101 protein-coding genes, 4 tRNA genes and 1 pseudogene (1 of these 106 running past the window's edge) are annotated in these 115,343 nt (G+C 46.7%); 52 read left to right on the forward strand and 54 right to left on the reverse strand.

Going from position 1 to position 115,343, the window contains the following annotated elements; translation table 11 throughout:
* The 9 genes from M2387_RS17235 to bglB form a co-directional block, all read left to right on the forward strand.
* Positions 1-238 (forward strand): hypothetical protein (locus M2387_RS17235; RefSeq protein WP_259051161.1); only part of this gene is annotated, 238 nt, incomplete at its 5' end.
* A 74-nt stretch (positions 239-312) separates the two neighbouring features.
* Positions 313-1,665: a hypothetical protein gene (locus M2387_RS17240; RefSeq protein WP_259051162.1), complete on the forward strand. Its 1,353-nt coding sequence runs from the start codon at positions 313-315 to the stop codon at positions 1,663-1,665.
* Positions 1,666-1,815: 150 nt separating this feature from the next.
* Entirely contained in the window at positions 1,816-3,168 is a 1,353-nt protein-coding gene (locus M2387_RS17245) for a TolC family outer membrane protein (protein ID WP_259051163.1), read from the forward strand.
* A 99-nt stretch (positions 3,169-3,267) separates the two neighbouring features.
* Positions 3,268-5,451 carry a type I secretion system permease/ATPase gene (locus M2387_RS17250; protein ID WP_259051165.1) on the forward strand — a complete coding sequence of 728 codons (2,184 nt, stop codon included), beginning with the start codon at positions 3,268-3,270 and terminating at the stop codon, positions 5,449-5,451.
* The gene (locus M2387_RS17255; RefSeq protein ID WP_259051167.1) at positions 5,438-6,802 is read left to right on the forward strand and encodes an HlyD family type I secretion periplasmic adaptor subunit; all 1,365 of its coding nucleotides are present in this window, start codon (positions 5,438-5,440) and stop codon (positions 6,800-6,802) included. The genes M2387_RS17250 and M2387_RS17255 overlap by 14 nt, the downstream gene beginning before the upstream one ends.
* Before the next feature lie 68 nt (positions 6,803-6,870).
* Positions 6,871-8,064 carry an AAA family ATPase gene (locus M2387_RS17260; RefSeq protein ID WP_259051168.1) on the forward strand — a complete coding sequence of 398 codons (1,194 nt, stop codon included), beginning with the start codon at positions 6,871-6,873 and terminating at the stop codon, positions 8,062-8,064.
* The gene (locus M2387_RS17265; protein WP_259051169.1) at positions 8,057-8,809 is read left to right on the forward strand and encodes an HNH endonuclease family protein; all 753 of its coding nucleotides are present in this window, start codon (positions 8,057-8,059) and stop codon (positions 8,807-8,809) included. The genes M2387_RS17260 and M2387_RS17265 overlap by 8 nt, the downstream gene beginning before the upstream one ends.
* Positions 8,810-9,248: 439 nt before the next feature.
* Positions 9,249-10,832, forward strand: coding sequence for an MFS transporter (locus tag M2387_RS17270; RefSeq protein ID WP_259051170.1), 1,584 nt, complete (start codon positions 9,249-9,251; stop codon positions 10,830-10,832).
* Between the two features lie 4 nt (positions 10,833-10,836).
* Complete coding sequence (gene bglB, locus M2387_RS17275; RefSeq protein WP_259051171.1) at positions 10,837-11,976, forward strand: beta-galactosidase BglB; 1,140 nt, start codon at positions 10,837-10,839, stop codon at positions 11,974-11,976.
* 69 nt (positions 11,977-12,045) lie between these two features.
* Here bglB and narI read toward each other — a convergent pair whose 3' ends face one another.
* From narI to M2387_RS17300, 5 genes are all read right to left on the reverse strand, one after another.
* A complete protein-coding gene (narI, locus tag M2387_RS17280) occupies positions 12,046-12,723 on the reverse strand; it encodes a respiratory nitrate reductase subunit gamma (protein WP_259051172.1) in 678 nt (225 codons plus the stop codon).
* A 2-nt stretch (positions 12,724-12,725) separates the two neighbouring features.
* On the reverse strand, positions 12,726-13,427 hold the full coding sequence (gene narJ / locus M2387_RS17285) for a nitrate reductase molybdenum cofactor assembly chaperone (RefSeq protein WP_259051173.1): 702 nt from the start codon (positions 13,425-13,427) through the stop codon (positions 12,726-12,728).
* The gene (gene narH / locus M2387_RS17290) at positions 13,424-14,959 is read right to left on the reverse strand and encodes a nitrate reductase subunit beta (RefSeq protein ID WP_259051174.1); all 1,536 of its coding nucleotides are present in this window, start codon (positions 14,957-14,959) and stop codon (positions 13,424-13,426) included. Before narH ends, narJ begins: the two co-directional genes overlap by 4 nt.
* Positions 14,956-18,702: a nitrate reductase subunit alpha gene (locus M2387_RS17295; RefSeq protein ID WP_259051176.1), complete on the reverse strand. Its 3,747-nt coding sequence runs from the start codon at positions 18,700-18,702 to the stop codon at positions 14,956-14,958. Before M2387_RS17295 ends, narH begins: the two co-directional genes overlap by 4 nt.
* Positions 18,703-19,068: 366 nt before the next feature.
* Positions 19,069-20,460: a NarK family nitrate/nitrite MFS transporter gene (locus tag M2387_RS17300; protein WP_259051178.1), complete on the reverse strand. Its 1,392-nt coding sequence runs from the start codon at positions 20,458-20,460 to the stop codon at positions 19,069-19,071.
* 308 nt (positions 20,461-20,768) lie between these two features.
* Here M2387_RS17300 and narX point away from each other — a divergent pair, with 308 nt between their 5' ends.
* Together narX and narL are read left to right on the forward strand one after the other, a co-directional pair.
* The gene (gene narX, locus M2387_RS17305; RefSeq protein WP_259051180.1) at positions 20,769-22,553 is read left to right on the forward strand and encodes a nitrate/nitrite two-component system sensor histidine kinase NarX; all 1,785 of its coding nucleotides are present in this window, start codon (positions 20,769-20,771) and stop codon (positions 22,551-22,553) included.
* Positions 22,546-23,196 (forward strand): two-component system response regulator NarL, encoded by a 651-nt coding sequence (gene narL, locus M2387_RS17310; RefSeq protein ID WP_259051182.1) that lies wholly within the window; start codon positions 22,546-22,548, stop codon positions 23,194-23,196. The genes narX and narL overlap by 8 nt, the downstream gene beginning before the upstream one ends.
* A 14-nt stretch (positions 23,197-23,210) precedes the next feature.
* Here the strand turns inward: narL and M2387_RS17315 are convergent, their stop codons facing one another.
* Positions 23,211-23,927 carry a Crp/Fnr family transcriptional regulator gene (locus M2387_RS17315; RefSeq protein WP_259051184.1) on the reverse strand — a complete coding sequence of 239 codons (717 nt, stop codon included), beginning with the start codon at positions 23,925-23,927 and terminating at the stop codon, positions 23,211-23,213.
* A gap of 147 nt (positions 23,928-24,074) precedes the next feature.
* On the opposite strand from M2387_RS17315, the gene M2387_RS17320 reads away from it, so the two are divergent.
* Together M2387_RS17320 and M2387_RS17325 are read left to right on the forward strand one after the other, a co-directional pair.
* Positions 24,075-24,422, forward strand: a complete 348-nt coding sequence (locus M2387_RS17320) for a cupin domain-containing protein (protein WP_259051186.1) — start codon at positions 24,075-24,077, stop codon at positions 24,420-24,422.
* Positions 24,423-24,425: 3 nt separating this feature from the next.
* Positions 24,426-25,196, forward strand: coding sequence for a class I SAM-dependent methyltransferase (locus M2387_RS17325; RefSeq protein ID WP_259051187.1), 771 nt, complete (start codon positions 24,426-24,428; stop codon positions 25,194-25,196).
* Positions 25,197-25,260: 64 nt separating this feature from the next.
* Here the strand turns inward: M2387_RS17325 and M2387_RS17330 are convergent, their stop codons facing one another.
* From M2387_RS17330 to M2387_RS17340, 3 genes are read right to left on the reverse strand one after another with little or no spacing between them, the layout of a single operon-like run.
* Positions 25,261-25,626, reverse strand: a complete 366-nt coding sequence (locus M2387_RS17330) for a helix-turn-helix domain-containing protein (protein WP_259051188.1) — start codon at positions 25,624-25,626, stop codon at positions 25,261-25,263.
* Positions 25,627-25,675: 49 nt separating this feature from the next.
* On the reverse strand, positions 25,676-28,777 hold the full coding sequence (locus M2387_RS17335) for an efflux RND transporter permease subunit (protein ID WP_259051189.1): 3,102 nt from the start codon (positions 28,775-28,777) through the stop codon (positions 25,676-25,678).
* Positions 28,778-28,807: 30 nt separating this feature from the next.
* Positions 28,808-29,935: an efflux RND transporter periplasmic adaptor subunit gene (locus M2387_RS17340; protein ID WP_259051190.1), complete on the reverse strand. Its 1,128-nt coding sequence runs from the start codon at positions 29,933-29,935 to the stop codon at positions 28,808-28,810.
* Positions 29,936-30,069: 134 nt separating this feature from the next.
* Between M2387_RS17340 and M2387_RS17345 the strand changes: the two genes are divergently transcribed.
* Together M2387_RS17345 and M2387_RS17350 are read left to right on the forward strand one after the other, a co-directional pair.
* The gene (locus tag M2387_RS17345; protein WP_259051191.1) at positions 30,070-30,765 is read left to right on the forward strand and encodes a response regulator; all 696 of its coding nucleotides are present in this window, start codon (positions 30,070-30,072) and stop codon (positions 30,763-30,765) included.
* A gap of 1 nt (position 30,766) precedes the next feature.
* On the forward strand, positions 30,767-31,816 hold the full coding sequence (locus tag M2387_RS17350; RefSeq protein ID WP_259051192.1) for an ATP-binding protein: 1,050 nt from the start codon (positions 30,767-30,769) through the stop codon (positions 31,814-31,816).
* A gap of 56 nt (positions 31,817-31,872) precedes the next feature.
* Here M2387_RS17350 and tolA read toward each other — a convergent pair whose 3' ends face one another.
* From tolA to ptsP, 8 genes are all read right to left on the reverse strand, one after another.
* A complete protein-coding gene (gene tolA, locus M2387_RS17355) occupies positions 31,873-32,235 on the reverse strand; it encodes a cell envelope integrity protein TolA (RefSeq protein ID WP_259051193.1) in 363 nt (120 codons plus the stop codon).
* 260 nt (positions 32,236-32,495) lie between these two features.
* Positions 32,496-32,882: a PTS fructose transporter subunit IIB gene (locus tag M2387_RS17360; RefSeq protein ID WP_259051194.1), complete on the reverse strand. Its 387-nt coding sequence runs from the start codon at positions 32,880-32,882 to the stop codon at positions 32,496-32,498.
* On the reverse strand, positions 32,882-33,736 hold the full coding sequence (locus tag M2387_RS17365; protein WP_259051195.1) for a helix-turn-helix transcriptional regulator: 855 nt from the start codon (positions 33,734-33,736) through the stop codon (positions 32,882-32,884). Before M2387_RS17365 ends, M2387_RS17360 begins: the two co-directional genes overlap by 1 nt.
* Positions 33,737-33,845: 109 nt before the next feature.
* Complete coding sequence (gene tal, locus M2387_RS17370; RefSeq protein ID WP_259051196.1) at positions 33,846-34,796, reverse strand: transaldolase; 951 nt, start codon at positions 34,794-34,796, stop codon at positions 33,846-33,848.
* Positions 34,797-34,864: 68 nt separating this feature from the next.
* The gene (locus M2387_RS17375; RefSeq protein ID WP_259051197.1) at positions 34,865-35,182 is read right to left on the reverse strand and encodes a PTS fructose-like transporter subunit IIB; all 318 of its coding nucleotides are present in this window, start codon (positions 35,180-35,182) and stop codon (positions 34,865-34,867) included.
* A 25-nt stretch (positions 35,183-35,207) separates the two neighbouring features.
* Entirely contained in the window at positions 35,208-36,461 is a 1,254-nt protein-coding gene (locus tag M2387_RS17380) for a class II D-tagatose-bisphosphate aldolase non-catalytic subunit (protein WP_259051198.1), read from the reverse strand.
* Between the two features lie 16 nt (positions 36,462-36,477).
* Positions 36,478-37,539 (reverse strand): PTS fructose transporter subunit EIIC, encoded by a 1,062-nt coding sequence (locus M2387_RS17385; protein WP_259051199.1) that lies wholly within the window; start codon positions 37,537-37,539, stop codon positions 36,478-36,480.
* A gap of 40 nt (positions 37,540-37,579) precedes the next feature.
* Complete coding sequence (gene ptsP, locus M2387_RS17390; protein WP_259051200.1) at positions 37,580-40,090, reverse strand: phosphoenolpyruvate--protein phosphotransferase; 2,511 nt, start codon at positions 40,088-40,090, stop codon at positions 37,580-37,582.
* Between the two features lie 386 nt (positions 40,091-40,476).
* Between ptsP and M2387_RS17395 the strand changes: the two genes are divergently transcribed.
* The 4 genes from M2387_RS17395 (at position 40,477) to M2387_RS17410 (ending at position 49,121) form a co-directional block, all read left to right on the forward strand.
* A complete protein-coding gene (locus M2387_RS17395) occupies positions 40,477-41,133 on the forward strand; it encodes an HAD-IA family hydrolase (RefSeq protein WP_259051201.1) in 657 nt (218 codons plus the stop codon).
* Between the two features lies 1 nt (position 41,134).
* Entirely contained in the window at positions 41,135-43,144 is a 2,010-nt protein-coding gene (tkt, locus tag M2387_RS17400) for a transketolase (protein WP_259051202.1), read from the forward strand.
* Between the two features lie 70 nt (positions 43,145-43,214).
* Positions 43,215-43,949, forward strand: coding sequence for a phosphatase (locus tag M2387_RS17405; protein ID WP_259051203.1), 735 nt, complete (start codon positions 43,215-43,217; stop codon positions 43,947-43,949).
* Positions 43,950-45,203: 1,254 nt separating this feature from the next.
* Entirely contained in the window at positions 45,204-49,121 is a 3,918-nt protein-coding gene (locus M2387_RS17410) for an autotransporter outer membrane beta-barrel domain-containing protein (RefSeq protein ID WP_259051204.1), read from the forward strand.
* Between the two features lie 130 nt (positions 49,122-49,251).
* On the opposite strand, the gene M2387_RS17415 is transcribed toward M2387_RS17410, so the two are convergent.
* The 3 genes from M2387_RS17415 to M2387_RS17425 all read right to left on the reverse strand — a co-directional run bounded on the left by M2387_RS17415 (position 49,252) and on the right by M2387_RS17425 (position 51,511).
* Positions 49,252-49,641 carry a hypothetical protein gene (locus M2387_RS17415; RefSeq protein ID WP_259051205.1) on the reverse strand — a complete coding sequence of 130 codons (390 nt, stop codon included), beginning with the start codon at positions 49,639-49,641 and terminating at the stop codon, positions 49,252-49,254.
* Between the two features lie 63 nt (positions 49,642-49,704).
* Positions 49,705-50,271, reverse strand: a complete 567-nt coding sequence (locus M2387_RS17420) for a hypothetical protein (RefSeq protein WP_259051206.1) — start codon at positions 50,269-50,271, stop codon at positions 49,705-49,707.
* Positions 50,272-50,590: 319 nt separating this feature from the next.
* Positions 50,591-51,511: a formate/nitrite transporter family protein gene (locus M2387_RS17425; RefSeq protein WP_259051207.1), complete on the reverse strand. Its 921-nt coding sequence runs from the start codon at positions 51,509-51,511 to the stop codon at positions 50,591-50,593.
* 126 nt (positions 51,512-51,637) lie between these two features.
* On the opposite strand from M2387_RS17425, the pseudogene M2387_RS25830 reads away from it, so the two are divergent.
* Positions 51,638-51,790: pseudogene (locus tag M2387_RS25830) on the forward strand (cell filamentation protein Fic); the annotation flags it as partial.
* On the opposite strand, the gene M2387_RS17430 reads toward M2387_RS25830, so the two are convergent.
* Both M2387_RS17430 and M2387_RS17435 read right to left on the reverse strand, forming a co-directional pair.
* Positions 51,787-51,945: a hypothetical protein gene (locus M2387_RS17430; protein WP_259051208.1), complete on the reverse strand. Its 159-nt coding sequence runs from the start codon at positions 51,943-51,945 to the stop codon at positions 51,787-51,789. The pseudogene M2387_RS25830 and the gene M2387_RS17430 overlap by 4 nt on opposite strands.
* A gap of 210 nt (positions 51,946-52,155) precedes the next feature.
* A tRNA-Ile gene (locus tag M2387_RS17435) sits at positions 52,156-52,232 on the reverse strand.
* A gap of 123 nt (positions 52,233-52,355) precedes the next feature.
* On the opposite strand from M2387_RS17435, the gene mug reads away from it, so the two are divergent.
* On the forward strand, positions 52,356-52,862 hold the full coding sequence (gene mug / locus M2387_RS17440) for a G/U mismatch-specific DNA glycosylase (protein WP_259051209.1): 507 nt from the start codon (positions 52,356-52,358) through the stop codon (positions 52,860-52,862).
* An 83-nt stretch (positions 52,863-52,945) separates the two neighbouring features.
* On the opposite strand, the gene rpoD is transcribed toward mug, so the two are convergent.
* The 3 genes from rpoD to rpsU all read right to left on the reverse strand — a co-directional run bounded on the left by rpoD (position 52,946) and on the right by rpsU (position 57,065).
* Positions 52,946-54,790 carry an RNA polymerase sigma factor RpoD gene (gene rpoD, locus M2387_RS17445; protein WP_259051210.1) on the reverse strand — a complete coding sequence of 615 codons (1,845 nt, stop codon included), beginning with the start codon at positions 54,788-54,790 and terminating at the stop codon, positions 52,946-52,948.
* 153 nt (positions 54,791-54,943) lie between these two features.
* Positions 54,944-56,689, reverse strand: coding sequence for a DNA primase (gene dnaG, locus M2387_RS17450; protein ID WP_259051212.1), 1,746 nt, complete (start codon positions 56,687-56,689; stop codon positions 54,944-54,946).
* Positions 56,690-56,849: 160 nt separating this feature from the next.
* Positions 56,850-57,065: a 30S ribosomal protein S21 gene (rpsU, locus tag M2387_RS17455; protein ID WP_001144069.1), complete on the reverse strand. Its 216-nt coding sequence runs from the start codon at positions 57,063-57,065 to the stop codon at positions 56,850-56,852.
* Between the two features lie 242 nt (positions 57,066-57,307).
* Between rpsU and tsaD the strand changes: the two genes are divergently transcribed.
* Positions 57,308-58,321 carry a tRNA (adenosine(37)-N6)-threonylcarbamoyltransferase complex transferase subunit TsaD gene (gene tsaD, locus M2387_RS17460; RefSeq protein WP_259051214.1) on the forward strand — a complete coding sequence of 338 codons (1,014 nt, stop codon included), beginning with the start codon at positions 57,308-57,310 and terminating at the stop codon, positions 58,319-58,321.
* Between the two features lie 79 nt (positions 58,322-58,400).
* Here the strand turns inward: tsaD and plsY are convergent, their stop codons facing one another.
* Positions 58,401-59,039: a glycerol-3-phosphate 1-O-acyltransferase PlsY gene (plsY, locus tag M2387_RS17465; RefSeq protein WP_259051216.1), complete on the reverse strand. Its 639-nt coding sequence runs from the start codon at positions 59,037-59,039 to the stop codon at positions 58,401-58,403.
* Between the two features lie 106 nt (positions 59,040-59,145).
* On the opposite strand from plsY, the gene folB reads away from it, so the two are divergent.
* Entirely contained in the window at positions 59,146-59,514 is a 369-nt protein-coding gene (gene folB / locus M2387_RS17470; RefSeq protein WP_259051545.1) for a bifunctional dihydroneopterin aldolase/7,8-dihydroneopterin epimerase, read from the forward strand.
* Between the two features lie 149 nt (positions 59,515-59,663).
* On the opposite strand, the gene M2387_RS17475 is transcribed toward folB, so the two are convergent.
* The 3 genes from M2387_RS17475 to M2387_RS17485 all read right to left on the reverse strand — a co-directional run bounded on the left by M2387_RS17475 (position 59,664) and on the right by M2387_RS17485 (position 62,852).
* On the reverse strand, positions 59,664-60,509 hold the full coding sequence (locus M2387_RS17475) for a DUF1460 domain-containing protein (protein ID WP_259051218.1): 846 nt from the start codon (positions 60,507-60,509) through the stop codon (positions 59,664-59,666).
* A gap of 282 nt (positions 60,510-60,791) precedes the next feature.
* On the reverse strand, positions 60,792-62,039 hold the full coding sequence (locus M2387_RS17480) for a multifunctional CCA addition/repair protein (RefSeq protein WP_259051219.1): 1,248 nt from the start codon (positions 62,037-62,039) through the stop codon (positions 60,792-60,794).
* Between the two features lie 192 nt (positions 62,040-62,231).
* Positions 62,232-62,852, reverse strand: a complete 621-nt coding sequence (locus M2387_RS17485) for a TIGR04211 family SH3 domain-containing protein (RefSeq protein ID WP_259051220.1) — start codon at positions 62,850-62,852, stop codon at positions 62,232-62,234.
* A gap of 596 nt (positions 62,853-63,448) precedes the next feature.
* Between M2387_RS17485 and M2387_RS17490 the strand changes: the two genes are divergently transcribed.
* The 4 genes from M2387_RS17490 to M2387_RS17505 all read left to right on the forward strand — a co-directional run bounded on the left by M2387_RS17490 (position 63,449) and on the right by M2387_RS17505 (position 69,977).
* Entirely contained in the window at positions 63,449-64,747 is a 1,299-nt protein-coding gene (locus tag M2387_RS17490) for a CYTH domain-containing protein (RefSeq protein ID WP_259051221.1), read from the forward strand.
* A 22-nt stretch (positions 64,748-64,769) separates the two neighbouring features.
* Positions 64,770-67,625: a bifunctional [glutamate--ammonia ligase]-adenylyl-L-tyrosine phosphorylase/[glutamate--ammonia-ligase] adenylyltransferase gene (gene glnE, locus M2387_RS17495; protein WP_259051222.1), complete on the forward strand. Its 2,856-nt coding sequence runs from the start codon at positions 64,770-64,772 to the stop codon at positions 67,623-67,625.
* A gap of 49 nt (positions 67,626-67,674) precedes the next feature.
* Positions 67,675-69,102: a bifunctional D-glycero-beta-D-manno-heptose-7-phosphate kinase/D-glycero-beta-D-manno-heptose 1-phosphate adenylyltransferase HldE gene (gene hldE / locus M2387_RS17500; RefSeq protein WP_259051223.1), complete on the forward strand. Its 1,428-nt coding sequence runs from the start codon at positions 67,675-67,677 to the stop codon at positions 69,100-69,102.
* A gap of 89 nt (positions 69,103-69,191) precedes the next feature.
* On the forward strand, positions 69,192-69,977 hold the full coding sequence (locus tag M2387_RS17505; protein ID WP_259051224.1) for a CDP-diacylglycerol diphosphatase: 786 nt from the start codon (positions 69,192-69,194) through the stop codon (positions 69,975-69,977).
* Here M2387_RS17505 and M2387_RS17510 read toward each other — a convergent pair.
* The 14 genes from M2387_RS17510 to M2387_RS17575 form a co-directional block, all read right to left on the reverse strand.
* A complete protein-coding gene (locus tag M2387_RS17510) occupies positions 69,966-70,469 on the reverse strand; it encodes a DUF2501 domain-containing protein (protein ID WP_259051227.1) in 504 nt (167 codons plus the stop codon). The genes M2387_RS17505 and M2387_RS17510 overlap by 12 nt on opposite strands.
* Positions 70,470-71,062: 593 nt before the next feature.
* A complete protein-coding gene (locus M2387_RS17515) occupies positions 71,063-72,490 on the reverse strand; it encodes an OprD family porin (RefSeq protein ID WP_259051229.1) in 1,428 nt (475 codons plus the stop codon).
* 96 nt (positions 72,491-72,586) lie between these two features.
* Positions 72,587-73,336, reverse strand: a complete 750-nt coding sequence (locus M2387_RS17520; protein WP_259051232.1) for an SIS domain-containing protein — start codon at positions 73,334-73,336, stop codon at positions 72,587-72,589.
* Entirely contained in the window at positions 73,336-74,502 is a 1,167-nt protein-coding gene (locus M2387_RS17525) for a glycoside hydrolase family 88 protein (protein ID WP_259051234.1), read from the reverse strand. The genes M2387_RS17520 and M2387_RS17525 overlap by 1 nt, the downstream gene beginning before the upstream one ends.
* 9 nt (positions 74,503-74,511) lie before the next feature.
* On the reverse strand, positions 74,512-75,216 hold the full coding sequence (locus M2387_RS17530) for a sugar isomerase domain-containing protein (RefSeq protein WP_259051236.1): 705 nt from the start codon (positions 75,214-75,216) through the stop codon (positions 74,512-74,514).
* Between the two features lie 9 nt (positions 75,217-75,225).
* Positions 75,226-75,711: a PTS system mannose/fructose/N-acetylgalactosamine-transporter subunit IIB gene (locus tag M2387_RS17535; protein WP_259051238.1), complete on the reverse strand. Its 486-nt coding sequence runs from the start codon at positions 75,709-75,711 to the stop codon at positions 75,226-75,228.
* Positions 75,712-75,739: 28 nt separating this feature from the next.
* Positions 75,740-76,519, reverse strand: coding sequence for a PTS system mannose/fructose/sorbose family transporter subunit IID (locus tag M2387_RS17540; protein WP_259051239.1), 780 nt, complete (start codon positions 76,517-76,519; stop codon positions 75,740-75,742).
* A complete protein-coding gene (locus M2387_RS17545; protein WP_259051241.1) occupies positions 76,512-77,291 on the reverse strand; it encodes a PTS mannose/fructose/sorbose/N-acetylgalactosamine transporter subunit IIC in 780 nt (259 codons plus the stop codon). Before M2387_RS17545 ends, M2387_RS17540 begins: the two co-directional genes overlap by 8 nt.
* A 4-nt stretch (positions 77,292-77,295) precedes the next feature.
* Positions 77,296-77,733 carry a PTS sugar transporter subunit IIA gene (locus M2387_RS17550; protein WP_259051242.1) on the reverse strand — a complete coding sequence of 146 codons (438 nt, stop codon included), beginning with the start codon at positions 77,731-77,733 and terminating at the stop codon, positions 77,296-77,298.
* On the reverse strand, positions 77,730-78,449 hold the full coding sequence (locus M2387_RS17555) for a GntR family transcriptional regulator (RefSeq protein ID WP_259051243.1): 720 nt from the start codon (positions 78,447-78,449) through the stop codon (positions 77,730-77,732). The genes M2387_RS17550 and M2387_RS17555 overlap by 4 nt, the downstream gene beginning before the upstream one ends.
* A 353-nt stretch (positions 78,450-78,802) precedes the next feature.
* Complete coding sequence (locus tag M2387_RS17560; RefSeq protein ID WP_259051244.1) at positions 78,803-79,249, reverse strand: MarR family winged helix-turn-helix transcriptional regulator; 447 nt, start codon at positions 79,247-79,249, stop codon at positions 78,803-78,805.
* A gap of 102 nt (positions 79,250-79,351) precedes the next feature.
* Entirely contained in the window at positions 79,352-79,825 is a 474-nt protein-coding gene (locus tag M2387_RS17565) for a threonine/serine exporter (RefSeq protein ID WP_259051245.1), read from the reverse strand.
* Positions 79,816-80,592 (reverse strand): threonine/serine exporter family protein, encoded by a 777-nt coding sequence (locus M2387_RS17570; protein ID WP_259051246.1) that lies wholly within the window; start codon positions 80,590-80,592, stop codon positions 79,816-79,818. The genes M2387_RS17565 and M2387_RS17570 overlap by 10 nt, the downstream gene beginning before the upstream one ends.
* 316 nt (positions 80,593-80,908) lie before the next feature.
* Entirely contained in the window at positions 80,909-81,658 is a 750-nt protein-coding gene (locus M2387_RS17575; protein WP_310572788.1) for a GGDEF domain-containing protein, read from the reverse strand.
* A 581-nt stretch (positions 81,659-82,239) separates the two neighbouring features.
* Between M2387_RS17575 and M2387_RS17580 the strand changes: the two genes are divergently transcribed.
* Positions 82,240-82,470, forward strand: coding sequence for a DUF1435 family protein (locus tag M2387_RS17580; RefSeq protein WP_409040079.1), 231 nt, complete (start codon positions 82,240-82,242; stop codon positions 82,468-82,470).
* A gap of 72 nt (positions 82,471-82,542) precedes the next feature.
* Here the strand turns inward: M2387_RS17580 and M2387_RS17585 are convergent.
* The 4 genes from M2387_RS17585 to rsmC form a co-directional block, all read right to left on the reverse strand.
* Positions 82,543-82,629, reverse strand: a tRNA-Leu gene (locus tag M2387_RS17585).
* Between the two features lie 40 nt (positions 82,630-82,669).
* Positions 82,670-82,756: transfer RNA gene (locus M2387_RS17590), tRNA-Leu, on the reverse strand.
* A 29-nt stretch (positions 82,757-82,785) separates the two neighbouring features.
* Positions 82,786-82,872 (reverse strand) — tRNA-Leu (locus tag M2387_RS17595).
* A gap of 121 nt (positions 82,873-82,993) precedes the next feature.
* Positions 82,994-84,025 carry a 16S rRNA (guanine(1207)-N(2))-methyltransferase RsmC gene (gene rsmC / locus M2387_RS17600; protein WP_259051251.1) on the reverse strand — a complete coding sequence of 344 codons (1,032 nt, stop codon included), beginning with the start codon at positions 84,023-84,025 and terminating at the stop codon, positions 82,994-82,996.
* Between the two features lie 232 nt (positions 84,026-84,257).
* On the opposite strand from rsmC, the gene M2387_RS17605 reads away from it, so the two are divergent.
* From M2387_RS17605 to deoD, 15 genes are all read left to right on the forward strand, one after another.
* Entirely contained in the window at positions 84,258-84,677 is a 420-nt protein-coding gene (locus M2387_RS17605) for a DNA polymerase III subunit psi (RefSeq protein WP_259051253.1), read from the forward strand.
* Entirely contained in the window at positions 84,646-85,089 is a 444-nt protein-coding gene (rimI, locus tag M2387_RS17610) for a ribosomal protein S18-alanine N-acetyltransferase (RefSeq protein ID WP_259051255.1), read from the forward strand. The genes M2387_RS17605 and rimI overlap by 32 nt, the downstream gene beginning before the upstream one ends.
* Before the next feature lie 18 nt (positions 85,090-85,107).
* The gene (yjjG, locus tag M2387_RS17615) at positions 85,108-85,791 is read left to right on the forward strand and encodes a pyrimidine 5'-nucleotidase (protein WP_259051256.1); all 684 of its coding nucleotides are present in this window, start codon (positions 85,108-85,110) and stop codon (positions 85,789-85,791) included.
* A gap of 92 nt (positions 85,792-85,883) precedes the next feature.
* Positions 85,884-87,473, forward strand: a complete 1,590-nt coding sequence (prfC, locus tag M2387_RS17620; RefSeq protein ID WP_259051257.1) for a peptide chain release factor 3 — start codon at positions 85,884-85,886, stop codon at positions 87,471-87,473.
* Between the two features lie 323 nt (positions 87,474-87,796).
* The gene (gene osmY, locus M2387_RS17625) at positions 87,797-88,423 is read left to right on the forward strand and encodes a molecular chaperone OsmY (protein WP_259051258.1); all 627 of its coding nucleotides are present in this window, start codon (positions 87,797-87,799) and stop codon (positions 88,421-88,423) included.
* A 134-nt stretch (positions 88,424-88,557) separates the two neighbouring features.
* Positions 88,558-88,719, forward strand: coding sequence for a DUF1328 family protein (locus M2387_RS17630; protein ID WP_259051259.1), 162 nt, complete (start codon positions 88,558-88,560; stop codon positions 88,717-88,719).
* Positions 88,720-88,872: 153 nt separating this feature from the next.
* The gene (locus M2387_RS17635; protein WP_259051260.1) at positions 88,873-89,961 is read left to right on the forward strand and encodes a patatin-like phospholipase family protein; all 1,089 of its coding nucleotides are present in this window, start codon (positions 88,873-88,875) and stop codon (positions 89,959-89,961) included.
* Positions 89,958-90,737, forward strand: coding sequence for a TatD family hydrolase (locus M2387_RS17640; RefSeq protein ID WP_259051261.1), 780 nt, complete (start codon positions 89,958-89,960; stop codon positions 90,735-90,737). Before M2387_RS17635 ends, M2387_RS17640 begins: the two co-directional genes overlap by 4 nt.
* A 112-nt stretch (positions 90,738-90,849) precedes the next feature.
* Positions 90,850-91,098: an AbrB/MazE/SpoVT family DNA-binding domain-containing protein gene (locus M2387_RS17645; RefSeq protein WP_259051262.1), complete on the forward strand. Its 249-nt coding sequence runs from the start codon at positions 90,850-90,852 to the stop codon at positions 91,096-91,098.
* A complete protein-coding gene (mazF, locus tag M2387_RS17650; RefSeq protein ID WP_259051263.1) occupies positions 91,099-91,431 on the forward strand; it encodes an endoribonuclease MazF in 333 nt (110 codons plus the stop codon). It abuts the gene before it with no gap.
* A gap of 250 nt (positions 91,432-91,681) precedes the next feature.
* Positions 91,682-92,959 (forward strand): NupC/NupG family nucleoside CNT transporter, encoded by a 1,278-nt coding sequence (locus M2387_RS17655; protein ID WP_259051264.1) that lies wholly within the window; start codon positions 91,682-91,684, stop codon positions 92,957-92,959.
* A 344-nt stretch (positions 92,960-93,303) separates the two neighbouring features.
* On the forward strand, positions 93,304-94,083 hold the full coding sequence (deoC, locus tag M2387_RS17660) for a deoxyribose-phosphate aldolase (protein WP_259051265.1): 780 nt from the start codon (positions 93,304-93,306) through the stop codon (positions 94,081-94,083).
* Positions 94,084-94,141: 58 nt separating this feature from the next.
* Positions 94,142-95,464, forward strand: coding sequence for a thymidine phosphorylase (gene deoA / locus M2387_RS17665; RefSeq protein WP_259051266.1), 1,323 nt, complete (start codon positions 94,142-94,144; stop codon positions 95,462-95,464).
* 102 nt (positions 95,465-95,566) lie between these two features.
* Positions 95,567-96,790, forward strand: coding sequence for a phosphopentomutase (gene deoB, locus M2387_RS17670; protein WP_259051267.1), 1,224 nt, complete (start codon positions 95,567-95,569; stop codon positions 96,788-96,790).
* Between the two features lie 58 nt (positions 96,791-96,848).
* Complete coding sequence (gene deoD / locus M2387_RS17675; protein WP_259051268.1) at positions 96,849-97,568, forward strand: purine-nucleoside phosphorylase; 720 nt, start codon at positions 96,849-96,851, stop codon at positions 97,566-97,568.
* A 74-nt stretch (positions 97,569-97,642) separates the two neighbouring features.
* Here the strand turns inward: deoD and M2387_RS17680 are convergent, their stop codons facing one another.
* Both M2387_RS17680 and M2387_RS17685 read right to left on the reverse strand, forming a co-directional pair.
* Entirely contained in the window at positions 97,643-98,659 is a 1,017-nt protein-coding gene (locus M2387_RS17680) for a lipoate--protein ligase A (RefSeq protein WP_259051270.1), read from the reverse strand.
* A gap of 75 nt (positions 98,660-98,734) precedes the next feature.
* Positions 98,735-99,373 (reverse strand): YtjB family periplasmic protein, encoded by a 639-nt coding sequence (locus tag M2387_RS17685; protein WP_259051271.1) that lies wholly within the window; start codon positions 99,371-99,373, stop codon positions 98,735-98,737.
* Between the two features lie 106 nt (positions 99,374-99,479).
* Here M2387_RS17685 and serB point away from each other — a divergent pair, with 106 nt between their 5' ends.
* From serB to M2387_RS17705, 4 genes are all read left to right on the forward strand, one after another.
* Positions 99,480-100,457 (forward strand): phosphoserine phosphatase, encoded by a 978-nt coding sequence (gene serB, locus M2387_RS17690; RefSeq protein WP_259051272.1) that lies wholly within the window; start codon positions 99,480-99,482, stop codon positions 100,455-100,457.
* An 11-nt stretch (positions 100,458-100,468) separates the two neighbouring features.
* Positions 100,469-101,851, forward strand: a complete 1,383-nt coding sequence (gene radA, locus M2387_RS17695; RefSeq protein ID WP_259051273.1) for a DNA repair protein RadA — start codon at positions 100,469-100,471, stop codon at positions 101,849-101,851.
* A gap of 164 nt (positions 101,852-102,015) precedes the next feature.
* Entirely contained in the window at positions 102,016-103,245 is a 1,230-nt protein-coding gene (gene nadR, locus M2387_RS17700; protein WP_259051274.1) for a multifunctional transcriptional regulator/nicotinamide-nucleotide adenylyltransferase/ribosylnicotinamide kinase NadR, read from the forward strand.
* A gap of 47 nt (positions 103,246-103,292) precedes the next feature.
* Positions 103,293-104,297: a LacI family DNA-binding transcriptional regulator gene (locus M2387_RS17705; RefSeq protein ID WP_259051275.1), complete on the forward strand. Its 1,005-nt coding sequence runs from the start codon at positions 103,293-103,295 to the stop codon at positions 104,295-104,297.
* Here the strand turns inward: M2387_RS17705 and M2387_RS17710 are convergent.
* From M2387_RS17710 to M2387_RS17720, 3 genes are read right to left on the reverse strand one after another with little or no spacing between them, the layout of a single operon-like run.
* Complete coding sequence (locus M2387_RS17710) at positions 104,290-105,174, reverse strand: NAD(P)-dependent oxidoreductase (RefSeq protein ID WP_259051276.1); 885 nt, start codon at positions 105,172-105,174, stop codon at positions 104,290-104,292. The two genes, M2387_RS17705 and M2387_RS17710, sit on opposite strands and share 8 nt — an antisense overlap.
* A 56-nt stretch (positions 105,175-105,230) precedes the next feature.
* Complete coding sequence (locus M2387_RS17715) at positions 105,231-106,586, reverse strand: NAD(P)H-dependent oxidoreductase (protein WP_259051278.1); 1,356 nt, start codon at positions 106,584-106,586, stop codon at positions 105,231-105,233.
* Between the two features lie 44 nt (positions 106,587-106,630).
* On the reverse strand, positions 106,631-107,989 hold the full coding sequence (locus tag M2387_RS17720) for an MFS transporter (protein ID WP_259051279.1): 1,359 nt from the start codon (positions 107,987-107,989) through the stop codon (positions 106,631-106,633).
* 546 nt (positions 107,990-108,535) lie between these two features.
* On the opposite strand from M2387_RS17720, the gene M2387_RS17725 reads away from it, so the two are divergent.
* On the forward strand, positions 108,536-108,868 hold the full coding sequence (locus M2387_RS17725; RefSeq protein ID WP_259051280.1) for a hypothetical protein: 333 nt from the start codon (positions 108,536-108,538) through the stop codon (positions 108,866-108,868).
* Positions 108,869-108,938: 70 nt separating this feature from the next.
* Positions 108,939-109,241, forward strand: a complete 303-nt coding sequence (locus M2387_RS17730) for a hypothetical protein (protein WP_259051281.1) — start codon at positions 108,939-108,941, stop codon at positions 109,239-109,241.
* Positions 109,242-109,345: 104 nt separating this feature from the next.
* Here M2387_RS17730 and ettA read toward each other — a convergent pair whose 3' ends face one another.
* The gene (gene ettA / locus M2387_RS17735; RefSeq protein ID WP_259051282.1) at positions 109,346-111,013 is read right to left on the reverse strand and encodes an energy-dependent translational throttle protein EttA; all 1,668 of its coding nucleotides are present in this window, start codon (positions 111,011-111,013) and stop codon (positions 109,346-109,348) included.
* A gap of 300 nt (positions 111,014-111,313) precedes the next feature.
* Here ettA and sltY point away from each other — a divergent pair, with 300 nt between their 5' ends.
* From sltY to M2387_RS17750, 3 genes are all read left to right on the forward strand, one after another.
* Positions 111,314-113,191, forward strand: a complete 1,878-nt coding sequence (gene sltY / locus M2387_RS17740) for a murein transglycosylase (RefSeq protein WP_409040080.1) — start codon at positions 111,314-111,316, stop codon at positions 113,189-113,191.
* 55 nt (positions 113,192-113,246) lie between these two features.
* Positions 113,247-113,582 carry a trp operon repressor gene (trpR, locus tag M2387_RS17745; protein ID WP_259051284.1) on the forward strand — a complete coding sequence of 112 codons (336 nt, stop codon included), beginning with the start codon at positions 113,247-113,249 and terminating at the stop codon, positions 113,580-113,582.
* A 484-nt stretch (positions 113,583-114,066) separates the two neighbouring features.
* On the forward strand, positions 114,067-114,945 hold the full coding sequence (locus M2387_RS17750; RefSeq protein WP_259051285.1) for a helix-turn-helix domain-containing protein: 879 nt from the start codon (positions 114,067-114,069) through the stop codon (positions 114,943-114,945).
* 75 nt (positions 114,946-115,020) lie between these two features.
* Here M2387_RS17750 and yjjX read toward each other — a convergent pair whose 3' ends face one another.
* Positions 115,021-115,343 carry the 3' portion of an inosine/xanthosine triphosphatase gene (gene yjjX, locus M2387_RS17755; RefSeq protein WP_259051287.1) on the reverse strand. Its footprint extends 196 nt past the window's final position, so 323 of the gene's 519 nt are visible here — the last part of the coding sequence; its start codon lies off the right edge, out of view; it ends in the stop codon at positions 115,021-115,023.

Here is a 115,343-nt window from a genome sequence, read left to right on the forward strand (position 1 = left end):
GACTCGGACAGTGACTCGGATTCCGACAGCGACTCGGACTCAGACAGTGATTCCGACTCAGATAGCGACTCCGATTCAGACAGTGATTCCGACTCCGACAGCGATTCCGATTCCGACAGTGATTCCGACTCTGACAGTGATTCCGACTCGGACAGTGACTCCGATTCCGACAGTGATAAACCTATCTCTCTGGAAGTCGATTTTGATGGCAGGGCAGTTTCACATGTCACAACGATAAACGGGGGAAGCAGTAACCCTGGCGGTTATGATGTTGATGATAATGGGAAAATAATCGCGGTGGGGAGCAATGTTGTGCTCTGGATCTCTCAAGGGGATATCGAGGCAGGGCGTGTTTCCGATCAGATATCTGCGGATCAGATTAAGATTTATGTTAATGGCAACCCAGCAGGTTCAGAAAGTAAGAGCGATGTATTCCTTGTCCATGAGAATAGTGGCTACTGGCAGGATGGGAACTTCCGCAATCTGAACTCTGTTAAAGGCAATGCTACCTCAGCGTCCGGCTCATATAAAGACGCGCGCGACACCATTCATGTCCAAAATGATGGTAAAGAATGGAGCGCGGAAAAAGGGCCGGCTAACGTTAACGGCAATATTAACTATGTCGATAACATCAGCGTCATCATCAATGGCCATACCGTGCTGCAGGGCTCTAACCAAATCTCTGATATCACATCTGGCGAAGGAGGAAAGGGCTGGGATCCACAGGCACCAGGCAGCAAAACATCCTGGCATCATGAGTTAAATCTGGATGCATCAATTCTCGGTGGTGATGAGCATGATCTGATTACCTCGATCACTTTCTCAGGCTTGCCTGCGGGCTCTATCAAGTATAACGATCAGAGCTATGCCGTTGATGCTAATGGTAATTTAACTATTGATATCACAGATGTTACCAGCCTGAATGGTAAAGTCACCTTTGATATGGCTACCCCCATTACGCTGGATGATATTAAAGTGAATATCACCACTTCGGTTAATGGTGTATCGCATGATAGTGGGGAAATTGCTCTCAGCGATCTTCACCACAGTATTAGCCTGTCCGGGCAGAATTCATCAATATCCCAGGAGAATCACGACAGTGAGACTCTGATGGTTTCAGCCGATGAGCAGCATGATAGCGGCAGTAATATGACTCATGCAGCCTTAGTCCCGGATGATGATACCAGCGATCACTTACCCCTCGCGGCATTGCTGATTGATAGTGGAAATATCTCTCTGGAGCCTGCCGTCTTTGATAATAATCAAGGGTTACTTGAGCCCAGGGTTGTAGTGACAGAAGCTCAGCCGGAAAGTCAGTTAACCAATCTGTTAGCTGATAATGACTCGCTCTCATCTGAGCAACTTCAGTCCGAGAAAGCAGCGGCAGATCCAGTGGTGAGTAGCGATAAGTCAGAGCATGACAGTTCACCAGATACAGTAATAATAATTAACGAAGAGCCGCTTAGCTTTAGCGATATTATCTCTGATGTAAATAATAACCAGAGCCTGGATAAACTGCTGCAGGCAACAGAGCTCGGTACAGAAGATAAGATGGTTCCTCAGATCCTGGTAACAGATATCTCCCATGATACAAACGATACTTATGGCGGGGGGTATCACGCACAAATAGATAATCTGCTAGCGAAGCCAGATACTGACTCTTGATTGGACTCATATCCCGCTATGGGTATTGGCGGGGTATTAATTCACTCTTTTTCTATTATGGAGGCCGTAATGCTTATGGTTTCCCCAGACATTTTATTAAAAACATAAATTAAATGTTTGAAAAATCAATGTGATAAAAGGATTATGGAAATGAAGTATCGTGCGCATATCGCTTTTGGATTATCACTTTCGCTACTGATGCTAAACCCAGCCAGCGCGACGACGCTTGAACAAGCAATCAAAGATACGCTGAATTCGCATCCACAAATCAGCGCATCAGCGAATAGCCGTTATTCAGCTGATGAGGACTTGAGAGCGGCGAAAGGCGGATATCTGCCGACTCTTGATCTTTCAGCCGGAACGGGTTGGGAGAGGACGGATAATGCCAGTACGCGTGCAGCAGGCGATCATCTTCGTGATTTACAGCGCAGTGAATCCAGCATTAATCTGAAACAGAATCTCTTCAATGGTTTCGCTACTACCAGTGAAGTGGCCCGACAGAAAGCCACGGTTAACTCGCGCGCATTTTCGGTATTGAACACCGCAGAAACAACAGCACTGACGGCGATTCAGAGCTATCTTGACGTCTTGATGCAGGAAAAGATGGTCAGGCTGGCTGAAGATAACTTAAAAAATCACCAGCGTATCTTTGATCAAATTCGTCTACGGACAGAGCGAGGCGTTGGCCGTGAGGCTGATTTTACCCAGGCCGAAGCCCGTCTTGCTCAGGCCCGTAATAACCTGCTGACTGAACAGACCAATCTGGAAGACTCGCGGACTAACTACGCCAGTGTTACCGGCCAGGAAGCCGTTTCTCTTACTCAACCTGCTCCGACAATGATTCCTGCTTCACTGGCTGATGCCCGTAAAGTCATGCTGGAAAACAGCCCACTCCTGAAACAAGCCGATGCCGATATCGAAGCGACACGCCAGCAGTATGAAGCGGCAAGTTCGCGTTTCTACCCAAGTGTTGACGTAGATATTGGCAGGACGATGGATAATAATGTCGACGGTACCCGGGGCCATAATCAGGAATGGCAAACTATGCTGCGGATGCGTTATAACCTGTATAACGGCGGCAGCGATAAAGCGCAGCTTTCCTCTTACGCTTACAAAATGCAAGAGTCACAGGATGTGAAGAAAAATGCTCTGCGTCAGCTTAATGAAGAACTGGGTCTTGCCTGGAATGCACTCAATAATGCTAAACAGCAGGTGCCTATCGCTAAAGATTATGCCGATCGCAGCGCACAGGTACGTATCGCTTATCAGGAACAGTTCAGCCTTGGCGACCGTTCACTGCTTGATATGCTCGATAGTGAAAATGAAGTATTCAGTGCTCAGCGTCGCTATGTACAGCTACAGTATATTGAAATGTTTACGACATACAGAATCAATGCTCGTACCGGTGAGTTGCTAAAACAACTTAAAATTCAGGCACCTTCTGCTAGCCAGCCAATTAATGAGGGGCAAGCCTCAAGAATAGAATTACCTGAATTAAAATAATGCATCGCAGCCTGTGGGGAATGGCTGTCAGTCTTGGTGCTATTCCCTATTGCGGTATCAGCCGTCCGGTAATTTTTTGTTTGTATGTAAGGTCAGATAATGGCACTTCAAACTGATCCCGTTGATAGTCGTACCTTTTCAGATAATGATATCAGGGACTATTCTCAGCAAAATCATGACGATCCTCTACTCGACTGTCTTATGGTGGTCTGCCAGTTCCATAACATCACTACCAGCCGTAATGCGCTAACAGCCGGGCTTCCCCTGGAAGATAATCGCCTGACGCCTGGCATATTTTCTCGCGCGGCCCAGCGTGCAGGGCTTAAAGCCCGGACTCTGTCGCGCCCGCTGGATAAAATATCCTCCCTCTCACTCCCGGCGATTATTCTGCTAAAAAATTCGCAAGCTGCGGTTCTCTTAGGCTTTGATGAACATCAGCGTGCCCGGCTTCTTTCCGCGGAAACTCAAGGTGGCGAGATAACTGTCTCCCGGGAAGTACTAGCTGCTGAGTATCGCGGGCAAGTTATCTTTATTCAGCCTGAACATGAATACAGTACTGAGCCAAGTTCTGGTATTCCGCGAACCAAATCCTGGTTCAAAGACACGCTGAAACTATCAAAATTTCTCTATGTTGACGCCGTGGTTGCCAGTTTTTTGATCAATCTGATAGCCCTGGCGACACCGCTGTTTGTGATGAATGTGTACGATCGCGTGGTGCCAAATCATGCGACCGCAACCTTATGGATGCTGGCGATAGGGATTACGATTGCCTTTGCTTTTGATTTTATTCTGAAGTTCTTACGCAGTATTTGCCTCGATCTTGCCGGTAAAAAGACCGATCTTATTATTTCGTCTGCTTTATATGAAAGGCTGATGGGAATGAAGATGAAGCTGCGCCCTAACCGCGTGGGCGGCTATGCGCAGCATTTTCAAGAGTACCAATCGGTACGCGATTTCCTTTCATCTCTGACGTTAACGGCACTGATCGACCTGCCTTTTACGCTGCTTATTTTACTGGTTATCGGCATTATCGGCGGGCCATTAGTAATTATTCCCCTGGTAGCCTATCCGGTTGCCGTTCTGATTAACTGGCTTATCCAGCGGCCACTGCTCTCTCAGGTACAAAAAACCTACCGTTTATCTAACGAGCGTCAGGCGATGCTGGTTGAAACTCTGACGGGCCTTGACGCTATAAAAGCTAATAACGCACAAAGCCAGCGCCAGTATCAGTGGGAGCAGGTGCTGAGTAACCTCAGTAAGCTTGAGATAAAAGTAAAATCCCTCTCCTCTGTTGCGGTCAACTTTACCAGCTGGTTACAACAATTTAGCGGCGTTATCATTATTGTCGCAGGTGTTTACTGGATAATTGAAGGCAATCTCAGTATGGGCGGCTTAATCGCCTGCTACTTGTTACAGCGCCGGGCCATGATGCCCGTTGATCAACTTTGTAGTCTGATGACGCGTTACCATCGCGCTAAAATGACCAAAGCAACGGTCGATCATATGATGGATCTTGAGCAGGAAACCCGAGCGGATGAGGTTCCACTGAGATGCGAAAAACTATCAGGATCGATTGAATTTAATGATGTCACTTTCCGCTATCCGCAGAATCAGCACACTTCACTTAACGAGATATCGTTAAAGATAGCCGCAGGTGAAAAGGTCGGTATTATCGGGCGCAGTGGTTCAGGGAAAAGCTCACTGGCAAAGTTGCTGGTCAGTTTTTATCAGCCTGATAGCGGCATGGTGCTGATGGATGGCATTGATGCCCGACAGCTCGACGTTAACGATATTCGGCATAATATCGGCTATGTTCCCCAGGATATTCACCTGTTCAGCGGAACGCTACGCGATAACCTTATTATCGGAGCGGGCTACGTTGATGAAGAAACCATGATCCGGGCTGCAACCCTTGCAGGGGTTCATGATTTTTGTCGTCGCCATCCGCTGGGTTATAACCTGCAAGTGGGTGAGCGCGGGATGAATTTATCCGGCGGCCAGCGTCAGGCAGTGGCCATGGCTCGGGCACTACTGCTTGATCCCTCCATTTTACTGATGGATGAGCCGACCAGTTCGATGGACAATACCAGCGAAGACGCCATTAAAAAATCACTCGTCCCCTTAGTCAAAAATAAAACCTTATTACTGGTGACCCACCGGGCATCGCTTCTGACTCTGGTGGATCGTCTGATTGTCCTCGATAACGGAAAAGTTATCGCTGATGGTCCGAAAGAAAGCGTGATAGATGCACTGAAAAAGGGACAGATCCATGCGAGTCGGTAATCTACCTCGGCGTCTGGTTAAATGGCTGATGGGTGATAAAAAGAGAACCCGATTCGCCACTAATGAGGTCAGTAGCGCAATGACTGATGACTATCCGCGCGTGGCTCGTATTACTCTGTGGGCCTGTGTGGGGTTCTTTATCATCATGATAGTGTGGGCATCGCTGGCACAGATTGATGAAGTCACTCGCGGGGATGGTAGAGCGATACCTTCATCACGACTGCAAAAAATACAAAACTTAGAGGGCGGAATCGTCTCTGAAGTCTTTGTCCATGAGGGAGAAATCGTTAAGGCAGGGGCACCGCTATTGCGCCTGGACGATACCCGCTTTCGGTCTAATGCCGGGGAGTCGGCAGCAGACCGCTTTGCGCTCGAAGCCCGGATTGAACGACTGACTGCTCAGCTTGATGACAAAAATAGCCTGACGCTTCCAGCAGCGATTATGGAGAAATCACCGGATATTGCCGAGGGTGAAATAGCCCTGTTTACCAGCGTAAAGCAACGTATCCAGAGTGAGCTGGACGGGCTGAATGAACAGCTGGTGCAAAAGAAACAAGAGCTGCTGGACTACCAGGCGAAAGTAAAACAGACCAGACGTAGCCTCGATTTGCTCCAGCAGGAAATCAATATGTCTGAACCTCTGGTAGCAAAAGGGGCCATTTCTAAGGTCGAGATCCTGCGCCTTCGCCGCTCTGAAGTGGATACCCGCGGTCAGCTAGACTCTATCACTCTGGCTATTCCAAGAGCGATGGCCGCGGTGAAAGAGATTGAAAATAAAATCGGTGAAACGCGTGGCCGCTATCGCAGCGAAGCCCTTTCTCAGCTCAATGAAGCGCGTACTGAACTCAGTAAAACCGAGTCTTCTGAAAAAGCGATTGAAGACCGGATGAACCGTACCCTGGTAACCTCCCCGGTACGCGGTATCGTACAGCAGATGATGGTCAATACCATCGGTGGCGTGATTCAGCCGGGGAGTGATTTAGTCGAAATCGTCCCTCTCGATGACACACTGCTGATTGAAACCAAAATACGTCCGCAGGATATCGCCTTCCTTCACCCGGGACAGGAAGCGATAGTTAAATTTACCGCCTATGATTACACCATCTATGGTGGCCTGAAGGCCCGACTTGAACAGATAAGCCCCGATACCGTGACCGATAAAGAGGGCAACAGCTATTACGTTGTGCGTCTGAGAACCGAAAAAAATCATCTGGGCAGTGACGAGAAACCGCTCATTATCATTCCGGGTATGGTGGCTTCAGTCGATATCATCACCGGTAAAAAAACCATTATGGCCTATTTGCTGAAACCTATTTTGCGTGCCAAGGCGGAGTCTTTTAGCGAACGTTAGATATTAGAGAAAATAATTCTCAGGGAAGATTTTGAAAGTAATATTTATTACTAATATAAGGGAGCTATATGAAAGTGGAAAAAATAAATATACGTGATATTGGTGGGATTAAATTGGCTAGTTTGGTATTTAATCCTAAAATGAATGTTATTTGTGGTTATAATGGTGTAGGTAAAACAACTATTCTTGAGTGCATATCCCATTCTTTTTCTTCTGGCGTTAGAACTAATATTTTGAGCAGGAATGCTACGTCACAAGATGGGGCATTTGAGATGCATGCAATAAATGATGATGGAAAGATATTCAATACAGAGTATAAAATAAACCATTTTTCTCCTACAGAGGATGACCATCTTTATTCAAGTGAAACTGAATTTAAGAAGCTAAATATTATAACTCTGAAAATAGAAAGGTATTTAGACTATAAAACCATTTTATCAATAAATAAAGACCCTATGATCTCTAACCACGAAAAATCACTCAGAATAATAGGTGGTTCTAAAACGGGGGATTTTAAGTCCTGGTTTTTAAATAGATATTTATATTCGAGTCATGAAGGTTCTCTTACTGATGAACAACAGCAAAATTTGCTGCTGGCTAAAAAGTGTTTCTCCATTCTTGACAGTAATTACAGTTTTAGTCGAGTAATAGCCTCTGATAATGAAATCATGCTAAATACACCATCAGGAGAGATATATTTTGAATATCTCTCAAGCGGCTTTAAATCCTGTCTGGCTATTTTGTTTACTATAATTAAAGAAATTGAGTTGATGTCCTTATCTAAAAAGGATAGAGCCGTAGACTTCTCAGGTATAGTGATTATTGATGAGCCAGAAATTCATTTACATCCCTCCTGGCAATCCAGGATCAGAGAAATTCTTTTATCAGTATTCCCTAATGCTCAATTTATTTGTGCTACCCATAGTCCACATATCGTTCAATCATGTAATGAAAGTGAAGTCATCGCATTAGCCAGTAATAATGGATATATAAAAAGAAAATCATTATGGTCTGATTCAAAATATGGATTTAAAGGATGGACCATTGAAGAGATTCTGTCTGATGTGATGGGGATAGACGATGTAAGAACGGATTTATATAAAAATAAAGTTAATGATTTCTATCAAGCAGCTGATAAAAACAATGCAAAGAAAGCAAAATCTATATTTAATGAAATAGATAAAATGTTACATCCTGAAAATATGGATAGAAAAATATTAAAAATGGATTTAGCTATGCTGACTGGTGGTGATCATGATTAGAGTAAAACAAGTCAGTCGCCCTGATTACCTTTCCCCTGAAAAGGTAGGTGAATTAACAAGAACATTTATCAATAGTAATAAAACAAAAAGAGTATGGAGTAGTGAGAAAATAAAAGAGCAGTTGATAAACTCCAGTAATGGTAAGTGTGTTTATTGTGAAAGTAATATCAGCGAAGAAAGCAAATACATGGAAGTAGAACATTTTAAATGCAAGGATCTTTATCCTGAGGATGTGGTTACGTGGTCTAATCTATTGGCGTCATGTAAAAGATGTAACGGAATAAAAAGTAATCATGATGTTTGTAGTGAGCCAATCATTAATCCATACAGTGATAATCCCAATAAACATTTAAAATTAAAAATCGCTCGCTTTAAAGCGATTGATACCTTAGGGAAAAATACCATCGATGTTCTGCAACTCAATGACTTTCAACGGCTTGTCAGGAGGCGGGGTATTTTGGTTCTGTCACTGGATGATAACCTGGAAGAGCTAAAAATCATTGCCAATCGTTTTTCTCAGGGGCAGGATCCGGGGGACAGGAGAAAACTAATCACTAAATGTAAAGGCCTCCTTAGCGAATGCCAGCCCTCAAAAGAATATAGTGGAATAATGGCGACCACATTACTTCATAGTACGGACTTCAATGAGGTGAAAGTCGTCTTAGAACAGAATGATTTTTGGGATAGTGAATTGTCAGAACTCTATCAGCACTGTGTAAATATATCTTTCGATATTTGTGAATGAATTTGGAGAGGATAAGCTCCTCAGCTAGCAGGAACTTGCCGTGATGAGTACTTTAAAATATAAAAATACCTGGTCATAACCAGGTGTTTTTATATCAATCAATTGATTTTATGCCGTGTATGAACCCGTTGATATTGATCCATCAGATTTACCATCACCTGCCCACGATCATGGGATTCACCTTCAGCCCTCCTGGCAAGTATTAGATAATTCAGATACGCATCACAAAATTGAATCATCGTTTTCTTTAAAACAAAACGGTATTTTATAAAATAGTGACAGACATGAGGAGACTCTTTGTATTTTTGCCATTTACCGATTTTTGGTGGCAGAAATAGAAAGGTATCAACCGTTCGATGCTTTTACTGTAGCTGCGTACCAACTCCTGAATGATCTTTGCTTACAGGGAGTTCCCTAAAATTGATTAAGGTTGGTGGCAATGAAAACACGTAAAATTGGATTCGCAAATTATCTTGCGTATGGGTCAGGTGATTTTCTGGGAGCGGGAACAACAGCTCTGACAGCGGCCTGGCTTTTGTATTTTTATACGACGTTTTGTGGACTTACCCCTATTGAAGCGACGTTCATCTTTGCCGCGGCAAGGGTGCTGGATGCAGTTATTAGCCCCTTAATGGGTTTCATGACGGATAATTTTGGTACAACCTGGCTTGGTAAGCGTTTTGGTCGCCGTAAGTTCTTTATTTTGCTTGGCATTCCTTGCGTCTTCAGCTACTCCCTGATGTGGGTCGGGGATATGACTTTCTGGTATTACCTGCTGACCTACCTGGTATTTGATATCGTCTATACCATGATTCTGGTGCCCTACGAGACGCTGGTTCCAGAAATGACGGATGACTTTAAACAGAAAACCAAATTCTCGGGCGCGCGTATTTCTATGGCACAGATGTCGGCGATCCTCGCGTCATTCCTGCCAGGGATCTTGCTCACCCATTTCGGTAAAGATAACGCCATCTCCTTTTTCTATGCCAGCCTGGTTTTCTCCGTGCTGTGTGCCGTGATGCTGATCTTTGTCTGGTTCTTTACCTGGGAGCGCCCGCGTTCAGAGTGGACTGAAGCCGCATTGCGCGCCGAAGAAGAAAAACAAAAGTTATCGCTACGTCAGAGCATCAACCGCCTGTTTGTCGAGTTAAGTTCGACGCTACGGATTAAAATTTTCCGCCAGCATCTGGGTATGTATCTCGGCGGTTATATTGCCCAGGATGTTTTCAATGCAGTATTCACGTATTACGTGGTCTTCGTTCTGATGCAGGAAGCCTCTATGGCATCTAACTTGCTGGGAACCATGGCTATCTTCCAGTTTATTGCCGTGATAGCCATGATCCCGCTCTGTATCCGCTTTGGGGCTGCTCCATCTTATCGTGTAGTCGTGGTGCTATTCGGTCTGGCCTCTCTCTCCTACGCCTTGCTGTATTACGCGGGTCTGAGTGATATCTACTCCTTGCTATTACTGGTTTCTGCAGTAGCGGGTCTGGGGCGCGGTGGTATCAACTATGTTCCATGGAATATCTACACCTACATTGCTGATGTGGATGAAGTTATTACTGGTCAGCGCCGGGAAGGGATCTTTGCTGGCATTATGACCCTGACACGTAAAGCCTCTCAGGCAGGTGCGATCATGTTGGTGGGAATAGTGATGCAGATGTCCGGCTTTGTGAGCGGGCAGAAAACTCAGCCTGCTGAAGTGGGCAATACCATCCTGATGATCCTGAGCATAGGCACCATTGTGGTTCTGCTCTGCGGTTTCCTGGTCTCTCTTCGTTTCAAACTTAATCTGCAAACTCACAGCACGCTGCGTGAAGAAACGGCCAAAATGCGTGTATCGGGTCATGCCATGCCAGAAACAGCCACTCCGCAAGCCCGTGCCACCGTAGAAATGCTTGCCGGTATGCCGTACGAGTCGCTGTGGGGTAATAACAATATTGGGTATCTGAATCGCAATAAACCTGCAGCACCTTTATTGAAAGATAGTGCGGTACTGAATTCGACATATAACAGAGGTTAAAATTATGAAAGTTTGGCCTGTCAGACAGAGTCCGCTATTGCGCCAGCCAGAGCATTTTATTGCCAGAGATGAATTAAAGGCATTGATTCAAAAAGTGACCTATAACCTGGTCAATATTCAGGATACAACAGGTGAATTTTTGCTGCGGTTGGATGACGGACGTATCATTGATACCAAAGGATGGTCGGGCTGGGAATGGACGCATGGCGTGGGCCTTTACGGTATCTGGCAGTATTACTGCCAGACTGGCGATAAGGCTATGTGCGATATTATTGATAGCTGGTTTACCACCCAGTTTGCACAAGGTGCCACCACTAAAAATGTCAATACCATGTCGCCGTTTCTGACCCTGGCATACCGTTATGAAGAGGTGAAGAATCCAGCATGGTTACCCTGGCTGGAAAGCTGGGCCGAATGGGCGATGAACGAGATGCCGCGTACTGACCATGGTGGTATGCAGCACATCACCCTGGCGGAAGAGAACCATCAGCAGATGTGGGACGATACGCTGATGATGACGGTATTACCGCTAGCCAAAATTGGCAAATTACTGAATAAGCCTGAGTACGTTGAAGAGGCGGTCTATCAGTTTTTGCTGCACGTACAAAACCTGATGGATCGAGAAACAGGGCTGTGGTTCCACGGCTGGAATTACGATGGGCACCACAACTTTGCTCATGCCCGCTGGGCGCGGGGCAATAGCTGGCTGACCATTGTGATCCCTGATTTCCTCGAGTTAGTTGATTTGCCAGAAAATAACGCGGTACGTCGTTACCTGGTACAGGTATTAAATGCCCAGATTGCTGCTCTGGCGAAATGTCAGGATGACAGTGGTCTTTGGCATACTTTGCTCGACGATCCGCACTCTTATCTCGAGGCATCAGCTACCGCTGGATTTGCCTACGGTATTCTGAAAGCGGTACGTAAACGTTATGTGACGGCTGAATACGCTGAAGTGGCAGAGAAAGCCATTCGCGGAATAGTGAAAAATATCTCGCCGGAAGGAGAGTTACTACAAACGTCATTTGGAACAGGAATGGGAAGTAATCTGGAGTTTTATCGCCAGATCCCTCTGACCTCGATGCCCTATGGCCAGGCGATGGCTATTCTGTGTTTAACGGAGTATTTGCGGAAATACTTCTAAAAATAGGGGTTGTTTCAGACAAAAAAATACCTGGCCCAAAGCCAGGTATTTTTATATCAGGCATTCGACTTAGCGACGAGTGCGAACCAATTGATATTTACGCGTCAGGTATTCAACCGGGGCGCTCCAGACGTGCACCAGACGGGTGAACGGGAACAGCAGGAACAGGGTCATTCCCAGTACTAAATGTACGCGGAAGATTAATGCCACACCGTCGAGATGCTGAGAGGCATCACCACGGAAAGTCACCACGGTTTGTGCCCAGTCCACTAGTTTCATCATCTCACTGCCGTCCATATGCTGGGCTGAGAACGGAATCGTCAGTAAGCCCAAAGCGCACTGAATCATCAGCAGGCTGAGGATCAGAATATCCGCCGTAGAGGAGGTTGCCCGGATACGAGGATTGAACAGACGGCGTTTAAGCAGTAACAGGCCGCCCACGAGCGTCATCACGCCACAGATCCCCCCGGCAATCATTGCCAGCTTTTGTTTTGTTTCGACAGCCAGAAACGGTTCGTACACCCAGTGTGGTGTCAGCATGCCAAACAAGTGTCCGAAGAAAATCCCTAAAATACCGATATGGAACAGATTGGACGCCAGATTCATTCCTTTGCGATCCAGCATCTGGCTGGATCCTGCTCGCCAGGTGTACTGCCCGTAGTCGTAACGTAACCAGCTTCCTATCAGGAACACGGTGCCGCAGAGATACGGATAAATGTCATAGAAGAACACATTAAGAAATTGCATGGTTACTGTCCTCCGATATTCAGGTATTGCGGCGCGACGGCTCCGGCAAAGCGACGCTGATGTTGACTGATTTCTGACTCTCCACAACCTGCTTCGGCGACAAATTTCACCTGTTCTTCTTCCCAGACCGCGTCGAGAGCCTGCGGTGTATCGTCCCGGGCTTCACCGACGATTTGCTGGCTGACACTTTCAACTTCAACATCGCTTTGTGACAGGCCAAGCAGCACATCAAATAGCGCGGCATATCCACTTTCACGTTGTTTCAGGCGGGCTGCCAGTAACGCCAGAATCGGGGCGATATCTTGCAAACCTCCACGCGCTTCTGACTCGTCGCGCTGGGAAAGATATTCCAGATAAAGCGGTAAATGGTCCGGTAGCTCACGACTATCGATTTCCATTCCTGCCTGCTGGTACTGACCCATCAGGTTTACCATCGCTTGTCCACGGTCGCGGGACTCACCATGCACATGTTCAAATAGCAGTAACGATGTGGCGCGGCCTCTGTCGAAGAGTTCGCTGTAGCTGGCCTGAGCATCGAGAAGATCCTGGCGGCATAAGTCAGCGATAAAATGGTTAAGCTGAGCAGCCTGTTGCAGGTTGAGTGCTTCACCTTCAACTAACGCGTCATGAAGTTCCTGCTGATGCTGCCACAGGGCAGCATCCGGATACTCAAGCACGCGGGAAATAACCAGAAGTTCAATCATGAACGTGTCTCCGTTTTGCTGGACACATCAATCGCATCAATACGCTTACTATTGAACAGATTGAATTTACTGTCTGAACCATGGCAGCCATCGCCGAAGGTGAAACCACAGCCTTTACTTTCAGGGAAAGCATCTGCTGCCAGTTCACGATGGCTGGACGGCACCACGAAACGATCTTCGTAGTTGGCAATGGCCAGATAGCGATACATCTCTTGTGCCTGAGCTTCGGTTAAGCCAACTTCTTCCAGGGCGCGAGTATCGTTAACCCCATCAACGGTTTCGGCGCGTTTATAGTGGCGCATGGCCATCATGCGTTTGAGCGCACGTAATACCGGAGCGGTATCACCCGCAGTCAGCAAGTTCGCCAGATATTCCACCGGAATACGCAGACTTTCTACATCCGGCAAAATGCCGGTGTGAGGTAATTCGCCCGCATCCGCAGCAGACTGAATTGGCGACAATGGCGGCACGTACCAAACCATCGGCAGAGTGCGATATTCCGGATGCAGCGGCAGGGCCAGCTTCCAGTCCATTGCCATCTTGTACACCGGAGACTGCTGCGCCGCATCGATAACGCTTTGTGGCACGCCATCTTTCAGCGCTTGTTCGATAATAGCCGGGTCGTTCGGATTCAGGAAAATGCTCAGCTGGCGCTCGTAGAGATCTTTTTCATTCTCCGTGCTGGCTGCCTGTTCGATAGCATCTGCGTCATACAACAGCACGCCGAGATAACGAATGCGGCCGACACATGTCTCTGAACAGACGGTTGGCATTCCCGCTTCGATACGCGGATAACAGAAAATACATTTTTCTGACTTGCCGCTTTTCCAGTTAAAGTAGATTTTTTTGTACGGGCAACCGGTAATACACATACGCCAGCCACGGCATTTATCCTGGTCAATCAGTACGATACCGTCTTCTTCACGCTTATAGATGGCACCGCTCGGGCAGGTTGCCACGCATGCCGGGTTAAGGCAGTGTTCGCATAAACGCGGCAAATACATCATGAAGGTATTTTCGAACTGGCCGTACATCGCCTTCTGCATATTCTGGAAGTTCTGATCTTTGGCGCGCTTCTCAAACTCGCCGCCGAGGATCTCTTCCCAGTTCGGGCCAGTGGTAATTTTGTTCATCCGCTGGCCGGTAATCAGCGAGCGCGGACGAGCAATCGGCTGATGTTTTCCTTCCGGCGCCTTATGCAGGTGCTGATAGTCAAAATCGAAAGGCTCGTAATAATCATCGATACCCGGCAGATGTGGGTTAGCAAAGATTTTACCCAGCAGCGTGGCTTTATTACCCATGCGAGGCTGTAACTTGCCGTTGATTTTACGCACCCAGCCGCCTTTCCACTGTTCCTGATTTTCCCAGTCAGTTGGATAACCGGTACCAGGTTTGCTTTCGACGTTGTTAAACCACGCATATTCCATGCCTTCGCGGCTGGTCCAGACGTTTTTACAGGTCACAGAACAGGTGTGACAGCCGATGCATTTATCAAGATTCAGCACCATGCCGACTTGTGAACGAATTTTCATTTTACGCTCTCCTGTTTCTGGTCATTGCCTTCACCATCCAGCCAGTCAATATTTTTCATTTTACGCACGACAACAAACTCATCGCGGTTTGAACCTACGGTGCCGTAATAGTTAAAGCCGTATGCCAGCTGGGCATAACCCCCAATCATATGGGTGGGTTTCGGGCTAATACGGGTCACCGAGTTATGAATACCGCCGCGCTGACCGGTTATTTCTGAGCCCGGTATATTCACGATGCGTTCCTGGGCGTGGTACATCATCGTCATACCTTCTGGTACACGCTGACTCACTACCGCACGCGCCGTCAGCGCACCGTTATTGTTAAAGACTTCAATCCAGTCGTTATCTTCTATGCCTAAGTCTTTGGCGTCGATTTCACTCATCCAGACAATCGGGCCGCCGCGTGACAGGGTCAGCATCAGCAGGTTATCGCTGTAGGTGGAGTGAATGCCCCATTTCTGGTGTGGAGTCAGGAAGTTCAGCGCCTTCTCAGGATTGCCGTTGGACTTCTTATTCATCACGCCTCTCACCGAACGGGTATCAATCGGTGGACGGTACACCAGCAGGCTTTCACCAAAATCACGCATCCACTGGTGATCCTGATAAAGCTGCTGACGGCCTGACAGGGTGCGCCATGGGATCAGTTCATGGACGTTGGTATAACCTGCGCTGTAAGAAACGTGCTCATCTTCAAGGCCGGACCAGGTCGGGCTGGAGATGATTTTGCGCGGCTGAGCCTGAATATCGCGAAAGCGGATCTTTTCCTCTTCTTTGTTAATCGCCAGATGGGTATGGTCGCGTCCGGTAAACTCACTCAGTGCAGCCCAGGCTTTCACAGCCACCTGACCGTTGGTTTCCGGAGCCAGAGTCAGGATCACTTCGGCGGCATCGATAGCCGAGTTGATCATCGGCTGACCTTTGGCCGGACCTTCGGTTTTGGTGTAGTTAAGCTTGCGCAGCAGATCCATCTCTTTCTGGGTATTCCAGGCGATGCCTTTGCCGCCGTTACCCAGGGTGTCCATTAATGGACCGACCGAAGTAAAGCGCTCATAAGTGGCCGGATAATCACGCTCAACCACCACCAGGTGCGGTGCCGTTTTACCCGGGATCAGGTCACACTCGCCTTTCTTCCAGTCCATCACACCAAAGGGCTGTGCCAGTTCAGCGGCAGAGTCATGCTGGATAGGTAAGGTTACAAGGTCGGTTTCTTTACCTAAATGGCCGACACAAACTTCAGAGAATTTTTTGGCAATATCTTTATAGATTTCCCAGTCGCTTTTTGACTCCCATGCCGGGTCCACGGCGGCTGAAAGAGGGTGAATAAACGGATGCATATCCGAGGTATTCATATCGTCTTTTTCATACCAGGTCGCGGTCGGCAGCACGATATCGGAGTACAGGCAGGTGCTCGACAGACGGAAGTCCAGCGTCACCACCAGGTCCAGTTTTCCGTCGAGTCCATTATCGACCCACTCCACTTCTTCCGGCATTACGCCGCCTTCTTGTCCCAAATCTTTACCCTGAATACCGTTTTCAGTACCCAGCAGATATTTGAGCATGTACTCATGGCCCTTACCGGAAGAACCCAGCAGGTTGGAACGCCAGACGAACAGGTTACGTGGGTGGTTATTACCGGCATCCGGTTGCTCTGCGGCAAAACGGATTTCGCCATTTTTCAGCTGCTGGGCCGTGAAATCCGCCGGGCTCATACCGGCAGCGGCTGCCTGTTTCGCGATGTTCAGAGGGTTGGTATTAAGCTGAGGAGCCGATGGCAGCCAGCCCATACGTTCAGCCCGCACGTTAAAGTCAATCAGGTTGCCGCTATAGCGGGATTTATCTGCCAGCGGTGACAGCAACTCTTCAGCTTTCAGAGACTCATAGCGCCACTGGCTGGAGTGGTTGTAGAAGAATGAAGTACTGTTCATATGGCGCGGCGGGCGCTGCCAGTCGAGGGCAAATGCCAGTGGGGTCCAGCCCGTCTGCGGACGCAGTTTTTCCTGACCCACATAGTGAGCCCAGCCGCCGCCGCTTTGGCCAACACAACCGCAGAAGACCAGCATATTAATCAGGCCACGGTAGTTGCTGTCCATATGGAACCAGTGGTTCAGACCCGCACCGACGATAATCATCGAGCGACCATGGGTTTTATTGGCGTTGTCGGCAAACTCACGGGCGATACGGATGATGTTCTGACGTGAAACACCGGTAATTTTCTCAGCCCATGCCGGGGAGTAGGCTTTGACATCGTCATAGCTTGTGGCACAGTTTTCGTCGTTGAGACCACGATCCAGACCGTAGTTAGCAAGCGTCAGATCATACACTGTCGTGACCAGCGCAGAGCTGCCGTCCGCCAGTGAGATACGTTTTACCGGTAGCTTGTGCATCAGCACGTTGTCGAGTTTAACGTTGTTGAAGTGTTCTGAACTTTCGCCACCGAAGTAAGGGAAGCCGACATCAGCGACTTCGTCATGGCTACCCAGCAGGCTCAGGCGCAGTTCAGCTTCTTCGCCGCTGGTTCCGTCGCGCTGTTCCAGGTTCCATTTGCCTTTCTCACCCCAGCGATAACCAATCGAGCCATTTGGTGCCAGCAACTCATCAGTCTGACTATCGATGGCCACGGTTTTCCACTGCGGGTTATTTTCCTGGCCGAGGCCATCAATCAGGTCAGAGGCACGTAACATACGGCCTGCGGCATAGAATCCGTCACGTTCTTCCAGCATTACCAGCATCGGCATGTCGGTATAGCGGCGCACGTAATCGGTAAAGTACTGGCTTGGCTTATCAAGATGGAACTCACGCAGCATCACATGGCCCATCGCCAGCGCCATGGCGGCATCAGTACCTTGCTTTGGTGCCAGCCACTGGTCACAGAGTTTCGCTATTTCGGCATAATCCGGCGTCACGGCAACGGTTTTGGTGCCTTTGTAACGTACTTCGGTAAAGAAGTGGGCGTCAGGGGTACGTGTCTGCGGCACGTTAGAGCCCCAGGCAATGATATAGCTGGAGTTATACCAGTCTGCGGATTCGGGGACGTCCGTTTGCTCGCCCCAAGTCATTGGCGATGCAGGCGGTAAATCGCAGTACCAGTCGTAAAAACTCAGACAGGTTCCGCCAATCAGAGACAGGTAACGCGCGCCAGAAGCGTAAGAGACCATCGACATCGCAGGAATCGGTGAGAAGCCAGCGATACGGTCAGGGCCAAAGGTTTTGGCGGTAAAGACGTTTGCCGCGGCAATCAGCTCATTCACTTCCTGCCAGCTTGAACGAACAAAGCCTCCGCGACCACGGGCTTGCTTATAGCTTTTTGCCTGCTCTGGGTCGTTGATGATGGAAGCCCAGGCATCCACCGGGTCGGCATGCAGCGTTTTCGCTTCACGCCACAATTTGATCAGACGCTTACGCATCAAAGGATATTTCAGGCGGTTAGCGCTATACAGATACCAGGAGTAGCTTGCGCCGCGTGGGCAGCCGCGTGGCTCATGGTTAGGCATATCCGGGCGAGTACGCGGGTAGTCGGTTTGCTGGGTTTCCCAGGTAACCAGGCCGCTTTTAACATAGATCTTCCAGCTACAGGAGCCCGTGCAGTTTACGCCATGCGTGGAACGGACGATTTTATCGTGCTGCCAGCGCTGGCGATAGCCTTCTTCCCAGTCTCGGTTAGTATCGAGCTGCTGGCCATATCCATCGGCAAAAGTTTCACCTTTTTGCCTGAAGTAACGAAACCGGTCAAGAAACTTGCTCATCGGAGTTCTCCTGATGTGGAGCCTGGAGGCTCTATCTTATAAATACGACATTGCTTATTTGATTTGCACGTTATCCCGCCTAATTGAAGGGATAATTGATAATGATCAACTGTGGAGGGGGATGATTAGGGAGTCATCTTGCGATATACCACTAAAGTATGAATAGCCAGGCATCATGTAATTAATTGAAAATAATTATCTTTTTATAGAACATACCTGGTTAAGGTAATGGCAGTTGAGGCTGTCGGGTATTAAGGGGTAAGTCCCCGTGACCGGAGTATTTGAATGGCGAGATATTCAGTATGGGAATTTTAAGATAAAAAAAGTGCGGCCTGAGCCGCACCAGAAATCACTTTACCGGCCTCATTATTTTGAGGATTTACGACCATAAACGGCCCAGGTAACGACAACACAAACGATATAGAACACGAGGAAGATTTTCATCGCACCGGCAGGAGAGCCGGTTAACGCTAGTGAAGTACCGAACGCTTTAGGAATGAAAAACCCACCAATAGCACCAATCGCTGAGATAAAGCCAAGTGCTGCGGCAGTATCGGTTGCGGCTTCACGCTGGGCTTGTTCATCGCTTCCACCCAGGGCTTTTACGCGATCTATGGTCAGTTTGCGGAAGATAACCGAAATCATCTGGAAGGTAGAGCCGCTCCCCAGACCGGCGGTCAGGAACAGCATCAGGAACACCGCGAAGAAGGCAATAAAATGGCCGCCAACTCCGTTGTTCGGCAGCGTCGCGAAGAGCAATGCGCTGAAAATGGCCATAAAGATAAAGTTGATTAGCGAGACTTTCATGCCACCGAAGCGGTCTGAAATGGCTCCGCCGAAAGAGCGCGCCAGGGCGCCAAGCAGCGGGCCGAAGAAAGCAAAATGCAGAATATCAATATCGGGAAACTGGGTTTTTGCCAGCATCGCAAATCCGGCAGAGAAACCAATAAACGAGCCAAAGGTTGCCAGATAGAGCGCGCCCATAATCCACAAATGCGCACGTTTAAGAACCGGTAACTGCTCTTTTAACGATGCTTTGACGGTAGCCAGATCGCTCATACCAAACCAGGCTGCCAGCGTACATATTGCCAGCGGTAGTACCCAGATCCATGCCGCGTTTTCAAGATATAGCTTTGTACCATCAGCCTGAGCGACACCCGTTCCGCCAAAGACGGCAAACATGGAAAGTGAGATAGCCAGCGGAGCAACCAACTGCATCACGCTCACGCCCAAATTACCCAGCCCACCGTTAATACCCAGTGCGCCCCCTTGTTTGGCTTTCGGGAAAAAGAAGCTGATATTTGCCATGCTGGAAGCAAAGTTTGCACCCGCAAAACCACACAGCAACGCAATGATAATAAATACGCTAAACGGTGTATCCGGATTTTGTACTACCACGCCTAACCACACACAGGGAATGATCAGGATCCCGGTGCTGAATGCCGTCCAGCGACGACCGCCGAATATCGGGATCATAAAAGAGTAAGGTACCCGCAACAAAGCACCCGATACCGAGGGCAGTGCGGTCAGCAGAAAAAGCTGATCGGTAGCGAAGTTAAAACCGGCTTTATTCAGATTGACCGCAACGGCGCTGAATAGCATCCAGACACAGAACGAGAGCAATAAACAAGGAACGGAGATCCATAAGTTACGACGGGCAATACCCTGTCCCTTACTTTGCCAGAATGCAGGATCTTCTGGTTTCCATTCGGTGATAAGAGATCCCGTATTTTGGCGACTACCGGGTGACTGAGACATAAACACCTCAAAAAGTGTGGGTAAATATCGCCACCTTAGGTGCTAATCGGGAATTAAAATTGATGTGAATCAAGGGACAAATCATCAGATTAACGGCTGAAAAAGGGCCGTCATTCTTTATGAGTAATACAAAAGATGGAAAATACTGTGCCTTTTCACATAACTGAAGGAGACTCACTGTCGGTTTGTATCTTGATACACTACCTCTGGCAATTAGTGAGTAATCCTTACTGAGTATGGGTATACTCCGACTAATGTCCGAGAATGTCTGGATTGGCTTTCCCTTATGCCCTGGAGCTCTTCTGTTAATGCTTAAACGTCTGTTATCGCCGCTCACTCTGTTTAACCAGCTAGCCTTAATTGTGCTGGTGCTGGCGCTGCTGGGTGTCGCGGGAATGAGTCTTTCCGGCTGGCTGGCTCAGGGTATTCAGGGGAATGCACACGCGATCAATAAAGCCGGATCGATGCGTATGCAAAGCTATCGTCTGCTGGCTGCCGTGCCTCTGAGTGAGAAAGATAATGCCCTGTTAGAGGAGATGGAAAAGACCACGTTTAGTACCGTTCTTCAAGCTGCAGCAGAACAGGACTCTCAGCAAGACAGATTGATGGCACTGCAACGTTACTGGCGTGAAGAGCTTGATCCTGCTCTACGGCAAGCGAAAAATATAGAGCAAGTCAGATCACACGTCACTGATTTTGTCGGCAGAATCGATCTGTTAGTGACGAGTTTTGATCGTATGACCGAGTCACGTCTGTTGCGTATAGTTCAGCTCCAGCTGGGTATGGCGGTGTTGATGGGATTGCTGATTATTTTTACCGTTATCTGGTTATATCAGCGATTAATACGCCCCTGGCGAGAATTACTGGCAACCGCAAAGGCTATCGGGCAACGGGATTTCACTCATCGGGTGAAAATCCGCGGGCGTAATGAGATGGCGAGCTTAGGGATTGCCTTAAACAGTATGTCTGCGGAGCTGGCCGCAAGTTATGCCAGTCTTGAGCAACGGGTGAGTGAGAAAACCATCGGGCTTGAGCAAAAAAACCAAATACTGTCTTTTCTTTATCAGGCTAACCGACGTCTGCATTCGCAGGCTCCGTTGTGCCAGCGTTTATCTTCAGTACTGAGTGAATTAGAGCATTTAACCCCGCTACAAAATACCGAGCTGCGGGTTTATGAGTATGAAGATGAAGAGAGTTATGAAGAATATACTTATCAGCCAGACAGCAAATGTGCGATCCGGAGCTGCACGCTCTGCCCCCGTGAAACAACCCTACCCGTTGGCGAAACCGTGGTGCAAAAGTTTCGTCTGGCCGATAACCATACCCAGTATGGCCTGGTACTTGCCCTTTTACCGCAAGGCTATACGTTGACCCGTGATGAGCAGCAGCTGATTTTAACCCTGATGGAGCAGTTGACCGTAACCCTGGCTTTAGAGCGTCAGTTTGAACGTAAGCAGCAGCTAATGGTCATGGAAGAACGTTCAGCGATTGCCCGGGAACTGCACGACTCTATCGCACAATCGCTTTCTTGCCTGAAAATGCAGGTCAGTTGCCTGCAAATGCAAAGTGAAAAACTACCCACAGAAATGCAGGCACTACTAGGGCAAATGCGTAATGAACTGAATACCTCGTGGCTGCAATTGCGGGAATTACTGACGACCTTTCGGCTACAGTTGACTGAGCCGGGCCTGCGTCCGGCACTGGAAGCCTGTAGCCGGGAATTTAGTGAAAAACTGGGTTTCGCAGTCAGCCTTGATTACCAGGTTCCACCGAACCGGGTTCCTTCACATCAGGCGATTCACTTAGTGCAAATTGCCCGGGAAGCGCTTAATAATAGCCTGAAACATGCTGGTGCCACCGCCTGTGGTATTAGCGTTATATATAATAATAACCAAATAACATTAACCCTATGGGATAATGGTCGGGGTATACCCGGCAACGGTGAACGGCAGAATCATTACGGAATGATTATTATGCGCGATCGTGCACTTAGCCTGAAAGGTGATTATCAGGTGGGCACGCGTCCGGGTGGAGGCACCCAAATCATCGTTAATTTTCATCCCGAAATACCCACAGGAGCAGGTAATGAGTAATCCAGAAGCCTCAACTATTTTGCTGATCGATGATCATCCTATGCTGCGTACCGGCGTTAAACAACTGATTAGCATGGCCCCCGATCTGCAGGTTATCGGCGAAGCAGGAAACGGTGAGACAGGCGTACAGCTTGCTGAAGAACTGGATCCGGACTTGATTTTGCTCGATCTCAATATGCCCGGTATGAATGGCCTTGAAACGCTCGACAGACTGCGAGAAAAATCGCTGTCAGGCTGTATTGTGGTATTTACCGTCTCAAATCATGAAGAAGATGTGGTTACTGCCCTGAAAAGAGGCGCCGATGGCTATCTTTTGAAAGATATGGAGCCGGAAGAGTTACTTAAGGCATTACAGCAAGCGGCTTCAGGGGAGATTGTTTTAAGCGAGGCGTTAACGCCGGTGCTGGCCGCAAGCTTGCGGGCCAACCGTGCGACATCTGACCGGGATGTGAATCTGCTCACCCCGCGTGAGCGCGATATTCTGAAACTTATCGCGCAGAGTTTGCCCAATAAAATGATTGCCCGCCGCCTGGATATTACTGAAAGCACGGTAAAAGTTCATGTGAAGCATCTGCTGAAAAAAATGAAACTCAAATCCCGTGTTGAAGCCGCGGTATGGGTGCATCAGGAACGTATTTTTTAACCTTTGCCAGAATATTAAAACGGACGCTGGGCAGGTATTGCCAGCTCCGTCAGATATGACTCATCAATAATTTGTATCCTGTCTTTATCCATGCCAATCAATCCTTTTTGTCGCCAGCCAGAAAACAGACGGCTGAGCGTTTCATAGCGAATACCTAATTTTGTGGCTAACTGCCCGCGTGACAGGGGCAGCACGACATCATCGGATTGCTGACGGCGTTTGAGATCAAGCAAATAAGCCGCCAGACGCTGCTCCGCGGTACTGGAGGTCAGCCAGTCAATATGGTTAATATTTTCATAGAGCTGCAAGCTAAACCGTGATAATAGCTGAACCATAATGGTCGGGCAGGCATGGCACAATGACAAAATAGCCTGCTTCTCCAGCATCAGGGCGCTACTCTCGGTATGTGCCCGCAGACTCATCGGGAATCGGTTATGGGGCATAAATACCGCAGCAATAGCCACCAAATCTCCCGGAGTAAACATCCCAAAGACTTTTTCTTCGCCTGACCAGGTATGGCGCAACACGTCAATTTGCCCGGTAATAATTAACGGGCAGGCTTTGACTTCCTCGCCTTCACGGTTAATCAGTTCCCCTGCCGCAAATTCATGCCAGGTGCTCGTCCTGAGAAGCACGTTCAAGTCATCATCTTTTACTGTCTTAAAGAGCGGGCAGGATCTGAGAACTGCCATAAATTGTGCAGGGGGAAGGGGCTTTGTGACAAATGTCATAGGTCTTTCCTCTCAGAGCGGCCAGAATAGACTGTAAATAATAACCAATCGCATTAACAATGTATCTCACCATTTCGTATTAAGTGCAGCCGCTGAGGCCATGTGAACCCGCTGAATATTGCCCTATAAACTTTAAGGATGCTTATTATGAATACCAATACGATTACACCTGCAGAAGCCCTGACGATTACAAGCTTAGTGAATTATACCGAGCAGGGGATTGCCAGCCGTGTTCTTGCCAGAAATGGTGGCGGTAATATTACGCTGTTTGCCTTTGATAAAGGCCAGTCGCTGTCTGAACATAGTGCACCATTTGATGCCATTGTGATGGTTCCTGAAGGCTCGCTTATCCTGACCATTGCCGGTAAACCCGTTCTGACCAAGCCCGGGGATATCGTGCGTATGCCTGCCAATATCCCGCATGCTGTTGATGCGCCTGAGCAGGCCAAAATGCTGCTGGTGATGTTACGTGAACCAGAGAAAAAACAGGATTAAATCATGGACACCACCAATACAGGTCATGAAGCCGGACACAAATTTTTAGCGCGTCTGGGGAAAAAGCGTTTACGCCCTGGCGGACGTATTGCCACCGAATGGTTGTTATCCCACAGCGGCTTGCAGCCTGACAGTCAGGTATTAGAAATTGCCTGTAATATGGGTACCACGGCGATTGAAATTGCCCAGCGTTTTCAGTGCCATATTACCGGGATTGATATGGATAAGCAGGCGCTGACGAAGGCCCGCACCAACATTCTCTCCCATGGGCTGTCTAATCTGATTACCGTGCAGGAAGCCGATGCCTCAAAGCTGCCGTTTCCGGATAATCACTTTGATGTGGTCATCAATGAAGCCATGCTGACGATGTATGCCGATAAAGCCAAAGCCCGTTTGTTGCAGGAATATTTTCGCGTGCTGAAACCGGGTGGACGTCTGTTGACCCATGATATTGCTCTGACAGAACCGCGAGAAGATAATGATGTCAGTCAGAAAATGCAGGCTGCCATCCAGGTGAAAGCCCAGCCTATGCCTACCGAGGCCTGGGTTACACTGTTCCGTACTGCGGGTTTTCATGATGTCAGCCACTCAGAAGGGATGATGACTCTGATGACGCCCAGGGGCATGTTGCATGATGAAGGGTTGATAGGTACGTTAAAAATCATCCGCAACGCGCTTAAAGCAGAAAATCGCCCACAGTTTTTAAGAATGTTTCGCCATTTTCGACAGAACCGTAACCGGTTGAGATATATCGCGGTAGTGAGTACTAAATGATCGGTGAAGAGATAATATGACGGGTTTATTTAAACCCGTCATAGGTTAAGCCCTGGCTCATTTTTTATTTCAATAAACGCATTTTTTGCTCATCAGATAGCCGCCTGACTTCTCCCGGATTCAAACCAATATAACCTTTCAGAGCGCGGGTGAAGGTTTGCTGGGATTCATATCCATACTGAAGGGCGATAAAAATGATCGGGTCATTGCCTTTAATTAATTCAATAATCGCCTGATCTAATCGGGTATTTTTTATATAGCGGCCCAGCGTAATACCGGTGTGCTTTTTAAACATGCGCTGAAAGTGCCAGCGCGAAAATCCGGCGCGTTCGGCAACCAGATAAATGCTGATAGGTTTATCCGGTTGTTGAGCAATCCACCTGAACAGCTCATCAACAATATTCTGATGAAAATTATCTACTGATGCCATAGGTTCCCCCAGATTGCGGGCATATTAGAAATATATGCCCGCAATAACATTACGCTTTTTTACGGGTGAATTTTTCTACCATTTTCATCACTGAAAAGTAGAAAACAGGGACGAAGAAAATAGCCAGTATTGTGCCGCTTATCATTCCGCCAAATACTCCAGTACCGATAGCATGTTGTGTCTCTGCGCTGGCCCCGCTGGCTATCACCAGTGGAACAACGCCAAGGGTAAATGCCAGAGAGGTCATCAGTATCGGACGCAGACGCATACGTGCAGCTTGCAGTGTGGACTCAAGCAGACCTTTGCCGCTTTCATGCATCTGTTTGGCAAACTCGACTATCAGGATGGCGTTCTTGGCTGAGAGGCCAATAATGGTAATCATGCCGACCTTAAAGAACACATCGTTCGAGAGATCGCGCATCATGATTGCCAGTACTGCTCCTAATAATCCCAGAGGTACCACCATCATGACAGACAGTGGAACGGTCCAGCTTTCATAAAGCGCAGCCAGAACCAGGAAGACCACCAGCATTGAGAGCACCATCAGCATCGGCGCTTCTGAGGCTGACTGCTGTTCCTGCAATGACAGACCCGTCCACTCAATAGCAAATCCTTCTGGTAGCTGTTCTGCCAGTCGCTCCATCTCTTTCATGGCATCACCACTTGAATAGCCGGGTGCGGCACTACCGGTTACTTTAATTGCCTGATAGCCCTGATAACGTACCAGCTGTAACGGTGAGTTTTCCCATTTCGCCTGAACAAACTCGGAAAGGGGAACCATTCCTCCTGTGCCGTTGCGTACGTAGAGCTTAAGAATATCTTCCGGCTGCATGCGGAATGGCGCATCGGCCTGGACTATAACCTGCTGCATACGATCGGCATTGGGGAAATCATTCACATACAGCGAGCCAATCGCGCCCGATAATGTCTGACTGATTTCATCAAATGCGACACCCAGGGCGAACGCTTTCTGACGATCGATCTGCAGATTAATCACCTGGCCATCGGGTAAGCCATCAACATAAACCCCCTGAACTATCTGGCTACCGGCTGCCAGCTCAAGTAATTTATTGTTGGCCTGTTTAAGCGCCTCATAGCCTTTACCCGCGCGGTCTTCCAGACGCATAGCAAAACCGGAGGAGTTGCCCAGTTCATCAATTGCCGGAGGCATCAGGCTGTAGATTTCAGCCTCAGGATGTCCGTATAACGTCGTCATGACATGGCCGGATTCTGATGCCGAGGTTGCACCTTGACGCTGGTCCCAGTCTTTTAGCGTGGTAAAGGCCATCGCAGAGTTAGGCCCTGAGCCGGAGAAGCTAAACCCCATAACGGACAGGTTTGCGTTGATACCTTCTCTGTTCAGCACGGTACCTTCAAACTCTTTTACGACATCCAAAGTACGCTCTGATGTGGCATCAGAAGGTAACTGAATAGAGGTTATGAAGTAACCCTGGTCTTCTTCCGGCAGGAAGGCTCCGGGAATACTTTTCATGGTGAAAAACAGTAGCAGACAGAGCGCTGCATAGACCGCCAGCGAGCCCCCGGCACGTTTTAGCATGCGGGCGACGCCGTTTTCATAGCGGTCAGTCATCACTGAGAACTTGCGGTTAAACCAGCCGAAAAATCCTCTCTTCTGATGATGGTTTTTATCAATCGGCTTTAGCAGCGTGGCGCATAATGCCGGGGTCAGGCTAAGGGCGAGGAAAGCGGAGAACAGAATTGAAACCGCCATCGACATAGTGAACTGACGGTAGATTGCCCCGACCGAACCGGTTGCCAGCGCCATAGGAATAAATACCGCACTGAGTACCAGCGTGATACCAATCACCGCACCGGTTATCTCCTTCATGGCTTTCTGGGTTGCTTCTTTCGGCCCCAGTCCTTCTTCGACCATGATTCGCTCGACGTTTTCCACCACGACGATGGCATCATCGACGATAATCCCGATAGCCAGAACCATACCGAACATAGTCAGTACGTTAATGGAAAAGCCGGACATCAGCATCACGGTGAATGTCCCGAGTAGCGCAATAGGGGCAACAATCGCAGGAATAAAGGTATACCTGACATTCTGTAAGAACAGATACATCACCAGGAAGACCAGCACCATGGCTTCAATAAACGTGTGTATTACTTTCTCAATCGAGACTTTGACAAAAGGCGTGGTATCAAACGGAATGGTATATTCCATGCCTTGCGGCATCGCTTTACTCAAGTCTTCAAGGCGTAATTTAAGCTGCTCCGCGGTTCTCACCGCATTGGCTCCAGGTGCAAGCTGGATTGCTGCCCCGGTAGAGATATGTCCATTTTCCCGGGTTGAAAAGCCATAACTCTGTGGCCCTAATTCCACACGGGCGACATCAGAAAGTACCACTCGGGAACCATCCAGATTTGATTTCAGGGTGATATTGCCAAATTCCTCAGGGGAGCCAAGCTGACCTTGAACCAGTAAAGGATAAGTGACCTGCTGTCCCTTTATGGCTGGTGAGTCGCCGGTTCTGCCCGGTGATATCTGGGTATTTTCTGCCGTTATCGCCCGGCTGATATCATTCACGGTCAGGCTGTACTGATTGAGCTTGACCGGGTCGACCCACACGCGCATGGCTTTTTCTGCCCCAAACAGCTGGACGCGACCAACACCCTCTACCCGACGTAACTCTTCCATCATATTACGGGAAAAGTAATCGCTTAAATCGCTATCTGACATCTCTCCCTGTTTTGAAGACAGCCCAATAATCATCAGAAACCCTGAGGATGAGGCTTCAACATTCAGGCCATTCTGGCGCACCACCTGAGGCAGTCTGGGTTCGACGATTTTAATCCGGTTTTGCACATCGACCTGAGCCAGTTCGGGATCGGTTCCTGGCTTAAAGGTCACGCTAATGGTCGCCTGCCCTGAGGTATCACTGCTTGACTCAAAGTAGAGCAGATTTTTAACCGAGGAGAGCTCACGTTCAATTAACGCGACCACGTTATTGTTCATCATCTCAGGCGTCGAGCCGGGATAGGTGGCATAGATATTGACGCTGGGTGGTGCCACTGACGGATAGCGGGCAACAGGCAGTTTAGGGATGGCAAGGATCCCAAACAGCACGATAAAGATAGCGATAACCCAGGCAAAGACCGGGCGATTAATAAAAAACTGCGGCATAAAATATCCTGGATAAGAGTAAGGGTGAAATTAGGATTGCGCGTCTTGTGCCAGATGCAGAGACACGCCCTCTTGCAACCTGCTCATTCCTTTAACCACTAACTGGTCACCTGCTTTCAGGCCGTTTTTAATCCAAAAATGAGATCCGATAGCTTCACCTGCCTCAACCTCGACCCGTTTTGCTTTACCTTCATCATTGAGCCAGACGTAGGTTTTATCGCCTTCACGTACCAGGGTCTCACGAGGAACCACTAAGCCGTTCTGTTCCAGCAGGCGTGAAATTTTTGCCTGCACATACATACCCGGCAGTAACGTCCGGTCCGAATTATCCACTTGCAGACGCATCACCACATCCCCGGTACTGGCATCAACGCTGACCCCGGTAAATAGGATCTGTGCCTGATTACTGTAGGGGGTTCCGTCAGCGGCAATAACGGCCGCTGATGCCGCATTTTCATCACGGGCTAATGTTCCTGCGGCGGCTTGCAGCATGTTCATCTGGGAAGCGGGCTGGCGGACATCGACATAGACTTTGTCTATCTGCTGAACCGTTGCCAGAGCTTGAGTATCGCTGGAACTGACCAGTGCGCCTTCGGTAATAAAGTTTTGATCAACGCGCCCACCAATAGGCGATTTCACGGTTGAGTAAGAGAGGTCTAATTGCTTGCGTTCGAGTACTGCGCGCGCTTCAGCAATAGCTGCTTTGGCCTGCTCGGCAGCAGAAAGTGCATCTTCATAATCCTGCTCACTGACCGCGCCTGAATGTTTTATCTTTGCAAGACGGCTGGCTTTAGCCTGCAATTGTCGGTAGCTCGCCTGAGCTTTTTGCAGCGAGGCAGCGGCGCTATTAACGTCAGCCTTAAACGGAGCGGGATCAATCTGGAATAACGCCTGACCGGGCACCAGTTCACTTCCCTGGTTAAACTTCATTTCAGTGATAATTCCATTCACCTGAGGCCTAATCTGGGCAATGCGAAATGCAGCTACCCGGCCTGGAAAAGTTTGTTCCTGGAATACCGGCTCTGTGGCGAGCGTTGTGACATTCACCATTGCGGGCATCTCTTCTGTTTGAGCGACGACTTCAGAACCTGAATCGCAGGCAGATAATAGCCATAAGAGAGATAACACAGTTATTTTCGTCGTTCGTTTTATCATCATTCCAGTTATTTCCCGATATTTAAAATAGATATCACGTGCTAGAATAATTATATAATTCATATGTTTACATTGTGTGTAGGATATGTGGAGATGGTGTGGATTGTGGTAAAGATGAGCAAATACGAGGAACAAAAATGAAAAATATTAAAGTTCTGCTGGCAGAAGATGAAAACGATATTGCGGAAATTCTCACCGCATATCTGCTGAAAGAAGGATTTAGCGTTATCCGGGCAAAAGATGGGCGAGAAGCAATTTCACTGGTGTTGTCTGAGTCCCCTTCGTTTGTGATCCTCGATATCCGCATGCCCTATGTCGATGGCTGGCAGGTACTCAGTGAAATCAGACGCAATAATGATGTCCCCGTCATGATGCTGACTGCGCTGGATGCCGATATCGATAAAATTCAGGCGCTGCGGACAGGAGCCGATGACTATATCGTTAAGCCTTTTAACCCGGCAGAAGTGATAGCCAGAATTCACGTGATTTTAAGACGTATGTCTTATCATCAATCGGATGCCAATCAGCTTTCGTTCAGTACCCGCAATATTAGTCTGAATGTCACCCATCACTCTGTTGTGATTAAATCGTCTAATACCGATATTGGCAGCCAGCTCACCTCGACAGAGTTCAAAATTCTGCTCCATCTTATTCGTTACCCTAAAAGAGTCTTTTCACGTCAGGAAATTCTTGATTACTGCCTGCCGGAAGGGGATGCCAGCGAACGTACCGTTGACAGCCATATCAGTAAACTGAGAAAGAAAATTGAGCAGGCGGGGCTGGCATCGGTGCCTGAAAGTATTCGTGGTTTTGGCTATCGGCTGGGGGATTAGGATGAAGAAAACGGGTATTCGCTATCAGCTCTTTATTCTGACGTCGAAAGTGGCGCTGAGTACTATTGTGCTGTTTTTCATGGTTTACAGTATTTATCTCACGATATTTAATATGTCTGATGAAGATAACTTAATACCAACCACCCATGACTGGATCCTGACGCTGATCTCCAGCTTGCTATCATCATTGATTGCATTAGGTTTTTCCTGGTCTTTTGCTAAAAAAGTCATTATTCCCTTAAATGCTGTTGCAGAAAGCGCGCGTAAAATTGCAGAAGGGCAACTGAGTGAACGTGCCAGACATAACGTGCGTGAAATCCGGGAAACCGCACTACTTATCGACGATTTCAATGCTATGGCAGATAAACTGGAAGTGATGTCCAATGAAATGAAGAAATGGAATGCGGCTATAGCCCACGAACTGAGGACTCCGGTCACGGTGTTACAAGGCAGAATTCAGGGCATCAGGGATGGCGTATTTGAGAAGGATGACAGACAGTTTTCGATTTTACTGAATCAGACCGAAGGTTTATCAAGACTTATCGATGATTTAAGAGTGTTAAGTCTTTCGGATAGCGGGCAGCTGTATCTTTATCGTGAAACGGTACAGATGGATACGTTAGTCGTCACCAGCGCTGAACTGTTCCGTAATGAGCTTGAAAATAAAGGCCTGAAACTGACTCTCGAGACAGAAGAGGTGACGGGATTTGTGGATAAAATGCGTATCGGTCAGATCCTGTCGGCATTGCTGAGTAACGCTATTAAATATTCCGTTCCTGGTAAAATCCTGGTGACTTGTCATCTGCTTGCTGGTGACATCCGTATCACGGTTCAAGATGAAGGCCCCGGTATTCCACAGCAGGAAAGCGAGACTATTTTCGACGCTTTTTATCGTACCGTGAATGTGCGCTCAGAGAAAACGGAGGGTTCAGGACTGGGACTGGCCGTTGTAAGTTCTATTGTCAGGGCACATGGCGGGCAGGTGAGTTGCAAACAGAGCCTCCTGGGAGGCTGTTGTATTGAGCTGTTATTGCCCGCTGAAATTAATTAACCGCTCGTTTAGAGCGAACTTTTATATTTGTCAAAACATCGATTAATTTCTGCTTATTATAACCTGAAGTCGATCGGTGCATTTTTGAAAAGGTTGTATATTTCATCGTTAATGAATGGCGGATATTGTGCTTTATTCGCAGCCGTAAGTGCTGCGCTACAGAGCTCAGGGTCACCCCCTTCTGATTTTACAGAGAGCAGAGCACCATCTTGTGCGAGCTCTATGCGTAAAGTACAAGTTTTGCCAGAGAAAGAGGGGGCATTGACAAAATTTAGCTCTATCGCTCGTTTTATCCCGTTAGCTTGAGCATTTAACTGTTCGCTGAATGTTTCATTTTCAGGAACCATCATCGCCGATGATTTTTCCGCATAAGCGTTAAGTGAACAAGATATTATGATTGCTATAATGATGTTTTTCATAACTATTCCTTGTTATTGTATCAGTATTCCAGCCTGGAAAATTGCGATGGTTTTTATCATACAGCGAATGTGTGTTTACAGAAAATAGAGGGTTCAGCGCTGGGGCTGAATGTTGTGGAATATATCGCGAGCGGGTGAGTTACAGCAGAGGATTCCGTCGTTCAAATGCTATCAATTTTGAAGCGCCATAAGCCCTGACTTACAAAGATAAGTCACATTTCAATTGAAATACCGATAATGACGACCAAAATAGTGGATCACTAAATATCAACAACCTTGCCTTTAGGCTGATTAATGATCCGCTTTATTTGCCCCATAACTTCTGAAGGATTAATCAATAACGAGCTGATTTTAACATTGATCACTCTGAACCCTTCAAACCGTGAAGGGGAATCAATCATGATATCCGATGCGATGATAACCAGATCGCACTCTTCTACATCTTTACTGGTTATTTTATTCTTAATACCCAGGACTCCCTGGGTCTCAATTTTCACAGCAAAATTATACTCTTTCGCTAATTTCTCCAACTGTTCCGCCGCCATGTAAGTATGGGCAACACCTGTTGCACAGGCGGTTACGGCGACGAAATACAGTTTTCTGTCACTGCCACCAAGTATCAGACTTTCTTTACCTGAACGAGTCATTACACACTAGCTCCCTTATTTTTACGACGGTACTCAAGCGGAGTGCAGTCATTTATTTCTCGAAAAACCTTACAAAAATAATTGGTATCGGTAAAACCGCATTTCACAGAAACTTCATTAATTTTTAAATTGGTGTTGGTAAGCAACGTTCGGGATCGTGAAATCCTCGCGTGTTTCAGATACTCATTGAATTTAATATCTGAATCTTTCGAAAAAAGTCGGGATAAGTAGCCCGGTGAGATACTAAAAACCTCGGCAACGCTTTCACGACTGATATCATCATGAAAGTGAGTATCAATATATCGCTTAACCTCATCGATTAAAAAAACGGAACTCTGTGGCTTATGAATGCCTTCGGTTAACTGATAGAGAATATCGTTAATCAATGCATAAATGATATGCGAGAAAGTCCCGGTGGTTTTGTTCTGACTCCAGGCCAGAGATTCAGCTATTTCAATTAACTTATCGCGTGTAGTACTGCTGGTATTTTCTAAATTGAATTTTTCTACTTCGGTAAACTGTGTTCCATCCCAGTTACTGATGCTGAAACCGATATCCTGTTTCCAGAATACAATCGACATACAGATTACCGGCTCATCCCATAAGGGAGAGTTCCATCCCTTAGCCGGAATATAAGTGATAGTTCCCACCGGACGTTCATACTTAACGATTTTATCGACACCCTTTGGAATGAGCATGCTAAGCGTTCCTTTAACGGTCAGCTCAATCCGTGGTACATGCAGGTGATAGGCCATCGCGGGTGCCTGAGCATTTCCGCTGGCAACCAAAATATTCCCTGTATTGGTGGACAGACTACTGAACTCACTGAGTATTGATTGTATAAATACGCTCATAGGTAGCCTGTGGATCCGTTGTTAAAGGACAGGATCGTAGCAATGCTGAAGACATATAACAATGTTTCTGCCACTACATTTCCCGCCCATATCTTTCTTATCTATGTACTTAAATATACTGAGTGAGTAACGCCTCAAGGTTATTCTGATCGACGGCGAACAAACGAATACCTTCAGCCAGCTTCTCGACCGCCATAGCGTCTTGATTATGCGCCCAGTAAAATTCAGCTTCAGAGATAGCCGCCGGTTTAGCATAGATCTCACCGCTGTAGTGGAGCGGGGAGGGGATGGTCTCTTCACTGTTACTGAGTTTATCGAGCAACGGCGGTGACACCGTCAGACGGTCACAACCATTCAGGGCTAATACCTGTTCCGGGGAGCGGAAACTGGCTCCCATAACAACGGTGCTGTAGCCGTGCATTTTATAGAAATTGTAGATTTTAGAGACCGACTCAATTCCCGGATCGTTTTCAACACCAAAAGTCACATCAGGCTGGTTTTTCTTATACCAGTCAGAGATACGGCCAACAAAGGGCGAAATTAAATAAACGCCCGCATCTGCACAACCGCGCGCCTGAGCGAATGAGAACAGGAGTGTAAGATTACATTTGATACCCTGTTTCTCAAGTACCTCAGCCGCCCGAATGCCTTGCCAGGTCGCAGCAAGTTTAATCAGTACGCGTTCTTTCGAAACGCCTTGTTCTGCATAGAGTCGAATAATATCCTGTGCTTTCTTAATACTGGCTTCAGTATCAAAAGAGAGTCTGGCATTCACTTCTGTGGAAATACGTCCGGGAATGTTTTTAAGAATCAGGCAACCAATACAAACTGCAAGATAGTCAGCGATATCGCTGAGTAATTGGGTTTTATCTTTCTGTTGCGACTTAACAGCCGTGACTGCATTTTGTATCAATTCATTATATTGAGGTAATTGAGCAGCCTTAAATATAAGCGACGGATTCGTTGTTGCATCTTCGGGTTGATAAGCAATGATACTATCAATATCACCACTGTCAGCAACAATGATAGTATTCTGCTTCAACTGTTCAAGCTGATTCATTGGATATACCTGTAGGTTATTTATATTTCAGAACGTAATAAGGATGGGCCCCTCCTTATTATATATTCTTAACTCAGTTCAAGATTCTCAGAAATCTTCTGCATGATTTTATCACTATGTCTGACGGCTGTATTTGCCCCGACACGGACTATCTTTTTACCTTCAAACCTTGATTCATTTTTAATAGTGATATCGTTGGTTAAAATAACCATATCAGCTTTTTCAATATCAGAGGCCGTCAATTCATTTTCAATACCCGTTGCCCCCTGAGTTTCAACTTTAATTATCCACTCTTTCTTTTTAGCGGCAATTAATAATGCTTCAGCAGCCATATAGGTATGTGCGACCCCAGTAGGACAGGCTGTCACTGCGACGAGAATAGTCATGATATTTACCTGCGTGCGTATATTATTATTTTGCTGCGGCAACCCGTGAGGTTAAACCTGGCATATTGAAACATTCTGCTTCATTCTGGATCATGTCTTTTATTTTATTAACCACATAGCGCTCGGGTTCTACGCCGAAAGATTTTAAATTAGTAAACATCTTACGCATTTCAATTACGACTTCTGGTTTCTCGTAATTATAGTGGCCACTAAGTTCGAGAATTTCTTTAAGCAGGGCTGGCTCACTAAAAATCTGTTCTTCCGATTTATTTTTATGTTCATCAGTCATCCATTTTTCCCACTTGTGGCTGAGAACACATTCCCGGGTCAGGATATTCTTAAGATTTGAAGCCGACTCAATGAAACCTTTTTTTGCCAGATCCTGTTCCACTTCAGCAAGCTTCAGATAAGCACGGGTTTCGATAGTGCCGTATGCAGGCGCCACGTTCATTGCTGTAATACCCAGGCCTGGGTGTTTTAACAGAATTTCGTCCGGCAGATAGTCACCGTTATGCTCTTTCAGGCCGACACCATAGCGGGTACTGATGGCTGAAAGCTCTGCTGATTGTGTATCGTTAAAATGCCCGACGTTTTTGGTTAAACGGGTCAGCGTTCCGGTCTGGCCGACGATAAACAGCGGCTGAGGTAAGCCTTCTGCATCCAGACGCTGGCTCAGTTCAACAATGAACCCTTCATAAGCGCTGATATCTGTCAGGCCGCCATTGGTTTCTTCGGTCCCGACTTCGTAGAAGAACTCTTTGAGATTATTGGTTTTACGATAGTCTTCGCAGAAACGAATTAATTCAACAGTGCGGCTGAGCACCAGTTCAATATCAATGACTTTACCTACGACGTAAGGGTCTTTGGTTGGGTCAATATGCAGGAGATCAAAACCGGCATCCATATCGATTTGATAAGAACGACGGGCCAGTTTCATCGCTTCTTCTTCAGGAATATGATCCTTACGTTCTTTATCACGCTGCCATGGGCCGCCGTGGTCGCGGCAGAGGAAATAATCACCGTCAAAACCAACTTTTAAGGCCATGGCTTTTAAGTCTGCGGCAAAACGGAACTGATCCCAGTTATTCACATAACCTGCACCAAATTCATCAGCATCAACCTGATTACGGCTGGCGATAAACATCAGTGGCAGATCTTTTTCTTTGCCTAATTCAAAACAGGCCTGAATGAGTGCTGGTGACATTGGGCCAATACCCAGCATGGTTGATTTGCCGCCTTTAACGATATAATCAACATATTGCTTCATCGTATTTTTCATATTAACTCCTGCTTTTTCATTCAAACGAAATATCAAGGTCATCTTTATCGTTGTTCACGGATGACTTAGGTTTCAGTACGGTTTTAAGAACTTTTACGGCTATCGCTGTGGTTAATGCACCCGCAATAATCGCGATAACATAACCAAATGGATTACCAATAACCGGTAACACAATGAGCCCGCCCCAAGGTGCGGCGTTGGTTGCGCCAAACCAGAGAGAGATAATGGATGCGACCGCGCCACCTATCATATTGGCCGGAATAACACGCATTGGGTCTGCTGCTGCAAAAGGAATGGCACCTTCGCTGATCCCGACGCATCCCATGATTAGCGCGGGTTTGCCCGCTTCACGTTCCACGTCAGTAAAAATACCTTTAAACATAAAGGTGGCGAGAGCCATGCCTAAAGGAGGTGTACAGACAGGAGCGGCAACGGCGGCCATCAGTTCCGGGTTAGTGGTTATCAAGGCAACGGCAAAGAAAAAGGCGGTTTTATTCATCGGACCCCCCATATCAAAGGTGATCATGCATCCGAGAATAATACCCAGAACAATGAACGATGCCCCCTGCATGCCTGATAACCACGCGCTGAGCCAGTTCATCAGCCAGGCAATGGGTTCGCCGACGACATAATAAATAGCGAGGCCTGTCAGAAAGGTGCCTACCAGCGGGATAATAAAAATCGGCAGAATCAGACGCAGGAAGTCAGGTACTTTCATTCTGGCGATAAACTGCAGCAGCGCATAGACCACGAGGCCTGCAATCAGACCGGCAAGCATTCCTCCCAGGAAACCCGCGCCCATCTGATTGGCCATTAATCCACCAATAGCACCAGGAGCAATACCCGGTTTTTCAACCATGGAGTAAGCGATAAATCCGGCCAGAATGGGAATAAATAAAGTCAGCCCGGCAATACCAATCTGTGACATCGCTTTTAAAAAGCCATGATCGGGAACTGCGGCTTTACCACTGAACATAACGGATAATGCGAGTAATACGCCCCCGGCGACGACAAACGGGATCATATAGGACACCCCAGTCATGAAATGTCTTTTAGTATTTTTTAATAGATTTAACATAAAAACCCCGACCAGTTATAATGAGGTAAATTATTTATATTCAGACTTCTAATGTTCTTAGAATAAGCTTGTAGAGTACTTGTGATGCCACCGAACCTTTTATTTCATTTCTAAATTCCTCATTCATTAATTTCCGGGCGAGTGTTGAGAAATATTTCATATGCTCATTATCTCCAGCTGATTTATTTATTGTCAGCATAAAGACAGTTTCAACTTCCTGATCGCCCCATAGCACAGGTCTTTTAAGTCTTGCTACACTGATGGTTGAGTGGTTTATATATTCCGATTTTGTATGGGGTATCGCGAAACCATATCCTACCGCTGTCGGATAGGAGTCTTCACGACTCCAGATATCGTCACATAAATTATGTCTGCTGTCGCTTCGATGGTGTAACCAAAGATTATCTGTCATTTTTTTAATAACTTCATTTCTGTCACAGGCATCAAGGTCACAAAGAACAAATTCAGGTGCTAAAATAGGTTTTTCAGATATATCTTTTATATCAGGTAAGCGGATTTTTTCTTTTACTTCAGCTGATGTCTTAACTTCGATAATATCCAGGGCCAGCTTCTGACATTTGGAATAATTAAGCTCTTTCAGAGTATGTTTTACTGCCGGAATAGAGGTGTTACTCATACTAAATTCATCAAAACCCATACCGGTTAATATCGGCAGGAAATCTTTATTCGCCCCTAACTCGCCACAAATACCAATCCATTTTCCGGCGCGATGTACCTCTGTAACGGCAAATTGCATCGCTCTTAAAAATGACGGTGAGTAATTGTCGTAAACGCTTTCAACACGCGTATTTCCACGGTCAGCGGCAAAGAAGTATTGGGTCAGATCGTTACTGCCTACGCTAAAGAAGTCGGCAAACTCAGCCATTTCAGGGATCGTAAAGATAACCGATGGAACTTCCAGCATTATACCTAGCTCAATATTTTCTCTGAAAGGTAGTCCGGCACTACGCATTTCTTCTTTAACCGATCCCAGTACTTCGCGACACCAGATAATTTCTTCCACTCTGGCAATCATCGGGATCATGATGCGAACGACGCCTGAGGCCGATGCGGTCAGGATAGCTTTCAGCTGTAAGGTAAATAAGTCACGGTACTGCGGGTAAGTACGCACAGCGCGAAATCCCAGGAACGGATTCTCTTCTTCACCAATATTCAGATAATCGACCGGTTTATCGCCGCCGATATCGAATGTGCGAAAAATAACTGGCTTCTCGCCAGCAAGACTCACAACCTCTGTATAAAGGGTTGCAAGTTCTGAATAGTCCGGCGGCGTGTCTCTGTCCATAAATGACATTTCGGTGCGAAATAATCCGACACCTTCGGCACCATTAAGAAATGCGGTTCTGGCTTCTTCAAGACTGGCTATATTGGCTGCGACTTCAACAGGGTGACCATCGGTGGTGATGGCGGGCTCGAAGACGCTGGCTAACATCGTATTCTGCATTTCTTGCTGAACACGCATTTCATCCCGGTAATAGCGGAGAACCTTTTCATCAGGCGCGTTAATCAGAATTCCGGGTTCACCATCGATGATGACGGGTTGATCCGGGTTAACGTTAATGGACGCAAAATCAATATCCGTTAACGTTGGGATCCCCAGAGAGCGAGCAAGAATTGCCGTATGTGAGGTTTTTCCCGTTGAGGACAGCACCATGCCTGCAAGACAGTTTTTATTGATACCGAGAAACTTACTGGGAGTCAGGCTATCGGCAAGAATGACTGAGGGTTCCTGTAGCTCAAGAGAATTTTGTGGCAGAGCATGCGAACCATATATTTTTGTGAGTAACTGGGTCGTGATATCCAGAACATCCAGGGTTCTTTCCCTGATGTATTTACTGGAGGAGCGATTCAGTATTTCACAGAATCCCATCGCTGCTGCAACAATCGCTGACCAGGCATTGTGATTATTATTAATGTATTCAAGCACATTTTCCTGGAAAGTCAGATCGGTGATGATGGAAATATGTGCCTGGATGATGTCATGTTCTACACCCTTTTTTTCACTTAATGATGCCTGTTTCTCATTTTTAAGCGCTGTCAGTCCGTTCAGAAAAAGGGTTGTGTCATTCTGGCTATCACTCTTTTTTACTGGATTACGGGCAAGGATCTCTTCAAATGTCAGGCTTTGAATGACAACAGGTTTGGCGATGGTAACGCCGCCGCTGATTCGAGTACCCTGGATAAAACGTAGTTGAGTTTCACGTAATGAGCGTGGCAGATAGCCGCTGCTAGTATTGATATCTTCGGTTACTGTGACTTCAAATGATGGGAGTTTTTCAAATAATTCAGACAGTTGCATAGACGCATCGAACTCGTCTTCTCCGTCGATGGTAATTTCACAGCAATCTTCAAATAAGGTGTCTGTCGCAACAAGAGACAGGGCACTCTTGCCATTTCCTTCGAGGCCGGTACGAGTATTTTTCCAGCAAACAGAAGCCGTGAAGGTATTACAAAGTCGCTCAATATGCCCCGCCGGTCTGGCATGAATGCCCTCCTTCAGCTCACATTTGTAAATGAGTATCTCTGGCATAACTACTCCCGAAAGATTTAATTAAGTACTTCTAAATTTAACTGGACAGAGATGATGTCCCGTCTTGCATGTATCTATCCTTCACTGTTCGCTGGTAACTTAATATAGAAAAAAAGTGATCTTTTCTTGAAAAAAGTGTCCTGATTATCATTTTGTGATTTGTGTCAAGTTTCAAAAACAGCCAAAACAAAACGTATATCAATGATTAATAATGATTTTATGGGTGTTTATTGGAAAATCCATGATTGGGATCATCATCACAATTATCAGATTAAATACTGGATGGATACATTTTTGCTATAAATGGGTCTTTTTTACCATTTAATTCCTGGCGTGTTTTAAGTTAAAAAATAAGCAGATATCCGGAAACCCTTTAGTAGGTGGGAATGATGCATTTCAATGGAATGCTGTTTGATTTAGACGGAACCCTGGTGAAATCCCTTGATTTTGTTGAACAATCATGGGGTATTTGGGCTGACAGAAAGGGGCTGAATACCGAGCAGGTCCTGCAATATCTTCATGGCAAACCCGCCATCAGTACTCTGCGACACTTTATGCCAGATGCCAGTGATGAGGTAATAGCGAAAGAATTTACTATTCTTGAGGACTACGAAGTCAGGCATGTTGACACCATCACGCCAGTTGCCGGGGCTGTGTCATTTTTATCCTCCCTTCAGGCGTTATCTGTTCCTTGGGGAATCGTGACTTCCGGGTCGTTAAAAGTTGCTAGCGCACGAATTAAACAAGCGGGACTGCCTTTTCCATCGGTGCTTATCACCAGCGAAGATATTCAGTATGGCAAGCCTCATCCGGAGCCATTCTTAATGGGGGCTCTTAAGCTCAATCTCTCTGCCCTTAGCTGCATTGCTTTTGAAGATTCCAGCGCCGGAATGATATCCGCCAGGCAGGCCGGATGTGTGGTGGTTGAGGTTATCACCCCTCAGTCAGTCGCCCATGATGTCGACACCTACCTCACTCTCGCTGATTACCAGCATATTTCTGTTCAACGCTCGGGTGGAACGGGTTTTTTTCTAAAAGTTTAAAATGCGGAGAGTTAATATGCAGTCAAGAAGAGTGCTGGCGAATGCGATACGAATGCTCAGTATCGATGCTGTGCAGAAAGCGAAATCTGGCCATCCCGGTGCACCAATGGGAATGGCGGATATTAGCGAAGTACTGTGGCGTGATTTCCTGAACCATAATCCGGGTAATCCAGCCTGGGTTAACCGTGACAGATTTGTCCTGTCCAATGGCCACGGTTCAATGCTGATGTATAGCCTGTTACATCTCACCGGTTATGATTTACCGATGAGTGAGTTGAAGAATTTCCGTCAATTACATTCTAAGACACCGGGCCATCCGGAAGTTGGCTACACCGCGGGCGTAGAAACCACCACCGGTCCGCTGGGGCAGGGGATTGCCAATGCGGTCGGTATGGCGATTGCAGAAAAAACCTTAGGCGCGCAGTTTAACCGCCCCGGCCACAACATTGTGGATCACTTTACCTACGCGTTTATGGGTGATGGCTGCATGATGGAAGGCATTTCCCATGAAGTGTGTTCCCTGGCGGGCACTCTGAAACTGGGTAAACTGGTTGCTTTCTATGACGATAACGGCATTTCCATCGATGGTCATGTCGAAGGCTGGTTTACTGACGATACGGCGAAACGTTTTGAAGCTTATGGCTGGCATGTCATACGTGATATCGACGGACATGATGCCCGGATGATTAAAAACGCACTTGAACAAGCCCGTAAAGTTACCGAAAAACCCTCCTTACTCATGTGCAAAACCGTCATTGGTTTTGGTTCACCCAATAAGGCCGGAACCCATGATGTGCATGGCGCTCCTCTTGGCGATGCCGAAGTGGCAGCAACCCGCGAGCAACTTGGCTGGCACTCTCCTCCCTTTGAGATACCGGATGATATCTATGCCCTGTGGGATGCAAAAGCAGCGGGTGAAGCCAAAGAAACGGCCTGGAACGAGAGTTTCAGCATTTATCAGCGACACTTTCCTCAGGAGGCGGCGGAATTTACTCGGAGGATGAGAAGAGAATTACCGGCAGAATTTACGGATAAAGCTGGCCACTTTATTGAAAAATTACAGCAACAGCCGGCAGATATCGCGAGTCGTAAAGCTTCCCAGAATACGATTGAAGCTTTTGGTCACTGGCTACCGGAATTACTGGGTGGATCCGCCGATCTTGCACCTTCTAACCTGACACTTTGGTCTGGATCCAAATCGATCAATGACGACCCGGCAGGTAACTATATCCATTATGGGGTGCGTGAGTTTGGGATGACGGCCATTGCCAACGGAATCTCCTTACATGGTGGATTCCTGCCTTATACCTCCACATTCCTGATGTTTGTTGAGTATGCGCGCAATGCTGTACGCATGGCAGCCTTGATGAAACAGCGTCATTTAATGGTATATACGCATGATTCCATAGGGCTCGGAGAAGATGGCCCCACGCATCAGCCGGTAGAGCAACTCGCCTCTTTGCGAATGACACCTAATCTGAGTACCTGGCGTCCCTGCGATCAGGTTGAATCAGCCGTTGCCTGGACCTTTGGCGTTAAACGCTCTGATGGCCCGACGGCACTTATTTTTTCTCGCCAGAACCTTGCTCAGCAAGAACGCACTAGGCAACAAATTCAAGACATCTCACGCGGCGCCTATGTCCTCAAAGACAGTGAGAGGCCGCCTGCATTGATCCTGATTGCCACCGGCTCAGAAGTGGAACTGGCGGTTGCAGCGTGGGAAAAACTGAGTTCCGAGGGAGTCAGCGTTCGTGTGGTGTCCATGCCATCTACCGATACTTTTGATAAGCAGGATGACGTATACCGGGAATCTGTTCTGCCCAAGGCAGTAACCGCTCGAGTCGCTATTGAAGCGGGTATTGTTGACTACTGGTACAAGTATGTTGGTCTTGATGGTGCCGTGATTGGCATGCACTCCTACGGGGAATCTGCGCCTGCTGAGCAGCTCTATCAAGAATTTGGCATCACTCTGGATAATGTTATTCAGAAATCCAGGACGGTCATCTCATAAATAATCGGCTCCTTTGAGTCATTAAGCTCAGGAGCCATTTTTTCAAGGCTGTAAATAGAAAGGAGTGGTTATGTACCCTGTTGATCTTCATATGCATACCATTGCCAGTACGCATGCATATAGCACAGTTCATGACTATATCTCTGAGGCCGTTAAAAAGGATCTTAAGCTGATTGCCATCACTGACCATGGCCCTGAAATGGTCGATGCCCCGCATGCTTTTCATTTTTCTAACATGCGTATTCTGCCAAGACTCGTCAATGACGTTGGGATATTACGGGGGATTGAAGCTAATATTCGCCCCGATGGCACAACGGACTGCACCGGGAAGATGAGGGATTCTCTTGACTTGATCATTGCTGGTTTTCATAAGCAGGTATTCGCCCCTGCAAATATTGTTGCGCATACTGATGCACTTCTCTCCGTGATGGCGAGCGGCCATGTTCACATCATCAGTCATCCCGGAAATCCAGAGTATCCAATTGATATCAAATCAGTTGTTTTAGCTGCCAGGCGCTATAACGTAGCGCTGGAAGTGAATAATGCTTCATTTATTTATTCACGAAAGGGGAGCTTACCCAACTGCCTTAAAATTATTGAAGCGGTTCGGGATGAGGGTGGGTTTTTATCTCTGGGAACAGATTCACACAGTGCTTTTAGCCTCGGTGATTTCACTGAATGCCAGAAACTCATAGAGATAACTGAATTTCCTCAGGACAGGATCCTCAATGTCACGCCGCGCCGTATCCTGAACTTCTTACAGTCTAAGGGAATGGCTGAGATAAAGGCGTTCAGCCACCTGTAATCTTTTGATTCTACTTTTTATCTGTCTATGACATCACAAATCTGTCTGGGTGGGCTGGGATCCGCTCGGCCTGAAGCCGGAGACTTGTTGGTTAAGTGGGATTCATTTTCTTTGTAGACGATGAAAAGAAAAATATCGTAGCAGTCACAAAAAAATAGTAATAAATTTTATTCTGAGGGGTATGGAACAGTTTTGAGGCCTGTTATCCTTTTTTTTATCAGGAAGGTAATTACTATGTATTAATAATTCTGAAGAGAGATATTAATATGAGTATAAGTACCATTGTATTAATAAGCATCTCCGTCATTTTTTTCATTGGCGCATTATATTGCTTAATCGTTTATCTTATAGAAAGACAGTCGAGAAAATTTAAATCATATCGATAGCTTTATCATATGTTTAGATTTTAAATGGCGCTCTCAATTTTTTGAGGTGTCATTTCATTTCCACAGATGATTTTTTAACTTTAAAATAAAATAGCTAAGAAAATTTTCTATAGGTTTAATTAGCTTGGTTACTATTATCAGGTTATGGATATTCTCTTTAACGGTTCTACTTATTCTAAGAATCTATCCTGAATACTGAATATTTCTTTGAGGCTGAAAATCAGGAATAAATTAATCCTTCAAGGATGGGATAAAAAACACACTGCAAACTGTTTATATTACAGGCAGGCAATGATAACTGAATAAATATTCTGCTATCGATTTTTTTGTTAAAACCTTTATAAATCATCAGGTAGCCGGATTTTTTTACCTGATTAAGGGGTTTCTAAAAGAGGGCGGCTGGTGTCGGGACATCTTCAGTTGATGGTTTATAACAATACTCATAAATAAAATAATTTATACTAATAAGATATAGAAGGGAGGTGAATTGATATCACCAGACGTATAATAAAAATCTTAATATTGGCAGTTAAAAAAATAAATAAATATCTTTATATTTTACAATGATGCTGGTAGCTGGGTCTCTGTCAGTTTCATTGAATGTGTTAACACCAGGGAAAGTAATTTTTTTCGACATGTTTATTGGTCAGTAACATGCCTGAGTATTTGCATTTTTTAAACTCTGTACTATTTATTATGTCTTTATCTCAGTCATGAAATAGAGTGCTGACTATATGCTCGCAATGAGTGTTCACTATTTTTTTCACTCATCACAAAATATTTCAAAGCCCTGGGATTGCACCGTAGAGACTCTATGGGTGCTAATTACGCACAAAAAAAGCGACTACTTGCTAATATAAGGACTGTTATGGTCAACGTTCACCGCATTGTTTCTAATAAAAAAAATCACGGTTCTTTATTGTATTCATTACAGTTTCGAATTCATCCATTAGCATTTGCTTGTGCAACGGCAATAACATTTGGACTGACAGCTTTTTCTGCTCAGGCCGCTGATTGCAACGCAGCTAACTGTACACAAGGTATATCAGGTAGTGCGGGAACAGATGCCTCTGCAACAGCTGGTGCCGCGGGGAGTCATGGTCAGACTGAAGGGAACCCGGGATACCCAGGTGTAAGAGGAACCGATGGCGGTAATGCTGCTACTGGTGGTGTGGGAAGTTCCGGTGGTTCAGCCTCAGTAAACTCCACTAATACTATTGCTACAGGTCATTCGCTGATTGGCGGCGTGGGCGGTGCCGGCGGTAATGCTAATGGTGGCAGCGGGGGCAACGGTGGCTCGGCTGTATCAGGGAGTAATGCAAACGGCGGAAATGGAGCAGATGCCGGGCAGGCGGGTGTCGCGGGAATGGGTGGGGCAGGTGGTAGTGCGATTTCAGGAACAACATTCACTGTAAACAATAGCGGCTCACTTGTGGGTGGTTCCGGAGGCAATGGAGGCGATGCGCTCGGCGGTGCCGGAGGACAAGGCGGGCAGGGTGCAAATAATACCGGTAACGCCGGTAATGGAGGGAATGGCAGTAATGGTGGAACAGCCGGTAACGGAGGCGCGGGTGGGGCTGCGGTGACCGGAAGCAATTTTCAGCTCGTCAATCAGGGCTCAATTACTGGAGGACAAGGAGGTATTGCAGGCAGCGCGAGTGGGGGGGCCGCAGGCAGTAGTAATACAGCGGGTGCCAGCGGTAATACTGGCTCAGTCGGACTTCAGGGCGTGAATGGAACGCCGGGCACTTATGGTGCTGGCGGAGCAGGCATCGTTTCTTCTGGTTCCAGTTCGATTACTACATCGGGCATTATTTCTGGAGGGCTGGCGGGCGACGGCACCGCGCGGGCTAACGCGATTGAGCTATCCGGCGGAAATAATGTACTTACCCTTGAATCTGGCTACAGCTTCGTCGGAAATGTCATCAGTAATGGTGGGGATACGCTGAGTTTAGGCGGGGATACTGACGGTAGTTTTTCAGTGGGGAGTATCGCATCGTCATCACCGACCTCCTGGACAGGTAACGAGCAGTATTATGGCTTCAGTAACTATATAAAAACAGGTAGCGGGACTTGGATCCTGTCCGGTACAACTACCGTCTTTACCCCATGGACTATTAATTCTGGCACGCTGTCAGTATCGAGTGACGGTAGCCTGGGAGCGACAGGAAGTCAGCTGACTTTGGGTGGCGGGACACTGCAAAACACCGGTGAATTCAGCACCGCGCGCGATATATTGCTTAATGGCAGCGGTTCATTTCAAACGCTTGAGAAGTTGACGGTTACCGGGCTTATCTCAGGTTCCGGGGAACTTATCAAAACCGGCTCTGCAGCGCTTATTCTGACAAATAATAATACTTATACCGGCGGTACTACCCTGAGTGCAGGTACATTACAGTTGGGTAATGGCGGCACCACTGGCTCTGTCATCGGAAATATCCTCAATAACGGCTCCCTGGTGTTTAATCGCAGTGATTCACTCACTTATGCCGACGTGATTTCTGGTACAGGGCATCTGGTTCAGGCGGGTAATGGTACTCTGACGCTGACGAACAATAATACCTATACCGGCACCACTACCATAAATTCCGGTACGTTACAGATAGGTAATGGTGGCACCGCGGGGGCTGTCACCGGTGATATTCTGAATAACGGTTCGCTGGTCTTTAACCGCATTGATTCACTCACTTACAGTGGTGCAGTCTCTGGCAGCGGTAATTTTGTGAAGTCTGGTAATGGTACTCTGACGCTTCTTGGCGATAACACCTATACGGGGGGGACCATCCTGAATTCTGGTACGTTGCAGATAGGAAGTGGGGGCACTGCGGGGGCGATTAGCGGCAATATTCTGAATAACGCTTCACTGGTATTTAACCGCAGCGATTCACTCACCTACGGCAGCGTTATCTCTGGTACCGGCAATTTTGCTAAGTCTGGTGAGGGCATTCTGACGCTGCTTGGCGATAACACCTATACCGGCGGTACCACCATCAATTCAGGTACGTTACAGCTTGGTAATGGTGGAAGTACGGGGACTGTTAGCGGAAATATTCTGAATAACGGCTCACTGGTCTTTAACCGCGGTGATGCACTCACTTACGGCAATGTTATCTCAGGTAGCGGGAGTCTGGCTAACGCTGGGAATGGTACTCTGACGCTGACTGGCCAGAATACTTATACCGGTAGCACCAGTATCACCGCGGGTACTTTAAAAACCTCTGCAAATAACGTTATCGCAAACAGCAGTAGTACCACGATAGCTGAAGGCGCCACGCTGAATCTCGACGGAACCAGCCAGGTTCTGCAAAACTTAACTAATATGGGGTCTATTCTGCTCGCGGATATCTCTGCTGCGGTCAATCCCGCTGCGCGAGTTGCGTTGGTACCTGCATCGGTGACGGTCACCGGCGATATTACCAATCGCGGCACCCTTTTTATCAATAACGGTAATGGCACCGTGGGTAACAGATATACCCAGAACGGTAACTGGTTTGGAGACACAGGAAGCACGGTCCACATGGCCTTTGTTGCTGAAAGAGATAATAGCCTGACAGACAAACTGATTATCACCGGAAATGCGACAGGTAGCACAGCGGTGAGTGTGAGCAATCTTGGCGGGCAAGGCGCGAAGACGGTCAATGGCATCGAGCTTATCGATGTCTGGGGGACATCTTCCGATAATGCGTTTACACAGTCAGGCCGTATCGTTGCGGGAGCCTATGATTACAGCCTGATTAAAGGCGATGCCTCTGGTCAGGATATTCAAAGCTGGTACCTGACAAGTAAACTCACCAATGAAGACAATTACCGTCCGGAAGCGGGAGCCTACACCGCGAACCTGATAGCCGCAAATACCATGTTTAATCTCTCACTTAATGACCGTGCGGGAGAAACCAGTTACATCGATGCCGCTACCGGAACGATAAAATCAACCAGCCTGTGGATGCGTAACGTCGGTGGACACCAGCGGTTCGCCATGAATGACGGGCAGAACAAAACACAAGCTAATCGTTATGTATTGCAAATCGGCAGCGATATCAGCGAGTGGAGCAAAACCGGCAGTGACAGCTATCGCTTAGGCGTGATGGCCGGTTATGCCAATCAGCAGGGCAATACGGTGAATAACAGCTCCGGGAATAATGCCAAAAGCGAGATCAACGGTTACAGCACCGGTGTCTATGGGACGTTCTTCCAGGACGATCAGCATAAAAATGGTCTGTATGCCGATACCTGGCTGCAGTACAACTGGTTCAATAACACCGTTTCAGGTAACGACTTAGAGAGTGAAAGCTATAAGAGTAGCGGTGTCACTGCTTCTCTGGAAGGGGGCTATGCCTTCACGGTCGGCAGTTATCACTCTGGTGATGGCATGATTAACTCTTTGCAATTGCAGCCTAAAGCCCAGGTTATCTGGATGGGTGTTAAAGCGAAAAGCCATACCGAATCGAACGGTACTGTGGTTCAGAGTAATGGAAATGACAATATACAGACTCGACTGGGCCTGAAAGCGACACTCAGCGGTCAGAGCCATCTGGATAAAGGCACCGAACGTCAGTTCAGGCCCTTTGTTGAAGGGAACTGGGTGAACAATACTCAGCAGTATGGTGTCCGTATGGATGACGTCGCCTCATCAGCGCAGGGAACCCGTAATATTGCTGAACTCAAAGCTGGCGTTGAAGGCAATATCTCGAAAAATGTCGACCTGTGGGTCGGCGTCACTCAGCAGGTGGGTGATAAAAGTTACAGCGATACCCAGGGTTCTCTGGGGGGAAGATATAACTTCTGATTTGTGGCTGTTGTGAGAGAAAAAGCGCCTGAAAAGGCGCTTCAGGCTGCTGACAAAGACTTGGCCTTCCGGTCAGGGCTTCTTTCTAATAAGGTCAGTACAACTAGAAAAGCATTGAAGCGTGTTTAATCTAGCCAATTTTGCGCAGTCGTGAAGGGCCAGCAAGCATTCCAGTCCGACGTTCGAGAGCTTTCTGGGGCTGCCAGCTTTGCTGACCGCGTGCAGACTCTGCACTACCTGTGACCATCTGTCTGACTTTGGCTGGAGCGATGTGCTGTTTCTGACCCACATGTACGACACGCATGACCGCTTGTTCAATAATATTTTCATGAGTAGCATTATTGATACTGGCCGCCCCGGCTGCATTTTTGCGTTTCAGCACCAGAAGTTCTTTTACCACCTCGCGGTATTCGCTGGTGAAATCGTCAAGAGTGAGTGACTGCACTTTCGCTCCATTTTCTATGTGGGCAGAGACTACAACTTTTTCATTTGCAGGCATCTTACTTTTCGCTTTTGCCATATTTTCACCCCGCCTCTCATCGCGACCTCTGGAAGAATAATACCATAACTGTTCATTAAATACTCATTCAGTATCCATCAGCTTTTTGACCAGAACTTTAGCGCGAATATTACAGGAACGCTTTTCGCGCGACTGGTCTGCCGGGATTAGCTCAAAACCCTGCTCACGGTATAGGGGGATGAGTAGTTTGTCCGGCTGACTGACCATCACTTCTTTCGCACCATAAGCGTGGGCGAAACTTTCTGCAATGATGAGTCCAAGTGGGATCATGTATCCACTGAGTGGTGTATCATTTGGATTAGACTCCAAGAATCTTAGCGCAACATTAACGCGTTTTCGGGATAACTTGGCGAGAAACAGGCCGCAAAGGTATTCGCCGCACCAGATACTCACATCCAACTTGTCTCGTCTTTTGTTACGCTGCCGCAGCCAATTTAAATCGACCTTCAGATGTTTTCGTTCAGGATGGTTTCGCCAGGTAGGATTAACTATGGACCAGTGTTCCGGGGCAATTCTGTCCAGTAAAATATCCTCAACCGGTAATACTCCGAGAAATGCTTCAACAAACCCGGCATTTGCCAGACTTAGCGCGATTTCTCTTTTTTCTCTATGTTCATGTGCCGTTCCCATGGCAGCCCTTACTTATTAAATCCTTGGAAAAGCATTGTATAACAGTAAAATGTACTGAATTTAGACAACATATGATTTGCGGCCGCTAACAACGCATCATTCGTTTAAGACTTTTTAAATTGTCCTTTTCGAAGATATTTTGACACGTTCATCAATGTTCATACGTAGTAGGACAAAACTTGGCGTGGCATTTTTCGGTACTGACTATCAGAAAAACAAACCCTCTCCAAAGCTGCCTAATATAAACTGTCCAACTTTATGGGATGCAGTTCAGAAAAGGCGCTTTTTTTATGAAGGTTCGGAAAGGGAATGTAACGTCTTAATCGATATTATCTTTTTTCTGCTCAGATTTACGCTTTTGACGTTTTTCCCGAGCCTTCGCTTCAGCTCGCTGTTTATTACGCATATCGTTACGGATTTGCGCATGGCTTATCAGGGCAAAAATAAAGGTTCCACCAATTATATTTCCCACCAGCGTAGGAATAGCGAAGGGCCAGATAAAGTCTTGCCACGGGATATCACCGTTGAAGATCAGATAAAAAATCTCTACTGAACCAATAACGATATGTGCTAAATCGCCCAGCCCAACGAGCCAGGTCATCAGGATAATGACCCAAATTTTGGCCGCCCCGGCTGAAGGGAGCATCCAGACCATGGTGGCAATAATCCAGCCAGAAACGATAGCGTTAGCAAACATCTCATCAGGTGGATTCTCCATGACCTTCATGCTGATGTTAACGAAAGCTGACCGGGTGGCGTCGTCAAAAATAGGGAGATGGATAAATGCCAGTGAGGCTATCGCGGTACCGATCAGATTTCCCAGTAACACCAGTCCCCACAGCCTCATCAACAGCAGCAGATTGCCGACGGAAGGCTTATGCATAATCGGTAATACTGCCGTCACCGTGTTTTCAGTAAACAGCTGTTGCCGGGCCATAATGACGATAATAAAACCGAAAGTATATCCGAGGTTTTCCAGCAGAAATCCGCCGGGCACATCATGCAGGTTGACCTGGAAAATCCCTTTTGCCATTAGCGAGGCACCCATGGAAATGCCGGCCGCCGTGGCTGACAGCAGCAGAGCCATTCCGTCCCGCTCCAGCTCTTTTTCACCTTCCATGCGGATTTGTTCATGAATCGCTGCGGCGACGGAGGGCAGCTTTTCCTCGTCAACCTCTATCTCTTCTCCACGTTCGCTCTCTTCACTTTTGACTTCTTTGTCATCGTTATTGTTTTTCATATTTATAATTTCCTCAAAAAAGTCACTATAAATAATTAAGTGTAGTGAAAAGATTTAGCCTGGAACATGAGCGTTTACGTTAGGAAATGTCTGTAAGTTCAGAGGCTAAATCAGAGACCCAGATTTTGTTACGTACCCTTGGTTCTGGCAGGAAGTGGCTTACTGGATTACAGCTTATGGGATGAACATAAGGCGTTTTACTTTAAGGCAATACAGGCGGGAATATCAGGGAACTATAACCCTATGATGCAGTTGCTGAGTGATATTTTGCCAGACTAACTAGCTAAGCCAACGGCTTTTGCCTGTGCCTGATTTTGTTTGAGTTGCTGCTCAATCTTTTGTACAGAAACACCTGTTTCAATGGCGGTTGAGCTGGCAACAGAACGGTAGATTTGTGCTCTGGTTACTTGGCTATGAGTTGTGTTCTTTTTCATAGGAAGTGCATTCCCGTTTATTTTGTGTCTTATTCTAGTATGAAGTGATAATGCTCACAAGAATACTTCTGTTAGCTCGGATTTGACCTGGGGTGTCTTCGGGCCATTGACTTGATGTTATAGAGCCATTTCATCGCCACTCAAAACTCAGACAACAAAAAAGCCACTTCGCAAGAAGTGGCTTAATGTACTGATTAATCAGCTAAAATTTGGTGGCCCCTGCTGGACTTGAACCAGCGACCAAGCGATTATGAGTCGCGTGCTCTAACCAACTGAGCTAAGGGGCCGTGGGGCAGGATTATAATGTAACTGACAGCGGCGATCCAGTGCTTCGTGTTCATCTGCTGATTTTATAAACAAAGTAGAATCAGAATCTTATACTTTATGCGCAGAGGTTTAAGGAAAGGGTCATGATTAGCGATATTTTAGCACCTGAGTTACGGGTGGTGTTCTGTGGTATCAATCCGGGTAAATCTTCGGCGCATACCGGGTTTCATTTTGCTCATCCGGGAAATCGGTTCTGGAAGGTAATTTATCAGGCCGGGTTTACTCAGCGTTTGCTGGCCCCTGAAGAAGAGCAGCAGCTTCTGGATACCCGCTGTGGCATCACAATGCTGGTGGAACGGCCTACGGTGCAGGCAAGTGAGGTCAGGCTGGCGGAGTTACGTGCGGGTGGTCAGGAGCTGGCACAGAAGATGCTGGACTATCAGCCGGGCGTGCTCGCTATTCTCGGTAAGCAGGCATTTGAGCAGGCGTTTAATCAGCGTGGGGCTAAATGGGGTAAGCAGTCGATACTGATTGGTGAGACGGAGGTCTGGGTATTGCCGAACCCTAGTGGGTTGAATCGGTCCACGCTTGACCAGCTGGTTGCTTCTTATCAGGAGCTTGAAGCCTCGCTAGTTGCTCGTGGGCGATAAGGGGCAAAAAAAAAGGCCTGAGCCGGTGGATGCCGGGTCAGGCCTGATTGCTGCTGAGTTTTACTCAGCAGTGTCCGGGCGAATTAGTCGTCCAGGAAGCTACGCAATACTTCTGAGCGGCTTGGGTGACGCAGTTTACGCAGTGCTTTCGCTTCGATCTGACGAATACGTTCACGGGTAACGTCGAACTGCTTACCAACCTCTTCCAGAGTATGGTCAGTGTTCATATCGATACCAAAACGCATACGCAGAACCTTAGCTTCACGTGCGGTCAGGCCAGCCAGAACGTCATGGGTAGCAGAACGCAGGCTTTCAGAAGTAGCAGAATCCAGCGGCAGCTCAAGGGTGGTATCCTCGATAAAATCACCCAGATGCGAATCTTCATCGTCACCAATTGGTGTTTCCATGGAGATAGGCTCTTTAGCAATTTTCAGCACTTTACGGATCTTGTCTTCTGGCATCAGCATACGCTCAGCCAGTTCTTCCGGTGTCGGTTCACGGCCCATCTCTTGCAGCATCTGACGGGAAATACGGTTGAGCTTGTTGATAGTCTCAATCATATGTACCGGGATACGGATAGTACGCGCCTGGTCAGCGATAGAACGGGTAATCGCCTGACGGATCCACCAGGTTGCATAGGTTGAGAATTTGTAACCACGACGGTATTCAAACTTATCAACCGCTTTCATCAGGCCGATGTTACCTTCCTGAATCAAGTCGAGGAACTGCAGACCACGGTTGGTGTATTTCTTAGCGATAGAAATAACCAGACGTAAGTTTGCTTCAACCATCTCTTTCTTCGCACGGCGAGCTTTCGCTTCTCCGATAGACATACGACGGTTGATATCTTTGACCTGCTCAATAGTCAGACCGGTTTCTTCTTCAATATTTTGCAGCTTTTGCAGGCTACGCAATACATCTTCAGAGACGTCGTGCAGTTTCTCAGACCATGGTTTGTTCATGGCGATAGCTGCTTTGAACCAGGTTTCGCTGGTTTCATTGCCGGTGAACAGTGTAATGAAGTTTTTCTTCGGCATTTTGCACTGTTCAACACACATCTTCATGATCAGACGTTCTTGAGTACGAACGCGATCCATCATGACACGCATGCTGTTAACCAAGTAATCAAACTGTTTCGGTACTAAACGGAACTGTTTGAACACTTCGGAGAGCTGAAGGATCTCTGCCGCGGCATCAGCATGGCTACGACCTTTAGCCTTGATGGTGTCACGAGCCAGCTCATACTGCCGACGCAAATCACCGAATTTCTCACGTGCTAATTCAGGATCGATGCTGTTGTCGTCATCGGAGCTATCATCGTCAGATTCTTCGTCTTCATCTTCGTCATCGTCCATTTCTTCCTGGGACAATTCAGAACCGACGTGAGTGGCTGTTGGCGCTAAGTCTTCTTCAGCATTAGGGTCAACAAAGCCAGTGATCAGGTCAGAAAGACGCGCTTCTTCTGCTTCAACGCGATCGTACTGCTCAAGCAAATATGTAATGGCTTCAGGATATTCAGCAACGGAGCACTGTACCTGGTTGATACCATCCTCGATACGCTTAGCGATATCGATTTCACCCTCACGGGTTAACAGCTCAACGGTACCCATTTCACGCATATACATGCGCACAGGATCCGTAGTACGTCCAATTTCAGACTCTACGCTTGACAGCACTTGTGCTGCGGCTTCTTCCGCGTCTTCATCGGTGCTGTTAGAATTTTCAGCAAGCAACAAATCATCGGCATCAGGGGCTTCTTCCATTACCTGAATGCCCATGTCGTTGATCATTTGGATGATATCTTCGATCTGATCTGAGTCGACGATATCTTCCGGCAGATGGTCATTGACCTCGGCATAGGTCAGATAGCCTTGCTCCTTCCCACGCTGGACAAGAAGCTTAAGCTGTGACTGCGGGTTTTGCTCCATAAGACGGTATCCACACTTCAGTATTAAGGTTTGTGTTGGTAGAGATTGCCACCAACAATAGCGTTACGAGGGCTGATTTATTTTATTGCCGCAGCCCGTCTGTGCGGCGTTCGGGTTTAACCCGATTAATATTCGGCAGTAAAGCCGCAAATTTTACTTTCTGGCGCGAGATTCGGTTATCACACGAACCTCTTCACGCTCTGACGGGGTAAGTCCACCGGTACGAGAACGTGCGATTAATTCTGACAATCTTAATTCCAGCACTGAGTCAAACATATGGTTCAGTGAGTCGGTAAAGGTTTGTTCAGCAATGTCCCTATCTGCTATATCGTCCCAAGTTGAGAGTTTTTCAAGGGTTGCTGCTTCATTTTTACCGCGATATTGCTCAAGAAGCTGTCCGGTGGTCACTCCTGGCTGGGCCAGACAGGTATTGACCAATTCAATAAAAAGCTCCAGACCAGGAAGTTTCTGAGTATCAAGTCCATTTAGCGACGGTACCCGTTGTGCTAACTCAGGGTTTTGTATTAATAACCCTATAAGTATACGCATGGTTGTGCGTTTTAGCTGCGGAACCGGGCGAGAAAAAGTGCTTTCTGCATTTTTAGGCAACAATTTCTCTAGCTGGTTATCGTCTAAGATACCGAGTTTATTACCAAGTTCCTGGCGCAGATAAATACGTAACGTTTCACCGGGAACTTGCCCTATCAAGGGTAATGCCAGCGTACTCAAACGCGCAGTACCGTCCGGGGTACTCAAATCAACCTGGGGTAACAGGCTGTTAAATAAGAACGTTGAAAGCGGTTGAGCTTGCTCTACTCGCGCCTCAAAAGCCGCTTTGCCTTCCTTGCGAACCAGAGTATCCGGGTCTTCGCCGTCAGGCAGAAACATAAAGCGTAACTGACGACCGTCTGTCATAAAGGGTAATGCTGTTTCCAGCGCACGCCATGCTGCATCACGTCCTGCTCTGTCGCCGTCATAACAACAGATAACATTGTCTGTGGCCCGGAACAGAAGCTGGATATGATCGGCTGTTGTGGCTGTTCCTAGCGAAGCGACGGCATAAGAAATGCCATATTGCGCCAGAGCCACCACATCCATATACCCTTCGACAACAAGCAGTCGAGCCGGTTCCGGCTGACTTTGCTGGGCCTCATAAAGACCATATAACTGGCGACCTTTATGAAAAATTTCAGTTTCTGGTGAGTTCAGATATTTAGGCTGAGCATCACCCAGCACACGTCCACCAAAACCAATAACCCTGCCTCGCTTGTCACGTATCGGGAACATGACTCGTTCGCGAAATCTGTCATAGCAACGGCCCTGATCGTTAGTGACCAGCATACCTGCATCCGTTAGTGACTGACGGTTTTCAGTATCGCCTCCGAAACGCTTGAGGACGTTATCCCAGCCTGCCGGCGCATAACCGATAGCAAAACGGGCGATAACCTCAGCACTTAATCCGCGAGCTGAAAGATACTGACGAGCCTTATCGGCCTGCTGCAGTTTTAACGATTGCTGATAAAACTCATTCAAACCGGTCATCAATTGATACAAAGTTTGTCGCTGATGACGCTCAATCTGACTGGGACCATTGCCTGCTTCGTAAGGGATCTCCAGGTTATGCATGGTCGCGAGTTCTTCAACACTCTCGACAAAATCGAGTTTGTCGTAGTTCATCAAAAAATCGAGGGCATTACCGTGAGCACCACAGCCGAAGCAGTGATAAAACTGTTTTTCACCATTTACGGTGAAAGAGGGGGTTTTTTCGTTATGGAATGGGCAACACGCATGATAGTTTTTACCCTGCTTCTTTAGCTTCACACGAACATCAATTAAATCAATGATGTCGGTGCGTGCAATCAGGTCATTGATAAAAACACGCGGAATTCGTCCAGCCATAGGCCCCATATGCTATATCCGTCATCTCTCAGATAACAGCATTCTGAAAGCTCAAGGATATGTCAGTGTGTATAAACGAGAATAAGCCGCGCATTCCTTACGGAAGCACGGCCTTTATAACTACTACTCTGTCTGTTATGAGGATTAAATCCTCAGAAGACTAGTACAGACGAGTGCGGCGTGCGTTTTCGCGAGCCAATTTCTTCGCGTGACGTTTCACAGCAGAAGCTTTAGCGCGTTTACGCTCAGTCGTTGGTTTTTCATAGAACTCACGACGACGAACTTCCGCCAGAACACCTGCTTTTTCACAAGAACGTTTGAAGCGACGCAGTGCTACGTCGAACGGCTCGTTTTCACGTACTTTAATTACCGGCATGTAACTCTCACCTTTAATAATTCGGTTTGCCGCTGGCCTACGTGCCAGCTAATTCAAAATGGTGCGGAATTTTACTGCAACTCTTGCCGCAATGTAAAGCACCGAACGCGATAAACCCGCCTTTTAAGGCCGATATCTTCCAGGGGCGAGAGTATACACCATATACAACGCGATAGGCAGCAACGTTTTACAAAGAGTCTCGGTCAGCTTAAACTTCGCGACGGGTCAACGAGGTAAAAGCCATGCGTGTATTAGGTATTGAAACATCCTGTGATGAAACAGGTATCGCGATTTATGACGATGAAGTAGGTTTGCTGTCGAATCAGCTGTACAGCCAGGTAAAACTGCATGCTGATTACGGTGGTGTGGTTCCAGAGCTGGCTTCGCGCGATCATGTCCGTAAAACGGTACCGCTTATTCAGGCGGCGTTAAAAGAGGCCGGATTATGTGCCAGTGACATTGATGGTGTCGCCTATACGGCAGGTCCGGGTCTGGTGGGAGCACTGCTGGTTGGGGCAACTATTGGACGTTCACTGGCTTTTGCCTGGGATGTACCTGCCGTTCCTGTGCATCATATGGAAGGTCATCTGCTCGCGCCGATGCTGGAAGAGACACCGCCAGATTTTCCTTTTGTGGCTCTGTTAGTGTCAGGCGGCCATACGCAGCTGATTAGCGTCACGGGGATCGGTCACTATGAGCTATTAGGTGAATCTGTCGATGATGCAGCAGGTGAAGCTTTTGATAAAACAGCTAAACTGCTGGGACTGGACTATCCAGGCGGGCCTTTGTTGTCAAAAATGGCAGCACAGGGCACTCCAGGGCGGTTCACCTTCCCTCGACCGATGACAGACAGGCCTGGTCTTGATTTCAGTTTCTCAGGCTTAAAAACCTTTGCAGCGAACACGATTCGTGAAAACGATGCAGATCCTCAGACTCAGGCTGATATCGCCCGTGCATTTGAAGATGCGGTTGTTGATACTCTGGCGATTAAATGTAAGCGCGCCCTCGATCAGACCGGATTCAGTCGTTTAGTTATCGCCGGTGGGGTCAGCGCTAACCGAACCCTGCGTGCAAAACTGAAAGAAATGATGGCAAAACGTCGTGGGGAAGTGTTTTATGCTCGTCCGGAATTTTGTACCGATAATGGGGCGATGATTGCTTACGCCGGAATGATCCGCCTCAAAGCAGGCACGGTGGGTGAATTGAGTGTGACGGTCAGGCCTCGCTGGCCTTTGGCCGAGCTGCCACCAGCCTGACTGATAGCACTTCATTGACTGCTGAGCGAACAGAGATAGGACTATTCTCTGTTCACTCAGCAGTTCAACAATGGCCCCGTTATTCTTTTTTTACTTCATCCGCTTCTGCTTCTGATTTCTTTTTGCGCCGTAGTCTGGGCCAGATTTTATTCTCCTGCCCGCGGAACAGGCGTTGAATATTGTCGTGATGACGCAGCAGTATCAGGCAAGAAAGCATGGCAACAGGGAAAGTGAACTGTGGTTTAAACCACCAGACATAAAACGGGGCAATCAGGGCGCTGATAATGGCTCCCAAGGAAGAATAGCCGCTGAGCAGCACGCTAAGTATCCAGGTTACGGCCATCACGCCGGTTAAGTCCCAGCCGATAGGCGCTATGGCACCAAAAGCTGTCGCAACGCCTTTACCTCCGCGGAATTTAAAGAATACTGGCCAGATGTGTCCCATACAGGCGGCGATAGCCACCAGGCCCAGCCAGAAGGGTGGAACCCCCAGAGCATAAGCTGCCCAGACGGGAAGCATACCTTTCAGAACATCAAAAATTAGTACCGCTACGGCCGCGCCTTTACCACCAATACGTAAAACATTGGTCGCTCCGGGATTACCAGAACCGCTCTCGCGTGGATCGGGGAGACCGGCAATACGGCAAACCAGAATGGCGCTTGATATTGAGCCGCAGAGATACGCGATGAGAATCATACCCGGCGCGATTGCACTCATAATGCTGTTCCATTTTGAAAGTGTCGAAGTCTTCTCTGCATCTGTGGATAATACGCATATTTCGTCGGAAGTGGTATCCGGCACCGCTAAAAACAAGGCAGAGATAATGGATATTGTGTTTATAGAACAACTTACAGTGATTACCACTATCGGTGTTTATGACTGGGAACAACAGATTCAACAGAAACTGGTGTTCGATTTAGAAATGGCATGGGACAACCGCCCGGCGGCAGCCAGCGATAAGGTTGAGGACTGCTTAAGCTATGCTGATGTGAGTGAAACCGTGATAGCACATGTACGTGATGGGCGTTTTGCCTTGGTTGAACGTGTAGCCGAAGAACTGGCGCAAATTCTGCTGGCGAAATTTAACTCCCCTTGGGTTCGTATCAAGGTCAGTAAACCTGGGGCGGTTGCTCAGGCTGCTAATGTTGGCGTGATAATTGAGCGTGGACAGCGCCCGCTGGCACACCGATAAGCATTGCCCTGTGCTGACTGAGGCTCCCTTACTGTGACGCCAGCGCTGGATACATACCATAGAAACTAATCCTGCGCAGAGCAGGATTATTTCTTGACCTATAATTCATATTGTAAATAGCTGTATTATTTTATTAACCATAAAAAATATTACGAAGAGGGCGATTTCAATCTTAGTATAATAATTCCTGGTGTTTTTAATAAATAAGGCATTAAGGGGCTGTCTACTACCAGCTGATTATCTTTTGAAGACGAGGCGTGACGAAATACAGGACCTTTTTCGGTAGTAAGAAAAAAACCAACATGAGTGACATCCAGTCCTGGTAATGGTGTATAAATACCAATAAGATCGCCTGACTTCAATTTACTGATTAGCGTAGTATTAATCGCCGAGCTGGGGATGTAATTAATGCTTCGTGAAACAACAGGAATTCCGGGAAGATATTTTTGAGTTTTAGTTTTTTGATTAAGTGATTTAACGCATTTTACGGTGTGTGGACTTAGTTGAGTTGTGATGTCTTCAGCTATTTTATATTCACGATTAGCCCAGTCAGTGAAAAAATGTTTTCTGTTATAAAAGCTAATATTAGCGTCGATGTAGCGCGTTTTAATAATGTTTTTTAAAAAATCATTCTGTGAATGAGATATATGTAAGGCAACAACATAGTCCAGATAAGTGAAGCAATCTAATCCTTTGAAATTTATTATCAATTTTTCTGGTTTTATATCTGAGCCATCAAGCGTATTACTCTGGTAAGGCGTGCCGAGAAATTTTTCTGAGATCAGTGATATTTTTTTACTCTGACTCAGTAATTCATCGTTTGATATACTCTGTATTATGGTGTTGATTTTGTGTAATGTATAAGCGTCAATGTTTGTGGTTTCAGGAATAATAACGGGTTCTTTTTTCTGTGATGCTGCCGCTATAATAGGTTCCTGAAAGCGACATTCTATTGAGAGTGCAAAGATAATTATGAGGAAAACTAATTTTTGCATGCTGCTCTCCGTAGCTCGTCCTAAGATATATTTCCTGAATTTCACTGGATATTTTTCAGAGTGAAACGAATAAGTTTTCATTTCAAAACACTTATGAAGTAAGTACAACTATTATTCTGTGTTTGTAGCGTTTTTTATAAAAATGTATTGCGGGGATATATGTAATGTGAATGGGTGTTAGGCGTGAAATATAATATATTTAAATGCAAAGTGAGAGGTGTTGTATATTTTATCCAGGGAATTTCGTCAGACAGATTTGCCTGACGAGCTGAGAAGTAAATATCAGATATCGGGTGGAGTTGTCAGGCCATTCTCTTGTTTCCAGAGAGCGACAGCCTGAATTCTGCGTTTTGTCAGCTCCTCACGGATTTGAGGACCCTGAAAACCTGCATCAATAACCTCTTTATTCGTGACGCGCTGGGCAGCCTCCCATGCCGCGCGGAGCAGGCGTCCTTGCGGGTAGTCATTGGCTTCAAATCCAGTACGACCACGGGCATCGGCTTCGCTCGTCAGAGCAATTTGCTCCACTCTCCAGGGCTTACGCCAGGCATCGATTTTATCAAACAGTTTAATCACTGTTTTCGGCTGTAAGATGGGGAATGTATGAATCAAGTCGTGGAATTCGGCAACCAGTTTTGCCAGATCACGAATTTCTGTCGGAACACGTAATCTGTTACACAGGCGTTCAACCAGTTTCACACCTGCCGGGCCATGACCATGGTGGCTGGGCCACTTTTCTGGTGGAGTCAGAGCCTTACCAAGATCGTGACACAGGGTTGCAAAACGGACATCAATCTCAGGGCTGAGCTGAGCCGCCATAGTTAGTGTCATCAGGGTATGAATGCCGGTATCAATTTCCGGATGCCATTTGGCAGGAGCCGGGACACCATAGAGTGCGTCAATTTCTGGAAACAGTTCTTTCAGAGCACCACATTCACGTAATACGGCAAAATAAATTTGTGGGTTACGACAACCCAGTGCTTTTTCTGTCTCTTTCCATACCCGTTCTGGCGTTAAATGTGCCAGAGAACCATTGGCGGCTATCTCACTCATTAACGTCAGGGTTTCAGGGGCGATACGAAAGTTAAGGTGGGCAAAGCGAGCAGCAAAACGTGCCACGCGCAACACGCGCAAGGGGTCTTCATTAAAAGCCGGTGATACATGGCGGAGGATACGATTTTTCAGATCCTCTAAACCGCCATAAGGATCGGTAAGCGTGCCGTGCTCATCCTCAACGATTGCGTTGATGGTCAGGTCACGGCGTAGTAAATCCTGTTCCAGTGTAACATCAGGCGCGGCATAGCAAGTGAAGCCCGTATATCCCTGACCTGACTTACGTTCAGTACGAGCAAGGGCATATTCTTGATGTGATTCTGGATGTAAAAAAACCGGGAAATCTTTACCCACTTGCTCATAACCGGCGTCCAGCATTTGCTGAGGCGTTGCGCCAACCACCAGCCAGTCTTTATCTTTAACCGACAGGTTGAGCAATTTGTCCCGTACTGCTCCACCGACCAAATAAACTTTCACCTGCAACTCTCCAGTAACTTTTTGTTAACTTTCATACTAAGTATAGATGCAAGGTGAATCAACCCGTCATACTTTAACTTGCCTGCGTATTATCTGCGTTCAGCCCGCCGAGTTACATAGTTTTTCTATGCTCATCGACAGGCTAAACTTGTCACCTAAAGACAACCTGAATTATTTTGGCTGGCAGATTAATCAGTTCATCCAGCGGTCATTTTTCTTGCGTCTTGGCAGCATTCTTGGCAGCAGTAACCCAACCAGCAGGCCAAAGCCCGCAACCCCACCACCGTAAACAAACCACTGTAAAATAATGGCACGTTGTTTATCGTCCAACTGGACATTGGCAGCATTGACCTTTTTCTGGGCGACAATTAACTGGTTCTTGAGTTGCTGATTTTCTTCTTTCAAACCATTGATAACCTCATCACTTTGCGCAACTTTCTTCTGCATTTCTGCCGTGCGCTGATTCCAGGTGGTATCAATATTGGTCAGTTTATCGGTCAGCGTCTTGAGCTGACTCTCTAATTCTGGCACTCGGGTGCGGATGCTCGGCGTATTGCTTAATTGCGCGAGCGGGATCCAGACAGTACGACCATTACTTTCTCGTATTTGACCGTATTTAGTCTCTTCATTACGTTGCAGTAAGGTGACTTCTTCTCCGGCATTAACGGTACCGACCAGGCGGTAGCTATCACTCGGGCCACTTCGTACCCAAGTATTCAGTTCATCAGAAACATAACGTTTTTCGTCGGCATTAGCCGCGACGGAAACAGTAAGAGACAGCAAAGTGAAGCAAATTAGGCGTAAATTAAGCATTAGATCGACATTTTTTCATGAGTTGTAGAAGGATAGTAGTGGCAACAGTCTGACGGTGCAATCTATTAACCGGAATGAGAATCATCCAGGAACCCCGTCATACTTCAAGTTGCCTGGGTGTTACCTGCGTCCAGCCCGCCGAATCACATAGTGTGTCTATGCTCATCGGCGGGCTGAACTTGGCGCCTACGGGCAACTCGAATTATTTAGGGGACCCCGTCATACTTCAAGTTGCCTGGGTGTTACCTGCGTCCAGCCCGCCGAATCACATAGTGTGTCTATGCTCATCGGCGGGCTGAACTTGGCGCCTACAGGCAACTCGAATTATTTAGGGGACCCCGTCATACTTCAAGTTGCCTGGGCGTTGCCTGCGTTAAATTAGCCGAATCACATAGTTTGTCTATGCTCATCGACAGATTTTACTCGGTGTTTACAAGCGACTCTAATTATTCAGGGTGGATATTTAGCTCATTATTGCAATTTCTTACGGGTAAATACGCGACCTTACAGCTTTTTTTATCGTACTATCTGAGTATCTCATGTTAACTCTCAGGCGTGCTACGTTGTAGTGCGCTCCACCGCAAAGTAAAGAAGATATGGCTCAGGAAATCGAATTAAAATTTATCGTCAATCCACCGGTGATTACATCATTGAGTGAAAAATTGAATGCCCTGTCGCAAGAGCAGCATGGAGCACGCCAGCTAGTGAATATCTATTATGAAACAGCAGATAATTTTCTGCGTCGTCATAATATGGGGCTGCGTATTCGTGGCAATGGCAATCACTATGAAATGACCATGAAAACCTCAGGTCAGGTGACAGGTGGTTTGCATCAGCGTCCGGAATACAATGTGCCACTGAGCGAACCCACGCTTGATCTGGCGTTGTTACCTGCAGAAATTTGGCCGCAAGGCGTGGATGTTGCAGAGCTTCAGCAGCAGCTTAATCCATTATTCAGCACGAACTTTAAGCGTCAGACCTGGATTGTTCAGCAAGGAACCAGCCGTATTGAACTGGCTCTCGACCAGGGTGAAGTGATCGCCGGTGATTTACAAGAACCTATCTGCGAGTTAGAGCTTGAGCTGCTGGAAGGTGAAGCCAGCGCATTACTTATTCTGGCAGAGCAATTAGTAAATGAACCGGGCTTACGCATGGGAAGCATGAGTAAGGCTGCCCGTGGCTACCATCTTGCGCAAGGTGCGGTTGAGCGTGCAATTAAGCCACTTGATCTGTTATCTCTGGCGCCTAAAACTACGATTGAGCAAGGTCTTCAAGCTTCTCTGGCGCAGTCGCTGGAAAGCTGGCTCTACCATGAAGAACTCTGGTTGCGCGGAAATAAAGCGGCGAAACAACATATCATGTTAGCAGCGGGCAATGTCCGCCATATTCTGGCGTTATTCGGCGGAATTATTCCGCGTAAAGCCAGCTCACAGTTACGTGATTTGTTGCTCAGTTTTGAAGCCAGCCTTACAGAACATAACAAAGGTGATGAAGTTCTGTTCAGTGCCCAGGCCAGTATCACTAAGCTAACATTAACCCGCTGGCTGTTTGAGTCCCAGTGGCGTGACTTTGTTGATGAGAAAGGGCTGGTTAAGCTCGATGGTTCTTTAAAGCGTTTTGCTGATGGCCATCTTTCACGACATTCTGCTGAATTAAGAGCGATTTTCCAGCGTCCGTTAGGCGATGCCTATGCAGATAAACTGACCCGCCTGGTACGTGAATTAGATGCTGCACGTCTGCTGGCTGGGATCTATCGTACTCAGCAAGCATCATCCTGGCTGGAAAACTGGCAGGGGCTGTTTGATGCAATAGTGACGAATCAAATCGTTGAGATTGAGCATTATCGTAACGAAGCTATTTCGCAGGCACCTTTCTGGCTGCATAGCGGAAAATAACTGACAGGCAAGGAATACCACCATGATGCCGCTTACTCCCTTGTTACAGCAACACTTGCAGGTTGTGTTATCACATCTGCCTGAAGATATGGATGCCCAAAAACTCACGGATGAGGCACGGGCCGTGCTCTCTCTTAGTGATTTTGTTAGCGACAGTATGGCGGTATATCCGGCCTGGCTCGACGATTTACAACAGACGGCACCTGAGCCTGAAGAGTGGCAGCAGTATGCCAGCTGGCTGCAAGTCGCGTTGCAAGAGGTATCGGATGAAGCCGCGCTGATGCGTGTTCTGCGCCAGTTTCGCCGTCGAATCATGGTGCGAATCGCCTGGTCTCAGGCGCTGGAACAGGTCGATACCCTCGAGACACTCAAACAACTGAGCGTGCTGGCGGAAACCTTAATTATTGCCGCTCGTGACTGGCTGTATAACGCTTGTTGCCGTGAATGGGGTACCCCGGTTAATGCCGAAGGTATTGCCCAGCCGCTGTTGATTTTGGGTATGGGTAAACTGGGCGGTGGTGAGCTCAATTTTTCTTCAGATATCGATCTTATCTTTGCCTGGCCGGAACATGGCTCGACCGCGGGTGGCCGTCGTGAGCTGGATAACGCCCAGTTCTTTACTCGTCTTGGCCAGCGCCTGATTAAAGTACTGGATCAGCCTACCGCAGATGGCTTTGTTTATCGCGTGGATATGCGTTTGCGGCCGTTTGGTGATAGCGGTCCCTTAGTGCTCAGTTTTGCGGCCCTGGAAGATTACTACCAGGAGCAAGGTCGAGACTGGGAACGCTATGCAATGGTCAAAGCCCGTGTGATGGGTGACAACGACGATATCTGGAGCCATGAGCTACGCAAAATGCTGCGTCCTTTTGTCTTTCGCCGCTATATCGATTTCAGCGTGATTCAGTCTCTGCGTAATATGAAAGGCATGATTGCGCGTGAAGTCCGGCGACGCGGTCTGACTGACAATATTAAACTTGGCGCGGGAGGTATCCGTGAAACAGAGTTTATCGTTCAGGTATTCCAGCTTATCCGTGGGGGGCGTGAACCCTTATTACAGTCCCGGTCGCTGATGCCGACTTTGGAGGCAATCGAGCAACTTAATCTGTTGCCTGCTCATGATGCTGCCCGGCTACGTGCTGCCTATCTTTATCTGCGTCGGCTGGAAAACTTGCTACAGAGTATTAACGATGAACAGACCCAGACTTTACCTGGTGATGAGCTAAATCGCGCTCGCCTGGCCTGGGGGATGCGGGTGACCGACTGGCATGAGCTGGAACAATCGCTACAGCAACATATGCACAATGTCCGACAGGTATTTAATGAATTAATTGGTGATGATGAGCCCGAAGCGGGGGAAGATAGCGCATCTGAAGCCTGGCGTGAGTTATGGCTGGATGCACTGGATAGTGACGAAACAACCCCGGTACTTAACCATCTGACACCTGAAGTCAGGCAGCAGGTTATCAGGTATATCGCTGATTTTCGTGAGGATACTAATAAACGCACCATCGGTTCGCGGGGCAGGTTAGTGCTGGATCAACTGATGCCGCGTTTATTACGTGAGTCCTGCCAGCATGAGAGCGCCGCTCTGGCGCTTTCCCGTGTGATCCCAATCTTGCTGAGTATCGTTACCCGAACGACCTATCTGGAGCTATTAACGGAATATCCCAGCGCGCTCAAACAACTGGTGACGCTCTGTATTGCCTCGCCGATGATTGCTGAAAAGCTCGCAAGATATCCGCTATTACTGGATGAGCTGCTGGATCCTAATACGCTGTATCAGCCGACGGCGACCGACGCCTATCGGGATGAACTACGCCAGTATTTACTGCGCGTTCACGATGATGAAGAGCAGCAACTGGAAGCGCTACGACAGTTTAAACAGGTACAGTTATTGCGTGTTGCTGCGGCAGACATTACCGGGACTCTACCCGTAATGAAAGTGAGCGATCACTTAACCTGGCTGGCAGAAGCGATTATTGATGCTGTTGTGCAGCAGGCCTGGGTGCAGATGGTTGCGCGTTATGGGCAACCTCGTCATTTACTGGGGCAAAATAGCCGCGGATTTGCGGTCGTAGGTTATGGAAAGCTGGGTGGACTGGAACTGGGTTACAGCTCCGATCTCGACCTGGTCTTTTTACACAGCTGCCCGGCAGATGACACCACCGATGGTGAGCGTGAAATTGATGGCCGCCAGTTTTACTTGCGCCTGGCGCAGCGTATTCTGCACTTATTCAGCACCCGTACTGCATCAGGTATTTTATATGAAGTTGATGCTCGCTTACGTCCGTCGGGAGCCGCTGGCATGCTGGTTACCACGGTAGACGCGTTTGCAGAGTATCAGAAAAATGAAGCCTGGACTTGGGAGCATCAGGCTCTGGTGCGCGCGCGAGTGGTGTATGGCGACCCAGTGCTAAACCAGCAGTTTACCGCTATCCGGCATGAAGTGTTGTGTCGGCCGAGAGAAGGGAAAGTGCTACAAACTGAAGTCCGGGAGATGCGCGAAAAAATGCGTGCACACCTGGGGAATAAAAAACGCGACCGTTTTGATATCAAAGCTGACCAGGGCGGTATTACGGATATTGAGTTTATTACCCAGTATCTGGTACTCCGCTATGCATCGACGAGCCCTGATTTAACGCGCTGGCCTGATAATGTGCGAATTCTGGAGCTAATGGCGCAGGATAATATTATTAGTGAAGAAGAATCCAGAGCACTCACACATGCCTACGTCACCTTACGTGATGAGCTTCATCACTTGGCCTTACAAACGCTGCCGGGTCATGTGGCATTGAACGTATTTGTTGAAGAGCGGGAACAGGTTAACCGTAGCTGGCAGACCTGGCTTGGTGAGTCACAAGCATGCGCAACGAACTAAATATGTTATTATCCCACGCAAAATTTTATCCCGTGCTGGAGAGTCAGGAATGAAAGTAACACTGCCGGAATACAGTCGTGCAGGTGTCATGGTGGTTGGTGATGTGATGCTGGATCGCTATTGGTACGGTCCAACCAGCCGTATTTCGCCGGAAGCTCCGGTGCCAGTGGTTAAAGTTGAGACTATCGAAGAACGCCCTGGAGGGGCTGCAAACGTTGCAATGAATATTGCCTCGTTAGGTGCAGGCTCTCGTTTGGTCGGACTTACCGGCATTGATGATGCTGCTCGTGCGCTGAGTCAGACACTGGCAGGTGTTAACGTAAAGTGTGATTTTGTTTCTGTGCCCACTCATCCGACGATAACCAAACTTCGGGTTCTCTCTCGTAATCAGCAACTTATCCGTCTGGATTTTGAGGAAGGATTTGCGGGTATTGATCCTACCCCCTTGCATGATCGTATTAGCCAGGCGTTGCCACACATTGGCGCTCTGGTTCTGTCAGACTATGCCAAGGGTGCACTGGAAAGTGTTCAGCAGATGATTTGTCTGGCGCGCGAAGCCAATGTTCCGGTACTTATCGACCCGAAAGGTACTGACTTTGAGCGTTATCGCGGAGCAACTCTACTGACGCCAAACCTGGCAGAATTCGAAGCTGTGGTAGGTAAATGTCATAGTGAAGAAGAATTAGTGGCTCGTGGTATGGCGCTGATCGCTGATTTTTCATTATCTGCTTTACTGATAACCCGTTCAGAACAAGGTATGACCTTACTGCGCCCTGGCGTCGAGCCTTTTAACCTGGCCACGCAGGCACAGGAAGTTTACGACGTTACCGGTGCGGGTGATACGGTGATTGGCGTGCTGGCTGCGACCCTGGCCTCCGGCCATTCGCTGGAAGAAGCCTGCTATTTTGCCAATGCTGCCGCGGGTGTGGTGGTGGGTAAACTCGGTACCTCAACCGTTTCTCCTGTTGAACTGGAAAATGCGGTACGTGGTCGTTCAGATACCGGATTTGGTGTGATGAGCGAAGCCGAACTTAAGGTCGCCGTTGACGCTGCCCGTAAACGTGGCGAGCGGGTTGTGATGACCAATGGCGTGTTTGATATTCTGCATGCGGGCCATGTATCTTATCTGGCTAATGCCCGTAAACTGGGTGACCGACTGATTGTCGCGGTAAACAGTGATGCTTCCACCCGCCGTCTCAAAGGTGAAACTCGCCCGGTGAATCCTCAGGATCAGCGCATGGTGGTACTGGCGGCACTTGAAGCGGTTGATTGGGTCGTACTGTTTGAAGAGGATACGCCACAACGTTTAATTGGTGAGATCTTGCCTGACCGACTGGTGAAGGGTGGGGATTATACGCCCGATCAGATTGCCGGAAGCCAGGAAGTGTGGGCTAATGGTGGCGAAGTCATGGTCCTGAACTTTGAGGACGGTTGCTCTACGACGAATATCATCAAGAAGATCCAGAGCCATAGCTAAATCTGTATTATGGTGTCAAATCAGCAACGAGCGGAGATCACGTTCGTTGCTGATCTGCCATGAAGACCCGCAGATGTCAGGTAATAGTCGTGACTGAAAGCAAAGCCTCCTCTTCTCAACGACCGCGCTCGTGGCTTTTAATACTGGTGGTCATCAGTGTACTTGTACTTTTACTGCCAGCACTGTACTTCGCGTGGTTACACTATAATAGCCAGCAGTTATGGCAGATAGTGAATGAGCGTTGTGTTCCCCGGCAGCAGAGTTCAGGTTCACCCGAACCTTGCCTGAAGGTTAACCTGGCGCAGCGCTACACGGTTTTTAATGATGCCAATGGTCCGTTGCATACACTTTTGATCCCGACAGATAAAATCACCGGTATTGAAAGCGCAGAACTTCTGAAGAGCGAAACAGAAAACTATTTCCAGCATGGCTGGGACACGCGTTATTTTTTACAGCAAAAATCGACATTTCCTGTTCCAGATCGCTACCTGGCGCTGGCCGTTAATTCCCGCTATGGGCGGACTCAAAACCAGCTACACCTTCACCTGGCTTGCCTGAAACCAGAGGTCTACCAGGCCATTTTGCAGCAAAAAGCAAGTATCGGTTATCAATGGCAGGCGTTGAACACTCTCCTGTCAGGACAGCGTTATCTCGCCATTAAAGTTGCTGCGGCGACGAACCCCTTTGCTGCTCTTGCGCAGTATCTGCAAGCCAGGGGAGACCGTATGGATAACTATGGTTTAGTGCGGGTCATGGCCGATAACGGTGAGGCCATTTTGCTGGCAACTCGGTTACAGCTAACGGCACTCACCTTAGGAACCGCAGAAGAGTTACTTGATTTCGACTGTCAACTGGCTCAGCAATCAACGAGATAAATAATCCATACCTTGTTTAAGCACCAGATCACAGGCTTTCATTTTTACTTCAGCGGCAAGTTCTGAATGGCTTAAATCATTCATATCCAGCTGCTGGCCATTATGTGTATTGAGTAATCCCGACTGACCCTGGGCATAGTCCTTCTTAGTTGCGCTATTACGAGGATGCGTGAGCTTCAGCCTCTGAACTAATTTACTCTGTATTTTCTCAGCATTTGCCAGAGAGGATAGCTTGTTTCTCGTGCAGTATTCGATAACACCTGCGGCATTTGCCATCGTATTGGCGCTGAGAGCCGAGCTTCCTCCTTCAAGCAGGGTGCTTAAAGAGGAAAGAGAGAGCCCGCCACTTTGCGTTCCCGCTACGATGTTATGGTGGATTTGTTCGTCGGATAAATTAGTTAGCTTATCTTGCCAGCTGATGGCAATGCATTTTGTTGATACTAATAGAAACAGAAGTACGGTACTGCAGTTAAGCCAGTATGAGTGATTCATTTTCTATCCCTGTATGGTTGCTATGACAGCAAGTTCCTGAGTTCAGTATATACCTGTCATACGTCAGGCTGTCCAGGTAATACACAAGCCCGGTGGCAACGTTCAATGTTCCGGGTATGACCTGATGAAGCACTTTTTCATTTTAACAGAATGGTTATTATGCGGATGAAACCGTGACTGGTATTCAACAGAAGGTGCCTTGTTCACAGACTCTGGCCATACTGGCAGGATAAATTTACGTATCGAACTACAATATAGCGCGCTATTTATATGTTTTTTTTTATATAGATGCCTGTTTACGACATGAATGCACAGGGTGTTGCAATTTTTGAAACCATTTGTGCGACAGCAGAACCGTCTGTCAGCATAGACCCTCTGGCAAACTTTGCAATAGTGAAAAATGATATTATCGATCCAAATAGGTATTTTCAGGAATACAAACAAGACCGGTTAACCTTTGATCCTGGCAGTACTCAGCGAGGCTTATCGTGGATTTCTGAGATAGCGCAGATATCCCATTCCATATTGATGACTCGGGAGTGGGATACCTGAGGTATAAAATAGAAGGCAGACGTATTTATACGTCGTTACAGCTAAAATAAATTAACGCTGTAGCCGACAATAAATTTAATATCATTACGTGAGCTTTTGTAATTGGTTTCAGAGGTTCTTAGTAATGCTGGCAACGCGGTTACGGAGAGCCCTTTCACTGGACCATTTTCCACGTTATAACGCATCAGAAGATCCAGCGAGCGCATTTTACCATCATAGCTTCTGGCCGCATTAATCTTTGAGGTATCAGTGACGACATGCCAGCCATAGGTTCCGGCTAACCCCACGGTAAATTCCGGCAGATTAAAATCAGCAAAGTTGTGCGTAACTCCCAAGCGCAGTGCCTGAGTACCGGATGCGTTATAGTCCTCTAGTTGAGAAAGAGTAGCCTGATAGTCCCTTTTATCAGAATTAGCCCAAGGGGTTAATCGGAAGTTATAGTCTGCTGTTTGTGGGGCGTGGTTTTGACTATAGCCGACAGACCAAGTGGTATTTCTGTTTTTAAGATTGAGTCCGGCGCTGACATAGTATTCATATGTGGGCGATACAACCGGTGCTATGCCGTGTATATAGCGTGCACCCTGGTAAAAGATTTTTGTCTGAAGACTCGTTTCTTCGGCAAGTTGATTAACATGTTCAAGTTGCAGCTGCCAGTTACGGCGATATTCATGACCTTCACCATAACCTATATCAACTTTTGATTTATCAAGTTCATAGGCTACACCCGCAGAGTGAATGTAATCAATGACATCACCTTTCTTGATAATTGTACCGTTATCATCTAAACCTGCTGCGTTATTTTGATGCCAGCTAGTCGTCATTTTCTTAAAATCACGACTCCAGTCATTTTTAAATCTATCTGCCCAGGCATAAGTAAAACTCAGGTTGTCGAAAGAAAGTGCGCTATCAAATCCACGATAGGAGTGTGGCCCTAACCCCCAGCTATTCTTGAATGTTCCAGAGTTAATTGGTGTATAACCTGCATTGATTTTAAAACGTGCTGCATCACTGCCATATTTCAGTTTTAATGCTGCAACAGAAACACTGGCGAAAGATTTCTCGCAGGGTGAGAATTTCCCATCCCCGTCACAACTGTATTTATAATATAAAATCTCAGACTGGCCGACAGTATGCCCAAGCTTAATATTAGTTCCGCCCCAGAAATCGAAACCAATAATATCATTGTAGTAACCAGACTTATAATTTAGTGCCAGCATCGCTGTTTGGTTTTGTATCCCACCGGGGCCTAGTCCATACTTACCGCTATGACTATTTTTAACTGCCCGATAGCGAGTATAAAGGTTTGTATTGAGATCCAGGGAAGCATCCTGGTATAACGCACGATACAGTTCAGAATGATTTCCTTCATCAAGGTTAATATTAGGCGCGGTATCAGAAAATGCATATGGAGATGAGGAAATTAATATCATAGCGATTACTGATTTTTTAATTAATGTTGGTCTCAACATAACAATCACCATTGAATTATATAGGGGTAGGACAAATTTTAAATTTGAGGTAAGTAGAGAGCTATTTAATATATAGAATAAAGAATAATATTGAATCTATAGTCCTTTACTAAGTTCCGGTATTCTTAAACTATACTGATTAACTAATTGAGTATTATGTTCAGTTGAACCCGGAATGTTACCACTCAGAAACACAGGTAGTGGAATATGACGATGACTTAAATTAAAAATTACCTGTGCAAATATTGCCTGAAGTAAAACAATTCCTAATGCAGAAGATACAGGCGCGAACGGTGGCTGATTATCTTCTACAGTCAATACTGCATCACCATATGGAACATGGTTATCAATTGCGATGTCGGCACAATCGCGTAAATATTTTCCTGATAGATGACGAGATGGGGATTTTTCTGCGTAGATAAAACTGGTAATGGCTATTGTGGTTGCACCTGCTGAATTCCCCCATAAAATAGCGTCAATAGGTGCAGGATTAATACCTGATGTAGAAATAACGATGAGTGCATCATTACTGGTTATTGGATATGCCTGCAAATATTCATTGATATAATTATTTTGTTTTTCAAGTTGAGATGAACGAGCTGCACCTTGATGGAGCATTAATGGCTCAATAAGAATAGGCCTGACGGGCGCTAATCCACCTGCTCGATAAAAAACATCCTCGCCAAATATATGTGAATGACCGCAGCCAAAAAGATAGATGATGCCATCATTGGCGATAACATCAGTGAGTTTCTCGGCGACCAATTGAATACAATTCTGTTGTTCATTAGCCAGTAAAGTAAGATTGTTTTTTACTGTTTTTAGATACTCATTAAACCCGTTCATTACCAATATCCTTTCCAGTCAGGTTGATATAATCGATATAGTGCTTCCATGTAATAATAATCTCCCCACAGATTGCACTCATCAATACCTTTGTTATGGCTAAAAGCATAGACGCCATGTTTTATTAACCCTTCACAATTATTATCATGACTCGCGGAAGCGAAATTTTTTAATTTGTAGAGTAATTTATTCGCGATATCCTGATAACGACTATCAGTAAAACAATTTCGAGCTTCAAGTAAACCGCAAATAGCAATCGCCAGCGCTGAAGTATCGCGTGGCTGCTTATCTGCAGCAGTAAAGTTAAGATCCCAGTATGGAATACTATCCTCAGGCAAATGCTGGAAAAAATAATTACATACCTTGTCATAGAGTATTCTGTCAGGAAAATTATGGCCTCTACACCAGTTGAGTGGTAAACCTAATATTGCCCATGCTTGTCCCCGTGCCCAGCAAGAACTATCACTAAAGCCCTGAAACGTTTCACCACGTAATGGCAGGCCATTTTCAGTATCGAAAAAAAATGTATGGTGACTAGAGTAATTATCTCGAAAAATATTATTAATAACATGATGGAAATGTTTATCAGCAGCTATTTTATATTTTTCATCCTGGCTTATTTTACTTGCCTGATATAAAAGTGGTAAGTTAATTAATGAGTCTATAATTAACCGATATTCTTTTGGATCTTTCATGTCTCCCCAGGCTTGCAGGAAACCCGCCGAATGATGAAAACGTTTGAGTAATACCTCAGCAGCTGCGATGATTAATTTTTTAGACTCTTCATCTTTCGTTATTTTATAGTAGGCACCAGCAGACAGACTATAAAGAAAACCTATATCGTGATGATCAAGAACATGATGGTTATTTAGTCGTTCTTGAAAACTTATTACATTGGTTCTTATACCTTCCAGAAAATCCGTATCACCGCTAAATTCATAAGCAATAGCCTGCATGCCAGTCCAGAAACCATTGGTCCAGTCATCATTGTTTTTTATTCTGTACTTCTCATTCTGGCTACAGGCCGAAGGAAATTGTGAACCAAATCGTCCCATATTGAGACGAACTTTTTCCGTTAGTGCTTGTAACTCATCATGCAATGCACAACTATCTAAACCTGACTGATCTGCACGCAGAAAGTCAGAATTCATCATCGTATATTTCATCTGTGCTACCTATACTGTAAATACACGTTCACGATATTGCGCTAGCAAAGTTTCATTATACTCTTTGCCACCCGGTTGATTGATACTCCGCATAACAGGCGGCGTTATTCCAGCGGCCAGCAGTATATCGATGCACTCAATGACAATGCTGTTGATTATATAAGCGTTAGAAATAGATGAAACAGGGCCGGTCATGATGCGGTCATTATCAATACTCAGCGTACAATCTTGTTTAGGGCTGGCATTATTAATGATTACATCAGCATACTTGCTGATTCCCTCCAACGATAAATCTGCGTGATGCTGTCCGCCAGTGATAGCAATGACTTTATTGCCCCTGGCATGGATATTCCGGGCGAGTTCAACATGTAAGGGCTTGGTGCCTGAGTTTGAGACGATAACAAAGCTGTCATGCTCCCGTAGATCAATCAGACGGCTAAACACATCACCGCAGCCTTCAATGCTATCCAGCCAGCCCATATGCCCATAGAACTGATCCAGAGCGCGAGTATTGACTAAACCGCCTGCACGTCCCGCAAGCTCAACGCCAGCAGCAAAAGAATGACCCGAGCCAAAGCCATAAATGATGCCTTGATGACGTACAGTATCGGCAAATACAGTGGCCGCCTGCTCGATAGCCTCTTGCTGGGTAAGAAAAACACTCTCTAGCGTATTCAGGACATTGTGATAATAAAGCTTCTGATGATTATCCATAATAAGTTCCTACATCCCTTTAAGAAAAATGCTAATTTCGGACTCGGGTTCTTCAGGCGTCATCTGTGCGGTCACTTTTACACCTTTTGAAAGTAGCGTATTAATGATCTTTAACTCTTCATCACTGATACTGACAGAACGCTTGATTTGTTTTCTATTTTCCTGATTAGACATATTGCCAATATTTATCTGGGTTAGTGCTAGCCCCCTTTCCAGCATCTTGAGTGCTACTGCTGGTGTTTTCATCAAAACTAAAACATTTTGATTTTCATAATTTCCTGCGGCAATATTGTTGATAGCTTTTTCGCAAGACAGAATAGACGTATTACAGCCTTCCGGAGCGGCACTTCTCAACATCATTTTTTCGATTTCATTTTCCGCGACAGTATCATCAATAATCATGATTCTATTTGCATTAACATGTCTGACCCAGCGTGTTGCAACCTGACCATGAATAAGACGATCATCAATACGGATATGAGCAATACCTTTCATATATTATTTCCATTTTAAATAAACTTTGTTAACCAAGGATATTCAGGTTGTATCCGACCACACCGATAAACATCAAGATAAAAATAACTCTGGTGGAATTCATTCCTTTTAACCCGAGCAACCAGTAGGTGGTTAAAACGACCAGAAGTGGTATGAGCCCCGGCATTAATTGATTAGCAATATCCTGTAGCTTTAGGGATATTTCACCGTAGTTAAATTCAAACCCTAGCCTCGCTTTGACAACAGAGGGTATCAACGCCCCAATAACCGTCAGGCCGAGTATGTTTGCTGCACGAGTTATTTTATTCAGGCTGTTGGTTAGTGAACCGAGTAAATTAACACCTTCCTGATATCCCTTGCTAATGCTATAGCGCATAAACAGCATGCGAACAAAGGAGAATAGCAGCCATAATAATAGACCTGCCGGATTTCCTTGTAACGCCATATAAGAGGCAATTGAACCGATTATTGTGGTAGGAATAACGAAGAAAATTGTATCGCCAATCCCTGCTAACGGCCCCATTAACCCCGTCTTAACACCAATAATCGCATCTTTACTCTCTAAGCCATTTTTTTCCTCTAGTGCAAGATCAACACCTAATATTGCAGGAGCCATAGTATTGTTGGTGTTAAAAAATTGACTATGAACTTTTGCCGCTGCCTTTAATTCTGCATCTGTTTTATATTTTTCTTTTAAGAAGGGATAAATACTAAAAAGATAACCGAGGCCCTGCATTTTTTCATAATTCCATCCACACTGACCAAATAAAAACCATCGCCAGAATACTTTTTTAATTGATTTACTCATCACCCATATCCCCTGCAGTTTTTTGAGTTAGTTTTGATTGCTGTTGTTCGCTATTAAAAATATAAATGGCGATTGCCAGACCTATAATTGCAGCACCTAATATTGGTACGGAAAGATACGCGGCTAAAAAGAACCCAAGAATCAGGAAGGAAATATTCTTTTTAATCGGTAGATAACGCATCAAGATAGCAATACCCAGCGCAGGTAACATCCCTCCTGAGACTTTCAAACCATTCATTATCGACTCTGGTACATGTTGAACAATATTATTCACAAATGCAGAGCCGAGAATTAATGCCAGTGAAACAGGTATCATACGTGACAGAGAGATCGGAATTTGACCATAGAGATTCATTCTTACGGCTTTTTTCACATTACCTGATTCAATCAGTTTATCTGCCTTGTGATGAATAAAGGTATTGATGAATCGAGCCAGGACATCCAACTGAACCATTAACAGGCCTATAGGTATAGCAATCGTTGCGCCAAATGCTGCACCTTCACCGCTCATAATAGCAAATGTCGTTCCGAGTACAGCACCTGTCATATAATCAGGAATGGAGGCTCCACCAAAGTTGCCGACACCGAGAACCAGTAGATTAAGGGTACCGCCGATAAATAATCCGGTGGTAACATCCCCCATTATGAGTCCTGCAAAAAAACCAGCCATGCTCGGTTTAACTAATCCCAGCGTAGTATTGTTACCATCATATATTGCGAAACCAGAGTAAAGCGTCAGGAGAACAATTTGCCATATTTCTATATGTTCCATTTTTCTATTCCTCACCTGCCATTGAGTGTGTATTCCATTCTTTTTTATTCATCAGAAAGATCCCTTCTTTCGCTGTTGCGAGTATATCTTGCTGATTACTTTCGATAATGACATCTTCATCAGCCAGAATTATTTCCAGAATTAGATTGAGATTCATACCTGTAAATAACTGTATTTGATTCCATAGCTCATTAACTGCAATGAAAGTCAGCGCGCAGTTATAAGGTGTGCCATTTTTTAAATCAGATAGAATAATAAGTTTCGTATTTCCATGAATTAAATCAATTATTTTTTGATTTAATTCATTTTTAAATATCTCAATACCTTTTTCACCATTAAGTTCATGATGGTATAAATTAGGTTGTTTTCCTATAATAAGCTCAACTGCTTTTTTTGAACCACTCGCATAACCTTCATGGGAAATGAGCAATATGTTTATCATATCGTATCCTTTTCAGCATTTCTTATCTCTATATGGAATGCCTCTATTACTTTATATGTTTCAACATATTCAATGACGTTTTTATCATTGCTATAGGTTAAACGCTTCATTAATACCACAGGCGTTCCGGTAGTTAACTCTAGATAGTCATAAAAATTTTGTGGTGCAGACTTTATAATGTCAATTGTTTGTATGTATGGCATCGAATACATATCTAAATTATTTTTTTCTTTCAATAAATCATAGATTGATTCAAATGGCTTACTACTAATATTTATATCATCATGAATATAATGTTCATAAATGTGCGTTACTTGAATTGCAAATGGTACTTTATTATTAAGCCGGGCTCTGACTATTTTGTAATATTTATCGTTATCGGTTATGTTAAGTTTTTTTATGATTTCGGGAGAGTTCTCCAGAGTACAGGACAGCATTTTTATGGATTGTATACCCACAAGTTGATTATCCGTTTCGGAAAAAATTATCTTCTCATCTCTTTTTGCTTTAGAGATAAAAGAGCCTTTTCCCTGGTAACGTACAATATATTCTTCATTAACTAATTCTTGTATAGCACGAATAACGGTAGCAGTACTTACCTGATAACGTGCTTTTAACTCTGACTCACTATAAAATTTCTGTCCGGGTTTAAATAAACCAGATTTTATCTCTTTTACGAGCTCATCTTTGATTAATTGATACTTCGGGCTATGCATATGATGTCTCTTTAGATAAATAATTCTTCTATGAGATTCATCATACTTCATTAGTTCATTGCGTAAAGCCTAAAAGCCAACTTAACCGGTTAACAGGTTAAGTTTTTAACTGAAACACTAGCCAGATCACAAATTAGAGGGATTTGGCAGTGTGGTTTGAGATAAATCGCCTCCCTTTGATTGAATGATAGGGCGCAGCCATTTCTTATGAGTGGTATGGAAGGGATGAAGGGTTACCGGAAGGAGGACTGGTACAGACAACCTCAGGGGCGGGCATCAACGTTCTGATTTCACCGAGAACATAGCTGCCTTAGAGACCAGGCTGACCGACAGTAAAACCTGGTCGTAATAATCTATTTATTCAGTTGCTGGCGCAGCTGAATAAGTTGTGCTTTAAGAACGAAAATATCATCGGTACTACAGGCTAACGCTTGTTTCAGTGATTCGGGAATATTTTTGGCTTTTTCTTTAAGCGCGCTTCCCTCTGCTGTCAGAGTGATGACCACTTGGCGTTCATCATCACGTGAACGGTGGCGTAACACCCATCCTGCACTTTCAAGCCGTTTTAAAAGTGGGGTCAGTGTCGCGGAGTCCAGGAACAGTTGCTCACCAATTTCTGATAGCGTGACATCATCTCGCTGCCACAGAACTAACATCACTAAATATTGTGGATAAGTGAGCTTTAATGGGGCAAGCCACTGACGATAACGTTTATTGATGGCTAAATTAGTGGAGTAAATTGCAAAACACAGCTGATTTTCTAATAGCAGTGCATCTGTCGAGGACAAAGTCGTTTTCATTGTTATGACTGTAAATAGTAGTGAATTAAATAGCAAATTTTTTAATCGATAATGCCGTGTGGTGTTTTATCACGGCATTATTTTACACAGCGATGATGAAATTTATACGCGTGGTTTTTTACGATACAGCCATAATGCGGGAAGCGACAGGCCTATGGATAATGCGCCGACAATATAGGAGGCTTTAAGAAAATTCATCACCGCCTCAATAAATAATGGCTCACTGTAGCCAGACTGGCTGAGTTTAACGATAGAAATCATCGAGGTATACGCATAAATACCAGGGAACATCGGTATGACTGCTGCGACGGTAAATATTTTCGGATGAGCAAGGTACCAGCGTGACCATTGAATACCAATAATGCCGACCAGAATGGCGGACAAAAAGGTTCCTGTTTCAATACTCAGACCTGAAGAGATCAAAACCATACGAGAGCCATGACCTATTGCGCCCAGCAGAGCACAGTAGGGGAGCGCCCGGACAGGCACATTAAATACCATAGCAAAACCCAACGCCGGGATTGCAGCCAGTAACATATCCTGGGCTAGCGCAAGGATAAATTCGATTATTGCCATCCGTTTAGCCCCCATAAAGACAGAGCGGTGACAATACCTATACAGGTAGCCAGTGTCAGCAGACTGGCCATTGCCCACCGCGCCAGACCCGTATTCACATGGCCTTTAAACATATCGGCGACAGCATTGATCAGGGGGAATCCTGGAACCAGCAGCAATACACTGGAAGCAATGGCGATGGTAGAGGTATGGGTAAACATCCCTTTCCCGATTAATAATCCAGAAACGCTGGTAGCAATAAAGGCAGTAATAGCAAAAGTAATCTGCGGGTGGAGCCGTCTTTGAGTGAGTAGCAAACGGAAATACATGGCTACCGAGCTTGCAATAAACGTGACTAAAGCACCATCCCATCCCCCCGCATTTAATTTACAAAAACTGGCACAGGATAACCCGACGATCAGAACCATTAACCAGCGTGGATAACGTAGCGGCTTCAGATGTGAAAATCTTTTTAGCACATCCTTATGATCCAGCAGTTTATGCTCAGCCATAATGACAATATGCTGTACTTCGGTGACCATATGCATGTTTATACCATGGTCGTTATTTTTACGCGTGGTAGTGATGCAGTGATTGTTTTTGATAGCACTCAGGACGATAGAGTTTGCAGAGATAGATATTTCAACGCTGTCCATGCCTAATGCTTTACCCAGACGAGTAGAAAGCTCTTCAACCAGTGCGCTTTCGGCACCATGCTGAAGTAAAAAAATAGCGCACTGGATGCATAAACGGGTTATCTCATGGTGATGAGAGGTTTCAGTTTGCATAACGAACCCTAAAATGTATATACCCGGGTAACTTCAAGGATGAGGGTATAAACGACAGCTTTTTATTTGCCTTATTATTAGCATAGGTGAGGGCTCAGGCCTAAGTATCTGAGATCAATATTTATGCAGTTTTTACAGATAATCAGTAAATAAATTGTTGTATATAAAAGCGCATATCAAGTCAAAATGACAAATCTGTTCAAAAAAGGAACACTCTGTTTAACAGCTGGCTGTCGTTTTCAGTGTAACGCCAGACTGGCAAAGAACATTTAGTGAGGCGCATAGAATAACAGCATCAAGGAATAATTTATTATTATTACTGGAGCTCAAAGGTCTCTGCAGGTAATATTTTATTTCTTCCATGGTTTTTAGCTTTATACAAAGCTTGATCGGCTAACAATAAGGCTTGTTCAATATCATCTCCCTGCAACGGAGTAATACCAATACTAATAGTAATATTATTATCCAGTTCATGATTAAACTGATGTGTAATATTAAGGTCGTAAACGTACTGACGAATACGTTCCGCCGTTTGTAGAGCCTGTGAACTCTGAATATCTGTCAGCATCACCAGAAACTCTTCACCACCATAACGGGCAACGATATCTTTGGCGCGAACCGCATCACGAATAGCCGCAGAGACCCGCATCAGCGTTTGGTCCCCCATACTGTGGCCATAATGGTCGTTATAGGACTTAAAGCGATCGATATCCAGCAACAGAATAAAGTGATTCCCTTTACCTTTTGCCATCATACTTTCGAATTGATGCTGGAAACCACGGCGATTATAAAGACCGGTTAATGGATCTAACATACTGAGATCGCTGAGTCTTTCTCGTTCTTCCTGAAATTTATTCATCAGACGCTGATTAAACTCAACATGGCGTTTTTGTATCTGATATTGGATGGTAATACCTAATGCAGGCAGTAGGGTAAGGAATACCAGCCATAGCCTGTGGCCACTGTTATCGAGCCAAAAAGCAGCAAGATAAACAGGCAGGCAATAGAGAATAAAGGCATAAATATTATTAATGACTGAAAGCGTTGCGATCAATAAAACTGACAACACACTCATCATAAGAACAGGGTGTTGATATTCAGCTAATAAATCATTTTTAATAATCAGCTGTGATGCCCACAATAAGCCATAAAATAAGGCTACTATATTTATATTAATCAGTCTATTAGCATAAAATAAGGCGAGGAAAAGCAGAATTATGCTGCTGGCCAGAATCAGTATCGCAGGTAAAGTGACATGCTGTTGGGAATAAAAAGGGCAATAGAGGGTCGCAACGGAAGATAATCCATTAAGAAGAATAAATAAGCACAATGAAAGCATATGCTTACTTCTAAGCAAGGAATGCCAGATCTGCGATGTCATAGCAATTGTATTGTCATAGGATAACGCGCTGTTGGTAGTCAATGAAATTAAAATAAATACGATATTAAGCCAGGCACTTTCTTAGTATTGTTTATTAGGGCAAAGCCATTTTCGGCTAAATTTATCACCTTATAATTTTTATGTCATTACTTAATAATTAAATATCAGTGATAGCAGGCATTTATTGGATATTTTTCCGCTGACAATTGAGAAAAATTATCATATGATAGTGATTCTCATTATCGTAATCAGGAATGTCAGTGATGATGCTACAAAAACGACTTGAAGGTGGGTGGAGCATTATGGTTGCAGCGCTGGCTGTGGCGCTATTAACCTTACTGGAATTAAGTTTCTCCCAGTGGAGATTACTTATTGTTGCAGGCTTACTGATGACTGCGGTCATGTTATATCACAAACGCTTACGTCATTTTGTATTACTGCCATCCTGCGTAGTATTCGCGAGCGGATTACTGCTGATTACGATGAACCTGAATTAGAACGGATAATCAATCAAGAGGGGAAGCTGAATCAGGGGAGATTGGGAATTAAAAGAAAGAAGTTAAGCAAGTTGGTGCGAAGGGAGGGACTTGAACCCTCACGTCCGTAAGAACACTAACACCTGAAGCTAGCGCGTCTACCAATTCCGCCACCATCGCACAGTGCTTGCTTAAGTCGTTGCTAATATCGTTTCCGCATTGGTGCGAAGGGAGGGACTTGAACCCTCACGTCCGTAAGAACACTAACACCTGAAGCTAGCGCGTCTACCAATTCCGCCACCATCGCACAGTGCGAACGATATTTAACTTGGTTTTTGGTGCGAAGGGAGGGACTTGAACCCTCACGTCCGTAAGAACACTAACACCTGAAGCTAGCGCGTCTACCAATTCCGCCACCATCGCGTACCTGTCATGCCGAAGCATCACAACCAAGGAGGCGAATTTTAGATGTTTTCTCAACTTCGTCAACAGTTAATTTAGTGCCGCTTTGCTGATTGCTGCAAAAAACGGCACCTGACACCGATTAGCGCTTCTTCGCTCCGCGTCCCATCACTGCGCGATACACTTTAAAACGGCCTGTCTGAGCCAGCACTTCGTGCTCACCAAACATTTCATCCAGTATCGCCGCATAAGGCAGGAAAGCATTGGCAACAATGCGCAGTTCACCGCCAATATTCAAATGGCGTATTGCGCCACGAATCAATTGTGAAGCCGCATCCAGACTGGTTTGCATACCATCATGGAACGGTGGGTTAGAGAGGATCATATCGAAACGCCCTTGAACGTCGGAATAGACGTTACTGGCGAAAACTTCACCCTCAATACCATTGGCTGCGAGTGTTGCACGGCTGGCTTCAACTGCCGCTGCGCTAACATCACAAAGCGTCAGACGAACTTTAGGTGACAGAGTAGCGAGTGCGACAGAAAGTACACCTGCCCCACAACCCACATCCAGCACTTTCCCTTTTCTGTGAGCAGACAGGGTTGAGAGTAACAGTTTGCTACCGGTATCCAGACCATCACGGCTAAATACACCCGGTAAAGTTTTAACTGTCAGCCCATCGATTTCATATTCGCCCCAGCCGCCATTCGCATCGAATGCAGGCTGTTGTTCCAGACGGCCGTGGTAGAGACCACAGCGACGGGCACTGTCAATTTTAGTCATCGGGCAGATATCGGCGAGCATTTGCTCGGCGCTACGCACACCACTGCGGTTTTCACCCACAACGAAGACATCAGTTCCCACCGGCATCATGGAAAGAATGTTCATCAGTTGAAACTGGGCTTCAGGTTTATTCTTCGGCCAGTAGTAAATCAGAGTATTGCTGTCGGCAACAATCTCTGGCGTGGCGACCAGACTGAACTGTGCATTGTCACCCATTAGCGCGCTTAATACCTGCCAGTGGTGATATTGCTGGGTATGGGCGCGACTCGCTGCGGTATCAAAACGCGCTGGAAGGTCGTCTTGTAGATCACCGGCAAACAACACGCGGCATTCGGTAAAATCATCGCTGTGGCGCAGCAGAACTTCACTCGCCGGGGTTAACGCACTCATCAAATAGCTCCTGGAAAATCAGAAACGCAAGTATATACCCAAAATAATTCGAATTGCTTGTAGGCACCGAGTTTATTCAAACGATGAGCATAGATAAACTATGTGATTCGGTTGAATAAACGAAAGTAACACCCAAGCAATTTGAAGTATGACGGGTATAGAGGTTTAATGGCGTGGATTCGATGAATTTGCTATATTTACGCCCCGATTATTGTTCTCGACAGGGCTTGCCATGACACTCCCTTCCCGACGCGACTTACGATTGCAGCAGCTGGGCATTACTCAGTGGGTGTTACGACGTCCGGCGGTGTTACAAGGTGAAATTGCGGTTACGCTACGTCCCGACACGCGTCTGGTGCTGGTAACAGAGAGGATTAACGCATTAAGCGATCCCTTTGTGATGGATGTTTTGCGTAGCCTGGGGTTACATGAAAACCAAGTTCTTCAGGTGACGCCTGAACGTGCAGCCATGCTGCCAGCAGGTAAGAACTGCAATAGCTGGTGTCTGGGTGTTGATGTTGCGTTAGCGATTTCCGGGGCTAAGTTACTTTCCGTAGACTTAGATGAACTTTATCTTAATAGCGTGGAACGACGCGCGCTATGGCAACAAATTTGCACCTATGAATCAGATTTCTTCTCTACAACCGGGTGATCTGGCAGCTGCGTATGCTATTGAGCAACGTAGTCATGCTTTCCCCTGGAGCGAAAAAACATTTGCCAGTAATCAGGGCGATCGCTACTTCAATCTCCGGCTGGACGTTGAAGGTTCCATGGCCGCTTTTGCGATAACACAGGTGGTGCTTGATGAAGCCACTTTGTTCAATATTGCGGTGAGTCCTGATTATCAGCGCCAGGGGCTGGGACGTGCTCTGCTTGAGTATATTATCAGCGAACTTGAAAACCGAGGCATAGCTACGCTATGGCTGGAAGTTCGCGCCTCTAATCAGGCCGCTATCGCACTGTATGAAAGTCTGGGCTTTAATGAGGCGACAATTCGTCGCAACTACTACCCGGCTAAAGATGGGCGGGAAGATGCCATCGTTATGGCTCTACCGTTAGGTTAATTGTTAAAAGGTATATGAATGAACTGGGACTGGATTTTATTTGATGCGGATGAAACGTTATTTACCTTTGACGCATTCGCGGGCTTACAGCGGATGTTTGTTAACTATGACGTAAATTTTACTGCGGATGATTTCCAGGAGTATCAGGCCGTTAATAAGCCACTGTGGGTGGACTACCAGAATGGTGTTATCACCGCAATGCAGCTCCAGCTTATGCGTTTTGAAGGCTGGGCGAAACGCCTTGATGTTCCTTCCAGTGAACTGAATAATGCCTTTTTATCGGCAATGGCAGATATTTGTGCGCCATTACCTGGTGCTGTTTCTTTGCTCGATGCCCTGCAGGGCAAAGTGAAGATAGGTATCATTACTAATGGATTTACGGCACTACAGCAAACCCGCCTTGAGCGTACTGGCCTGAGCGATCATTTTGACTTGCTGGTTATCTCTGAGGAAGTGGGTATTGCTAAACCTGACCTGAGAATATTCGAGTATACGTTTGACAGAATGGGGAATCCGCCACTCTCACGTATCTTGATGGTCGGCGATACGCCGGAGTCTGACATTCAGGGTGGCATTAACGCAGGGATCGCAACCTGCTGGTTGAATATGCATGGGCGCAGTTTACCGGAAGGTATTCACCCGACCTGGCAGGTCTCGACATTAAGTGAATTGGAGCAACTGTTGTGTAAAACAGATAGTTGATTGCTTACCCCAAATAAAGGGTAAAATAGCCCCAGTTAACCTTTACTCAACGCGTGGGTATTACCCGCGCGTATATCAAAGAAGATATCAACATGACTTTGTCTCCTTTTTTGCAAGAGGTGTCGAAACGTCGCACCTTCGCGATCATTTCTCACCCGGATGCCGGTAAAACAACTATCACTGAAAAAGTGTTGCTGTTCGGACAGGCGATTCAAACCGCCGGTACGGTTAAAGGCCGCGGTTCGAGCCAGCATGCTAAGTCTGACTGGATGGAAATGGAAAAACAGCGTGGGATCTCGATTACCACTTCTGTGATGCAGTTCCCATACCATGACAGCCTGGTTAACCTGCTGGATACTCCCGGGCACGAAGACTTCTCGGAAGATACTTATCGTACTCTGACCGCCGTTGACTGCTGTCTGATGGTTATCGATGCGGCTAAAGGCGTAGAAGATCGTACCCGTAAACTGATGGAAGTAACCCGTCTGCGCGATACGCCGATCCTGACTTTTATGAATAAGCTGGATCGTGATATTCGTGATCCAATGGAGCTGCTGGATGAAGTTGAACATGAGCTGAAAATTGCCTGTTCACCGATCACCTGGCCGATTGGTTGCGGCAAGCTGTTCAAAGGGGTTTATCACCTCTATAAAGATGAAACCTATCTTTATCAAACCGGTAAAGGCCATACCATTCAGGATGTGCGTATCGTTAAAGGGCTGAATAACCCGGAGCTGGATACTGCAGTCGGTGAGGATCTGGCGGCGCAGCTGCGTGATGAGCTGGAGCTGGTGCAGGGCGCTTCTAACGAATTTGACTGCGAACTGTTCCTGGCCGGTGAGATAACGCCGGTATTCTTTGGTACGGCTTTGGGTAACTTTGGCGTTGACCATATGCTGGATGGCTTAGTGGAATGGGCTCCAGCGCCAATGCCGCGTAAGACTGATACCCGTACTGTCGCTGCCGAAGAAGAGAAATTCACCGGTTTTGTCTTTAAGATTCAGGCAAATATGGATCCTAAACACCGCGACCGCGTGGCCTTTATGCGTGTGGTTTCTGGTCAGTATGAAAAAGGAATGAAACTGCGTCAGGTCCGTACCGGTAAAGATGTCGTTATTTCCGATGCCTTAACCTTTATGGCAGGTGACCGTTCCCACGTAGAGGAAGCTTATCCGGGTGATATCATTGGTTTACATAACCATGGCACCATTCAGATTGGTGATACCTTTACGCAGGGCGAAATGATGAAGTTCACCGGTATCCCGAACTTTGCGCCAGAGCTGTTCCGCCGTATCCGCCTGCGCGATCCGCTGAAACAGAAACAGCTGCTGAAAGGTCTGGTTCAGTTATCTGAAGAGGGTGCGGTTCAGGTATTCCGTCCGGTTGCGAATAACGATCTTATCGTTGGTGCGGTCGGTGTGCTTCAGTTTGACGTCGTCGTGGCACGTCTGAAAAGCGAATACAACGTTGAGGCGATTTATGAGTCCGTCAACGTTGCAACCGCACGCTGGGTTGAGAGCGACAACGCGAAGAAATTTGATGAGTTTCAGCGTAAGAACGAAATGCAGCTCGCGCTGGATGGTGGCGATAATCTGACTTATATTGCCCCAACTATGGTTAACCTTAACCTGACTCAGGAACGTTATCCTGAAGTGAATTTCCGTAAAACACGCGAACACTAATAGTAATAGTCCTTACAGGGCGCGGTTCTCGCCGCGCTCTTCAGCTTTTCCTGCTACTTCAGTCCGATACAGAATGTTCTTAATTTCCTGCTAATTTCTCTTTTTTGGTCTCTTTTTGAACGTTTCGTCAGAATCTTTCACAATTCTTTGCTACATTTAACATGTGAGCGACAAATTTGTTGGATGAATTAATTGGAAGTGATGTCATTCGCAGCGTGTTATTTTTGATTTTCTGATTGCCACGATACTAATCACTAATGAATGTGACGTTCAATGGAAAAACAAAGCTGCAATGACGACCAAACCTACACAGGAGTAAAGCGATGACTAAGACAACTATCTCAAAAACTCTACTGGCGGTTGTGTTGGGTTCTTCACTGATAAGTGTGAATGCTTTTGCACAGCAGACTGCGACTCAGCAATCAGAGTCTGGCGTTGAAACCATCGGAAAAAAAATCGATAGCTCAGTGGAGCAGGTCGGTAGCTTTATGGATGACAGCGCCATTACTGCGAGAGTAAAAGCAGGGCTTATCGACCAGAAAAGTATCAAAAGTACGGACATTACCGTCAGCACCGAGAATAAAGTCGTGACATTAAGCGGTTTTGTCGGAAGTCAGGAACAAGCTGAACTGGCGATGATTGTCGCAAGTAATGTGGAAGGTGTCAGTGCTGTAACCGATAAGCTCCATGTTTCCAGCGATGGTAGCAAATCCACTTCAGATTCAGTCGGTGACTATGCTGACGATGCGATGATTACCAGCAAAGTTAAAGCGAAATTACTGTCCGAAGGGGATATTGCTTCGCGTAACATCGGAGTAGAAACCAACGCGGGTATCGTCCAGTTAACCGGGGACGTTAAATCGAATGCCCAGGCCGCACAGGTAGAAAGTATTACTAAAACTGTTGATGGTGTTAAAAGCGTTAAGAACGACCTGAAAGTGGTTCAGTAACCCAAAGTACGTTCCGGCTACCGTCCCGCAGAGCGACGAGTAGAACCCTATAATTACTAAGTGTTGCCTTACAGGCAGTTGTTTTTCAGCCTGTTTTATCGGTGATAAGTCGTACTATGGTTAAGGAGAGTCTTATGTTTCGTTGGGGAATTATTTTTCTAATTATTGCAATCATCGCCGCAGCATTAGGTTTCGGTGGCCTTGCGGGTACTGCCGCCTGGGCTGCAAAAGTCGTCTTTGTCGTTGGCCTGGTACTGTTCCTGATCAGCTTGTTCACCGGACGTAGTCGACGATAACGACAGTACACAAGCAAACACCTCTTTCTCAGCCAGTCATTTGACTGGCTGAGTCATTTTCATTTTCTGCCACCATCCACGTCTTCCTGCTCGCCGCGCTTTGTGCTAAAAATCCAGACTGGATACACTTATTGAATTGTTGAGGGCGTCATCGTGGGGCACAGAATACCCGTTACTATAGGCAATATTGCACCGCTTGAACTGACACCTTTTCATACCGGTAAAGTGGCTCTCGTGTGCGAAGGAGGAGGGCAGCGCGGTATTTTTACCGCCGGTGTACTGGATGAGTTTATGCGCGCGGGTTTTAATCCCTTTGATTTACTTCTGGGAACCTCGGCTGGCGCTCAGAATCTTTCATCCTATATCTGTAACCAGCGTGGCTATGCGCGCAATGTGATTACGCGTTATACCACCCGCCGGGAGTTTTTTAACCCATTACGCTTTGTACGCGGTGGAAATTTGATAGACCTTGACTGGCTTATGGACTCAACAGCCAGCCAGTCGCCGCTGGCAATGACGCAGGCAAAAGCGTTGTTTGATCAGGGCAAAGAATTTTACATGTGCGCGTGTCGTAGCGATGATTTCAAAGCTGATTATTTTTCTCCTACCCCTGACTCCTGGCTTAACATTCTTAAAGCATCCAGCGCTATTCCCGGTTTTTACCGTAATGGTGTTGAAATTGAGGGAGTTAACTATCTGGATGGCGGGATCAGTGATGCGATTCCGGTGCGTGAAGCCGTCAGACGCGGTGCCGAGACCGTCGTGGTTATTCGTACCGTACCGTCACAAATTATTTACCCTGCTCGCTGGCTAAAGCATATGGAAAACTGGTTGAGTGAAGGGCACTTACAGCAGTTATTAATGATGGCTCAGCACCACCAGGTGAGCTATAGCCAGACTCAGCATTTTATTGAAAATCCGCCGGACAACGTGCGTATTTTTGAAATTCATCCGCCAAGAGCCTTACTCAGCAATGCCCTCGGGAGTCGCTTATCAGCACTGAATATCGACTACAAAATGGGGCGGCTTTGCGGACGGTATTTTCTTGCCACCGTAGGACGGTTGCTGGTGGATAAGCCACCTCTCAGACGTTATGCGTCGTCGAATCCGGTCTCAAGAGCGGCCGTTGAGGCGCTGGTTGCCCGGGAAGAAAAAGAGCAGGTTAATCAGCCGGAAATCGCTGCGTTAATCAGCGCTGAATCAGCAAATGATGCTGTGCATGATGATAAGGATTTAGCGTGAGTGTGACTTTTTACGATACCCATTGTCATTTTGATTTTCCGCCATTTTCCGGGAATGAGCGCGAGAGTATCGCGCGTGCTGCAGAAGCCGGAGTGACGAAAATTATTGTACCTGCGGTAGAGGCACAATATTTTCAACGGGTATCGGAGCTTGCCGAAAACTATAGCGCTCTCTACGCGGCTTTAGGGTTACATCCGATTGTTATCGACAGGCACAATTTTTCAGACCTCGACTTACTGGAGCAGTATTTACAAAACAAGGCCAGTAAACTGATTGCGATAGGCGAGATTGGTCTCGACTTATATATGGAAATCCCACAGTTTGAAAAACAGCAACAGTTGCTGGATGCTCAGCTGAAACTGGCTAAACGTTATGATCTGCCGGTTATTCTGCATTCACGCCGGACTCATGACGTACTGGCGGGGCATTTAAAACGTCATCAACTTCCGCGCACCGGGGTGGTTCATGGTTTCGCAGGTAGCCTGCAACAGGCCGAGCGCTTTATTGCCCTCGGTTACTGTATTGGCGTCGGCGGGACGATTACTTATCCCCGCGCCAGTAAAACCCGTGATGTGATGGCCGCTCTGCCACTCTCCGCGTTAGTACTGGAAACCGATGCCCCGGATATGCCGCTCAATGGCTGGCAGGGTCAGCCTAATCGCCCCGAACGAGCAGCCCTTGTCTATCAGACATTGTGTGAACTGCGGTCTGAATCCCCGTTTGAAATCGCCAGCGCATTGAAAGACAACACCGAAAAGCTCTTCTCACTGGGTTAAAAATTCTCATCGAATTGATAGCCCGGTCTTTGCCCGACGACAGGGATACGGAAACTTGTAGATACATTGTTTATCCTCTGCAATGTATCTACAAATATGAGGAGGAATGTTAATGACAACGGTAACGCTCAAAAAATGGGGCAATAGCCCATCGATCAGAATACCAGCCAGCGTAATGCAAGCAGCAGCACTTAATGTCGAAGATAAACTCGATTTAAAAATTGATGAAGCAGGCCAAATTATTTTAGTTCCATTGAGATCTAAAGAGTATTCACTTGATGTACTTTTATCAGGTATCACACCAGATAATGTTCACGAAAAAATAGATTTTGGTTCACCGATTGGAAAGGAATTGATCTAAATGGTTTCACGTTACGTACCAAACTCTGGGGATCTGATCTGGCTGGATTTTGACCCCGTAGAAGGTCACGAACAGGGAGGCCATCGACCAGCCGTTGTCCTGAGCCCTTTTTCTTATAATAATCCCGTAGGATTACTGCTTTACGTTCCGTGTACAACGAAAGCTAAGGGCTATCCATTTGAGGTGGAACTATCGAGTAGTCGCGAAAGTGTTGCTCTGGCCGATCAAGTTATCTGTGTCGACTGGAGAGCACGAAAAATAACAAAAAAAGGTACTGTATCGCCTGGAGAACTTGCTGAGATCAGAGCAAAGGCTAAGGCTCTAATTGGGTGATTTATCACTGCCGCGCTTTGCCCGAGTCCCCCGCTGAAATCGCCAGCGCATTGAAAGACAACACCGAAAAGCTCTTCACTCTCAGTTAAATACTGTGATCCGTGTCACTTTTAGGTGTAAATGTTTCCATGTATTACTGCATACCTGTGATTAGGTTAACTATAAAATTGTCACCTAACGTTATAATTTCCCTGACTTAGCGTCGGCTGATTCGGCCACGTTTCCTCATCAAAATACACAGGGAATCTGTATGCAAATCCTCATCGGGTTGGTAGGTATGCTCGCTTTGTTACTGGTCGCCGTTTTATTATCGACCAATCGCAAAGCTATCAACCTCCGCACTGTCATTGGAGCCTGGGCTCTGCAAGTGGGTATCGGTGCGCTGGTACTCTATGTTCCGGCAGGACAAAAAGTTTTAATTGCTATGTCTCAAGGTGTTGCCAACGTTATCGGTTACGGTAATGCGGGTATCTCCTTCCTGTTTGGCGGACTGGTCTCGGACAAAATGTTCGAAGTCTTCGGCGGCGGTGGCTTTGTGTTCGCTCTCCGTGTATTACCGGTTATCGTCTTTTTCTCATCACTGATTGCCGTGCTTTACTATATCGGCATTATGCAGTGGGTGATTCGTATCCTCGGTGGTGGTCTGCATAAATTGCTGAAAACCTCGCGAACTGAATCGCTTTCTGCAACGGCGAATATCTTTGTCGGTCAGACTGAAGCACCTCTGGTTGTTCGTCCCTATATCGCTACCATGACCCGTTCAGAGCTCTTCACCGTAATGAGTGGTGGTCTGGCATCCGTGGCGGGTTCAGTACTGGCAGGATACGCGCAGATGGGCGTACCGCTGGAATACCTGATAGCCGCCTCCTTTATGGCTGCTCCTGGCGGACTGCTGTTCTCGAAACTGATGATGCCTGAGACGGAGAAACCAAACGATTCCCCGCATCTTGAATCAATGGAAACCGATCCCGATCGTCCGACTAACATTATCGATGCAGCCGCTTCGGGGGCCGCCTCTGGTATGCAGCTGGCACTGAATGTGGGTGCGATGTTGCTGGCATTCGTGGCATTGATTGCGCTGCTAAACGGCATCCTGTCAGGAATTGGTGGCTGGTTTGACTATCCGCAACTTACGATGGAGCTGATCCTGGGCTGGGTATTCTCTCCGGTCGCATGGCTGATTGGTGTTCCCTGGGCGGAAGCGCAGATCGCGGGTTCCTTTATTGGTCAGAAACTGATTATTAATGAGTTTGTTGCCTATCTGAACTTTGGTGCTTATCTGAAAGAAGATGCTGAAGTGGCTGCGGCAGGAATGCAGGTATTATCGACCAACACCAAAGCAATTATCTCTTTTGCGCTCTGCGGATTTGCGAACCTCTCATCTATAGCTATTCTCATTGGTGGGTTGGGCAGTATGGCACCGACGCGTCGGCATGATGTTGCCCAGCTTGGTTTGAAAGCCGTTGTTGCGGGAACATTATCAAACTTGATGAGTGCCACTATTGCAGGAATATTTTTGGCGCTTTAATAATTCGTGAAAAATGTTATAATTCTAACATTGTGACGTCTGAGTGGCGGGTTACTGACCCGCCATTTTCTTTATCAGTGAAACAAAATCCTGCTTGTTTTGTTTATTTGGTCACATATAATCAGTGAAAAATTGCAGTTCACGCTTTGGCTTTTGTGACTCAGTGCACAAATTCACCTGATTTCGAATGTTATAATTCTAACATTGAAGCTGATAGTGAATTAGCGGAAAGAAGGATCTTATGTGAGAGGTGTCGGTTGCTTCTCTTCTTCAAGGAACCAAGTCCGCTCCAACGTGTTGAGTTTCCAGGCCGGAGACATCTAGCCCTTTTGTTGGAGAGAATTATGACCGATTTAAACACCAGTAGCCTGCGTGCTCTGAAACTGATGGACCTGACTACCCTGAATACAGATGACACTGATGAAAAAGTCATCGCGTTGTGCCACCAGGCGAAAACGCCGGTCGGTAATACCGCAGCTATCTGTATCTATCCTCGTTTTATCCCGGTTGCACGTAAAGCGCTGAAAGAACAGGGCACCCCTGATATTCGTATCGCCACTGTCACTAACTTCCCTCATGGTAATGACGATATCGATATCGCTCTGGCAGAAACCCGCGCGGCAATTGCTTACGGTGCTGATGAAGTGGATGTTGTGTTCCCGTATCGTGCCTTGATTGCAGGTAATGAGCAGGTTGGTTTTGACTTGGTTAAAGCCTGTAAAGAAGCCTGTGCCAGCGCAAATGTTCTGCTGAAAGTGATCATCGAAACCGGTGAGCTAAAAACCGAAGAGCTGATTCGTAAAGCATCCACCATTTCTATTAAAGCAGGCGCTGATTTTATTAAAACCTCTACCGGTAAAGTACCGGTTAATGCGACCCCGGAAAGTGCACGCATTATGCTCGAAGTCATTCGTGACCTGGGCGTAGAAAAAACAGTGGGCTTTAAACCAGCCGGCGGTGTTCGCACTGCAGAAGATGCTGCTCAATTCCTCGCTATTGCCGATAACCTGTTTGGTGCTGACTGGGCTGACTCACGTCACTACCGTTTCGGTGCTTCCAGCTTACTGGCCAGTTTGCTAAAAACTCTTGGCCATGGCGACGGTAAAAGCGCCAGCAGCTACTAATCGTATCAGGCGGTGCACAGACACCGCCTTTTAGTTTGAATTATCGCAGGAGGTTCAGATGTTTCTCGCACAAGAAATCATTCGTAAAAAACGTGATGGCAAAATTTTAAGCGATGAAGAAATTCGCTTTTTTATCAATGGTATCCGCGACAATACTATCTCTGAAGGACAGATTGCCGCACTCGCAATGACCATCTTTTTCAACGATATGAGCATGCCGGAAAGAGTTTCGCTGACCATGGCGATGCGTGACTCAGGTACGGTGCTGGACTGGAAAAGTCTGAACCTCAATGGCCCTATTGTTGATAAGCATTCAACCGGTGGAGTAGGTGATGTTACCTCATTGATGCTCGGCCCAATGGTCGTGGCATGTGGCGGTTATGTACCAATGATTTCCGGACGTGGCCTGGGTCATACTGGCGGTACGCTGGATAAACTTGAAGCTATCCCTGGCTTTAATATCTTCCCGGATGACAATCGCTTCCGGAAAATTATTAAAGAGGTGGGTGTGGCGATTATCGGCCAAACCAGTTCCCTGGCTCCTGCGGATAAACGTTTTTATGCTACCCGTGACATTACCGCAACCGTCGACTCTATCCCACTGATTACCGGTTCTATTCTGGCTAAAAAACTGGCTGAAGGGCTGGATGCGCTGGTGATGGATGTTAAGGTCGGTAACGGTGCCTTTATGCCAACCTATGAGCTTTCAGGCCTGCTGGCTGAAGCGATTGTTGGTGTAGCGAATGGTGCGGGTGTACGCACTACGGCTTTACTGACAGATATGAATCAGGTACTGGCTTCCAGCGCCGGTAATGCGGTTGAGGTACGTGAGTCAGTACAATTCCTGACCGGTGAATACCGTAACCCACGTCTGTTTGATGTCACCATGGCGTTATGCAGCGAAATGCTCCTTTCCGGTAATCTTGCCAGGGACGATGCCGAAGCCCGCGCTAAACTACAGGCTGTGCTGGATAACGGTAAGGCGGCTGAAATATTTGGTCGTATGGTTGCCGCTCAGGATGGCCCGACTGACTTCGTCGAAAACTACGCTAAGTACTTGCCGACGGCAGCAGTTCAGAAACCGGTGTTTGCTGATAAAGCAGGGTTTGTTTCTGCGATGGATACCCGCGATCTGGGTCTTGCTGTGGTATCTATGGGCGGCGGTCGTCGTCAGGCTTCCGATATTATCGACTATAGTGTAGGTCTGACTGATATGGCACGCCTTGGTGATAAGGTTGATACCTCACACCCACTGGCTGTGATTCATGCCAAAGATGAAAGCAGCTGGCAGGAAGCGGCCAAAGCGGTGAAAGCGGCGATTAAACTTGACGATAAAGCGCCAGAAGAAACACCGACGGTCTATCGCAGAATCAGTCAATAAGACATATACCCGCTATACTTCAAGTAATACCTAAGCGGCTTGAAGTATTTAGGGTATACTACTCTGATCGAATTTTTTCGAGCACAAGATGCGGAGAATACTATGAAACGTGCATTTATTATGGTGCTGGACTCCTTTGGTATTGGCGCGACTGAAGACGCAGTAAAATTTGGCGACGTCGGTGCAGATACACTGGGTCATATTGCTGAGGCCTGTGCCAAAGGCGAAGCGGATATTGGTCGTAAAGGCCCGTTGAATTTACCTAACCTGACTCGTCTGGGTCTGGTTAAGGCGCATGAAGGATCTACCGGTCATATTGCCGCAGGCATGGACGGTAACGCTGAAGTGACTGGCGCTTATGCCTGGGCACATGAGCTTTCCTCAGGCAAAGACACTCCGTCAGGTCACTGGGAAATCGCCGGTGTTCCTGTGCTGTTTGACTGGGGCTACTTCCCGGATCATGAAAACAGTTTCCCACAAGAGCTGTTAGACACTCTGGTAAAACGCGCGAATCTGCCGGGTTACTTGGGTAACTGCCACTCTTCAGGTACGGTTATTCTGGATCAGCTGGCCGAAGAGCATATGAAAACCGGAAAGCCGATTTTCTATACCTCTGCCGACTCCGTATTCCAGATTGCCTGTCATGAAGAGACTTTTGGCCTGGATAAACTTTACGAACTGTGCGAAATCGCCCGTGAAGAGCTGACCAATGGTGGCTATAACATCGGTCGTGTTATCGCCCGTCCATTTGTTGGCGATAAAGTCGGTAATTTTGCCCGTACCGGTAACCGCCACGATCTGGCTGTTGAACCACCTGCGCCAACCGTGCTGCAAAAACTGGTTGAAGAGAAAAACGGACAGGTAGTTTCTGTAGGTAAAATCGCAGATATCTATGCTAACTGCGGTATCACTAAAAAAGTGAAAGCCACAGGCCTGGATGCGTTGTTTGATGCCACTATTCAAGAAATGAAAGTCGCTGGTGATGAAACTATTGTCTTCACTAACTTCGTTGATTTCGACTCATCATGGGGCCATCGCCGTGATGTAGCAGGTTATGCCGGGGGGCTTGAGCTGTTTGACCGTCGCTTGCCCGAACTGCTTGAGCTGATGAAAGAAGATGACATTATCATTCTGACCGCTGACCATGGTTGTGACCCAACCTGGCCGGGTACCGATCATACTCGCGAACATATCCCGGTATTGATTTATGGCAAAAATGTTAAGCCTGGTTCACGCGGACATCGTGAAACCTTCGCGGATATCGGCCAGACAATTGCTCAATACTTCGGCCTTTCCGATATGGATTATGGCAAGAGCATACTGTGATTTGGTAGGGCAGTGACATGCTGCCCTATAGCTAACTGATTATAATAAGGAATGAATAATGGCTACTCCACATATTAACGCGGAAATGGGTGATTTTGCTGACGTCGTATTGATGCCAGGAGATCCGCTGCGTGCTAAGCATATCGCTGAAACCTTCCTGGAAGATGTCCGTGAAGTGAACAATGTTCGCGGTATGCTGGGTTTCACTGGTACCTACAAAGGCCGTAAAATTTCTGTCATGGGTCACGGTATGGGTATTCCATCCTGCTCGATCTATGCGAAAGAGTTAATCACCGATTTCGGCGTGAAAAAAATCATTCGTGTGGGCTCCTGCGGCGCGGTACGTCCCGATGTCAAACTGCGTGATATCGTTATCGGAATGGGGGCATGTACTGACTCTAAAGTTAACCGTCTGCGCTTTAAAGACCAGGATTTTGCGGCGATTGCTGATTTCGATATGGTACGTGATGCGGTTGATGCAGCTAAAGCACTGGGCGTTGAAGCTCGTGTAGGTAACATCTTCTCAGCTGACCTGTTCTATAGTCCGGATCCAACCATGTTTGACGTAATGGAGAAATACGGCATCCTGGGTGTGGAAATGGAAGCGGCAGGTATCTACGGTGTGGCAGCTGAGTTTGGTGCGAAAGCCCTGACCATCTGTACCGTATCTGACCATATCCGTACTCATGAGCAGACTACTGCTGCTGAACGCCAAACCACGTTCAACGATATGATTGTGATTGCGCTGGAATCTGTACTGTTAGGCGACAAAGCTTAATTTTACACCTTCTGCAATAACTAGAAAGGCGCTGAAAACCTGGTTTTCAGCGCCTTTTTTGTCAGTATTAAGTCTTAACGAACGGCTTGTGCAATCCAGCTTGCCACTTCTCGTAATTCTGACTCTTGCTCAGGAAACTCTGCAATCAGCGACTCGCACTGCTGTTGCAGTAAATCACTGCGATAAAGTGTTCCTTGCAGACGCTCAGCCAGCGCTTCCAGCGGTGCCGGGTTCAGGCTGTCCGTGAACAACTGCGTGCGCGTGATATGGCCCTTTTCGACATCAAAGTGCAGCTCAATGCCCCCCCAGCTAAAGCGGTTATCCAGCAGATGGCTAAAGGCGGGTGCCTGGCCGAAATTCCATTCCCAACTACTTTGGCGAGCAAAAGTATCCACAAAACCGGGCAAGTCAGGCAACGCCTGAGGAGAGATATGCTCAGCCTCTACCTGCTCGCCGTAGAGCGCAAAAAAAGCGCTGATAATGCTATCGCATATCTGCTCATGGGTTATTGCAGGTGAGATATCGGTGAGGTTAGCGACGCGCGCTCTGACCGAGGTAATGCCTTTGGCCTGGAGTTTTTTCGGATCCGGATTAAGGTAGTCAGCGAGCCTTGTCAGATCCGCATTCAGGAGCAGTGTTCCATGATGAAAACCGCGATCTGGCGTTTCTTTATAAGCGGATCCGGAAATTTTACGTACGCCATCGGTGGTTTCGACTTCTAAATCATTGCGCCCGGATGCTTTCGCATTAATACCCAGCTTATGCAGGGCGTTGAGTACCAGTGCTGTCGAGACACTTTTATCGTATTCCGGTTTACCGGCCATAAAGGTAAAGCAGGTATTCCCCAAATCATGAAATACCGCACCACCGCCGCTGCTACGCCGTGCCAGACGAATATTATCCTGCTCCATACGCGCGGTATTACACTCTTTCCACGGATTCTGAGCACGGCCAATCACCACGGTATCTGCGTTGCGCCACAAAAATAATACTCGCTGTGTGGTCGGCATTTGACGAAAGATAGTCTCTTCAACAGCGAGATTAAACCAGGGGTCGTGCGAGTCAGAAATCAGTAAACGCAAGCTGGACATAACAGAGATCCTTTTCTCAAAAAGAGTGAAACAGAACGAACCCACAGGATGGGGCATTGAGCTAATAGTGACATATTAGTGCTTTTCGTCGTCTTCTTCTTTTACCTTAGTATTTGCTGTGAGCAAGAAAGGGGATTGCTGCCAGCGCGTTCGTTTTCCCCCGAGTAAGGTCCGGGCCAGAATAATGCCGATGGCAACGGCCAGCAGAAGCATCAGACGTAAAATATTGGTGGTGTTATCCACCTGTTTGGCTTCTGTGGCAAGTGTATGGGTATCGAGCGTCAGGCGCAGATAGCCCTGAGGTCCGCTGCTGTCTTCAATGGGGGAGACAATTTGTTTATTGAAGTAGCTGCCCGCTTTCGGCCCGTCCAGGGCCAGCCTGTCACGGACATTAATGGATTCCCCGGATCGCGCTATTTGGTTACCGGAAGTATCGTAGACAGCGGCGTCGAGTATTCGGCTATCTTTGGTCAGGGTATTGAGTGCCAGTTCAATACGCTTTTCGTCCGGACTCTCGGTTTTCATGGCCGGAATAAGGTTAAAGGCGACCTGACGTGCCAGGGTACGCGCCAGTTCTTCGAGCTGAACGGTACGTGCTTGCTGGCTCCCCCGACTGAACCAGGAAGCGCCTTGCATCAGGGCAACTAACAGCGCCAGGCAGAATAAGACAATCACTGCTTTATGTATGCGAAATCTAAATTTCATTCGTGACATGATGCACCTTTAGAAAATTGCTGACATTAATGTTGCCAGAAGCCGGGCGGACAAGGTAGCCTCATGCGGTGTTTTTACCCCTCCCTTGCCTGATACTGGAGCCGTAATGCTAAATAGTTTGACCTGGTGCGACCTACCTGACGATGTTTCTTTGTGGCCAGGATTGCCGCTTTCACTGAGTGGTGATGAAGTCATGCCACTGGACTACCGTGCCGGACGTACTGGCTGGTTACTCTATGGACAGAATCTGGATAAATCCTGCCTGACCAAATATCAGACCAAGCTGGGTGCAGCGATGGTGATTGTCAGCGCCTGGCGCATAGAGGACTACCAGGTCATTCGTCTGGCTGGAACCCTGACACCGCGTGCGACTAAGCTAGCACATCAAATGGGTATGGATGTTGCCCCGTTGGGTAAAATTCCTCATTTACGCACGCCTGGTCTGCTGGTGATGGATATGGACTCAACGGCGATTCAAATCGAATGTATCGATGAAATCGCAAAACTTGCCGGTACCGGAGAAAAAGTCTCCGATATTACTGAACGGGCAATGCGCGGCGAACTGGATTTTACCGCCAGTCTGCGTGAACGCGTTGGCACCCTCAAAGATGCAGATGCGAATATCTTACGCCAGGTGCGGGATACACTGCCCTTAATGCCGGGTCTCGGTTCTTTAGTGTCAAAACTACAGGCACTGGGCTGGAAAGTGGCTATTGCTTCCGGTGGTTTTACTTACTTTGCTGAATATTTACGTGATGAGCTTCAGTTAAATGCTGTCGTGGCGAATGAACTGGAGATCCTTGACGGTAAACTGACCGGTGAAGTACTGGGGCAAATCGTCGATGCCAATTTTAAAGCCGAAACCTTGCAGAGGCTGGCTGAAGAATATGGTATTCCCGCCGCTCAAACCGTTGCCGTCGGTGACGGGGCTAATGACTTACCGATGATTAAAGCGGCAGGTCTGGGTATTGCTTATCACGCTAAGCCTAAAGTGAATGAGAAAACGGAAGTGACCATTCGCCATGCATCTCTTATGGGCGTATTCTGCATTCTCTCGGGTAGTCTGATTCAGGAAGAAGGTTAAGAGGTATTCAGGTGGCAAAAGCTCCAAAACGCGCATTTGTCTGTAACGAGTGTGGTGCTGATTATCCACGCTGGCAGGGGCAGTGTAGTGCCTGTCAGGCATGGAATACCATTACCGAAGTGCGCATTGCCGCCTCTCCTCAGGTTGCTCGTAATGAACGGTTATCGGGCTATGCGGGCAATGCCGGTGTTAGTCGGGTACAAAAGCTTTCTGAGATAAGTCTCGAAGAACTACCACGTTTTAGCAGTGGATTTAAAGAGTTTGACCGGGTACTGGGCGGGGGCGTGGTCCCCGGTAGTGCCATTCTGATTGGTGGTAGCCCGGGTGCGGGTAAATCCACCTTACTGCTACAGACCCTGTGTAAACTCAGCGAACAGATGAAAACGCTGTATGTCACGGGGGAGGAGTCATTGCAGCAGGTGGCGATGCGTGCCCATCGGCTTGGCTTGCCTACCGGGCATTTGAATATGCTGTCAGAAACCAGTATTGAACAAATCTGCATGATTGCAGAGGAAGAGCAGCCTAAACTGATGGTGATTGACTCCATTCAGGTTATGCATATGGCGGATGTTCAGTCATCTCCGGGGAGCGTGGCCCAGGTGCGTGAAACCGCCGCTTATCTGACGCGTTTTGCGAAAACCAAAGGTGTGGCCATTATTATGGTCGGCCATGTCACTAAAGACGGCTCGCTGGCCGGACCGAAAGTGCTGGAACACTGTATTGACTGTTCCGTAATGCTGGACGGTGATGCCGATTCCCGTTTTCGTACCTTGCGCAGTCATAAAAACCGCTTTGGTGCAGTGAATGAGCTTGGCGTCTTTGCGATGACAGAGCAGGGATTACGGGAAGTCAGTAATCCTTCCGCTATTTTTCTCAGCCGCGGGGATGAAGTCACACCGGGCAGCTCCGTCATGGTGGTCTGGGAAGGGACCCGACCTTTGCTGGTCGAAATTCAGGCCTTGGTGGATCAGTCGATGATGTCGAATCCGCGTCGTGTAGCGGTGGGGCTTGAGCAGAACCGTCTGGCTATATTGCTCGCCGTATTACACCGCCATGGTGGTTTACAGATGGCCGATCAGGACGTCTTTGTGAATGTGGTCGGTGGCGTAAAAGTCTCAGAAACCAGTGCTGACCTCGCTCTGTTACTGGCGATGGTATCCAGTTTACGTAACCGCGCGCTGCCACATGACTTAGTGGTGTTTGGTGAAGTCGGGCTGGCGGGTGAAATTCGCCCGGTGCCGAGTGGCCAGGAACGTATTGCTGAAGCGGCAAAACATGGGTTTAAACGGGCGATAGTACCCCAGGCCAATGTGCCTAAAAAAATACCTGAAGGCATGCAGATTTTCCCGGTCAAAAAACTGGCTGATGCACTTTCGGTGTTTGACGATTTATAATTATACCCGTCATACTTCAAGTTGCCTGTACGTTGGCTGCGTTCGTTCACCCCTATTATTTGGGGTATAGATTTTCACTGCTTATGAAATCAATATTCTGATTTCTTTGAATTTTGCAAGTCTGGAAAAGGTTTGTCCGGACCCCGGCCATTGGGAGGCAGCGTATGTCGTCATTCGACTATATCAAGACAGCGATTCGTCAACAGGGTAGTACACTACAGCAGGTGGCGGATGCCAGTGGGATGACGAAAGGCTACCTCAGCCAATTGTTAAATGCGAAAATCAAAAGCCCGAGCGCACAGAAGCTTGAAGCTTTGCACCGTTTCCTGGGGCTGGAGTTTCCACGTCGTGATAAAAAAATTGGCGTGGTATTCGGTAAGTTCTACCCGCTCCATACCGGCCATATTTACCTTATCCAGCGCGCCTGTAGCCAGGTGGACGAGCTCCATATCATCATGGGTTATGATGAACCTCGTGACCGGGCGTTGTTTGATGACAGCGCGATGTCACAGCAGCCGACCACCGGCGATCGTCTGCGCTGGTTACTACAGACCTTTAAATATCAAAAAAATATTCGCATCCATTCCTTTAACGAAGAAGGAATGGAGCCTTATCCTCATGGCTGGGATGTCTGGAGCCATGGGGTTAAAGCCTTTATGGAAAGTAAAGGCATTGTCCCTGACTGTATCTACACCTCGGAAGAGAGTGATGCCGCACAGTTTACTAAGCAGTTGGGGATTGAAACCGTCCTGATTGATCCTAAACGCACCTTTATGAATATCAGCGGTGCACAAATCCGCGAAGATCCCTTCCGCTACTGGGAATATATCCCGACCGAAGTAAAACCTTTCTTTGTCCGTACCGTGGCCATTCTCGGCGGGGAATCGAGCGGTAAGTCATGGATGGTCAATAAACTCGCCAATATATTTAATACCACCAGTGCCTGGGAATATGGACGTGACTATGTCTTTTCCCACCTCGGTGGCGATGAAATGGCCCTGCAGTATTCTGACTATGACAAGATAGCCATCGGGCAGGCGCAGTACATCGACTTTGCGGTAAAACATGCCAGTAAAGTGACCTTTATCGATACTGACTTTGTCACCACTCAGGCCTTCTGCAAAAAATATGAAGGTCGTGAGCACCCCTTTGTTCAGGCGATGATCGACGAATATCCTTTTGATCTGGTTATCTTACTGGAAAATAACACGCCCTGGGTAGCGGATGGTTTACGCAGTCTGGGAAGTGATATTGACAGAAAAGAGTTTCAGAACCTGCTGGTCGAGATGCTTAAAGAAAACAATGTCGATTTTATTCATGTCGAAGAATCTGACTATGATTCCCGTTTCCTGCGCTGTGTCGAGCTTGTGAAAAAGATGCTCAACGCAGATTGAGGCGTGTCCTTTGAGCGCACCATCTATTCGTGATATCGGGAGCCAGATTGACTGTTAAAAAGAAGAGTACCATTAAGGATGTTGCTGCTCTGGCTGAAGTCTCTATCGGAGTTGTTTCCCGGGTTCTGAATCCGGGAACCGGTTCTGTATCTGAACAGACCCGCCTGCGTATACTGAATGCTATTCAAACTCTGAATTACAGCCCGCAGAGCGCCGCGCGTGAGCTAAAAAGCCGCCTGAATAACACTATTGGTCTGGTTGTCGCTGATATCGCCAACGAATTCTTCTCTGAAATTGCCGATCTTATTGTCCGACGCGCCAGTGAAATGGCGATGAACGTTATCCTTGTTACTACCCAGGAAGATCCACAGCTTGAGCGTGAGAGCCTGGAAATGCTGATGCAGAAGCGAGTTCAGGCAATTATCGCCACGCCAACCAGCAAAAATAGCGATATGTGGCAATCAATTGGGGACATGGGAATTACCGTAGTCTTTATCGATCGCTATCTGGAAGAGGTGAAACAGGCCCGGGTGGTGGGTTTTAACAATCAGGCCTCTGCTTGTGAAGCGACCACTTATCTTGTCGGGCAGGGACACCAGCGTATTGGCTGGATTAGTGGTCCGCTAAATACCTCGACCTCTGTTCAGAGACTCAAAGGATTCCGGCAAGGGCTGAGTGACTTAGGGATCGACTGGGATCCACTGTACGCGGTGGTGAAGAATTTTCGCGATCCCCTCGCGAGCCAGGCGCTTGATGAACTGCTCGCGCTACCAGAACCACCTACAGCGGTCATTATTGGTAATACCTCGATCGCGCCAATGATTGTGTCGCGAATTCGGGAACTTAACCTCAGTATTCCAGCGGATCTGTCGCTGATTGTTTATCACGACAGCCACTGGAGCCGATTGTTAAACCCGTCTATTAGCGTTATTAAACACCCTCTGGCAGAGCTTGCGGATAAAGCTCTGGCAAGCCTTTCCGCTGAAAGCCCAACGCCATGTGAGCTTAACAGTATTCTGATTAAGCGGGAGAGTGTGGCCTGTATTAAGTAGGCAGGTTATTCAGACGCTGGATTTGCCTGATAATGGCGCAGTGATCGAGTTCTCCGTCGCCCGCTTCAATCATCTGACTGAACAGGGTATTAACGGTTTCAGTGACGGGTAAGGTCAGGCCCAGCTGTTGTGCCAGTGCCACAGTGCTGCGCGTATCTTTAAGCTGCCATTTTGCCGGGCCACGCGCGGTAAAATCGTGCAAAACCATACGTTCACCTTGCTGCTGTAGCAGGGTGGAGTCAGCAAGCCCACCGAGCAATGCTTCGCGTACCCGTACCGGATCCGCTCCACCACGTTGTGCCAGAGTAAAAGCTTCCGACAACAGGCTTAGCGTACCCGCCACAATAATCTGGTTAGCAAGTTTGGTTAGCTGGCCGGCACCAACCTCTCCGACACGAGTGACTTTGCCCAGATGCGACAATAAAGGTCGGAGCGAGTCAATATGTTCAGCTTTACCTCCAGCCATCAGCGACAGGGTGCCATTTTCAGCCCCGCGAGTCCCGCCTGAGACCGGCATATCAATGTAATTGACGCGTACTGCGGACGCTTTTTTCTGTTGCCCGATAACGATTTCAGGTGACAGAGTACTCATCATAATGAGGGTACTGTTTTGCGCGATAGCCTTGAGGGTTGATTCATTGAACAGAACCTCATTGCAGGCATGCTCATCGCTTAACAGGCAGATAATCACCTCGCACTCTGCCACCAGTTGGGCGGGAGAGGTCAGGATTGTCACACCATATTTTTTCAGTTCCCGGGCTTTATTCTCAGAGCGGTTCCATACGGTTACAGCATAACCCGCAGCGGCCAGACGACGAGCGACTGGCTGGCCCATTAGCCCGGTGCCGACTAATCCGATACGCTTTTGTGATGTCATGTTATTCTCCTGACATTCCTCGCGATAACTTTCGTCATCGCGAGGAATTTTGTTGTTTAGATACCTGCCAGGCTAACCATTTGCTTACGCAGCTCAACGATATCGAGATTATTATCAAAGTGTACGTCGGAGAAACGAACTGGCTTATCTTTTGCTACATCTTTGACCAGACGAACATGATGTGCCAGACCCATAGGTAGCAGATCCTGAGCAACGCTGATACTGGCGGGTAACGCGTCAGCCCAGACGGTGAATCCGCCTTCGCCATCCAGCATTTCACCCGCTTTAAGATCGCGCTTGGCGATAGCCACCGCATCTCCGCGGAAACTCAGCGGTGAACCGGTCGCTTCACCACGCAGTACCGCAGAAAGAATACTGATGCTGGTTTCCAGCCCGATAAGATGGAAAGGCCGCCACATAGAGGCATACCAGCCGGTGGGGTCAGTCAGCAATCCGTATTGTTTAAAACAGGCACGACTGTATTCATCGCGCGCTTTAAAGATCACGAATACACCGTAGCGAATATTGTTAAGAACTTCACGGCCATCTGGTTCCTGGCTGGCGGCAATATCGACCAGACCACTGCGGCTCAATCGTCCGCCATCGGCCTCTGGTGAAAATACGCGTGCCAGGTCATGTACGCCAGCAGGTGGGAAAGCCAGGCCATTATCGGGACAGTCCAGCCCGGTGGCGTTTGCCACGGCTGCCATTTCAATAGCGGCTTTGGTGCCATCAGTGAAGGAGTTATACATTTTCGGGTTGAAGTCACCCGCTTTGACCTCTTCATCGCTCCAGCCAAAGAATCCCCAGACGGTATCGGGAGTGGAATAGCGATAGCGAGGTTCAAAGTTCATCCCTTTACCGGCGGCGGTAATTTCAAAGCCACAGGCTCGAGCCCAGTCCACTAACTCACAGATAATCGCGGGCTGATCGCCATAGGCCATGCTGTAAATCACACCATTTTGGCGGGCGCGCTCAGCAATCAACGGGCCGCATAGCACATCGGCTTCAACGTTCACCATCACCACATGTTTACCCTGCTCAACGGCACTCAGTGCATGGCGGGTACCTGCCAGTGGATGTCCCGTTGCTTCAACAATACAGTCGATCTGTTCGGCGCGGAACAGGAGCTCTGCATCCTCCACCACACAGGTTGTACCATTGCGTAGCGCCGCTTCGATACTCAGCGCCTGGTACTGATGTTCCGGCCAGCCGACACGTGCGAGTGCGGCGCGGGCTTTAGTGGTATCAAGGTCGGCAACGGCAACCACCTGGACGCCATCAAGATGACGCAACTGGGCCAGAACCATCGACCCGAATTTTCCGGCTCCGACGATACCGACGCGAACCGGTTGGGCAGATCCTGATTTTACGGCACAGGCACGTTCAGCTAATAATGCTGCTAAGTTCATTTTCTACTCCTAAAGATATGTAATGTATGGTGAATGTGTTGAATTTAACGCCAGCCAGCAACCTGACTACGACTTCGACTCAGGAGGTAAATCATCAGAGGGGAAACCAGTACCAGAATCGATAACAGATAGAGACCGTTCTGTGATTTACCGGTAAGAGAGATAGTGAGCCCCACCAGGAAGGGACCAAAGAATCCGCCGATATTGCCAATCGAGTTAATCAGCGCCAGACCACCCGCAGCCCCCTGGTTGGTCAGGAAAGAAGCCGGTAAGGTATAGAACACCGGAACACATGACAGCATTCCGGCAGTCGAAATGGTCAACCCCAGCATCGATATCACCGGTGAATCGCTGACAGCGGCTATCACGAATCCTGCGGAAAAGACGATGGAAGGCAGAATAAAATGCCAGGTACGTTCGTTGGCTCTGTCAGAGCGTCTTGACCACCAGCACATCACAAACGCACCCACAATATAGGGAATAGTACCGAGCAGTCCGACCAGGGTATCTGAGTATTCAAAGCGTTTGATAAACTGAGGCATCCAGAAACCGAGACCGGTTAAACCAATTACCGTAAAGCAGTAAGCCATACCTAAGATCCAGACCCGGCGGTCTTTAAACATTTCTTTCAGGCCAGAATGCCCGAGGGATTTAGTATTTTTTTGCTCTTTTTCCATCAGGTCCTGATAGGCCTGACGTTCCTCTGGTGTGAGCCAGGTGGCTTTAGCCGGTTTATCGGTCAGATGGCGATAGACAACAATGGCTAAGAGAACCGGCGGGCAGCCTTCGATTAAGAATAACCATTGCCAGCTCTGTAGCCCGCCGACATCACGGAAGTTATCAAGAATAAAACCGGATAATGGGTTAGCGATAATCGCTGCAAGTGGGACGCCCAGGTAATAGATGGAAAAGACTTTGGCCAGCTCTTTCTTTGGGAACCAGGTTGTAAGATAAAAAACAATTCCAGGCGCCAGTCCTGCCTCAGCTACCCCTAACAGAAAGCGTAATATGCTCAGACTGACCACTCCCTGGGCGAAAGCCATTGCCATCGAAATCAGGCCCCAGGTAACCATTATCCTGGCTAACCAGAAACGAGCGCCATAGCGTTCCAGCAAGACATTACTGGGGATTTCAAACAGGATATAACCAAAAGAAAATATCCCGACGGCAAAACCAAACTGCTGTGGCGTCAGACCCAAATAGGTATTCATGGTTAATGCCGCCATGCCGATATTGGATCTGTCGATAAACGCCAACAGATACATCATCAGGATCAGTGGCATTAACCTCATTTGTGCTTTTCTTATAGCTCCACTGGCCAGCGCTGATATTTCTGGCTCAGGATGTTTCGGCGTGGCACTGGTGCCAGCCAGTGAGTTATCGTATTCTTCAACGTGTTTCATGATCTATCCCAGTAGTGTTACAACATCCTGAAATATCACGGAAAATACATAGATACCGCGACGTTCGATTAAAAAAGTAAAACGTTTTACTTTTGTTTGAGTTTCATGAAACAGCAGCGGTTAGTCAAGAGGGTATGAAGGCAATGTTAATAAAATGTGACTCAGTTAACGTGTGTGAGATCCACAGGTCATTAAATCGTTATTTGGCAGGTGGCGGCTTACAGCTAGTTCTCATCTGGTTATGTAGATCTGCAACCAATGTCAGACTCGCAATAAAGTTTCGACAATCACTGTAATAGAATAATAAATTTAGAATACAACAAAGTACTATATTTACACATATTAATAATTTCGAATAAATCATTGAGCGATAAAAGAGTTATTTTATTATTAATTATCATATTGATGTTTTATTGTAGAATATTATCAGGGTATAAATTAATCTTTCCTGACGATGACAGGGAAGAATATATTAATTTTTTCATGTCATAGGAATGTAATATTAAGAAATAATTTCATTTTTAATTTATATTATAAGGATATACTATGTTGCAAACCATGGGGTTTTTTCGTGCTTCAGTTTTAAATAGTAGTTACTCTGCATTTCAACTTGCTCTTGCCAGCCCTAAGAATGTAGATTTTGCAAATAGAATAATATCTGCTAAAAGTGAAAATGCACATTCTCGATTAGCCAAATTACATTCTAAAGATACTGATTATTATTATACGTTACTAAAAGTAAGGCAGTATGGCAGCTTTTTAGATAAGATTGATTATATTAAAGCAATGGAATCAGCCAGATACTACCCTGGCTATTATAGTGCAGCTATGGGGTTAAGTTGCGAAGGTAAGTACATATTAAATAATGATGTATATTAACCAGTGAAATTTTCGCGAAGGAAACAGTTATAAGAACGAAATAGCGTATATATTATAAGGATGTGACATTGTGCAAATAGTGGATTTTTTTCGTGCAGCGGTATTAAAGAGTAGTGACTCTGCATTTCGACTTGCCCTTGATAGTGATGAGAATATTAATTTTGCAAGAACAATAATTTCTGCAAAAAATAAAGGTGCACATACGAGGTTAACTAAACTAAAACCTAAAGAAATTAATTTTCATTATACTCTGATGAAAACTAAAAAATATGATGCTTTTTTAATGATGATTGATTATCTTGAAAAGAATAATTCAGAAGTTACTATGTCGAGGTATGATAATGGTGATCGCTGGTGGTTTACCAGGTCCTGAAATATCTGATTGAAACAATAATAATTATTGTATATCAAGGTTATATTTTATGACTAAAAGCAGAGGATAGTTTTCTGCTTTTAGTCATTAGATTAATTTAACTATTATTTCGTAATACGTTTGTACTTGATACGCTTAGGTTCCAGGGCATCAGCACCCAGGGTACGTTTTTTGTACTCTTCGTATTCGGTAAAGTTACCTTCGAAGAATTCAACTTTCCCTTCATCCTGGTAGTCGAGGATATGCGTTGCGATACGGTCAAGGAACCAACGGTCGTGCGAGATAACCATGGCACAGCCAGGGAACTCAAGCAGGGCGTTTTCCAGCGCGCGTAAGGTTTCGATATCCAGGTCGTTGGTGGGCTCATCGAGCAGTAACATGTTGCCACCGACTTGCAGCAGTTTCGCCAGATGCAGACGACCACGCTCACCACCGGACAATTCGCCAACGCGTTTACCCTGATCAACGCCTTTGAAGTTAAAGCGTCCGACATAAGCACGGCTTGGCATTTCAGTGTTACCGACCCGCATGATATCCAGCCCGCCAGAAACTTCCTCCCAGACAGTTTTGCTGTTGTTCATCGAATCACGGAACTGATCGACCGAAGCCAGTTTTACGGTTTCACCCAGATCAATAGTACCGCTATCTGCTTGTTCCTGGCCTGACATCATACGGAACAGAGTAGATTTACCGGCACCGTTCGGACCGATGATGCCGACAATCGCTCCTTTCGGTACTGAGAAGGAGAGGTCATCAATCAGCAGGCGGTCGCCGTAAGACTTACGCAGGTTGCTAACTTCAACGACTTTATCCCCCAGGCGTGGGCCCGGTGGAATAAACAGTTCGTTGGTTTCGTTACGTTTCTGGTACTCAGTACTGTTGAGTTCTTCAAAACGTGCCAGACGTGCTTTACCTTTAGACTGACGTCCTTTTGCACCCTGACGAACCCACTCCAGCTCTTTCTCTATTGACTTACGACGAGCGGCTTCCTGAGAAGCTTCCTGTGCCAGACGCTGATCTTTTTGCTCAAGCCATGAAGAGTAGTTACCTTCCCATGGAATACCTTCCCCACGGTCAAGCTCGAGGATCCAACCGGCGACGTTGTCGAGGAAGTAGCGGTCGTGGGTAATTGCCACAACGGTACCTTCAAAGTCGTGCAGGAAGCGTTCCAGCCATGCCACGGATTCAGCATCCAAGTGGTTCGTTGGTTCGTCCAGCAGCAGCATATCTGGTTTTTCCAGCAGCAGTCGGCACAGTGCAACACGGCGACGCTCACCCCCTGATAAGGTGGCAATGCTGGCATCCCAGTCTGGTAAACGCAGTGCATCTGCAGCACGTTCCAGCTGAACATTCAGATTATGGCCATCATGAGCCTGGATTATCTCTTCGAGTTTGCCTTGCTCTGCTGCCAGTTTATCAAAGTCAGCATCAGGTGCGGCATACAGGGCATAGACTTCGTCCAGACGCTTCAGAGCGTTAACCACTTCAGATACCGCCTCTTCGACTGACTCACGAACAGTGTGTTCATGATTCAGCTGAGGTTCCTGTGGTAAATAACCAATTTTAAGACCTGGCTGTGGGCGAGCTTCACCTTCAATATCGGTATCGATACCCGCCATAATACGTAAGAGTGTGGATTTACCGGAACCGTTCAGTCCCAGTACGCCGATTTTGGCACCCGGGAAAAAACTGAGCGAAATATTTTTTAAAATATGGCGTTTCGGCGGGACAACTTTGCCGACACGATGCATGGTATAAACGAATTGAGCCACAGTGCGACTTTGCCTCTTAATGAAGAAGTAAGATGATGAATAATCATTGGGAAGTGTAGCTGTTTTCAAGCACTAATCCCAGCCTTCCCCGGCCTGCCTGAGCGTTACTTTGGCGAAACATGGCAAATCACCGGGTCTATGGCTGTGACTGGCAAGCTTTACCTGGTGTTTACAGGCAACTTGAATGATTTAGGGTATATTAATTTTGCACGGACATGATGTTGTCAGAAACGAGGAGAGCAGGTCTTGAAAGCGAGAAAAATAGCATGGCATTGTCTGGCTACAGGCATCAGCCTTATTATGTTGAGCGGCTCTGTACGCGCTGACTCTTTAGCGGAACAACGTATTCGCTACTCAGAAATTAAACAAGCCTGGGACAACAAACAGATGAATGTGGTGGAGCAGTTACTGCCTACACTACGTGACTATCCGTTGTATCCGTATCTGGAATATCGGCAATTATCCGGTAATTTAATGAATGAACCGGCGATTGCTGTTTCTCAGTTTATTCAGGCCCACCCCACATTACCGCCCGCCCGGAATCTGGTTCCGCGTTTTGTTAATGAACTGGCTCGTCGCCAGGACTGGCGTGGATTACTGGCTTTCAGTCCGCAGCCGCCGACTACGGTCGATGCGCAGTGTAATTACTACAATGCTAAGTGGAATACCGGTGACACAGCTGCTGCCTGGGAGGGAGCCAAAACACTGTGGCTGACAGGCCGAAATCTGCCAGCAAGTTGCGACAGATTATTCTCTGCCTGGCGTGCCTCAGGCCAGCAGCCACTTGATGTTTTTATGGAACGTATACGTCTGGCAATGAAAGGCGGGAACAGTACGCTGGTTACCTCACTGGCACAGCAATTACCTGCCACCGATCTCGCCTTGACGACGGCTATTATTGATCTGCAAAAGAAACCCACTACGGTTCTGGATTTTGCACGCAATACCACACCCACCGATTTCACCCGTCAGGCGGTGATAACGACTTTCAGCCAGCTGGCACGACTTGATGTTGATAATGCACGTCTGATTATCCCGGCGCTGCAAACGGCCCAGAAGTTCACCGAAGAGCAGGTTCAGGAACTGAATGATATTATTGCCTGGCGGCTGATGGGAAATGACGCGACACCAGAGCAGGCGGAATGGCGTGATAAAGTGATTATGCGGTCGGGATCGACCACTCTGATTGAACGCCGGGTTCGTATGGCATTAGGCTCAGGAGACAGTAATGGTCTGAATACCTGGCTGGCACGCCTGCCAATGGAAGCCAAGGAGAAAGATGAGTGGCGTTACTGGCAAGCCGATTTGTTGCTGGAACGCGGGCGTGATAAAGATGCGAAGGAGATCTTAAGAGCGCTGATGCAGCAGCGTGGCTTCTATCCGATGGTAGCGGCACAACGTTTAGGTGAGAAGTATAGTCTGCGTGTTGATAATGCCGGTAAAGCGGATCCTACCTTAGTGCAAGGTCCTGAAATGGCGAGAGTACGTGAGTTAATGTTCTGGGGGTTAGACAATACTGCCCGTAGTGAATGGGCAAATTTAATAACCAGCCGTACTCCCCAGGAACAAGCCGGACTGGCACGGTACGCTTTCGATCAGGACTGGTGGGATCTGAGTGTACAGGCAACGATAGCCGGTAAGTTATGGGATCATCTCGAAGAGCGTTTCCCGCTGGCTTATAAAGAATTATTCGCCGGTTTTCTAAAAGATAAAACGGTTTCACAAAGTTTTGCGATGGCGATAGCGCGTCAGGAAAGTGCATGGAACCCGAAAGTTCGTTCTCCTGTCGGTGCCAGTGGGCTAATGCAAGTGATGCCAGCAACGGCAAAAGATACCGTAAAAATATTCAACATTACTGGCTATAGCAATCCGGCTCAGTTACTGGATCCGCTGACCAATATCAATATCGGTACTTCCTACTTGCAACATGTTTTCGGACGATTTGAAAACAACCGTATCTTTGCAGCCGCTGCTTACAATGCCGGTCCGGGACGAGTTAATACCTGGCTGGGTAACAGTGCTGGCAGAATAGATGCCATCGCTTTTATCGAAAGTATTCCGTTTTCTGAGACGCGCGGTTATGTGAAGAATGTCCTCGCCTATGATGCTTACTATCGCTATTTTCTCGGACAGCCATATCAGATAATGGCTGAGAATGAGTGGCAACGGCGTTATTGATTACGAGAAGATTATGTTATGCTACCGTACTAGTTAAATAGTATGGTGGCCTAATATGACTCAGCTCTCTCAATATTCAGCGGAACAGGCCGAACAAAGTAACCAGGAGTGGCTTCGTTTCGTTGAACTGATGCAACAAAGTTTCGACAACCAGCTCCATCTGCCGTTTTTGACTCTATTTTTGACGCCAGATGAACGTACAGCTCTGGGCACGCGTGTTCGTATTATTGAAGAACTACTGCGTGGTAGCCTGAGCCAGCGTGAACTGAAAAACGAGCTGGGCGCAGGTATTGCAACTATTACCCGCGGCTCAAACAGTCTTAAGTCTGCGCCTCCTGAGTTGCGTACTTGGCTTGAGCAAGTTTTACTGCAAAATGACAAAGCGCCTTAAACTGCGTTAACAACGTAAATCTCATTGCTGAACGGACTCAGCGCCAGTCAATTCTAGATAACAGGCACCGTCGTGGATGATACCTGCTTTTACAGGCCATTTATCTTGATGCCTGCAGAAAATATTTGGATTTATTTGACTTGTTTTTGTTCACATGGTATTCAAGATAGAGCCTGTAAATAAACAAAAAACCAAATGGTTTTGATGCTGATTGAATTCGGTTTTATCAGTGATGTTACTAACAGCATCTAAATTTTATAACCTGATGTTTTTATTCTCAGGGTGAGCAACACGTCTGTCCTGTATATTAGAAAAATGTAGGGGCTTTTCTGGGTATTCAACATTTTTAATAATGAATAATATGTTCATTTAATAAGGATGTTATCTGCGGTAGTAAACTTATTATCTCAAATGAAAATGTATAGTGTATCCACGTCAGGGATGAAAATAACGAATAATTGAGTAATCTAAAAAAGGAATACTTATGTTTATTTCAAATCTGCTACGTTCATTCATCGTTACCGCAAATAATAAATCAATGAAAGACAGTGCCAGACAGCTTTTTATTACTGAATCACCTTTGTCCAGAAGGATTAGAATACTTGAAGACAAAATAGGTTGCAGTCTGTTTCTGAGAGGAAGAGATGGTATCAGTTTAACTAAGGAAGGGGAGGCGATATATAATGCCATATTGCCTTATTATAATGATATGGCCAATCTGGAGAATGTTTATTTAAGTAAGTGTCATAGCATTAGAAAAGCAGATAAAAAAAACAAATTTAATATTAGCGTTGAGTTTGGTACCGTTGATTTCATCTCTGAATCCTCATTTTTTAATGTCGATGCCATTGAGACTCTGACATGTAATTATTTTTATGGTGATATTACGGCTAAATTATTAACAAACACAGATATTATATTGTCGAATAATGATTTGTTATTTGATGAAAACCTGGTGACATGTTTTACCTATACGGGTATGGGCATCAATATCCTAAAAGGAAAACAGAGGGGTAATAATGTCAATAAAATTATCATATCGGGTTTGTTATCGGGTTATTTAAGTAATATACAAATTAATTGGTGCGAAGAAATATTTAAAAATAATAATCTCAATAAAAACACAGAGGTCATTATTGCCCATGATATTATGAATTATCGTTCCAGTATCGAACGTGGTGAGGCGATAGGTATCATTTGTAGATCAACAAAGGAATCCACTCCTGAGGATCTCAATGACATTAAAAAAAGCCCGTTTAAATTGAATGGTCGTGATATAAAAATAAATATCAATATGTATTTTCTTAATAAAAATAAGACAATTATTAAGAAAAATTTTATAGACTTATTTGTTGCGGCTTAATGTATGATTGGCGATCAGACAGTCATTTATTAATGTTCATTGGCTGTCTGTATTTAAACCCAATAGCGAAACTTCCTAACGGCGATAAATCTCATTATGGAATGGGCTGAGCGCCAGCATCACCGCCTGATAATAGACACTACTGCGGGTGAGGTGACCTGCGGTAAATATCCCTATGGCACCTTCTTTACGGCCAATTTTTTCGATTCCACTGTACCGGGAGATCACCATACCGAGGGTGTTTTCTGTACTGACATTTTGTAGAATAACCTCAGGCAGGGGTAAGGTAGCAGAACGAGCCTCACCATGCTGGTGGGCATTTTCGATAATTACCCAGCTAAAGGTGCTTCCTTCATCAATACCGGCTTCAATAGCAACCCAGAAATCAGCATCAGGTT

Origin of the sequence: Klebsiella sp. BIGb0407, from assembly GCF_024807845.1 — a bacterium.
In the GTDB taxonomy this organism is placed as follows: domain Bacteria; phylum Pseudomonadota; class Gammaproteobacteria; order Enterobacterales; family Enterobacteriaceae; genus JGM124.

What these genes read in the sequence shown, in the direction of transcription:
- M2387_RS17245 (WP_259051163.1), top strand. Translation starts at nt 1,816, where the DNA reads ATGAAGTATCGTGCGCATATCGCTTTTGGATTATCACTTTCGCTACTG.
- M2387_RS17250 (WP_259051165.1), top strand. Translation starts at nt 3,268, where the DNA reads ATGGCACTTCAAACTGATCCCGTTGATAGTCGTACCTTTTCAGATAAT.
- M2387_RS17255 (WP_259051167.1), top strand. Translation starts at nt 5,438, where the DNA reads ATGCGAGTCGGTAATCTACCTCGGCGTCTGGTTAAATGGCTGATGGGT.
- M2387_RS17260 (WP_259051168.1), top strand. Translation starts at nt 6,871, where the DNA reads ATGAAAGTGGAAAAAATAAATATACGTGATATTGGTGGGATTAAATTG.
- M2387_RS17265 (WP_259051169.1), top strand. Translation starts at nt 8,057, where the DNA reads ATGATTAGAGTAAAACAAGTCAGTCGCCCTGATTACCTTTCCCCTGAA.
- M2387_RS17270 (WP_259051170.1), top strand. Translation starts at nt 9,249, where the DNA reads ATGAAAACACGTAAAATTGGATTCGCAAATTATCTTGCGTATGGGTCA.
- bglB (WP_259051171.1), top strand. Translation starts at nt 10,837, where the DNA reads ATGAAAGTTTGGCCTGTCAGACAGAGTCCGCTATTGCGCCAGCCAGAG.
- narI (WP_259051172.1), bottom strand. Translation starts at nt 12,723, where the DNA reads ATGCAATTTCTTAATGTGTTCTTCTATGACATTTATCCGTATCTCTGC.
- narJ (WP_259051173.1), bottom strand. Translation starts at nt 13,427, where the DNA reads ATGATTGAACTTCTGGTTATTTCCCGCGTGCTTGAGTATCCGGATGCT.
- narH (WP_259051174.1), bottom strand. Translation starts at nt 14,959, where the DNA reads ATGAAAATTCGTTCACAAGTCGGCATGGTGCTGAATCTTGATAAATGC.
- M2387_RS17295 (WP_259051176.1), bottom strand. Translation starts at nt 18,702, where the DNA reads ATGAGCAAGTTTCTTGACCGGTTTCGTTACTTCAGGCAAAAAGGTGAA.
- M2387_RS17300 (WP_259051178.1), bottom strand. Translation starts at nt 20,460, where the DNA reads ATGTCTCAGTCACCCGGTAGTCGCCAAAATACGGGATCTCTTATCACC.
- narX (WP_259051180.1), top strand. Translation starts at nt 20,769, where the DNA reads ATGCTTAAACGTCTGTTATCGCCGCTCACTCTGTTTAACCAGCTAGCC.
- narL (WP_259051182.1), top strand. Translation starts at nt 22,546, where the DNA reads ATGAGTAATCCAGAAGCCTCAACTATTTTGCTGATCGATGATCATCCT.
- M2387_RS17315 (WP_259051184.1), bottom strand. Translation starts at nt 23,927, where the DNA reads ATGACATTTGTCACAAAGCCCCTTCCCCCTGCACAATTTATGGCAGTT.
- M2387_RS17320 (WP_259051186.1), top strand. Translation starts at nt 24,075, where the DNA reads ATGAATACCAATACGATTACACCTGCAGAAGCCCTGACGATTACAAGC.
- M2387_RS17325 (WP_259051187.1), top strand. Translation starts at nt 24,426, where the DNA reads ATGGACACCACCAATACAGGTCATGAAGCCGGACACAAATTTTTAGCG.
- M2387_RS17330 (WP_259051188.1), bottom strand. Translation starts at nt 25,626, where the DNA reads ATGGCATCAGTAGATAATTTTCATCAGAATATTGTTGATGAGCTGTTC.
- M2387_RS17335 (WP_259051189.1), bottom strand. Translation starts at nt 28,777, where the DNA reads ATGCCGCAGTTTTTTATTAATCGCCCGGTCTTTGCCTGGGTTATCGCT.
- M2387_RS17340 (WP_259051190.1), bottom strand. Translation starts at nt 29,935, where the DNA reads ATGATGATAAAACGAACGACGAAAATAACTGTGTTATCTCTCTTATGG.
- M2387_RS17345 (WP_259051191.1), top strand. Translation starts at nt 30,070, where the DNA reads ATGAAAAATATTAAAGTTCTGCTGGCAGAAGATGAAAACGATATTGCG.
- M2387_RS17350 (WP_259051192.1), top strand. Translation starts at nt 30,767, where the DNA reads ATGAAGAAAACGGGTATTCGCTATCAGCTCTTTATTCTGACGTCGAAA.
- tolA (WP_259051193.1), bottom strand. Translation starts at nt 32,235, where the DNA reads ATGAAAAACATCATTATAGCAATCATAATATCTTGTTCACTTAACGCT.
- M2387_RS17360 (WP_259051194.1), bottom strand. Translation starts at nt 32,882, where the DNA reads ATGACTCGTTCAGGTAAAGAAAGTCTGATACTTGGTGGCAGTGACAGA.
- M2387_RS17365 (WP_259051195.1), bottom strand. Translation starts at nt 33,736, where the DNA reads ATGAGCGTATTTATACAATCAATACTCAGTGAGTTCAGTAGTCTGTCC.
- tal (WP_259051196.1), bottom strand. Translation starts at nt 34,796, where the DNA reads ATGAATCAGCTTGAACAGTTGAAGCAGAATACTATCATTGTTGCTGAC.
- M2387_RS17375 (WP_259051197.1), bottom strand. Translation starts at nt 35,182, where the DNA reads ATGACTATTCTCGTCGCAGTGACAGCCTGTCCTACTGGGGTCGCACAT.
- M2387_RS17380 (WP_259051198.1), bottom strand. Translation starts at nt 36,461, where the DNA reads ATGAAAAATACGATGAAGCAATATGTTGATTATATCGTTAAAGGCGGC.
- M2387_RS17385 (WP_259051199.1), bottom strand. Translation starts at nt 37,539, where the DNA reads ATGTTAAATCTATTAAAAAATACTAAAAGACATTTCATGACTGGGGTG.
- ptsP (WP_259051200.1), bottom strand. Translation starts at nt 40,090, where the DNA reads ATGCCAGAGATACTCATTTACAAATGTGAGCTGAAGGAGGGCATTCAT.
- M2387_RS17395 (WP_259051201.1), top strand. Translation starts at nt 40,477, where the DNA reads ATGATGCATTTCAATGGAATGCTGTTTGATTTAGACGGAACCCTGGTG.
- tkt (WP_259051202.1), top strand. Translation starts at nt 41,135, where the DNA reads ATGCGGAGAGTTAATATGCAGTCAAGAAGAGTGCTGGCGAATGCGATA.
- M2387_RS17405 (WP_259051203.1), top strand. Translation starts at nt 43,215, where the DNA reads ATGTACCCTGTTGATCTTCATATGCATACCATTGCCAGTACGCATGCA.
- M2387_RS17410 (WP_259051204.1), top strand. Translation starts at nt 45,204, where the DNA reads ATGGTCAACGTTCACCGCATTGTTTCTAATAAAAAAAATCACGGTTCT.
- M2387_RS17415 (WP_259051205.1), bottom strand. Translation starts at nt 49,641, where the DNA reads ATGGCAAAAGCGAAAAGTAAGATGCCTGCAAATGAAAAAGTTGTAGTC.
- M2387_RS17420 (WP_259051206.1), bottom strand. Translation starts at nt 50,271, where the DNA reads ATGGGAACGGCACATGAACATAGAGAAAAAAGAGAAATCGCGCTAAGT.
- M2387_RS17425 (WP_259051207.1), bottom strand. Translation starts at nt 51,511, where the DNA reads ATGAAAAACAATAACGATGACAAAGAAGTCAAAAGTGAAGAGAGCGAA.
- M2387_RS17430 (WP_259051208.1), bottom strand. Translation starts at nt 51,945, where the DNA reads ATGAAAAAGAACACAACTCATAGCCAAGTAACCAGAGCACAAATCTAC.
- mug (WP_259051209.1), top strand. Translation starts at nt 52,356, where the DNA reads ATGATTAGCGATATTTTAGCACCTGAGTTACGGGTGGTGTTCTGTGGT.
- rpoD (WP_259051210.1), bottom strand. Translation starts at nt 54,790, where the DNA reads ATGGAGCAAAACCCGCAGTCACAGCTTAAGCTTCTTGTCCAGCGTGGG.
- dnaG (WP_259051212.1), bottom strand. Translation starts at nt 56,689, where the DNA reads ATGGCTGGACGAATTCCGCGTGTTTTTATCAATGACCTGATTGCACGC.
- rpsU (WP_001144069.1), bottom strand. Translation starts at nt 57,065, where the DNA reads ATGCCGGTAATTAAAGTACGTGAAAACGAGCCGTTCGACGTAGCACTG.
- tsaD (WP_259051214.1), top strand. Translation starts at nt 57,308, where the DNA reads ATGCGTGTATTAGGTATTGAAACATCCTGTGATGAAACAGGTATCGCG.
- plsY (WP_259051216.1), bottom strand. Translation starts at nt 59,039, where the DNA reads ATGAGTGCAATCGCGCCGGGTATGATTCTCATCGCGTATCTCTGCGGC.
- folB (WP_259051545.1), top strand. Translation starts at nt 59,146, where the DNA reads ATGGATATTGTGTTTATAGAACAACTTACAGTGATTACCACTATCGGT.
- M2387_RS17475 (WP_259051218.1), bottom strand. Translation starts at nt 60,509, where the DNA reads ATGCAAAAATTAGTTTTCCTCATAATTATCTTTGCACTCTCAATAGAA.
- M2387_RS17485 (WP_259051220.1), bottom strand. Translation starts at nt 62,852, where the DNA reads ATGCTTAATTTACGCCTAATTTGCTTCACTTTGCTGTCTCTTACTGTT.
- M2387_RS17490 (WP_259051221.1), top strand. Translation starts at nt 63,449, where the DNA reads ATGGCTCAGGAAATCGAATTAAAATTTATCGTCAATCCACCGGTGATT.
- glnE (WP_259051222.1), top strand. Translation starts at nt 64,770, where the DNA reads ATGATGCCGCTTACTCCCTTGTTACAGCAACACTTGCAGGTTGTGTTA.
- hldE (WP_259051223.1), top strand. Translation starts at nt 67,675, where the DNA reads ATGAAAGTAACACTGCCGGAATACAGTCGTGCAGGTGTCATGGTGGTT.
- M2387_RS17510 (WP_259051227.1), bottom strand. Translation starts at nt 70,469, where the DNA reads ATGAATCACTCATACTGGCTTAACTGCAGTACCGTACTTCTGTTTCTA.
- M2387_RS17515 (WP_259051229.1), bottom strand. Translation starts at nt 72,490, where the DNA reads ATGTTGAGACCAACATTAATTAAAAAATCAGTAATCGCTATGATATTA.
- M2387_RS17520 (WP_259051232.1), bottom strand. Translation starts at nt 73,336, where the DNA reads ATGAACGGGTTTAATGAGTATCTAAAAACAGTAAAAAACAATCTTACT.
- M2387_RS17525 (WP_259051234.1), bottom strand. Translation starts at nt 74,502, where the DNA reads ATGAAATATACGATGATGAATTCTGACTTTCTGCGTGCAGATCAGTCA.
- M2387_RS17530 (WP_259051236.1), bottom strand. Translation starts at nt 75,216, where the DNA reads ATGGATAATCATCAGAAGCTTTATTATCACAATGTCCTGAATACGCTA.
- M2387_RS17535 (WP_259051238.1), bottom strand. Translation starts at nt 75,711, where the DNA reads ATGAAAGGTATTGCTCATATCCGTATTGATGATCGTCTTATTCATGGT.
- M2387_RS17540 (WP_259051239.1), bottom strand. Translation starts at nt 76,519, where the DNA reads ATGAGTAAATCAATTAAAAAAGTATTCTGGCGATGGTTTTTATTTGGT.
- M2387_RS17545 (WP_259051241.1), bottom strand. Translation starts at nt 77,291, where the DNA reads ATGGAACATATAGAAATATGGCAAATTGTTCTCCTGACGCTTTACTCT.
- M2387_RS17550 (WP_259051242.1), bottom strand. Translation starts at nt 77,733, where the DNA reads ATGATAAACATATTGCTCATTTCCCATGAAGGTTATGCGAGTGGTTCA.
- M2387_RS17555 (WP_259051243.1), bottom strand. Translation starts at nt 78,449, where the DNA reads ATGCATAGCCCGAAGTATCAATTAATCAAAGATGAGCTCGTAAAAGAG.
- M2387_RS17560 (WP_259051244.1), bottom strand. Translation starts at nt 79,249, where the DNA reads ATGAAAACGACTTTGTCCTCGACAGATGCACTGCTATTAGAAAATCAG.
- M2387_RS17565 (WP_259051245.1), bottom strand. Translation starts at nt 79,825, where the DNA reads ATGGCAATAATCGAATTTATCCTTGCGCTAGCCCAGGATATGTTACTG.
- M2387_RS17570 (WP_259051246.1), bottom strand. Translation starts at nt 80,592, where the DNA reads ATGCAAACTGAAACCTCTCATCACCATGAGATAACCCGTTTATGCATC.
- M2387_RS17580 (WP_409040079.1), top strand. Translation starts at nt 82,240, where the DNA reads ATGCTACAAAAACGACTTGAAGGTGGGTGGAGCATTATGGTTGCAGCG.
- rsmC (WP_259051251.1), bottom strand. Translation starts at nt 84,025, where the DNA reads ATGAGTGCGTTAACCCCGGCGAGTGAAGTTCTGCTGCGCCACAGCGAT.
- M2387_RS17605 (WP_259051253.1), top strand. Translation starts at nt 84,258, where the DNA reads ATGACACTCCCTTCCCGACGCGACTTACGATTGCAGCAGCTGGGCATT.
- rimI (WP_259051255.1), top strand. Translation starts at nt 84,646, where the DNA reads ATGAATCAGATTTCTTCTCTACAACCGGGTGATCTGGCAGCTGCGTAT.
- yjjG (WP_259051256.1), top strand. Translation starts at nt 85,108, where the DNA reads ATGAACTGGGACTGGATTTTATTTGATGCGGATGAAACGTTATTTACC.
- prfC (WP_259051257.1), top strand. Translation starts at nt 85,884, where the DNA reads ATGACTTTGTCTCCTTTTTTGCAAGAGGTGTCGAAACGTCGCACCTTC.
- osmY (WP_259051258.1), top strand. Translation starts at nt 87,797, where the DNA reads ATGACTAAGACAACTATCTCAAAAACTCTACTGGCGGTTGTGTTGGGT.
- M2387_RS17630 (WP_259051259.1), top strand. Translation starts at nt 88,558, where the DNA reads ATGTTTCGTTGGGGAATTATTTTTCTAATTATTGCAATCATCGCCGCA.
- M2387_RS17645 (WP_259051262.1), top strand. Translation starts at nt 90,850, where the DNA reads ATGACAACGGTAACGCTCAAAAAATGGGGCAATAGCCCATCGATCAGA.
- mazF (WP_259051263.1), top strand. Translation starts at nt 91,099, where the DNA reads ATGGTTTCACGTTACGTACCAAACTCTGGGGATCTGATCTGGCTGGAT.
- M2387_RS17655 (WP_259051264.1), top strand. Translation starts at nt 91,682, where the DNA reads ATGCAAATCCTCATCGGGTTGGTAGGTATGCTCGCTTTGTTACTGGTC.
- deoC (WP_259051265.1), top strand. Translation starts at nt 93,304, where the DNA reads ATGACCGATTTAAACACCAGTAGCCTGCGTGCTCTGAAACTGATGGAC.
- deoA (WP_259051266.1), top strand. Translation starts at nt 94,142, where the DNA reads ATGTTTCTCGCACAAGAAATCATTCGTAAAAAACGTGATGGCAAAATT.
- deoB (WP_259051267.1), top strand. Translation starts at nt 95,567, where the DNA reads ATGAAACGTGCATTTATTATGGTGCTGGACTCCTTTGGTATTGGCGCG.
- deoD (WP_259051268.1), top strand. Translation starts at nt 96,849, where the DNA reads ATGGCTACTCCACATATTAACGCGGAAATGGGTGATTTTGCTGACGTC.
- M2387_RS17680 (WP_259051270.1), bottom strand. Translation starts at nt 98,659, where the DNA reads ATGTCCAGCTTGCGTTTACTGATTTCTGACTCGCACGACCCCTGGTTT.
- M2387_RS17685 (WP_259051271.1), bottom strand. Translation starts at nt 99,373, where the DNA reads ATGTCACGAATGAAATTTAGATTTCGCATACATAAAGCAGTGATTGTC.
- serB (WP_259051272.1), top strand. Translation starts at nt 99,480, where the DNA reads ATGCTAAATAGTTTGACCTGGTGCGACCTACCTGACGATGTTTCTTTG.
- nadR (WP_259051274.1), top strand. Translation starts at nt 102,016, where the DNA reads ATGTCGTCATTCGACTATATCAAGACAGCGATTCGTCAACAGGGTAGT.
- M2387_RS17710 (WP_259051276.1), bottom strand. Translation starts at nt 105,174, where the DNA reads ATGACATCACAAAAGCGTATCGGATTAGTCGGCACCGGGCTAATGGGC.
- M2387_RS17715 (WP_259051278.1), bottom strand. Translation starts at nt 106,586, where the DNA reads ATGAACTTAGCAGCATTATTAGCTGAACGTGCCTGTGCCGTAAAATCA.
- M2387_RS17720 (WP_259051279.1), bottom strand. Translation starts at nt 107,989, where the DNA reads ATGAAACACGTTGAAGAATACGATAACTCACTGGCTGGCACCAGTGCC.
- M2387_RS17725 (WP_259051280.1), top strand. Translation starts at nt 108,536, where the DNA reads ATGTTGCAAACCATGGGGTTTTTTCGTGCTTCAGTTTTAAATAGTAGT.
- sltY (WP_409040080.1), top strand. Translation starts at nt 111,314, where the DNA reads ATGTTGAGCGGCTCTGTACGCGCTGACTCTTTAGCGGAACAACGTATT.
- trpR (WP_259051284.1), top strand. Translation starts at nt 113,247, where the DNA reads ATGACTCAGCTCTCTCAATATTCAGCGGAACAGGCCGAACAAAGTAAC.
- M2387_RS17750 (WP_259051285.1), top strand. Translation starts at nt 114,067, where the DNA reads ATGTTTATTTCAAATCTGCTACGTTCATTCATCGTTACCGCAAATAAT.